At 67.7% G+C, this 111211-nt stretch carries 117 protein-coding genes, 4 tRNA genes and 2 pseudogenes (1 of these 123 cut by a window edge); 61 read left to right on the plus strand and 62 right to left on the minus strand.

Annotation, left to right across the window (positions count from 1 at the left end; all coding sequences use genetic code 11):
* Positions 1-258: helix-turn-helix transcriptional regulator (locus B1790_RS16890; protein WP_142271350.1), on the plus strand; the 258-nt coding region annotated here is incomplete at its 5' end.
* 166 nt (positions 259-424) lie between these two features.
* Positions 425-1273: a universal stress protein gene (locus B1790_RS16895; protein WP_079924440.1), complete on the plus strand. Its 849-nt coding sequence runs from the start codon at positions 425-427 to the stop codon at positions 1271-1273.
* Positions 1274-1332: 59 nt separating this feature from the next.
* Here B1790_RS16895 and B1790_RS16900 read toward each other — a convergent pair whose 3' ends face one another.
* The gene (locus B1790_RS16900) at positions 1333-2187 is read right to left on the minus strand and encodes a universal stress protein (RefSeq protein WP_079924441.1); all 855 of its coding nucleotides are present in this window, start codon (positions 2185-2187) and stop codon (positions 1333-1335) included.
* Between the two features lie 141 nt (positions 2188-2328).
* On the minus strand, positions 2329-2541 hold the full coding sequence (locus B1790_RS35025) for a hypothetical protein (RefSeq protein ID WP_198952029.1): 213 nt from the start codon (positions 2539-2541) through the stop codon (positions 2329-2331).
* A 204-nt stretch (positions 2542-2745) separates the two neighbouring features.
* On the opposite strand from B1790_RS35025, the gene B1790_RS35030 reads away from it, so the two are divergent.
* The 3 genes from B1790_RS35030 (at position 2746) to B1790_RS16910 (ending at position 4567) form a co-directional block, all read left to right on the plus strand.
* Complete coding sequence (locus B1790_RS35030) at positions 2746-3198, plus strand: hypothetical protein (protein ID WP_198952030.1); 453 nt, start codon at positions 2746-2748, stop codon at positions 3196-3198.
* Positions 3195-3341, plus strand: a complete 147-nt coding sequence (locus tag B1790_RS34705; protein WP_158083829.1) for a hypothetical protein — start codon at positions 3195-3197, stop codon at positions 3339-3341. Before B1790_RS35030 ends, B1790_RS34705 begins: the two co-directional genes overlap by 4 nt.
* 284 nt (positions 3342-3625) lie before the next feature.
* Positions 3626-4567, plus strand: coding sequence for a sterol desaturase family protein (locus B1790_RS16910; protein ID WP_079924442.1), 942 nt, complete (start codon positions 3626-3628; stop codon positions 4565-4567).
* Between the two features lie 90 nt (positions 4568-4657).
* Here B1790_RS16910 and B1790_RS16915 read toward each other — a convergent pair.
* A tRNA-Val gene (locus tag B1790_RS16915) sits at positions 4658-4732 on the minus strand.
* Between the two features lie 488 nt (positions 4733-5220).
* Between B1790_RS16915 and B1790_RS16920 the strand changes: the two genes are divergently transcribed.
* The 11 genes and pseudogenes from B1790_RS16920 to B1790_RS16970 form a co-directional block, all read left to right on the plus strand.
* Positions 5221-5293, plus strand: a tRNA-Gly gene (locus tag B1790_RS16920).
* A 27-nt stretch (positions 5294-5320) separates the two neighbouring features.
* A tRNA-Cys gene (locus tag B1790_RS16925) sits at positions 5321-5394 on the plus strand.
* An 11-nt stretch (positions 5395-5405) separates the two neighbouring features.
* Positions 5406-5480: transfer RNA gene (locus B1790_RS16930), tRNA-Val, on the plus strand.
* Positions 5481-6269: 789 nt separating this feature from the next.
* Positions 6270-6440 (plus strand): CsbD family protein, encoded by a 171-nt coding sequence (locus tag B1790_RS16935; RefSeq protein ID WP_079924541.1) that lies wholly within the window; start codon positions 6270-6272, stop codon positions 6438-6440.
* 142 nt (positions 6441-6582) lie between these two features.
* Entirely contained in the window at positions 6583-6846 is a 264-nt protein-coding gene (locus B1790_RS16940) for a hypothetical protein (protein ID WP_079924443.1), read from the plus strand.
* 10 nt (positions 6847-6856) lie between these two features.
* A complete protein-coding gene (locus B1790_RS16945; protein WP_079924444.1) occupies positions 6857-7345 on the plus strand; it encodes a hypothetical protein in 489 nt (162 codons plus the stop codon).
* A gap of 30 nt (positions 7346-7375) precedes the next feature.
* Positions 7376-7852, plus strand: a complete 477-nt coding sequence (locus B1790_RS16950; RefSeq protein ID WP_079924445.1) for an SRPBCC family protein — start codon at positions 7376-7378, stop codon at positions 7850-7852.
* Positions 7853-7907: 55 nt separating this feature from the next.
* Positions 7908-8633, plus strand: a complete 726-nt coding sequence (locus tag B1790_RS16955) for a Clp protease N-terminal domain-containing protein (RefSeq protein WP_079924446.1) — start codon at positions 7908-7910, stop codon at positions 8631-8633.
* A 28-nt stretch (positions 8634-8661) separates the two neighbouring features.
* Positions 8662-9084 carry a PPOX class F420-dependent oxidoreductase gene (locus B1790_RS16960; protein ID WP_079924447.1) on the plus strand — a complete coding sequence of 141 codons (423 nt, stop codon included), beginning with the start codon at positions 8662-8664 and terminating at the stop codon, positions 9082-9084.
* A 48-nt stretch (positions 9085-9132) separates the two neighbouring features.
* The gene (locus B1790_RS16965; protein WP_079924448.1) at positions 9133-9633 is read left to right on the plus strand and encodes a hypothetical protein; all 501 of its coding nucleotides are present in this window, start codon (positions 9133-9135) and stop codon (positions 9631-9633) included.
* 7 nt (positions 9634-9640) lie between these two features.
* Positions 9641-10159 (plus strand): annotated as a pseudogene (locus B1790_RS16970) (N-acetyltransferase family protein); the annotation flags it as partial.
* Between the two features lie 7 nt (positions 10160-10166).
* Here the strand turns inward: B1790_RS16970 and zapE are convergent.
* Positions 10167-11201 (minus strand): cell division protein ZapE, encoded by a 1035-nt coding sequence (gene zapE, locus B1790_RS16975; RefSeq protein WP_079924450.1) that lies wholly within the window; start codon positions 11199-11201, stop codon positions 10167-10169.
* 25 nt (positions 11202-11226) lie between these two features.
* Here zapE and B1790_RS16980 point away from each other — a divergent pair, with 25 nt between their 5' ends.
* From B1790_RS16980 to msrB, 4 genes are read left to right on the plus strand one after another with little or no spacing between them, the layout of a single operon-like run.
* Positions 11227-12030 carry a pyrimidine reductase family protein gene (locus B1790_RS16980; protein WP_079924542.1) on the plus strand — a complete coding sequence of 268 codons (804 nt, stop codon included), beginning with the start codon at positions 11227-11229 and terminating at the stop codon, positions 12028-12030.
* Between the two features lie 25 nt (positions 12031-12055).
* Complete coding sequence (locus B1790_RS16985; RefSeq protein ID WP_079924543.1) at positions 12056-13624, plus strand: alpha/beta hydrolase; 1569 nt, start codon at positions 12056-12058, stop codon at positions 13622-13624.
* Between the two features lie 20 nt (positions 13625-13644).
* Entirely contained in the window at positions 13645-14931 is a 1287-nt protein-coding gene (gene aftC / locus B1790_RS16990) for an arabinofuranan 3-O-arabinosyltransferase (protein WP_079924451.1), read from the plus strand.
* On the plus strand, positions 14931-15338 hold the full coding sequence (gene msrB / locus B1790_RS16995; RefSeq protein ID WP_079924452.1) for a peptide-methionine (R)-S-oxide reductase MsrB: 408 nt from the start codon (positions 14931-14933) through the stop codon (positions 15336-15338). Before aftC ends, msrB begins: the two co-directional genes overlap by 1 nt.
* Here msrB and B1790_RS17000 read toward each other — a convergent pair.
* From B1790_RS17000 to hemE, 4 genes are all read right to left on the minus strand, one after another.
* Complete coding sequence (locus B1790_RS17000) at positions 15301-17619, minus strand: bifunctional diguanylate cyclase/phosphodiesterase (protein ID WP_079924453.1); 2319 nt, start codon at positions 17617-17619, stop codon at positions 15301-15303. The genes msrB and B1790_RS17000 overlap by 38 nt on opposite strands.
* A gap of 106 nt (positions 17620-17725) precedes the next feature.
* A complete protein-coding gene (gene hemQ, locus B1790_RS17005) occupies positions 17726-18418 on the minus strand; it encodes a hydrogen peroxide-dependent heme synthase (RefSeq protein ID WP_079924454.1) in 693 nt (230 codons plus the stop codon).
* A 5-nt stretch (positions 18419-18423) separates the two neighbouring features.
* Entirely contained in the window at positions 18424-19779 is a 1356-nt protein-coding gene (locus tag B1790_RS17010) for a protoporphyrinogen oxidase (RefSeq protein ID WP_079924455.1), read from the minus strand.
* On the minus strand, positions 19776-20837 hold the full coding sequence (gene hemE / locus B1790_RS17015) for a uroporphyrinogen decarboxylase (protein ID WP_079924544.1): 1062 nt from the start codon (positions 20835-20837) through the stop codon (positions 19776-19778). Before hemE ends, B1790_RS17010 begins: the two co-directional genes overlap by 4 nt.
* A gap of 78 nt (positions 20838-20915) precedes the next feature.
* On the opposite strand from hemE, the gene B1790_RS17020 reads away from it, so the two are divergent.
* Positions 20916-21497, plus strand: a complete 582-nt coding sequence (locus tag B1790_RS17020; RefSeq protein WP_079924456.1) for a DUF3000 domain-containing protein — start codon at positions 20916-20918, stop codon at positions 21495-21497.
* Between the two features lies 1 nt (position 21498).
* Positions 21499-22815 (plus strand): ribonuclease D, encoded by a 1317-nt coding sequence (locus tag B1790_RS17025; RefSeq protein ID WP_079924457.1) that lies wholly within the window; start codon positions 21499-21501, stop codon positions 22813-22815.
* Here the strand turns inward: B1790_RS17025 and B1790_RS17030 are convergent.
* From B1790_RS17030 to B1790_RS17055, 6 genes are all read right to left on the minus strand, one after another.
* Entirely contained in the window at positions 22812-23714 is a 903-nt protein-coding gene (locus tag B1790_RS17030; RefSeq protein WP_079924458.1) for an alpha/beta fold hydrolase, read from the minus strand. The two genes, B1790_RS17025 and B1790_RS17030, sit on opposite strands and share 4 nt — an antisense overlap.
* 117 nt (positions 23715-23831) lie before the next feature.
* Entirely contained in the window at positions 23832-25745 is a 1914-nt protein-coding gene (dxs, locus tag B1790_RS17035) for a 1-deoxy-D-xylulose-5-phosphate synthase (protein WP_079924459.1), read from the minus strand.
* 36 nt (positions 25746-25781) lie between these two features.
* Positions 25782-27053, minus strand: coding sequence for a Na+/H+ antiporter NhaA (nhaA, locus tag B1790_RS17040; protein ID WP_079924460.1), 1272 nt, complete (start codon positions 27051-27053; stop codon positions 25782-25784).
* Between the two features lie 95 nt (positions 27054-27148).
* Entirely contained in the window at positions 27149-27607 is a 459-nt protein-coding gene (locus B1790_RS17045) for an AAA family ATPase (RefSeq protein ID WP_079924545.1), read from the minus strand.
* A complete protein-coding gene (locus tag B1790_RS17050) occupies positions 27604-28797 on the minus strand; it encodes a class I SAM-dependent RNA methyltransferase (RefSeq protein ID WP_079924546.1) in 1194 nt (397 codons plus the stop codon). Before B1790_RS17050 ends, B1790_RS17045 begins: the two co-directional genes overlap by 4 nt.
* Before the next feature lie 8 nt (positions 28798-28805).
* Complete coding sequence (locus B1790_RS17055; protein ID WP_079924461.1) at positions 28806-30797, minus strand: APC family permease; 1992 nt, start codon at positions 30795-30797, stop codon at positions 28806-28808.
* A gap of 98 nt (positions 30798-30895) precedes the next feature.
* Here B1790_RS17055 and B1790_RS17060 point away from each other — a divergent pair, with 98 nt between their 5' ends.
* Both B1790_RS17060 and B1790_RS17065 read left to right on the plus strand, forming a co-directional pair.
* Positions 30896-31570 carry a TrkA family potassium uptake protein gene (locus tag B1790_RS17060; RefSeq protein ID WP_079924462.1) on the plus strand — a complete coding sequence of 225 codons (675 nt, stop codon included), beginning with the start codon at positions 30896-30898 and terminating at the stop codon, positions 31568-31570.
* A gap of 18 nt (positions 31571-31588) precedes the next feature.
* Positions 31589-32248 (plus strand): TrkA family potassium uptake protein, encoded by a 660-nt coding sequence (locus tag B1790_RS17065; RefSeq protein ID WP_079924463.1) that lies wholly within the window; start codon positions 31589-31591, stop codon positions 32246-32248.
* Positions 32249-32252: 4 nt separating this feature from the next.
* Here B1790_RS17065 and B1790_RS17070 read toward each other — a convergent pair whose 3' ends face one another.
* The 3 genes from B1790_RS17070 to B1790_RS17080 all read right to left on the minus strand — a co-directional run bounded on the left by B1790_RS17070 (position 32253) and on the right by B1790_RS17080 (position 34791).
* On the minus strand, positions 32253-33719 hold the full coding sequence (locus B1790_RS17070) for an MFS transporter (RefSeq protein ID WP_255407281.1): 1467 nt from the start codon (positions 33717-33719) through the stop codon (positions 32253-32255).
* Positions 33716-34327, minus strand: a complete 612-nt coding sequence (locus B1790_RS17075) for a DUF3159 domain-containing protein (RefSeq protein ID WP_079924547.1) — start codon at positions 34325-34327, stop codon at positions 33716-33718. Before B1790_RS17075 ends, B1790_RS17070 begins: the two co-directional genes overlap by 4 nt.
* 92 nt (positions 34328-34419) lie before the next feature.
* On the minus strand, positions 34420-34791 hold the full coding sequence (locus tag B1790_RS17080) for an OB-fold nucleic acid binding domain-containing protein (protein ID WP_056548580.1): 372 nt from the start codon (positions 34789-34791) through the stop codon (positions 34420-34422).
* A 174-nt stretch (positions 34792-34965) separates the two neighbouring features.
* Between B1790_RS17080 and B1790_RS17085 the strand changes: the two genes are divergently transcribed.
* The gene (locus tag B1790_RS17085) at positions 34966-35664 is read left to right on the plus strand and encodes a hypothetical protein (RefSeq protein ID WP_079924464.1); all 699 of its coding nucleotides are present in this window, start codon (positions 34966-34968) and stop codon (positions 35662-35664) included.
* 7 nt (positions 35665-35671) lie between these two features.
* Here B1790_RS17085 and B1790_RS17090 read toward each other — a convergent pair whose 3' ends face one another.
* Complete coding sequence (locus tag B1790_RS17090) at positions 35672-36448, minus strand: DUF3710 domain-containing protein (protein WP_079924465.1); 777 nt, start codon at positions 36446-36448, stop codon at positions 35672-35674.
* A complete protein-coding gene (dut, locus tag B1790_RS17095; protein ID WP_079924549.1) occupies positions 36448-36912 on the minus strand; it encodes a dUTP diphosphatase in 465 nt (154 codons plus the stop codon). Before dut ends, B1790_RS17090 begins: the two co-directional genes overlap by 1 nt.
* Before the next feature lie 25 nt (positions 36913-36937).
* Here dut and B1790_RS17100 point away from each other — a divergent pair, with 25 nt between their 5' ends.
* Entirely contained in the window at positions 36938-37423 is a 486-nt protein-coding gene (locus B1790_RS17100; protein WP_079924466.1) for a DUF3093 domain-containing protein, read from the plus strand.
* A 4-nt stretch (positions 37424-37427) separates the two neighbouring features.
* Here the strand turns inward: B1790_RS17100 and B1790_RS17105 are convergent, their stop codons facing one another.
* Positions 37428-37730, minus strand: a complete 303-nt coding sequence (locus B1790_RS17105) for a DUF4193 domain-containing protein (protein ID WP_079924467.1) — start codon at positions 37728-37730, stop codon at positions 37428-37430.
* Positions 37731-37901: 171 nt separating this feature from the next.
* Here B1790_RS17105 and cei point away from each other — a divergent pair, with 171 nt between their 5' ends.
* On the plus strand, positions 37902-38552 hold the full coding sequence (gene cei, locus B1790_RS17110; RefSeq protein ID WP_079924550.1) for an envelope integrity protein Cei: 651 nt from the start codon (positions 37902-37904) through the stop codon (positions 38550-38552).
* A gap of 5 nt (positions 38553-38557) precedes the next feature.
* Here cei and B1790_RS17115 read toward each other — a convergent pair whose 3' ends face one another.
* Positions 38558-39424: an inositol monophosphatase family protein gene (locus tag B1790_RS17115; RefSeq protein ID WP_079924468.1), complete on the minus strand. Its 867-nt coding sequence runs from the start codon at positions 39422-39424 to the stop codon at positions 38558-38560.
* Positions 39425-39491: 67 nt separating this feature from the next.
* On the opposite strand from B1790_RS17115, the gene ppgK reads away from it, so the two are divergent.
* On the plus strand, positions 39492-40280 hold the full coding sequence (ppgK, locus tag B1790_RS17120; protein WP_079924469.1) for a polyphosphate--glucose phosphotransferase: 789 nt from the start codon (positions 39492-39494) through the stop codon (positions 40278-40280).
* A gap of 9 nt (positions 40281-40289) precedes the next feature.
* Here ppgK and B1790_RS17125 read toward each other — a convergent pair whose 3' ends face one another.
* Entirely contained in the window at positions 40290-43046 is a 2757-nt protein-coding gene (locus tag B1790_RS17125) for a LuxR family transcriptional regulator (RefSeq protein WP_233165161.1), read from the minus strand.
* A gap of 349 nt (positions 43047-43395) precedes the next feature.
* On the opposite strand from B1790_RS17125, the gene B1790_RS17130 reads away from it, so the two are divergent.
* Both B1790_RS17130 and B1790_RS17135 read left to right on the plus strand, forming a co-directional pair.
* Positions 43396-44823: an RNA polymerase sigma factor gene (locus B1790_RS17130; RefSeq protein WP_079924471.1), complete on the plus strand. Its 1428-nt coding sequence runs from the start codon at positions 43396-43398 to the stop codon at positions 44821-44823.
* A gap of 16 nt (positions 44824-44839) precedes the next feature.
* Entirely contained in the window at positions 44840-45211 is a 372-nt protein-coding gene (locus B1790_RS17135; RefSeq protein ID WP_079924472.1) for a RidA family protein, read from the plus strand.
* Here the strand turns inward: B1790_RS17135 and B1790_RS17140 are convergent.
* Positions 45196-45564, minus strand: a complete 369-nt coding sequence (locus B1790_RS17140; RefSeq protein ID WP_079924473.1) for a DUF952 domain-containing protein — start codon at positions 45562-45564, stop codon at positions 45196-45198. The two genes, B1790_RS17135 and B1790_RS17140, sit on opposite strands and share 16 nt — an antisense overlap.
* A 133-nt stretch (positions 45565-45697) precedes the next feature.
* On the opposite strand from B1790_RS17140, the gene B1790_RS17145 reads away from it, so the two are divergent.
* The gene (locus tag B1790_RS17145) at positions 45698-45889 is read left to right on the plus strand and encodes a hypothetical protein (protein ID WP_056548606.1); all 192 of its coding nucleotides are present in this window, start codon (positions 45698-45700) and stop codon (positions 45887-45889) included.
* 59 nt (positions 45890-45948) lie between these two features.
* Complete coding sequence (locus tag B1790_RS17150; RefSeq protein ID WP_079924474.1) at positions 45949-46947, plus strand: YihY/virulence factor BrkB family protein; 999 nt, start codon at positions 45949-45951, stop codon at positions 46945-46947.
* Here the strand turns inward: B1790_RS17150 and B1790_RS17155 are convergent.
* Positions 46937-47173 (minus strand): DUF3039 domain-containing protein, encoded by a 237-nt coding sequence (locus B1790_RS17155; protein WP_056548608.1) that lies wholly within the window; start codon positions 47171-47173, stop codon positions 46937-46939. The genes B1790_RS17150 and B1790_RS17155 overlap by 11 nt on opposite strands.
* A 77-nt stretch (positions 47174-47250) precedes the next feature.
* Between B1790_RS17155 and B1790_RS17160 the strand changes: the two genes are divergently transcribed.
* The 3 genes from B1790_RS17160 (at position 47251) to B1790_RS17170 (ending at position 49585) form a co-directional block, all read left to right on the plus strand.
* Positions 47251-47649, plus strand: coding sequence for a DUF3099 domain-containing protein (locus tag B1790_RS17160; protein ID WP_142271351.1), 399 nt, complete (start codon positions 47251-47253; stop codon positions 47647-47649).
* Positions 47650-47769: 120 nt separating this feature from the next.
* Positions 47770-48759 carry a sigma-70 family RNA polymerase sigma factor gene (locus B1790_RS17165; protein WP_255407280.1) on the plus strand — a complete coding sequence of 330 codons (990 nt, stop codon included), beginning with the start codon at positions 47770-47772 and terminating at the stop codon, positions 48757-48759.
* Between the two features lie 136 nt (positions 48760-48895).
* Positions 48896-49585, plus strand: a complete 690-nt coding sequence (locus B1790_RS17170) for a metal-dependent transcriptional regulator (protein ID WP_079924476.1) — start codon at positions 48896-48898, stop codon at positions 49583-49585.
* Here B1790_RS17170 and B1790_RS17175 read toward each other — a convergent pair.
* Positions 49582-50628 carry a DUF4192 domain-containing protein gene (locus B1790_RS17175; RefSeq protein WP_079924552.1) on the minus strand — a complete coding sequence of 349 codons (1047 nt, stop codon included), beginning with the start codon at positions 50626-50628 and terminating at the stop codon, positions 49582-49584. The two genes, B1790_RS17170 and B1790_RS17175, sit on opposite strands and share 4 nt — an antisense overlap.
* A gap of 169 nt (positions 50629-50797) precedes the next feature.
* On the opposite strand from B1790_RS17175, the gene sthA reads away from it, so the two are divergent.
* Complete coding sequence (sthA, locus tag B1790_RS17180) at positions 50798-52204, plus strand: Si-specific NAD(P)(+) transhydrogenase (RefSeq protein WP_198952032.1); 1407 nt, start codon at positions 50798-50800, stop codon at positions 52202-52204.
* On the opposite strand, the gene B1790_RS17185 is transcribed toward sthA, so the two are convergent.
* Positions 52205-53110, minus strand: a complete 906-nt coding sequence (locus B1790_RS17185) for a serine protease (RefSeq protein ID WP_233165163.1) — start codon at positions 53108-53110, stop codon at positions 52205-52207.
* A 44-nt stretch (positions 53111-53154) separates the two neighbouring features.
* Here B1790_RS17185 and B1790_RS17190 point away from each other — a divergent pair, with 44 nt between their 5' ends.
* Genes B1790_RS17190 through B1790_RS17200 form a run of 3 tightly spaced genes read left to right on the plus strand, consistent with a single transcriptional unit; the run spans position 53155 to position 55935 of the window.
* A complete protein-coding gene (locus tag B1790_RS17190; protein WP_079924478.1) occupies positions 53155-54138 on the plus strand; it encodes a proteasome assembly chaperone family protein in 984 nt (327 codons plus the stop codon).
* A gap of 43 nt (positions 54139-54181) precedes the next feature.
* Positions 54182-55204 (plus strand): alpha/beta fold hydrolase, encoded by a 1023-nt coding sequence (locus tag B1790_RS17195; protein WP_079924479.1) that lies wholly within the window; start codon positions 54182-54184, stop codon positions 55202-55204.
* A gap of 32 nt (positions 55205-55236) precedes the next feature.
* Positions 55237-55935: a PhzF family phenazine biosynthesis protein gene (locus B1790_RS17200; RefSeq protein ID WP_079924480.1), complete on the plus strand. Its 699-nt coding sequence runs from the start codon at positions 55237-55239 to the stop codon at positions 55933-55935.
* A gap of 4 nt (positions 55936-55939) precedes the next feature.
* Here the strand turns inward: B1790_RS17200 and nrdR are convergent, their stop codons facing one another.
* Entirely contained in the window at positions 55940-56401 is a 462-nt protein-coding gene (gene nrdR, locus B1790_RS17205) for a transcriptional regulator NrdR (protein WP_079924481.1), read from the minus strand.
* 86 nt (positions 56402-56487) lie between these two features.
* The gene (locus B1790_RS17210; protein WP_079924482.1) at positions 56488-56943 is read right to left on the minus strand and encodes a LysM peptidoglycan-binding domain-containing protein; all 456 of its coding nucleotides are present in this window, start codon (positions 56941-56943) and stop codon (positions 56488-56490) included.
* A 189-nt stretch (positions 56944-57132) separates the two neighbouring features.
* Here B1790_RS17210 and lexA point away from each other — a divergent pair, with 189 nt between their 5' ends.
* Entirely contained in the window at positions 57133-57801 is a 669-nt protein-coding gene (gene lexA / locus B1790_RS17215; protein ID WP_079924483.1) for a transcriptional repressor LexA, read from the plus strand.
* Between the two features lie 10 nt (positions 57802-57811).
* Here lexA and B1790_RS17220 read toward each other — a convergent pair whose 3' ends face one another.
* On the minus strand, positions 57812-59815 hold the full coding sequence (locus tag B1790_RS17220) for an LGFP repeat-containing protein (protein WP_079924484.1): 2004 nt from the start codon (positions 59813-59815) through the stop codon (positions 57812-57814).
* 149 nt (positions 59816-59964) lie between these two features.
* Entirely contained in the window at positions 59965-61125 is a 1161-nt protein-coding gene (locus tag B1790_RS17225; RefSeq protein WP_079924485.1) for an acyl-CoA dehydrogenase family protein, read from the minus strand.
* A 132-nt stretch (positions 61126-61257) separates the two neighbouring features.
* Here B1790_RS17225 and B1790_RS17230 point away from each other — a divergent pair, with 132 nt between their 5' ends.
* Positions 61258-63573: a molybdopterin guanine dinucleotide-containing S/N-oxide reductase gene (locus B1790_RS17230; protein ID WP_079924486.1), complete on the plus strand. Its 2316-nt coding sequence runs from the start codon at positions 61258-61260 to the stop codon at positions 63571-63573.
* 3 nt (positions 63574-63576) lie between these two features.
* Here the strand turns inward: B1790_RS17230 and B1790_RS17235 are convergent, their stop codons facing one another.
* The 5 genes from B1790_RS17235 to B1790_RS17255 form a co-directional block, all read right to left on the minus strand.
* The gene (locus tag B1790_RS17235; RefSeq protein ID WP_079924487.1) at positions 63577-64971 is read right to left on the minus strand and encodes a DEAD/DEAH box helicase; all 1395 of its coding nucleotides are present in this window, start codon (positions 64969-64971) and stop codon (positions 63577-63579) included.
* A gap of 279 nt (positions 64972-65250) precedes the next feature.
* Positions 65251-66648 carry a GTPase HflX gene (gene hflX / locus B1790_RS17240; protein ID WP_079924488.1) on the minus strand — a complete coding sequence of 466 codons (1398 nt, stop codon included), beginning with the start codon at positions 66646-66648 and terminating at the stop codon, positions 65251-65253.
* Positions 66649-66670: 22 nt separating this feature from the next.
* Complete coding sequence (gene dapF, locus B1790_RS17245) at positions 66671-67576, minus strand: diaminopimelate epimerase (protein ID WP_079924489.1); 906 nt, start codon at positions 67574-67576, stop codon at positions 66671-66673.
* A 4-nt stretch (positions 67577-67580) separates the two neighbouring features.
* On the minus strand, positions 67581-68495 hold the full coding sequence (gene miaA, locus B1790_RS17250; RefSeq protein ID WP_079924554.1) for a tRNA (adenosine(37)-N6)-dimethylallyltransferase MiaA: 915 nt from the start codon (positions 68493-68495) through the stop codon (positions 67581-67583).
* A gap of 2 nt (positions 68496-68497) precedes the next feature.
* Entirely contained in the window at positions 68498-69202 is a 705-nt protein-coding gene (locus B1790_RS17255; protein ID WP_079924490.1) for a hypothetical protein, read from the minus strand.
* A gap of 191 nt (positions 69203-69393) precedes the next feature.
* Here B1790_RS17255 and B1790_RS17260 point away from each other — a divergent pair, with 191 nt between their 5' ends.
* Positions 69394-70728: a DUF349 domain-containing protein gene (locus tag B1790_RS17260; RefSeq protein ID WP_079924491.1), complete on the plus strand. Its 1335-nt coding sequence runs from the start codon at positions 69394-69396 to the stop codon at positions 70726-70728.
* On the opposite strand, the gene B1790_RS17265 is transcribed toward B1790_RS17260, so the two are convergent.
* Entirely contained in the window at positions 70725-71345 is a 621-nt protein-coding gene (locus B1790_RS17265) for a hypothetical protein (protein ID WP_079924555.1), read from the minus strand. The genes B1790_RS17260 and B1790_RS17265 overlap by 4 nt on opposite strands.
* Positions 71342-72859 (minus strand): tRNA (N6-isopentenyl adenosine(37)-C2)-methylthiotransferase MiaB, encoded by a 1518-nt coding sequence (gene miaB, locus B1790_RS17270; protein WP_079924492.1) that lies wholly within the window; start codon positions 72857-72859, stop codon positions 71342-71344. The genes B1790_RS17265 and miaB overlap by 4 nt, the downstream gene beginning before the upstream one ends.
* A 150-nt stretch (positions 72860-73009) precedes the next feature.
* Here miaB and B1790_RS17275 point away from each other — a divergent pair, with 150 nt between their 5' ends.
* The 4 genes from B1790_RS17275 to B1790_RS17290 are packed head-to-tail and all read left to right on the plus strand — an operon-like array spanning position 73010 to position 76222.
* The gene (locus B1790_RS17275; RefSeq protein WP_185934816.1) at positions 73010-73738 is read left to right on the plus strand and encodes an amino acid ABC transporter ATP-binding protein; all 729 of its coding nucleotides are present in this window, start codon (positions 73010-73012) and stop codon (positions 73736-73738) included.
* A gap of 28 nt (positions 73739-73766) precedes the next feature.
* The gene (locus tag B1790_RS17280; protein ID WP_079924494.1) at positions 73767-74594 is read left to right on the plus strand and encodes a glutamate ABC transporter substrate-binding protein; all 828 of its coding nucleotides are present in this window, start codon (positions 73767-73769) and stop codon (positions 74592-74594) included.
* 28 nt (positions 74595-74622) lie between these two features.
* Positions 74623-75303 carry an amino acid ABC transporter permease gene (locus B1790_RS17285; protein WP_056548648.1) on the plus strand — a complete coding sequence of 227 codons (681 nt, stop codon included), beginning with the start codon at positions 74623-74625 and terminating at the stop codon, positions 75301-75303.
* Positions 75304-75334: 31 nt separating this feature from the next.
* Positions 75335-76222 (plus strand): amino acid ABC transporter permease, encoded by an 888-nt coding sequence (locus B1790_RS17290; protein WP_079924495.1) that lies wholly within the window; start codon positions 75335-75337, stop codon positions 76220-76222.
* A gap of 13 nt (positions 76223-76235) precedes the next feature.
* Here the strand turns inward: B1790_RS17290 and B1790_RS17295 are convergent, their stop codons facing one another.
* On the minus strand, positions 76236-77057 hold the full coding sequence (locus B1790_RS17295; protein ID WP_079924496.1) for a helix-turn-helix domain-containing protein: 822 nt from the start codon (positions 77055-77057) through the stop codon (positions 76236-76238).
* 142 nt (positions 77058-77199) lie between these two features.
* Between B1790_RS17295 and B1790_RS17300 the strand changes: the two genes are divergently transcribed.
* Positions 77200-78033: an oxidoreductase gene (locus tag B1790_RS17300; RefSeq protein WP_079924497.1), complete on the plus strand. Its 834-nt coding sequence runs from the start codon at positions 77200-77202 to the stop codon at positions 78031-78033.
* Here B1790_RS17300 and recX read toward each other — a convergent pair.
* The 4 genes from recX to B1790_RS17320 form a co-directional block, all read right to left on the minus strand.
* Positions 78030-78584, minus strand: a complete 555-nt coding sequence (recX, locus tag B1790_RS17305) for a recombination regulator RecX (RefSeq protein ID WP_079924498.1) — start codon at positions 78582-78584, stop codon at positions 78030-78032. The two genes, B1790_RS17300 and recX, sit on opposite strands and share 4 nt — an antisense overlap.
* Complete coding sequence (gene recA, locus B1790_RS17310) at positions 78550-79602, minus strand: recombinase RecA (protein WP_079924499.1); 1053 nt, start codon at positions 79600-79602, stop codon at positions 78550-78552. Before recA ends, recX begins: the two co-directional genes overlap by 35 nt.
* A 157-nt stretch (positions 79603-79759) precedes the next feature.
* The gene (locus B1790_RS17315; RefSeq protein WP_056549867.1) at positions 79760-79954 is read right to left on the minus strand and encodes a DUF3046 domain-containing protein; all 195 of its coding nucleotides are present in this window, start codon (positions 79952-79954) and stop codon (positions 79760-79762) included.
* 10 nt (positions 79955-79964) lie between these two features.
* Positions 79965-81140, minus strand: a complete 1176-nt coding sequence (locus B1790_RS17320) for a glycosyltransferase (RefSeq protein ID WP_079924500.1) — start codon at positions 81138-81140, stop codon at positions 79965-79967.
* Positions 81141-81217: 77 nt separating this feature from the next.
* Between B1790_RS17320 and B1790_RS17325 the strand changes: the two genes are divergently transcribed.
* Positions 81218-81655 carry a limonene-1,2-epoxide hydrolase family protein gene (locus B1790_RS17325; protein ID WP_079924501.1) on the plus strand — a complete coding sequence of 146 codons (438 nt, stop codon included), beginning with the start codon at positions 81218-81220 and terminating at the stop codon, positions 81653-81655.
* A 20-nt stretch (positions 81656-81675) separates the two neighbouring features.
* Positions 81676-82092 carry a DUF5313 domain-containing protein gene (locus B1790_RS17330; protein WP_079924556.1) on the plus strand — a complete coding sequence of 139 codons (417 nt, stop codon included), beginning with the start codon at positions 81676-81678 and terminating at the stop codon, positions 82090-82092.
* Positions 82093-82096: 4 nt separating this feature from the next.
* Here B1790_RS17330 and B1790_RS17335 read toward each other — a convergent pair whose 3' ends face one another.
* The 4 genes from B1790_RS17335 to pgsA form a co-directional block, all read right to left on the minus strand.
* Positions 82097-82918, minus strand: a complete 822-nt coding sequence (locus B1790_RS17335) for a hypothetical protein (protein ID WP_079924502.1) — start codon at positions 82916-82918, stop codon at positions 82097-82099.
* A 20-nt stretch (positions 82919-82938) separates the two neighbouring features.
* Positions 82939-83751 (minus strand): phage shock protein PspA, encoded by an 813-nt coding sequence (pspA, locus tag B1790_RS17340; RefSeq protein ID WP_079924503.1) that lies wholly within the window; start codon positions 83749-83751, stop codon positions 82939-82941.
* A 151-nt stretch (positions 83752-83902) separates the two neighbouring features.
* A complete protein-coding gene (gene clgR / locus B1790_RS17345; protein ID WP_079924504.1) occupies positions 83903-84238 on the minus strand; it encodes a transcriptional regulator ClgR in 336 nt (111 codons plus the stop codon).
* A gap of 113 nt (positions 84239-84351) precedes the next feature.
* Entirely contained in the window at positions 84352-84933 is a 582-nt protein-coding gene (gene pgsA, locus B1790_RS17350) for a CDP-diacylglycerol--glycerol-3-phosphate 3-phosphatidyltransferase (protein ID WP_079924505.1), read from the minus strand.
* A 43-nt stretch (positions 84934-84976) separates the two neighbouring features.
* Here pgsA and B1790_RS17355 point away from each other — a divergent pair, with 43 nt between their 5' ends.
* Positions 84977-85492, plus strand: coding sequence for an amino-acid N-acetyltransferase (locus tag B1790_RS17355; protein ID WP_079924506.1), 516 nt, complete (start codon positions 84977-84979; stop codon positions 85490-85492).
* 70 nt (positions 85493-85562) lie between these two features.
* On the opposite strand, the pseudogene B1790_RS17360 reads toward B1790_RS17355, so the two are convergent.
* Positions 85563-88174: pseudogene (locus B1790_RS17360) on the minus strand (DNA translocase FtsK).
* Positions 88175-88314: 140 nt separating this feature from the next.
* Between B1790_RS17360 and B1790_RS17365 the strand changes: the two are divergent.
* The 3 genes from B1790_RS17365 to B1790_RS17375 all read left to right on the plus strand — a co-directional run bounded on the left by B1790_RS17365 (position 88315) and on the right by B1790_RS17375 (position 91727).
* Positions 88315-90516, plus strand: coding sequence for a bifunctional SulP family inorganic anion transporter/carbonic anhydrase (locus tag B1790_RS17365; protein ID WP_079924508.1), 2202 nt, complete (start codon positions 88315-88317; stop codon positions 90514-90516).
* Positions 90517-90591: 75 nt separating this feature from the next.
* The gene (locus B1790_RS17370; RefSeq protein ID WP_079924509.1) at positions 90592-90906 is read left to right on the plus strand and encodes a putative quinol monooxygenase; all 315 of its coding nucleotides are present in this window, start codon (positions 90592-90594) and stop codon (positions 90904-90906) included.
* Between the two features lie 2 nt (positions 90907-90908).
* Positions 90909-91727 carry a mycofactocin-coupled SDR family oxidoreductase gene (locus B1790_RS17375; RefSeq protein WP_079924510.1) on the plus strand — a complete coding sequence of 273 codons (819 nt, stop codon included), beginning with the start codon at positions 90909-90911 and terminating at the stop codon, positions 91725-91727.
* Positions 91728-91732: 5 nt separating this feature from the next.
* Here B1790_RS17375 and B1790_RS17380 read toward each other — a convergent pair whose 3' ends face one another.
* From B1790_RS17380 to B1790_RS17390, 3 genes are read right to left on the minus strand one after another with little or no spacing between them, the layout of a single operon-like run.
* On the minus strand, positions 91733-93409 hold the full coding sequence (locus B1790_RS17380) for a ribonuclease J (RefSeq protein ID WP_079924511.1): 1677 nt from the start codon (positions 93407-93409) through the stop codon (positions 91733-91735).
* Entirely contained in the window at positions 93406-94308 is a 903-nt protein-coding gene (gene dapA / locus B1790_RS17385) for a 4-hydroxy-tetrahydrodipicolinate synthase (protein WP_079924512.1), read from the minus strand. The genes B1790_RS17380 and dapA overlap by 4 nt, the downstream gene beginning before the upstream one ends.
* 46 nt (positions 94309-94354) lie before the next feature.
* Positions 94355-95122, minus strand: a complete 768-nt coding sequence (locus tag B1790_RS17390; RefSeq protein WP_079924513.1) for a FadR/GntR family transcriptional regulator — start codon at positions 95120-95122, stop codon at positions 94355-94357.
* 90 nt (positions 95123-95212) lie between these two features.
* Here B1790_RS17390 and B1790_RS17395 point away from each other — a divergent pair, with 90 nt between their 5' ends.
* From B1790_RS17395 to B1790_RS17405, 3 genes are read left to right on the plus strand one after another with little or no spacing between them, the layout of a single operon-like run.
* Entirely contained in the window at positions 95213-96112 is a 900-nt protein-coding gene (locus B1790_RS17395) for a proline iminopeptidase-family hydrolase (protein WP_233165164.1), read from the plus strand.
* A gap of 8 nt (positions 96113-96120) precedes the next feature.
* Entirely contained in the window at positions 96121-97518 is a 1398-nt protein-coding gene (locus B1790_RS17400) for an APC family permease (protein ID WP_079924515.1), read from the plus strand.
* 20 nt (positions 97519-97538) lie between these two features.
* Positions 97539-98126 carry a deaminase gene (locus B1790_RS17405; RefSeq protein ID WP_079924516.1) on the plus strand — a complete coding sequence of 196 codons (588 nt, stop codon included), beginning with the start codon at positions 97539-97541 and terminating at the stop codon, positions 98124-98126.
* A gap of 21 nt (positions 98127-98147) precedes the next feature.
* On the opposite strand, the gene B1790_RS17410 is transcribed toward B1790_RS17405, so the two are convergent.
* Genes B1790_RS17410 through B1790_RS17420 form a run of 3 tightly spaced genes read right to left on the minus strand, consistent with a single transcriptional unit; the run spans position 98148 to position 100629 of the window.
* The gene (locus B1790_RS17410) at positions 98148-99353 is read right to left on the minus strand and encodes a winged helix-turn-helix domain-containing protein (protein WP_079924517.1); all 1206 of its coding nucleotides are present in this window, start codon (positions 99351-99353) and stop codon (positions 98148-98150) included.
* Positions 99350-99832: a dihydrofolate reductase gene (locus B1790_RS17415; protein ID WP_079924518.1), complete on the minus strand. Its 483-nt coding sequence runs from the start codon at positions 99830-99832 to the stop codon at positions 99350-99352. Before B1790_RS17415 ends, B1790_RS17410 begins: the two co-directional genes overlap by 4 nt.
* Positions 99829-100629: a thymidylate synthase gene (locus tag B1790_RS17420; RefSeq protein WP_079924519.1), complete on the minus strand. Its 801-nt coding sequence runs from the start codon at positions 100627-100629 to the stop codon at positions 99829-99831. The genes B1790_RS17415 and B1790_RS17420 overlap by 4 nt, the downstream gene beginning before the upstream one ends.
* A gap of 143 nt (positions 100630-100772) precedes the next feature.
* Here B1790_RS17420 and B1790_RS17425 point away from each other — a divergent pair, with 143 nt between their 5' ends.
* The 3 genes from B1790_RS17425 to B1790_RS17435 all read left to right on the plus strand — a co-directional run bounded on the left by B1790_RS17425 (position 100773) and on the right by B1790_RS17435 (position 103404).
* Entirely contained in the window at positions 100773-101612 is an 840-nt protein-coding gene (locus tag B1790_RS17425) for an endonuclease domain-containing protein (protein ID WP_079924520.1), read from the plus strand.
* An 81-nt stretch (positions 101613-101693) separates the two neighbouring features.
* Positions 101694-102434, plus strand: coding sequence for a dienelactone hydrolase family protein (locus B1790_RS17430; protein WP_079924521.1), 741 nt, complete (start codon positions 101694-101696; stop codon positions 102432-102434).
* A 55-nt stretch (positions 102435-102489) separates the two neighbouring features.
* Positions 102490-103404 carry a CoA ester lyase gene (locus B1790_RS17435; RefSeq protein ID WP_079924522.1) on the plus strand — a complete coding sequence of 305 codons (915 nt, stop codon included), beginning with the start codon at positions 102490-102492 and terminating at the stop codon, positions 103402-103404.
* On the opposite strand, the gene B1790_RS17440 is transcribed toward B1790_RS17435, so the two are convergent.
* From B1790_RS17440 to B1790_RS17465, 6 genes are read right to left on the minus strand one after another with little or no spacing between them, the layout of a single operon-like run.
* Complete coding sequence (locus B1790_RS17440) at positions 103398-103850, minus strand: hypothetical protein (protein ID WP_079924523.1); 453 nt, start codon at positions 103848-103850, stop codon at positions 103398-103400. The genes B1790_RS17435 and B1790_RS17440 overlap by 7 nt on opposite strands.
* Before the next feature lie 58 nt (positions 103851-103908).
* On the minus strand, positions 103909-104310 hold the full coding sequence (locus tag B1790_RS17445; RefSeq protein WP_142271356.1) for a flavodoxin family protein: 402 nt from the start codon (positions 104308-104310) through the stop codon (positions 103909-103911).
* Positions 104311-104360: 50 nt separating this feature from the next.
* The gene (locus B1790_RS17450) at positions 104361-104780 is read right to left on the minus strand and encodes a hypothetical protein (RefSeq protein WP_079924557.1); all 420 of its coding nucleotides are present in this window, start codon (positions 104778-104780) and stop codon (positions 104361-104363) included.
* A 53-nt stretch (positions 104781-104833) separates the two neighbouring features.
* Positions 104834-105568: a 4-hydroxy-tetrahydrodipicolinate reductase gene (dapB, locus tag B1790_RS17455; RefSeq protein ID WP_079924525.1), complete on the minus strand. Its 735-nt coding sequence runs from the start codon at positions 105566-105568 to the stop codon at positions 104834-104836.
* Positions 105569-105598: 30 nt separating this feature from the next.
* The gene (locus B1790_RS17460) at positions 105599-106474 is read right to left on the minus strand and encodes a hypothetical protein (RefSeq protein ID WP_079924526.1); all 876 of its coding nucleotides are present in this window, start codon (positions 106472-106474) and stop codon (positions 105599-105601) included.
* Positions 106471-106986 (minus strand): Lrp/AsnC family transcriptional regulator, encoded by a 516-nt coding sequence (locus tag B1790_RS17465; RefSeq protein WP_079924527.1) that lies wholly within the window; start codon positions 106984-106986, stop codon positions 106471-106473. The genes B1790_RS17460 and B1790_RS17465 overlap by 4 nt, the downstream gene beginning before the upstream one ends.
* A 93-nt stretch (positions 106987-107079) precedes the next feature.
* Between B1790_RS17465 and ald the strand changes: the two genes are divergently transcribed.
* Positions 107080-108195, plus strand: coding sequence for an alanine dehydrogenase (ald, locus tag B1790_RS17470; protein WP_079924528.1), 1116 nt, complete (start codon positions 107080-107082; stop codon positions 108193-108195).
* An 84-nt stretch (positions 108196-108279) separates the two neighbouring features.
* Positions 108280-108846 (plus strand): DUF4334 domain-containing protein, encoded by a 567-nt coding sequence (locus B1790_RS17475; RefSeq protein WP_079924558.1) that lies wholly within the window; start codon positions 108280-108282, stop codon positions 108844-108846.
* On the opposite strand, the gene bla is transcribed toward B1790_RS17475, so the two are convergent.
* The 3 genes in view from bla to B1790_RS17490 are tightly spaced (each overlapping or abutting the next) and all read right to left on the minus strand, a layout consistent with a single transcriptional unit that may run on beyond the window.
* Complete coding sequence (gene bla / locus B1790_RS17480; RefSeq protein ID WP_079924529.1) at positions 108843-109757, minus strand: class A beta-lactamase; 915 nt, start codon at positions 109755-109757, stop codon at positions 108843-108845. The genes B1790_RS17475 and bla overlap by 4 nt on opposite strands.
* Positions 109757-111085: a pitrilysin family protein gene (locus tag B1790_RS17485; RefSeq protein ID WP_079924559.1), complete on the minus strand. Its 1329-nt coding sequence runs from the start codon at positions 111083-111085 to the stop codon at positions 109757-109759. Before B1790_RS17485 ends, bla begins: the two co-directional genes overlap by 1 nt.
* A protein-coding gene (locus B1790_RS17490) for a polyribonucleotide nucleotidyltransferase (RefSeq protein ID WP_079924530.1) crosses the window boundary here: on the minus strand, positions 111069-111211 show its final stretch. Its footprint extends 2137 nt past the window's final position; only the last 143 of its 2280 coding nucleotides appear in the window; the start codon falls outside the window, past its right edge; its stop codon occupies positions 111069-111071. The genes B1790_RS17485 and B1790_RS17490 overlap by 17 nt, the downstream gene beginning before the upstream one ends.

The raw sequence follows: 111211 nt of genomic DNA on the forward strand, positions 1-111211 counted from the left end.
GCCGCCCTGATGGCCAAATTACGCGGCGCCACCGAACACGCCGACCCCCTCGAAGCGCTCACCGCCCAGGAGCGCATCCTGCTCGACCTACTCGGCGAGGGCCTGACCAACAGACAGATCGCCGCCCGAATGTTCCTCGCCGAGAAGACGGTCAAGAACTACGTCTCACGCCTGCTGGCCAAGCTCGGCATGGAACGACGCACCCAGGCCGCGGTCTTCGTCTCGAAGCTCGACCGTCCCACCCGCGTCGAGGAATGAACCGCGCCAACGCATTCCGTCTAGAGCGAAGGTCTCCATGGGGGATGCCGTCCCGGTGAGGCCCGATGGCATGCCACAGAGGACCAACGGCCCCTGTCAGATCCGCCGGGCAGAGCTAGCGTAGGCGCGTCACCGGACCCTCCCCCCGTTCCGAAGGGACCCGACCATGCCCATGCCGCAGTCGTCCGCACCCGTTGTCGTCGGAATCGACGGTTCGGCAGCGGCACTCGAAGCGGCCCGATGGGGAGCCGCGGAGGCCATCAGTCGCACCGTGCCATTGCGCTTGATCCACGTCGTCGACGTCGAGGCCGATCTCGATCCTGACTTGGACGAAGATCCGGCCGCCGTCGCCAGCGACTGGCCCGAGACGACTCATGGATTGCAGGCTCTGGCCGCGGCCTCAACTGCCGTGCACGACCTTGGCGGGCCCATCAGCGTCGAGAGCCAAATCGTCTACGGTGAGGTCGATTCGACGCTCGTCGACGAATCCGGCCACGCGTCGCTGCTGTGCCTTGGCTCCACCGGAATCACCCCCATCTGCCGACGTCTGTTGGGATCGACGGCTGCGACCCTCGCCGAAAGTGGCCGCTGCCCAGTCGCGGTCATCCGAACGCCATCCGACACCGGCACCTCGACACCCGATCCGCACTGGATCGTCATGGCCGTCCACGGCGGGCCCGACGACGACCGAATCGTGGATTACGCCCTCAACGAAGCACGCCTTCGGCGAGCACCCGTTCTCGCCGTGGACGTCTCACACAACGGTGACTACGCCAGCGATGCTGCAGACCTCCGCCACCGGGTGTCCCGTTGGCAAGAACACCATCCCTCCGTGCACGTCTACCCCGTACATGCGCCGGCCACCATCGCAGGCTTCCTCAGTCAACAGGACGATCTTCGCGTTCAGCTGGCCGTGCTCGGCTCTGCCGACGTCCGCCACGTCGTCACCATCCTGGGGTCGGACCGCGAGACGGGGCGGCCAACCAGTGGGTGCTCCGTTCTCGTCGTCCGCTGACGTTGACCAGACCGGTGCAGCGTGGGCACCTACGGCGTGGACCTCGACGACGTCGACGACTATTCAGGTGCCGGCACCACGTCCCGAGCGACCAGCACGGGAGCGTCCACCCACGCCACGACAGCCGAACTGACTGAACCAAGCATCGTGCGAGCCAGGCCGCCCCGTCCGCGGTTCCCGATCACGACGAGCTGAGCTGACCCGGCCCTGTTGATCAGTTCGGTGGACGGGTCGCCGCTGACAAGTGACGAGTGCGCTTCCACACCGGGGTTGTCCCGCAAGCACGGTTCGAGCGCAGCCTGCAACATGTTCGTCGACCTGGCGGGTCCGAGGGCACCGTCGTCGACCACGTGTATTGCGACGAGCGACGTGGCGCGCAGTCGGGCCTCCTCGAACGCCAGCGCCAGCGCGACCGCGGAACTCGCCGAGCCGTCCACTCCCACCAGGACAGGCAGTCGGTTCACGTTTGGGTCGTCGCGGGGACCGGCATGTACGACGGCAACCGGACAGCGCGCATGGTGGAGGACACCTTCGGTCACGGGTCCGAGCAGACCGGGACCCAGCACGCCGGTGCCGCGAAAGCCGATCACGAGGCGGTCAGCCTCAAGGGTCAGCTTCGTCAGAGCCGCGACGGGACGTCCTCGGAGACGGCGTGTTTCAACACTGACCTCGTCACCGACTGCAGTACGCACCACGGCCTCGGCGTCAGAGAGGATCGTCTGCGCCTCGCGCCCACCTCCCCGCCACCGTGGTGCCACATACGCGAGCGTGACCGGCAGATGGCGTAGTGCGGCGTCGACGGCTGCCCATGCCGCCGCAGCGGTGGACGCCGCGGAGCCGTCGACCGCAACGACAACGGGTCGCGGCGTCTTCTCCAGTTTCACGTTGCCTCGCTTCTGGGCCGCCGTAGTCATCGCGGGGAGAATTCCGCGCACGAAACTCACGATGCCGCTTGGCCGGCACGGAAGCGAGGGTAGGAAGACCCCTTCTCGCCCGATGCGTCCCAGATCGACTGCTTGCCTGCCGAACGCTCTCTCGGGAAGTAACTTTCGACCCTAGAGCGTCTCGACGAAAGCCGGTCGACTGGAGCCATGGATCTCGAAGTCGACCGTGCGGCCCGCCACGACGGGATCGGTGATGGCGATGACGCCTCCCCCATCGTCGTGGGGGTCAACCGGTCCGTGGCCGCGCGCGCCGCGGCGTCTTGGGCTGCAATCGAAGCCCGAGACCGCGGCGTTGCGGTGCGGCTCGTTGCCGTCGTCGCCCACGCCTACGAGAGGACTCAGGCAGAGGACTCGATGCGCCGGGCCCGGGCAGCGGTCGAGCGGGTAGCACCGACGGTACGCATCGACGAGGCCATCCGGTTCGGCGATCCAAGTGACGTGCTCGTGGATGAATCTGCCTGTGCAGCAATGGTATGCGTGGGCACTCGGCACCGAATCGGTACGCCCTTGGAATCCACGGTCACCACGGTGGTTGAACGGGCACTATCCGCTGTGGCCGTCATCCGGCCCGAGGATTTCACCGGCCCCGCGGGCAGCGGAATCGTATCCGTGGTTCTCGACGACACGCCCGACAACGACACCGTGGTGGCCACGGCAATGAGAGAGGGCAGGCTACGAAACGCCGTCGTGCGTCAGATCGATCATCGGGTCGACAGCTGGGTGCGGCGGTTTCCCGACGTTGCCGTCGAAATCGTCGCCGACGGATCTGGGCAGGTGCCTTACGCATGTGATGGTGTCAGGCCACGACTGGCGGTCATGCCCCAGACCGACGCGGCGCGACTCGTCGGCGCGGCAAGCCCCTGCTATCACCCGATTGCCGGATATCCCGACTTCTCGATGCTCTTCGTTCCAACGGATCGGCCGCGTCATCACCCGGACGACGCAGCCCCGCCGAATCTCGATTCCAAGGAGCCCACATGAGTGAAATGAGAGCGCAAGCACGCGGTCGCGAGTACCCCGTCACCGTCGACGACGGGGTAGCCCTTGGGGACCAACGTGGTCAGGACCACGCCCAGCAGCGCGAGCCAGGGCGCGAAATCGCACGACCGGCAGTACACCGGTAGAGTCCACCGCCGCGGTCTTCACCGAAAGATTCTTCGATCAGCATTGCGACGTGTCTCGCGATCAGTTGCGATGGCTACCCAGGCAGGTGCGACGAATGTCAGCGCGTTCGTCAACCCGGTGTCGCGACGAGACATGTGCTGGTGTGTGACATCGGACGAAAGAATGACGTCATTGTGGTGCCGCCGCAACCCGATTGAGTATCGGTTACCGTCGGCTCACCAATACGTGGTCTAGATCCCGCCATGCGTGAACTACGAACATGATGGGTCGTGAACGCCAAGCCATGGAACAGGTAGCAACGGAATTCTGGGATCAGATTCAGAACCCCGTGGTGTACGCGCTCCCCGTGTTCGTCATCAGCATGGCCATCGAGGCGGCCGCCCTGCGCAGCGAGGCCCGGCCAACAGCCGGATACGTTCGGCCCGAGGCTCGATCGAGCATCATGATGGGCTTGGGATCTTTGGCGTTCATGTTCGTCTTCAAACTCGCGACATTGGTTGCCTTTTCAGTGCTGTACGTACAGCTAGCACCCTGGCAGCTGCCCACCACGTCGTGGTGGACATGGCTCGTGTTGATCATCGCAGTCGACTTGACCTGGTATTGCAATCATCGCTTTTCCCACCGAGTGCGCATCGGATGGGCCGGGCACCGCGCGCACCATTCGAGTGAATCCTTCAACTTCAGTAGTGCCGTGCGACTCAAATGGAATCCGTGGTCAGAGGCGATATTCTGGATGCCGTTGCCGCTGTTGGGATTTGCACCCTGGACCATCTACGTCGCCTACGGATTCAACATGATCTATCAGTTCTTCCTGCACACGGAACTGGTGGGAAAGCTGCCGCGTCCCTTCGAGTTCCTGTTCAACACCCCGGCCCATCACCGCATTCACCACAGTCGTCGCCCGGAGCACCTCGACAAGAACTACGGCGGCATCCTCATCATCTGGGACCGGACTTTCGGCACCATCGTCGACGGCGACTGCCATCCCGAATACGGGCTCTTCGAAGCAAAGCCCTTCGGCGAAGGGATCATGCAGATTCAATACGGCGAGTACGCGCGCATCGTCGCCGACGTACGACGCACCAAGTCGTGGCGAGAGCGACTCGCCTACGTCTTCGCTCCCCCGGGCTGGCGTCCCCGCGGCGCGGTGATGACGCCGCGAAAGCCGTTAGCATCGACCAGAGATTTCGCTAGCGGGGCGATGAGGAGGGATGACGGCGACTAAAGCACCTACCTCGAACCGGCAGAGGTGCGCAGAAAGAACTCGCACGACTTGCACGGACCGCTGCAGAATCGCTTCTGCTCTGGGTTTGGCTGGTGGTCCCGGCTGGTATCGAACCAGCGACCTTCCGCGTGTGAGGCGGACGCTCTCCCACTGAGCTACGAGACCGTGGGTGCACCGGCCTATCACCGGTGAACGACGACGAACATTATCACGCACGGGGGCCAGGCCCGGAATCGGCGAGCACCTTTCGCCGCCGCCGGGCTGCCACCCGACCATGCCCCAGGACCGCCCGGCTACCCGTCGCCCAGAAGCTCACCCGCATGGCCGGACGGGCGCCAGGGCGCCGGCCGGAGCCGCTGGCTGCTGCTCGACCGCAACCGGAGTACCGCGTGCGCTCCTGGTGGCGCACGGGTTGACGATCCACTCGCACCTGCCGATTCTTTTGATCCGCAACACATTTCCGTCGGGCCGCCGAGGACTGAGTCGCATCGAGCGGATCACGGCCGCGAACGGCGAAATCAATGCAGCCAAGACGCGGCCAAATCGAGTGCCCGAAACAACCAAGATCAGGCCGTGGCGTCGGGATTTGTGGTGCCGAGCTTCGATGCACTATCGTCGTGCTTCGCATAGAGCGACGAACTCGCTCGAAGCACGCGGACGTGGCGCAGTTGGTAGCGCACAACCTTGCCAAGGTTGGGGTCGCGGGTTCGAATCCCGTCGTCCGCTCGATGGTGCAGACGCATCAACCCCAGCGGTGGAGTGGCCGAGTGGTGAGGCAACGGCCTGCAAAGCCGTGCACACGGGTTCGATTCCCGTCTCCACCTCCAAGATGGGTCCCGCGCGATTAGCTCAGCGGGAGAGCGCTTCCCTGACACGGAAGAGGTCACTGGTTCAATCCCAGTATCGCGCACCAGCTTTACGTACGTTGGCAATGGCCACCAGCCACCTCAACGCATATCTGGGCTTCGCCCGCAAATCCTCGACTACGCAGGCAACGTGTCGCACGGCCACGGCACGTCGTTGGGACCCCGTCCTGCTCGAGTCCAGATGCACGGGCACCGACCGTTGCAGCGATTACCCGGTCCCCGTTCGTTTCCTTGGCGCATCCCGCCCGTCGATGCGCACGTCAGACTTTGATCGTGTTCCCCGAAACGCCGCGTGACTGCGCTGCATCGTGTTTGCTATCACTAGCCGCCGCGGTCGGGGTTCGACTACCAAGTCCGCTACTCCGGAGTGGCGTCGTCGCAGGCAACGTCGTGCCAATTGGTATGGCACGTGGTCCAACCGTGTCGCGGCGATACCTCGGCCGCGCCGGTCTGCCCCTTTGCCGCGACCCCAGGCACACCACGGCACTCCGACTGAGCGCGCAGGCACACAAAGCGAACCGTACGTACCTTTTGAATCATTTCACGAGAATTCGCGTACGGTGGAGCGCGGGACATCCGCAGTCCCCCCATTGCGGATTTCCAAGCCTTTGGCGGTTCACCTCCCCCCCGAATCGCCAAAGGCGCCCCCTCTAACCCTTGCCCGGATGGCCTCGTCGCGGACCGGAGCCCAGCCAATTCGTCGGCGCCCGGTTGGCAGCAGTTCAAATCTGTGAATCAAGCCTCGTGATGTTTCGGAGTTGACCATCGGTGGCATTCCAGAGCCAGGTTCGGACAGTGAACCGGACGTGATTCACACCGATGAGGAGTTGATTTTCATGAGCGCTTTGGACAAGGCAAAGAACAAGGTCGAGGACTTGGGCGGCCAGGCCAAGGAAGCAGGCGGCAAGGCGACCGGCGACAAGAGCACGGAGAACGAAGGCAAGGTCGACCAGGTCAAGGCGAATCTCAAGGATGCTGGCGAAAAGGTCAAGGACGCCTTCAAGTAGTCCCCGAGAACACCCTCGACTCGGCCCGTTGCCCCTGCGGCAGCGGGCCGATTCGCGTCTGCCTCCGATACTTGACGGCGCCGCCTCCGCGGTCTAACTTACTCGAGAGTAAATTCGCTGTGGGCTGACGTTCAGGGGACAAGTGACCGGTGTACTGCTGTACGGCTACCTCGGTGGCTGGATGCTGACGTCGTCGATCGCGGTATTCAACGCCACCAAGGCCCGGCTCTCACTAGGGCTGAGCATCGTGGCCGGCGCCCTGTGGCCGGTGTTCGCCTTGGCCGTCGCCCAGTTCGCGGCCATCGAACTGATAGCTGCCCTGTCGCGAGCCACGACCGGCTCGAAGACACCGCGGACGTCGAACGCTTTGACCCGCGACAGTCATCCATTTGCAAAGACGGTCTAAGCTGTTGGGCATGTGGGTGAAGAAGGCAACGACCGCAGCAGCGCTCGCGGTGGCGGTCATGGGCGCCCTTCCCGGCGTCGCCGCCGCCGACCCGACGACACCTGCCCCCACACCTGCCCCCACGCCTGCCAACGGACCCGCACCAGCGCCCAAGACCTCCGTCGATGCCGACGGCACCTACGCCGTGGGCACCGACATCGTTCCCGGCGTCTACACCTCCGCGGGCCCCGTCGGCGACGGCACGTGCTTCTGGAAGCGCCTCGGCGCCGACGGCGCCACCCTCGACAACGCCTTGACCAAGAAACCGCAGACCGTCGCGATCGACCCCACCGATCAATCGTTCAAGACCAACGGCTGCCAGCCGTGGCAGCTCACGGACGCACCTCCGCCGCCCCAGGCTTCCGGACTGGCGCCGGCACTTGCGGGGCTGCAGCTGCAGGCCTACATGGCACAACTCAACGCCAGGGCCGCGGCATCGGGACAAGCTCCGCCGCCGTAGCCAACGCCGGCGTCTGACACGATCGACGTCATGGCCGACCGCATCGAAGTTCAACGCTCCATCGCAGCACCCCCGGCGGACGTGTTCGCCGTCCTCTGCGACCCACAGGGGCACATCGCCATCGACGCCACCGGAATGCTCCAGGATGCGGACGGCGACGTCGTCACCGCCAGTGGCGACAGCTTCGTCGTCCACATGGATCGCGAAGCGCTGAACGACTTTCCGATGGGCAAGTACGACGTCACCGTGTCGATTACCGACTACGAGAAGGATCGGCTGATCGCCTGGACGATCCTCGGCAAGATCGAGCCACCGATCGGGCACGTGTACGGCTACCGACTCGAATCCGACGGCGACGCAACACTCGTCACGTCGTTCTACGACTGGTCCGACATCCATCAGAAGTGGCGCGACGCGGGCATCTTCCCCGTCATCTCCGAAGCGGCGCTCCGCGGCACGCTCGGCATCCTGGACCGGACGGTGCGCCGGGGCTACCCCCGCGGCTAGCTCCCATCGTCAACTCGGGGTTGACGAGTCCATTTCGTCAACCTACGGTTGACGCATGAGTGAACCCGTCAAGATCAGCCACCCCGTCCGCCTCGACGACCTCATCACCGCGATCAGGACCGTGCACGACGAGCCCCTCGAACAACTCCAGGGCGCCGTCCTCACCGCCGAAGCCCTCGGCGACATCGCCGACCACCTCATCGGCCACTTCGTCGACCAGGCCCGACGCTCGGGCGCCTCCTGGACCGAGATCGGCAAGTGCATGGGCGTCACCAAACAAGCCGCCCAGAAGCGCTTCGTACCGCGGGCCGAGACCAGTCCACTGAACCCGAACGACGGCTTCAGTAGGTTCACCCCGCGGGCGCGCAACGTCGTCGTCGAGTCGCAGAACAAGGCACACGCCGCCGGCAACGACGAGATCACCCCGGCGCACCTCCTGCTCGGACTGTTCAGCGACCCGGCGGCATTGGCCGCGCACCTCCTTTCGGCGCACGGCGTCGACGCCGGCGCCGCAGCCAAGGCCGCACCACTGCCCCCGAGGGCGGCCGAGGTTCCCTCATTGGTGCCGTTCAACGGACCCGCCAAGAAAGTTCTCGAACTCACCTTCCGCGAAGCACTTCGCCTGGGGCACAACTACATCGGCACCGAACACATCCTGCTCGCCCTGCTCGAAGACGAAGCCGACGACGGTCCACTGCACACCCTCGGCCTCGACAAGCAGGGTGTCGAATCCGAGATCGTCGCGGCGCTGAACTCCCTGACGACCACCGAACGGGAATGAAACGCGCGGCAATGCGGTACAAGAAGTCATGAACCTCGACGAATCCGCCCGTGCACTGATCGGTTCCGGCGCCGACGCCACGCTCGTCACCCTCAACCCCGACGGCAGCCCGCAAGTGTCGGTGGTCTGGGTCGCGTTGCAGTCCACCCCCGACGGTGACGAACTGGTCAGCGCACACCTCAGCGAGTACAAGAAGACCCGCAACATCCGACGCGACGGACGCGTCGCCGTCACCATCATCGGTCCGACGCCCCCCGGCCAGCAGGCCCCGTACCTGTCGATCACCGGAACGGCCCGCATCGTCGACGGCGGCGCCCCCGAACTTCTCACCGAACTGGCCGAGGCCATGCTCGGTTCCAGCGAGCACTTCCCACCGCCCAACTCCCCCGCCGGTCTGCTGACGCGGATCCGCGTCGAGAAGGTCGGCGGCATCGGCCCCTGGGCGTCCTGAGGACCGATCGCCTCCTCGGCAAGCGACCGGTGTGCGATCATGCGAGGCATGCGTCGCTGGTTCACGATGATGGTTGCCGGAGTGGCGGTCACGGCTGGAGTTCTCGCCTCACCCGCGCCAGAGGCCGCGGCGGTCGCCCCCATCGGCAGGCTAGGTGACGTCCTGCACGTGGACTACATGAACGTCGTCGCCGACGTCGCCGTCACCAGCGTGGATCTGGTCGACGTGCCGCCGGGCTTCGGCTATCCCCCACGCGGACCGCGCTACCAGGTGTACCGCGCCAACGTCACCGTCCACGTCGTCAAGGCACCCAATCCGTACATCACCTCGCTCTTCTTCGACTTCGAAGGCGTCACGCCGATCGCCGACGCCTACAAGCCGCGCAACACCGACGTCCCCGACGACCTTCGCGCCATGCTGCAGAACGCACCCCCGGGCTCCACCGTCAGTGGCGGCGTCTACTGGGACGTCTACCGCGACCTCGTCACCAACGTCGTGCTCCTCGACAAGGCCACCGGAACGCATCTCGCCCAGTGGAATCTCTACTGACCCTCGGATGACCGTCGAGGTGACACCGGCCGCCGAGGCCGACCTGACCGAACTCGCCGACGTCGCAGCCCGCACCTTCCCGCTGGCGTGCCCGCCGTCGACCAGTGCCGACGACGTCGCCGCCTTCATCGCCGAAAACCTCTCCGCCGAACGCTTCGGCGAGTACCTCGCCGACCCGGAACGGGTGATCCTCACCGCACGCGACGACCACCGAATATCGGGGTACGCCATGCTGATTCGCGGGGTGATCCCCGACCCCGACGTCCAACGGGCGGTGCCCCTTCGGCCCGCCGTCGAACTCTCGAAGATGTACGTGCTGCCCGACGCCCACGGCGCGGGCGTCTCGGCGGCACTGATGACCACTGCGCTCGACACGTCCCGTGCTCTCGGCGCGGCCTGTGTCTGGCTAGGCGTCAACCAGGAAAACCAACGCGCCCAACGCTTCTACGCCAAGCACGGCTTCACGGTCAGCGGCACCAAGACGTTCCGACTGGGCGGCCGCGTCGAAGACGACTACGTGATGGTGCACGCGCTCATCGCTCACCCGCGGCCGTCAGCGCCAACAGACGCGACGTCGCGCGCAGGTACTTCTTGCGGAACCCACCCGCCAACATCTCCTCGCTGAAGACGGTGTCGAGCTTGGTCCCCGACGCGACGACCGGAATGCCCGCGTCGTAGAGCCGGTCGGTCAGCGAGACCAGCCGCAGCGCGACGCTCTGGTCGTCGAGCGGATGCACACCGGTGATGAACACTTGCGCGACGCCCTCGATCAACGCCTGGTACCTCGACGGGTGCATCGTCGCCAGGTGAGCGCACAACGCGTCGAAGTCGTCGAGCGTCGCGCCCGCCACGCCGGCGGCCTCGTCACGCACCTCGTCGTCGGACGGCGGCACGGGCGCCGGCGGCAGGTCGCGGTGCCGGTAGTCCGGACCTTCGATCCGCACCGTGGTGAAAATGGCTGCCAGCGTGTTGATTTCACGCAGGAAGTCCTGCGCGGCGAACCTGCCCTCGCCCAGTTGTTCGGGCAACGTGTTGGACGTCGCCGCGACCGACACCCCTCGTTCCACCAGAGCCGAGAGCAGTCGCGAGATCAGCGTCGTGTTCCCCGGATCGTCGAGCTCGAATTCGTCGATGCACACCACCACGTACTCCGAGAGCAACTCGATGCACTCGAGGAATCCGAAGACACCCGCCAACTGCGTCAGTTCACCGAACGTCGCGAACGCCGCGGGACCGGCGTCGTCGGCGCTGAGCGCGTAGTACGTCGACGCCAACAAGTGCGTCTTGCCGACGCCGAAACCACCGTCGAGGTACACCCCGACCCCCGGCAACACCTCTCGCTTGCCGAACAACTTCTTCTTGCCGGCACGGCGCTGCACGGCCTGCTCACAGAACGCGCGGCACTTCTGCACGGCCGCGGTCTGCGACGGCTCGCCCGGATCGGGCCGATAGGTGTCAAAGGAGACATCGGCGAACGTGGGCGGCGGCACCAACCCCGCGACCAGTCGTTCAGGTGTCACCTTCGGATGCCGATCGGTGAGATGGTCGACGACGCTGGCCCCAGACATGAAGGAACTGTATCGACGTGCTGCAATGGTCAACGTGTCCGATCCCGATGCTGCGACTCAGCTCACAGAGCTAGGCCCCCTGGGCAGCACGTTCGACACCGACGACGGACGGCTCGCGGCGTTCTACTCCTACCCGCAGAACCTCGAGCGCTGCTGGGTGCGGGCCAACATGATCTCCAGCCTCGACGGCGGCGCCACCGACGACGGCAAGGCCGGCGGCCTGGCCGGCCCCGGTGACCGCGCCCTGTTCGCCCGCATGAGGCAGGAAGCCGACGTCATCCTGGTCGGCGCCTCCACCGTGCGCATCGAGAACTACTCCGGTGCCCAGATGTCGCTGGCCGAGCGCCGCGAACGGCAAGGCCGAGGCCAGACCGAGGTGCCCCCGATCGCCATCGTCACCCACGCCGCGGACTTCGAGCACGACGCCAGGATCTTCACCCGCACCGAGATACCACCCATGATCATGACCTGCCGCGAAACCGTGCCGGAGGCCAACGCCCGCTTCGGCTCGACCGCCGAGGTCGTCGACGCGTCCGGATCCCACACCGACCGCGTCGACCCCGCGGTGGTACTCGCGATCTTCGCTGAGCGGGGCCTGCGACGGGTGCTGTCCGAAGGCGGGCCGTCGCTGATCAGCCTGCTCACCGAACACGACTTGATCGACGAGCTGTGCGTCACGATTGCACCGATCCTGGTCGGCGGCACGGCCCGCCGCATCGCCTCGGGGTCGGGGGAAGCCCACACCCGGATGCGTCGATGCCACCTGCTGACCGACGACGAGGGCTATCTCTACACGCGGTACGTCAGGGACGGGCTGGGCGGGGAGTAGCTCGTCGATCGCTAATGTGGTCATCATGCGTCGGCATCCTCAGCTGCTCAGGGCCCTCTGTCTGCCCGTCGTCGCGGCTGTCGTCCTGGCCGGCTGCTCGCCGGGACTCGCCGCCAACCCCCGCTTCGCCACCGATGCGGGCGCCGGACCCCAAGGCGCCCCCGAGACGACACCGGTCGCCGCGGGGCCTCCCCCGGTCGAGGCCCCCAAGAACGATCTGACGTGGCGCGACTGCACGTCGCGGACGTTCGCTGCGGCCTCCGTCCCCGCCGTGCCCGGCGTGACTCTGGACTGCGCCACCTACGACGCCGACGTCGACTCGATCAACGGCGCCACGGGGACGCTCACCATCGGTGTCGTCCGCGCCAAGTCGACGGCCACCCCGGCAGACGCCGGGCCACTGGTCATGACCACCGGCAGCGACCTCCCGTCCTCGACGCAGCTGCCGGTGTGGCTGTCCCGCGGCGGCGCCGACGTGCTGAAGACCAACCCGATCGTCGCCGTCGACCGCCGCGGCATCGGCCTGTCGGGCGCCCTGGATTGCCGCGACCTGTTCAGCCGGCAGGAAATGCTCGACCAGGCGCAGTTCGAGTCCGGCAACGATCCCGTCGCCAACCTCAGCGCCGTCGTCCAGACCGCCACCCAGAGCTGTACCGACACCATCGCCCCCGGCGACTCCTCCTACGACAACGCGCACGCCGCCGAGGATCTCGAACGCCTCCGCAGCACCTGGGACGTTCCGACGCTCGCCCTGCTCGGCGTCGGCAACGGCGCGCAGGTCGCCCTCGCCTACGCGGGCTCACATCCCAACAAGGTGTCGCGGCTGGTGCTCGACTCCCCGCTGCCCCTCGGGATCGCCGCCGAGGCGAGAGCCGAACAGAAGGTCAAGGGTCAGCAGGCCGCGCTGACGGCGTTCGCCTCGCAGTGCGTCGCCTCGGGCTGCGCGCTCGGCCCCGATCCAAAGGGCGCCATCGACGCCATGCTCGCCGGCGCGCGCCAAGGCACCGGTCCGGCCGGCGCCTCGGTGGCCGCCCTCACCGACGCCATCGCCACCGCCCTGGCGTTCCCCCGCGGCGACTTCGTGTCGTCGACCGCGGCGCTGGCCACTACCCTCGCCGCGGCCCGCAGCGGTGACGTCGCCGGGCTCAACACGCTGATCAACCAGGCCGAGACGCAACGCGAGACCGACGGTCAGTTCGTCAACGGGTGCAGCGACGCGCTCAACCGCCCCACCCCGGACCGAGTGCGCGAGCTCGTCGTCGAATGGGGGAAGCTCTACCCCGAATTCGGCACCGTCGGCGCCCTCGACATGGTCAATTGCCTTGCCTGGCCCAGCGGTTCGACGCCACCCGATCCGCAGAACCTCAAGATTCCCGTGCTGCTTCTCGGCGTGCAGAACGACCCGATCGTCGGCAACGAAGGAGTGGCCGCAGTCGCGGCGACCATCATCAACTCCGGTGCGGCGAACCGGCGCGTGATGTGGCAGGGCGTCGGACACGGAGCCAGCATCTACTCCGCGTGCGCCGTCCCGCCGGTGCTGGCCTACCTCGGCACCGGCAAGGTTCCCGAGACCGACACGTACTGCCCCGCCTAGCTCGACGCCCCCGGCCACCGGTGTACGGTGCGCTGGTGGCGGCACCTGACACGTTGTTGACGAACGCATTCCGACCCCGCACCTCTCCGCCGAATGTCGCGCACGTGCTGCGCTCGGTGCTGTGGCCCGTGGCGATCCTGTCGATCGTCCATCGCAGCTACGTGCTGGCCACCAACGGCTACATCACCGACGACTTTGGTCCCGTCTACCGCGCGGTCGTCAACTTCAAGCTCGGGCTCGACATCTACAACGAGCACTTCGACCAGGTGGACCCCCACTACCTGTACCCACCGGGTGGGACGCTGCTGCTGGCTCCATTCGGCTACCTGCCGGTCGACGCCTCGCGGTACTGGTTCATCACGTTCAACACCATCGCCATCCTGCTGGCCGCGTACTTCCTGCTGCGGCTGTTCAAGTTCACCCTGGCGTCGGTGGCAGCGCCCGCCCTGCTGTTGGCGATGTTCTGCACCGAGAGCGTCACCAGCACGCTGGTGTTCACCAACGTCAACGGTTGCGTCCTCCTCGGCGAGGTCCTGTTCCTGCGGTGGCTGCTGAGCGGCAAGGTCAACCACGAGTGGCTCGCCGGCCTCGCCATCGGGCTGACGCTCGTCGTCAAACCCTCACTGGCGCCGCTGCTGCTGCTTCCCGTACTCAACCGACAGTGGCGCCCACTCTTGCCTGCCTTCGGGGTGCCGATCGTGTTCAACGTCGCCGCCTGGCCCTTGGTCAGCGACCCGATGGGCTTCGTGCGCAACACCGTGCCCTACATCTTCTCGGTGCGCGACTACTTCAACAGCTCCATTCAGGGCAACGGCATCTACTACGGCCTGCCGACATGGCTGATTCTGCTGCTGCGAGTGGGCTTTCTGGCACTGGCAGTCGCCAGCCTCTGGCTGCTGTACCGCTACTACCGGGAACGCGATCAGCTGTTCTGGATGGTGACCTCGTCCGGCGTGCTGTTGATCACGACGTTCCTGGTGACCTCGCTCGGCCAGGGCTACTACTCGATGATGCTGTTCCCGTTCCTGATGTCGGTGGTGCTCCCCAACTCCGTGATCCGCAACTGGCCGGCCTGGCTGGCGATCTACGGCTTCATGACGATGGACCGTTGGCTGCTGGGGCACTGGCCGACCACCGGACGCTTTCTGGAGTACATGAAGATCACCTACGGGTGGTCGCTGATGCTGATCGTCGTGTTCTGCGTGCTGTACTTCCGCTACCTCGAGGCCAAGGCCGACGGCAGACTCGACGACGGCATCGACCCGCCGTGGATGACGACCGATCGGGACCGCGCTAGCGTGGAGTGATGACCGTCCCGAAAGTCCAACTGACCGACGACGAATGGCGTAAGAAGCTCTCGCCCCAGGAGTTCGCCGTGCTGCGTCAGGCCGGCACCGAGCGCCCGTTCGTCGGCGAGTACACCGACACCAACACCGAGGGCGTCTACCAGTGTCGGGCGTGCGGTGCGGAGATCTTCCGCAGCACCGAGAAGTTCGAATCGCATTGCGGCTGGCCATCCTTCTTCGACCCCGCCGACTCGGACGCCGTCATCTTGAAGACCGACGACTCGGGTGGCATGCATCGGGTCGAAGTCCTGTGCGCCAGCTGCCACAGCCACCTCGGTCACGTATTCGAAGGCGAGGGGTACCCCACCCCGACCGATCAGCGGTACTGCATCAACTCGATCTCGATGAAGCTGGTTCCGGCGACGTAAGCCTGCGGAGCAGGTCACACAGTTCGGCGCCGGCGAGCGGCGGACTGAAGTGAAACCCCTGCGCCACGTCGCACCCGTAGTCACGGAGCATCGTCCTGGTGTCGTCGTTCTCCACGCCCTCGGCTACGACCGTCACACCGAGCTCGTGCGCCAGGTCGACCACGGCGCGGACCACGGCCGCCGCACGCGCGTCGTCCACGATGGGGGCGATGAACTGCCGGTCGAGTTTGACCTCGTCGATCGGCAACTCGCACAGGTAACCGAGCGCCGAGTAGCCGCTGCCGAAATCGTCGATGGCGACCCGCGTTCCGCGTCCCCGTAGCGAATCGAGCACCTGACGGGTCCGGTCGACGTCGTCCAGCAACAGGTCTTCGGTGATCTCGATGGTCAACAGGTCCGGGCTGAGGTCACGCGCGTCGAGCGAGCGCAGAATGCGCTTCGGCAACTCCAGATCGCACAGCGACGGTGCGAACATGTTGACGGCCACTGGCACCCGGACACCGTTGGCCTTCCAGTGGGCCACGTCCTCGAGCGCCCGCTCGACCACCAAATCGGTCAGCGACCTCATCAACCCGTACTCACGGACCAAGGGAAGGAACTTGTCGGGACCGAGCAATCCGCGTTCGGGATGGGGCCAACGGACCAACGCCTCGACGCCGACGAATTCTCCGTCGAGGAGCCCGAACTTGGGTTGATAGACCAGGCTGAGACCGGCGTGGTCGATCGTGTTGCGCAGTTGGCCCAGCAGTCTGACCGTGCTCGTTCCGGCATTGCCCACCCTTCCCGTCCCCTTGGGCCGGGTCCGCGTCATCTCCGGATCGAAGGTGTGCACCCCGCCCGTGCGCGAACGCTTGGCGGAATACATCGCCAGGTCGGCGCGCTTCAACAGCGCCTCGGCCGAGACGGCCGCGTCGTCGCCGGTCGCCACGGCCAGTCCAATGCTGGGTCGCAGCAACAGATCATGGCCGTCGATGACGAACTGGTCGTCGAACGACGCCATGAGCCTCCGTGCCACCTGTCGGGAGTGTTCGGTCTTGCCCTCCAGCAGCACCGCGAACTCGTCACCGCCCACCCGGGCCACCGTGTCACCGGCGCGGACACAGCCAAGGATTCGTTGCGCCGCGAGCACCAGCAATTGGTCTCCGGCCGGGTGGCCGAGGTTGTCGTTGACGAGCTTGAAGTCGTCGAGATCCAACGACAACACCGCCACCGGTTGTCGATCGCGGACGTGCAACTGCATGGCGTGCGACAGGCGGTCGTTGAACAGCGCGCGATTCGCCAACCCCGTCAACGGGTCCCGCAACGCCTGCTCCGCGACCAGGTCCAGGAGGCGGCGGTTCTCCCTGACCACGAAGAACTGCCGCAACAGCACCGCGACGACCAAGACCACCGTCGGAAAGAACAGCGCGGCCATCCCCGGCTGCTGCAGATTCGTCGGTGCGCACACCGCGGCGGCTATCGCGATCGGGACGTAGGGCAGACACAACACCCATCGCGACGGCACCCGCAAGGTCGACGATTCCGTCGCGGGCTCGTCCACCCCGAGCAGCGCCGCCGCCCCGATGATCAGCATGCCCACGAAGTAGCCGACGTCGGTCACGCGCCCGATCTGGTAGTCGTACTGGCCGGCCGCGCTGAGGTAGACGAACGCACTGTCGGCCAGCGCCATCACGATGACACCGGCGGTCAGGAACGACGTCGTCCGCCGCTGCCCCGCGCGCGCCCGGGTCTGGACGAGCACCGCCACCGTGATGACGACGAAGTCGCTGACCGGGTAGGCCAACGACAACCAGAATGCGACAGGGTCGCCGCTGTCAGCCTCGTACGCGTCGCGCAGCACCAGCACCCACGAGATCTGGAACAGTGCCGCGGCCGCGATCAACCCGTCGAGAACCAATCGGGTGCGTGAATGACCCACGTGCCCGACGGGATAGGCGGCCAGCCCGACGCAGGCTCCGACCGGAAACATCAGATAGCCGGCGTCGGCCAGCGACGGGAACGGCGGAACGTCGGTGGCCATCTCGAGGTAGCTCCACAGGAGGGAACCGGCGACCCATCCGCCGACGCCGACTGCGATGCTCGACCAGGCGAGCCGCTTGCGACCGGTGGCGTGCACTGCGGCGCGGATCGTGCACACCGTGGCGAACACAGCGAACAACACACTGGAGACGTTGGACACGATGGTGACGGTCGGTTCCACGTCCCAGTCGACGATCGTCCACGCCGAGAGCAGGGCTGCGACCACGGCGGCCGTCGCCACTACTACTGCGGTCTTCCCCATCGGGCGATGCTAGCAAACAGGGAAAGGGTATGAAACCTAAACTGCCCGAAAATTGACCGGGCAGTTACTTCGATCTGGCCGCAACGCGAGCAAACCGACGCAGTGCTTACGGGAACCGGGCGACGAGCTCCTCGACACCGACGCGCGGCCCGGTGAAGAACGGGGTCTCCTCGCGCACGTGCCTGCGGGCGTCGGTGTAGCGCAGCTTCCACATCAGCTCCACGATGCGGCCCAGGTCCGGCCCCTCGAAGGCCAGGATCCACTCGTAGTCACCGAGCGCGAAGGCGGGCACCGTGTTGGCGCGCACGTCGGGATACTCGCGGCCCGCCATCCCATGCTCGACGAGCATCTTGCGGCGCTCGTCGTCGGGCAACAGATACCACTCCAGCGACCGGACGAACGGATAGACGCACACGTAGTCGCCGGGGTCCTCACCAGCGATGAACGCCGGAACGTGACTCTTGTTGAACTCCGCGGGCCGGTGCAACGCCACAACGCTCCACACCGGCTCGCTGACCCGGCCGAGGGACGTCCGCCGGAACGACGAGTAGGTCTTCTGCAGGTCTTCCACGCGCTCGGCGTGCGTCCAGATCATGTAGTCGGCGTCGGCCCGGAAGCCGGCCACGTCGTACATCCCGCGGACGACCACGCCGTTCTCCTCCTGCTGCTTGAGGAACGTGATCGTCTCGTCGACGACGGCCGCGCGATCATCGCCCAGCTCCTCCGGCTGCACCGCGAACACCGAGATCATCATGTATCTCGTCATGGAATTGAGGGTGTCGTAGTCCAGCTTCGCCATACGAGCTATCGTGCCACGCCCGACGTCGTCAACGCCGCCACCGCCTTGGTGGCGGATCCCACACAGGCGGGTACGCCGATGCCGTCGAGGTACGCCCCCGCGACCACCAGCGTCGAGGGCAAGCCCGAGCGCAGCTCGGCGACCAGCCCGGCGTGCCCCGGCCCGTACTGCGGCATCGCGTCCATCCAGCGCTGGACATGGCAGTCCACCGGGTCCGACGTCACCCCGAACACCGTCGACAGGTCCTCGGCAGCCCACCGGAGCAGATCCTCGTCACCCACGTCTCGGGCAAGGGAGTCGCCGAACCGGCCGAACGACAACCGCACCAGCTCCACGTTGCCCCGGCGTCCCCACTTGCGGGACGTCAGCGTCATCGCCTTCGAGTTGAGCCGTTCACCGCTGGCGACCAGCACGCCCGACTGCTCGGGCATCGGAGTCCCACCCGGCAGCGCGAGCACGACCAGCGCCGACGACGCCGTCTGAATGCGACGCGCCGCCGCGGCCGATCTCGGTGCCACGCCGTCGATCAACGTCGGCAGCCGAGGCGCCGGCACCGCGAGCACCACGCCGTCGGCATGCCAGTGCCCGCCCTCGTCGTCGACCAGCGACCACCCCCGGCCGTCCCGACTGACCTGCTTCACCCCGACGCGCACCCAGTCGACCCGTGCCTGCCGCACCAACGCGTCGAGCAGCACCGCATAACCGCCGTCGACCGCCCCGAACACCGATCCGGGCATCGGCGGAGGCAGCGCCTCGCGAACCGCGTCGGTCAGACTGCGGGCCCCACGATCCAGGGCAGCCGCCAGCGTCGGAGCGGCAGCCCTGAGGCCGATGGTCGCCGACGAACCGGCGTAGACACCCGCCAACAACGGATCCACCGACCGCATCACCACCTGCGGACCGAAACGGTCGCCGATCAGCTCCGCGACGGTCGGGTCCGCGCCGGGGCGCCACGAGAACGGTCGCGATGGTTCGTCGGCGATCCGCGCCACCGTCGCGTCGTCGACGAGCCCGGCCATCGACGACGCCTGAGCCGGGATGCCCTGCAGCGTGCCCTGCGGCATCGGATGCAGGCGCCCCTCGCTGAAGATGAGCGGCCGAACCCCCGTGGTGCCGATCTTCCTGTCGGCCAACCCCAACTCGGCCAGCAGCGCCGACACCTCCGGACGCCGTGCCACGAACGCCTCGGCCCCGACGTCCACCAACTGACCGCCGATACGCTCGGTGCGCAACACCCCACCGAGGCGATCAGCGGGGTCGAAGAGCGTGATCGACGCCTCCGAGCCTGCCGCGACGCGCAACCGGTAGGCGGCTACCAATCCCGAAATGCCGCCTCCGACAACACAATAGGCGGCTCTCACAACGCGTGCACCAACGCCACCGCCTCGGTGATGACGCCAGGGTCGGTCGGCGGAAGCACACCGTGACCCAGGTTGAAGACATGGCCGGTGGCCCCTGCGTCGACGGCCCGTCGACCGTCTTCGACCACGTTGCGGACCGCACGCTCGACCACCGGCCAGCCCGCCAGCAGAACCACCGGATCGAGATTGCCCTGCAGCGCACAGCCCGGACGCACCCGGCCGGCCGCGTCGGTCAGCGACGTCCGCCAGTCGACGCCGACCACGGGCTTGTCCCCCACCGACACCGCCTCCGACATGGCGCCAAGCAACTCGGCCGTGCCGACCCCGAAGTGCGTCATCGGCACGCCTTCCGCGGCGAGGGTCTCGAACACCCGCGAGCTGTGCGGCAGCACATAGGTCCGATAGTCGGCCAACGACAACGTGCCCGCCCAGGAGTCGAACAGCTGGATCGCGTCGACGCCGGCGTCCAACTGCGTCTTGAGGAACCCGATGGTCACGTCGGTGAGAGCCGTCATCAGGGCGTGCCAGGTGTCGGATTCACCGAGCATCATCGCCTTGGTGCGCTCGTGGTTGCGGCTGGGTCCGCCCTCGACCAGGTAGGACGCCAGGGTGAAGGGAGCACCGGCGAAGCCGATCAGCGGCACGTCACCCAGCGCCGCGGTCAGCAGCGCGATCGCATCCGCGACGGGCGCCACCGCGTCACGATCCAGCGGCGTCAGCGACGTCACGTCGGCGGCAGTCCGGATGGGCTCGGCGATCACCGGCCCGACGTCGGGGACGATGTCGACGTCGACGCCCGCCGCGCGCAGCGGCACGACGATGTCGGAGAACAGGATGGCCGCGTCGACGCCGTGGCGACGCACCGGCTGCAGCGTGATCTCGGTGATCAGCTCGGCGTCGAAGCACGCCTGCATCATCGTGTTCTTTGCCCGCAACGCCCGGTACTCGGGGAGGGATCGACCGGCCTGCCGCATGAACCACACGGGCACACGGCTGGGCTTACGGCCTGCGGCCGCGGTCAGATAGGGCGACTCTGGCAGGTCACGACGGGTACTCATCGCCACCCATGCTGCCATGCAGTAACGCTTCGGCGCGCCTTCGCTGCCCCATCCCCGAATCAGCTAGCGTCAAACCCCATGACCACCGTCGAGCCGGCTCAGTTCCGGGCAGCGGTGGAGGCAATGAATGCCACCACCGTCCGGCCCGAGATCGAGCTCGGCCCGATCCGGCCGCCTCAGCGACTGGCGCCGTACAGCTATGCGCTCGGCGCCGAGGTTCGCCACCCCGAAACCACCGTCGTCCCCGAGCGGTCCGACGGCGACGCATTCGGCCGCCTGATCCTCCTGCACGACCCCGAAGGCGCCGAGGCGTGGGACGGCACGATGCGCCTGGTGGCTTACATCCAGGCCGACCTGGACTCCACCGAAGCCGTCGACCCGCTGCTTCCCGAAGTGGCCTGGAGCTGGCTCGTCGACGCGCTCGCCGAACACGACGACCACGTCACCGCCCTCGGCGGCACCGTGACGGCGACGACGTCGGTGCGGTACGGCGACATCTCGGGCCCGCCACGGGCCCACCAATTGGAGCTGCGCGCATCGTGGACCGCGACCAACCTCGAACTGGGACCGCACGTGCAGGCCTTCTGCGAAGTGCTGGAGCACGCCGCGGGCCTTCCACCGGCCGGGGTCACCGACCTCGGCGCTCGCACGCGCGCCTGACATGACTGAGGGTTTCACTGCCGGGGACGCCGGCCCCGACGAGACGACGGGCGAGCAAGACGCCGTCGAGCCCGAGGCAGAGGCGACCCCACTACTGGCACCCGCGGACGGCGTACCCGAGCTGGCCGTCACGTCCGACCAGATCCTGGCTGCGGCCGAACTATTGGTGTCGGGGCACGGCCCGTTCGCGATCGACGCCGAACGAGCCTCGGGCTTCCGCTACTCAAACCGCGCCTATCTGATCCAGATTCGGCGGGCAGGCGCGGGCTCCGTGCTGATCGACCCCGTCAACCATGGCGAAGACCCGCTGATGGTGATGGCGCCACTGGCCGACGTGCTGGACACCGACGAGTGGATCCTGCATGCGGCCGATCAGGACCTGCCATGCCTGGCCGAGCTGGGAATGGTGCCGCCCCAGCTGTACGACACCGAGTTGGCGGGCCGGCTGGCCGGATTCGACAGGGTGAACCTGGCAGCGATGGTGCAACGACTGCTCGGACTGCACCTGGTCAAGGGGCACGGTGCTGCGGACTGGTCCCAGCGTCCCCTTCCGTCGGAGTGGCTCAACTACGCGGCGCTGGATGTCGAGGTATTGCTCGAGCTCCGCGCGGCGGTCGCCGCCGAACTGGAAGCGCAGGGCAAGACCCGTTGGGCGGCAGAGGAATTCGAGCACCTGCGCACCTTCGTCGCATCGCCGACGCGGCGCGATCGCTGGCGCAAGACCTCAGGGATCCACAAGGTCAAGAGCCCGCGGACGCTGGCCGCCGTTCGGGAACTCTGGACGACGCGCGACCACATCGCCCAGCGCCGCGACATCGCGCCCGGACGCATCCTGCCCGACGCAGCCATCATCAACGCTGCCACGGTCAATCCCGACACCGTCGAGAAGTTGGTGGCACTGCCGGTGTTCGGCGGCTCCCGCCAGCGCCGCAGTGCGGGCGTCTGGCTGGACGCGCTGTCGCGGGCCCGCACCACCGACGACCTTCCGACCGCGTCCGAGCCGGTCACCGGACCACCCCCCGCGGTGCGGTGGAGCCGGCGCAAGCCCGAGGCCGCCGAACGGCTCGACCGCGTCCGCGCAGGACTCGCCGAACTGTCGCAACGGGTTTCGGTGCCGGCCGAGAATCTGCTGACCCCCGACCTGGTGCGCCGGTTGGTGTGGGATTGGCAGCCAATCACCGACGCCGCGACGGTGATCGACGCCTTCCTGGCCGAGGCGGGTGCGCGACCGTGGCAGCGGGAGTTGACGGTGCCGGTGCTGACCGAGGCGTTGACGGCCGCCCCGACACCGCCGACCGAGGACGCTCCGACTTCCTAGGTCGCGACGACCCGGTCCACGTGGGCGAAGAAGTGCCGAAGGACGTCCTCGGGAGCCTCGATCTGCGGCCAGTGCGCGATGTCGTCGGCGAGCATCACGACGTCGGGACTCGGAATCACCTCGAGATAGCGCTGCGCCATGTGTCGACCCGAATTGGGATCGCTCGGACCGTCGATCAGTCGCATCGGCACGGCAGTCTCCCGCATTGCCCGGATCCAACGGTTGCGATACAGGTAGCGGTCGGTGACGAACCTGCCCACCTTGTGGCTCACCCGCGTGCCGTCGTTGTAGGCCATGATCTGGTGGAACTGTTCGAGCTGCCGGGGCGTCGGCTTGGTGTTCTGCCCGAAGAGCTCGTCGAGCGTCCGGTCGACGACGCGCCGGGCGACCGCGCTGCCCTGGAACCGACTCATCATGTCGCCCAACGGTGTTCGCGACATCAGCTTTTGCACCAGCCGGGGCGTGTACGACTCGTTGAACAGACCGCCGTTGAGCCAGGTGATCGACTCGATCACCGGCACTCCGTAGGCGTTGTCGCCTGCCTCGTAGCGGGCGAGCAGTTCCTGGCCGACGGAGTCACCCAGGTCGTGAGCCAACACGTGGAAGGAGTCGATCCCCAGATGATGCAGTAGTGCCTCGTGCATGTCGGCGTGGTCGGGCACGGAGTACTCGTACGCCACGGGTTTGTCCGAGAAACCCATGCCAAGCATGTCCGGCGCGATGACGGTGAACCGCTCTGTCAGCGTCGGCCAGATCAGCGACCAGTCCCACGAGCTGAACGGATACCCGTGGATGAGGAGCAGGGCCGGGCCGGTGCCCTCGACGCGATAGAACGCGTCGAAGCCCAGGTAGTCGAAGTACTGACCGGTGGTCTTCCAGCGCTCCAGTTCGGCATCCATGGGCGAAGCCTATGCAGTGGCTAGGGTCCGGCGATCACCGGCTTCGACGCCGAACGTGACGTCACTGCGAGAATCGGTCCAACTCTCCGCAGTGGTGTCACGTTGGACGCCCGGGACCTAGTCGACCCGGCCGCTGACTTCGGACTCCCCGATCGAGCTGCCGAGCGCTGCCACCCACCCGGTGACCTGACGGGCGATGTTCTGATCGGTCAGGCCCAACTCGGCGAGCACCTCGTTTCGCGAGGCATGGTCCTGAAACTGCTGAGGGACGCCGAGGTCGCGGCAAGGAACGTCGATTTCGTTGCGCCGCAACGCAGCCGAGACCGCCGAACCGATGCCGCCGTTCAGGCCGTGGTCCTCCAACGTGACGACCAACTTGTGCGACGTCGCCAGCGGACCAAGCATCTCGGGGACCGGAAGCACCCAGCGAGGGTCGACGACCGTCACGCCGATGCCCTGGTTGCGGAGCCGCTCGGCGACCGACAACGCCATCGAGGCGAAGGATCCGACCGCCACCAGCAGGACGTCCTGGGACAGTCCATCTGCGGGCACTGCCAGCACGTCGACCCCGTCGCGGCGTTCGACGGCGGGAATGTCCTCGCCGACGTCCCCCTTCGGGAACCGGATCGCGGTGGGCCCGTCCTTTGTGTCCAGGGCTTCGCCGAGCTCCTCGCGCAGGCGAGCGGCGTCACGGGGAGCCGCGACCCGCATCCCCGGCACGACGCCGAGGATCGACATGTCCCAGACACCGTTGTGGCTGGCGCCGTCGGGTCCCGTCACGCCGGCACGATCGAGCACGATCGTCACCGGAAGACGGTGCAGCGCAACGTCCATCATCATCTGGTCGAACGCCCGGTTGAGGAACGTCGAGTAGATCGCCACCACCGGGTGCATGCCGCCCATGGCGAGCCCGGCGGCCGACGTCATGGCGTGCTGTTCGGCGATGCCGACGTCGAAGAAACGGTCCGGGAACCGCTTGCGGAACGCGCTGAGCCCGGTGGGACCCGGCATCGCGGCCGTGATCGCGACGACGTCGCGACGCTTGGCGGCCCGCTTGATCAGTTCGTCGGAGAACACCGACGTCCACCCTGGCGCGGCGACCGACGTCGCAAGCCCGGTCTGCGGGTCGATGATCCCCGTCGAGTGCATCTGTTCGGCCTCGTCGGACTCGGCAGGTCCGTACCCCATGCCCTTGCGGGTGGCGACGTGGACGATCACCGGGGCGTTGAAGCCGCGAGCATGGCGCAGCGCCGCCTCGACGGCGTGCTCGTCGTGGCCGTCGATCGGACCGACGTACTTGAGGCCGAGGTCGGTGAACATCACCTGCGGCGACAGGGCGTCCTTGATGCCGGCCTTGACGCTGTGCATGCACTGATAGCAAACCTCGCCGATGAGCGGCAGCCCGCGAACGGCCTTGCGGCCCTCTTCGAGCAGTCGTTCATAACCGGGTTGCAGTCGAAGGCCGGCGAGGTGGTCGGCGAACCCGCCGATGGTGGGCGCGTAGCTGCGGCCGTTGTCGTTGACGACGATGATGACCGGCCGTCGCGAGGTCGCGATGTTGTTGAGCGCCTCCCAGCACATGCCCCCCGTCAACGCGCCGTCACCGACGACGGCGACCACGTGACGGTTGCGATGGCCGCTGAGCTCGAAGGCCTTGGCCAACCCGTCGGCGTAGGACAGCGCCGTGCTGGCGTGGCTGGACTCGACCCAGTCGTGTTCGCTCTCGCTGCGCGACGGATACCCCGACAGCCCGTCCTTCTTGCGGAGGTTGTCGAAGTCGGCGCAGCGTCCCGTCAACATCTTGTGGACGTAGGCCTGATGACCGGTGTCGAAGATGATCGGATCGTGCGGTGAGTCGAACACCCGGTGCAGGGCGAGCGTCAGTTCGACGACGCCCAGGTTGGGGCCGAGATGTCCGCCGGTGGCAGCAACCTTGTGAATCAGGAATTCACGAATCTCGAGTGCGAGATCCTTCATCTGTGACTGCGACAGGTGCTGCAGATCAGCGGGACCGCGGATCTCAGAAAGCATCAGCTCAGTTTACGCACGGCGAGGTGATCGGGCCCGTCAAGGCTCGTACACGTCGGGCACGCCGTCACCGTCCGCGTCGGCCGTTTCCCGCTCGCGAATGCGGCGGTGTGCCGCGTTGCGGCTGACCAGGACGACGGCCGCCAACGCTCCCGCCACCAGCGACCCCACCAGCACGCCGATCTTGGCGTCGGCACCCGTCACGGTGCCGTAACCAAAGGCCAGCTCGCCGATGAGCAACGACACGGTGAATCCGATTCCGGCCAGCAGCGCGACACCGAGCACGTCGCGCCAGGCCAGGTCGTCGTCGAGCGTGGCCTTGGTGAACTTCGCGAGCAGAAATGTGGTGATGAACACACCAAGCGGTTTGCCGAGTACCAAGCCGGCCATGACGCCGACCGTGACGGGATGGCGCAGCCCGTCGGCCAGGCCCGCCAGACCCCCGACCGTCACCCCTGCGGCGAAGAAGGCGAACACCGGCACGGCCACGCCCGCCGAGACGGGGCGCAGTCGGTGCTCGAAGTGTTCGGCACACGCATGACGACCGAGAACCGGCACCGTGAACCCGAGCACGACGCCGGCCACCGTGGCGTGAATGCCGCTGGCGTGAACCAGCGCCCACGTCGCCGCGGCGAGCGGGAGCAGGACCCACCAGCGGGTCAGCCCGCGCTGGACGGCAACGGCGAAGAGTCCCCCCGGCACCAGCGCCAACGCCAACGGACCGAGAGCGAGGTGGTCGGTGTAGAACGCGGCGATGACGATGATCGCCAGCAGGTCGTCCATCACCGCGAGGGTCAGCAGGAACGTGCGAAGGGCCGTCGGAAGGTGCGTCGACACCACGGCCAGGACGGCAAGGGCAAAGGCGATGTCGGTGGCGATCGGCACCGCCCACCCACCGAGGTTCTCCCGTTCGCCGGCGGCGAGGTTGACCCCGATGAAGATCGCGGCGGGCACGATCATCCCTCCGATCGCGGCCGCGATCGGAAGGGCGGCGCGCGCCGGGTCGCGCAGATCCCCCGCGACGAACTCCCTCTTGAGTTCGAGGCCGACGACGAAGAAGAAGATCGCCAGCAAACCGTCCGCCGCCCACGATGCGGCGCTCAGCCGCAGGTGCAGGCTTTCCGGTCCGACGGTGAATTCGGAGATCGCGCGGTACGCGGACGCCCACGGCGAATTCGCCCACACCAGCGCAGCGCCCGCAGCGAACAGCAGCAACATGCCGCCGACCGTCTCGCGGCGCAAGACTTCGGAGACGCGACTGGCCTCCGGCCACGAGCCGCGGCTGAAGAGTCGGGTGGTGGAGTTGGACACGTTTTCCCCCGGGGGTTTAGGCAGCGTAGGACGACCGCCGACCAGACTTCCCGGCACACCGTTGTCCACCTTAGACCGCGACCGCGCCCCGTCGCCTACGAGACGTGCGCCAGCACCGCGTCGGCCACGTCGGCGACCGGCTTGGTCGTCACGACTTCGAGAGTCGCCGAGGCGCGAAGCAACGGCTCGACCTCGGCGAGGTCGGCCAAGACCGCGGCCATCTCGTCCGGCGACCGGCCGAAGGTGTTGTCGGTCCGAGCGCGCAGCCTCTCGACGATCAATTCCTCAGGGGCACTGAGGAGTACGACGTGGTCGAACCTCGGGTAGAACGTCACCTGGTTGCGCGTGGTGCCCGCGACGATCAAGAGTCCGCGCGGGTCGTCGACCGACAGCAGGTCCTCGATCCGGGACTCGATCCACAGCGACTCGCCGTCGACGGTTTCGAAGTAGTCACCGTAGTCGGTGTCGACCGTCCAATACCCTCTGCGGGCCAATTCGGCAAGCAGCGTGGACTTTCCCGTGCCGGACATGCCGGTAACCAGAACGCGCTTCACGCGCGGGACAGCACCGCAACGCACTCCACGTGGTGCGTCAGCGGGAAGGAGTCGAACACCCGGATTTGTTCCACCGCGTACCCGTGGCCTCGGTAGATGCCGACGTCGCGAGCGAATGACGCTGCCTCACAACCGATGTGCACGATCCGAGGCACGTCGGCCGCGGCCAGCAGGTCGATCACCTCGCGTCCGGCACCGGTGCGTGGCGGGTCAAGCACGGCGACGTCGGCGCGGCGACGCTGCGTGGTGAGCGCACGGCGCACCGACTCGGTGAGCACCTCCACCCAGCCGAGGTCGGCGAGCGCGGTCCGCGCCGCCTTCGCCGAACCACGCGAGGTGTCCACGCTCAGCACGTGCCCCGTCGGCCCCACCGCCTCTGCCAGCGTCGCGGCGAAAACGCCCGCGCCGCCGTACAAGTCCCATGCCGTCATGCCCGCGTCGAGCCGGGCCCAGTCCTCGACCAGTGCACTATAGGTCGGCGCTGCGTCGCGGTGCGCCTGCCAGAACGCGGTGACCGGTACGTTCCAGGTCCGGTCCCCGACCCGCTGGGTCGCCTCATAGGACCCCTCGACCACCTGTGTGGAGGCCTTGCGGTTGGAACGCGGACCCGTCTGCACCACGTGCCGGGCACCCTGATCGTCGAGCACCACGTGCAATTGCGCGCCGGGCGGCCACTTCGCGCCGTCCAGGCCCGCCAACATGCCGTCGGGCACCTGCGCGCACGACAGGTCGGTCACCAATTCGGTGCTGTGGTAACGGTGGAAGCCCGCTTGTCCCGCTTGCGGGCCACCGGCGGCGACGTCCAGCCGCACGCGCGTGCGCCACCCCGTCGCACCCGTCGACCCGACCTCTTCGGCCGCACCCTCCCAGGTGTGGCCGCCGAGCCGCTGCAGCTGGTTGGCCACCACGTCACCCTTGAGCCGGCGGGCGGCCCCGGGTGCCGCGAAGGCCAGGTCGCAGCAGCCGGACCCGTCGACGCCCGCGATGCGGCAGGCCGAGTCGACGCGGTCGGGTGACGCTTCCAGAATCTCGACTGCCTCTGCGTGCCAATGACTTCCGCGTTCTGAGGTGACGCGAGCCACGACCACCTCGCCGGGCAGCGCGTACCGCACGAACACGACGCGACCGTCGTCGTGACGGGCCACGCAGCTGCCGCCGTTCGCGGGCGGCCCCACCGTCAGGGTCAGCATCTGGGCGCTCACTTGAGGAACCCGCGGCGCGCGTCGCCGGGTGCCGGCTGCTCGTCGATGACCTTGAGCCGCTCCGAGGAACTCAGCTGCCACGGCACGGAAGTCACCATGACGTTGGGCTCGAAGAGCAGTCGCCCCTTGAGCCGCAACGCACTCTGGTTGTGCAACACCTGCTCCCACCAGTGCCCGACCACGTACTCGGGGATGAACACGGTGACGACGGTGCGTGGCGAGTCCTTGATGATCCGCTGGACGTAACTCAGGATGGGCCTGGTGATTTCGCGGTACGGCGACGCGATCACCTTGAGCGGCACGGTCACGTCGCTGTCCTCCCACTTGTGCACCAGCGCGTGTGCCTCTTCGTCGTCGACGTTCACCGTGATGGCCTCGAGGACGTCGGGTCGAGTGGCCCTGGCGTAGGCCAACGCCCGTTTGGTCGGCAGGTGCAGGTTGGACACCAACACGATGGCGTGATTGCGGCTGGGCAACACCACGTCGCCCTCCTCGGCAGCGCGGGCCTCCAGCTCCGTCGTGACGGTGGCGTAGTGCTTGTGGATCAGCTTCATGAGCCCGAACAGCGCGCCCATGGCCAGGATTGCGATCCACGCGCCGGCCCGGAACTTGGTGACCACGACCACCACCAGCACGGCGCCGGTGCACAACAGTCCGATCGCGTTGATGATGCGGGACCGGTACATCCTGCGCCGCTGGATGGCGTCGGTCTCGACGCGCAGCAGCCGGGTCCAGTGCCGCACCATGCCGATCTGGCTCAGCGTGAAGCTGACGAACACGCCGACGATGTAGAGCTGGATCAGCGCGGTCACCTCGGCGCGGAAGGCCACCACGAAGGCGATCGCCGCGAAGGCGAGGAAGAGGATGCCGTTGGAGAACGCCAACCGGTCACCGCGAGTGTGCAACTGGCGGGGCAGGTAGCGGTCCTGGGCCAGAATCGATCCCAGGACGGGGAACCCGTTGAAGGCGGTGTTGGCGGCCAGCACCAGGATCAGTGCCGTCACCCCCGCGATCAGGTACAGGCCCACCGGAAAGTCGTGGAAGACCGCGTCGGCCAACTGCGCGATCAACGTCTTCGGGTGGTATCCGGCAGGAGCGCCACCCAACTGGTCGACGCTGTCGACCACCTTGGCTCCGGTTTCCTTGGCCAACACGATGATTCCCATGAACAGCGACACGGCGATACCGCCGAGCAGCAGCAGGGTCGACGCCGCGTTGCGCGACTTCGGCTTCTTGAAGGCGGGCACCCCGTTGCTGATGGCCTCGACTCCCGTGAGCGCGGCACAGCCCGACGAGAACGCCCGCGCCACCAGAAACACCATCGCAAAGCCAAGGACGTCACCGTGTTCGGACTTCACGGTGAAATTCGCCGTCTCGGCCCGAAGGTTGTCGTTCAGGACGAAGATCTGGAACAGCCCCCAGCCGACCATGACGTACATGCCGATCATGAAGGCGTAGGTCGGGATCGCGAACGCCGTGCCGGACTCCCGGATGCCGCGCAGATTCAGCGACGCCAGAAGCAGAATGGCGGCGACGGCGAACAGCACCTTGTGCTGCGCGATGAACGGCACCGCGGAGCCGATGTTGGACATCGCCGACGCCATCGACACCGCCACCGTCAGCACGTAGTCGACGAGAAGCGCGCTGGCCACCGTCAACCCCGCGGTGGGCCCCAGGTTGGTGGTCACCACCTCGTAGTCGCCGCCACCGGACGGATATGCATGCACGTTCTGGCGGTAGCTCGCGATGACGACGAGCATCACCGCCGCGACGGCAAGGCCTATCCACGGCGCCATCGTGTAGGCGCTGAGGCCGGCGACCGACAGCACCAAGAAGATTTCCTCCGGTGCGTAGGCCACGGACGACAGGGCGTCCGAGGCGAACACGGGCAGCGCGATTCGCTTGGGCAGCAACGTGTGCCCCATGGCGTCGCTGCGGAAGGGTCTACCCAGTAGCAACCGGCGAGTAGCGGTCGAAAGCTTGGACACGAGAGCCAAGAGTAAGCGTACGGGTGAATGGCTGTAGCGTTCCGAGTGCGCAGGTTCGCCACAATCCGTTTCTGCCGAACCACTGGGAGGATCGACGCGTGCGTGTAGTCGTAATGGGATGCGGCCGAGTAGGCGCGTCGCTGGCCGATGGCTTGGCCCGGATTGGGCACGAAGTCGCGGTTATCGACCGCGATGGCACCGCCTTTCACCGCTTGTCCCCCGAGTTCCCAGGTGAGCGTGTCCTTGGGATGGGATTCGACCGGGAAGTGCTGCTGCGGTCCGGCATCGAGGGCGCGGGTGCGTTCGCCGCTGTCTCGTCGGGTGACAATTCCAACATCATCTCCGCGCGAGTCGCGCGCGAAACGTTCGGTGTGGAACGCGTCGTCGCCCGCATCTACGACGCGAAGCGTGCCGCCGTCTACGAGCGGCTGGGCATCCCGACGGTGGCGACGGTGCCGTGGACGACGGACCGACTGCTCAACGTCCTGACCCGCGAGAGCGAGACCACCAAGTGGCGAGACCCGTCGGGCAACGTCGCCGTTGCCGAACTCCCGTTGCACGAGGGCTGGGTGGGCCGGCGGGTGACGGCGTTGGAGTCGGTGACCGGTGGGCGCGTGGCGTTCATGATTCGCTTCGGCACTGGGTTGCTCCCCGACAAGAAGACCGTCATCCAGGCCAGCGATCAGGTCTACATGGCGGCCATCTCCGGTCACGTCGCCGAAGCCATGGCCATCGCCGCACTCCCGCCAGGTGAGGACGCCGATGACAAGTGACGGACCAGGAGAGGCACAGTGAAGGTCGCCATCGCAGGGGCCGGCGCCGTCGGCCGGTCCATCGCCAGGGAACTCGTCGAGGCCCACGACGTCACGCTGTTGGAGCGCAACCCCGATCACATCGACGCCGAGGCCATCCCGTCCGCGCACTGGCGGCTCGGTGACGCCTGCGAGCTGACCCTGCTCGAAGCCGTCGGCCTCGAAGAATTCGACGTCGTCATCGCCGCAACCGGTGACGACAAGGCCAACGTGGTGCTGAGCCTGCTGGCCAAGACCGAGTTCGCGGTGGCGCGGGTGGTGGCGCGCGTCAACGACCCCCGCAACGAGTGGCTGTTCGACGAGGCATGGGGAGTCGACGTCGCGGTGTCGACCCCGAGGATGCTGGCCTCCCTGGTCGAGGAAGCGGTGTCGGTCGGCGACCTGGTCCGCCTGATGAGCTTCCGCAAGGGGCAGGCCAACCTCGTCGAGATCACCCTGCCCGACGACACGCCATGGGGCGGCAAGGCCGTCAAGCGGCTGGAACTACCCCGCGACGCGGCCCTGGTGACGATTCTGCGGGGTGCCCGCGTGATCGTCCCCGAGAACGACGAGCCGCTCGAAGGCGGCGACGAACTGTTGTTCGTCACCACCGACGAGGTCGAGGATCAGTTGCGCGAGCTGCTGCTCCGCCCGCGCTGACCCGTCAATCGGAGGCAGCGAGGGCGGGCGGCGGCGTCACGCGGTCGTGACAGCGAGCCGACGCCTCCGGTGACACCAAACCCATGTCGCACTGCCGGTTGCTGATGCCGACCCCGGAGACGACCCCGGCGACGGCGAACAGCACCGCAACCACGATCGCGCCCGACCGGAAGCCGGCGAAGTCCATTGCCGTCGACGCCGTCGCGCCGGCCCCGACGATCACGCCGGTGAACGCCACCGCGATCAGCCCGGCCACCCGCGACACCGCGTTGTTCACTGCGGAGCCGATGCCGCTCTGCGCCGGGTCGACCGCCGCAAGGACAGCCGCCGTCAACGGTGACACCGTGACCGACAGGCCCACCCCGAAGACGATCAGACCCGGCAACATCTGAGTCCAGAAGTCGAACGGCGCGCGCGCCGTCGTCATCAGCAGGAAGCCGCCCGCGGCGATCAGCGGGCCCACGGCCATGAAGACCCGTGGCCCATGCGTTCCCGCCAAGGATCCGAACCGGCGGGCGAGGAAGAACGACAACACCGGAAGCGGCAGCGTCGCAAGCCCTGCGAGCGCCGCCGACATGCCGACCGTCTCCTGAAGGAACAGCGCGACGATCAACGTGCCGAGGGACACCGCGGCGTAGAGGAACACCGTCGCCAAATTCCCGACGGCGAAATTGCGAGAGGCGAACAGTCCCAGCGGCATGATCGGGTTCGGCACGCGCCGCTCCCAGAACGGGAAGGCGACCAGACACGTCACGCCGAGCACGAACCCGGAAATCACCGCGGGATGGGTGGGACCGAGTCGTTGCTGCTCGATGAGGGCGTACACCGCCCCGGTCAGCCCGGTGGCGCACAGCGCGGCTCCCCCGACGTCGACGCGTCCCGACCGTCCCGTGCTGGCCTTCTCCCGACCAAGCCGCGTCGTCAGGTACAGGGTGACGGCCAGCGGCAGCACGTTGATCCCGAAGACCCACCGCCAGTTCAACGCGTCCACCAGCAGCCCGCCCAGCGGCGGTCCCACCACGAACGCCGTGCCCGTCCACGCCGTCCAGGTGCCGATCGCGGCGGCTTGGCGTGCCCCGGTGAACCGGGAGTTGATCATCGCCAGCGAGCTCGGCACCAGGAAGGCCGCACCGACGCCCTGCAGGCAGCGCGCCGCGACGAGGATCCAGCCCGTCGGGGCAAGCGCACACAGCAGGGATGCGACGGCGAACACGGCCAACCCGGTCCGCAGCACCGCCAGCCTGCCGAACTGGTCGGACACGGCGCCGGCGACCAGGATGAGCGCACCGAGAGCCAGCAGGTAGCCGTCGACGACCCATTGTTGGAGGGCGAGCCCGCCCCCGAAGTCCGTTGCGATCGCCGGCAGCGCCAGGTTCACCACCGACCCGTCGAGGAAGGCCACGAACGACGCCAGTACCGCAACCGCGATCAGCGTTCGATCGGGCGCGTCGTAGCGCGGTGCGGTGGTCAGTCGGCCCGTGCCTCTTCGGCATGCGGTTCCGCGTTCTCCGCGGCGTGAAGGGCTCGCTGAGCGGCCCGGATCGCGAGGTAGGTGACCAGCGCGGCGACGGCCGTCAACGGCCAGCCCATGGCAATGCGCGCGACCCCGAGCAACCCGGTCTGGTCCTCGTCGTAGAGGCGGTTCTGCACCAGGAACCGGGCGCCGAACACCAAGGCCCAGACACACGTCGCGATGTCGAACGCCGTCAACGCGCGCCGGACGCCCCGCCAGTCACGATCACGCCCGTTGACCCAACCCCAGGCGTAGCCGACGATCGGCCGTCGGATGACGACCGAGAGCGCGAAGACGCCCGCGTAGACCAGCGACGACCAGATGCCCAACAGGAAGTACCCCTTGGACTCGCCGACCAGGTAGGCGATGCCGGCGCTGACCCCGACGGCGAAGAAGCCGGATATCGCCGGTTGCAACGTCTCCCGGCGCGCCAGCCGCCACACCAGGATGAGCGTCGCCACGCCGAGCGCCGCAGCGATGGCCCACTTCAAGCCGAACAGCGACGACACCGGCACGAACACCAGAACGGGCAGCGACGAGTAGATCAGGCCGCTGACACCGCCCATCTGCGCCAGGATGGCTTGGGCATTCAGCTTGTTCTCGGGTTCATCGGGCGCTACGGCCTCGATCTCCTCCGCCGTCCCCTTGTCGGGGTGGGTCACTTCTGAATCTCGTAGTGCGGGTTGTAGATCGCCTTCGTGCCGTTCTCGAGCTTGCCGAGGCGGCCGTGCACCCGCAACGTGCGACCTGACTCGATGCCAGCGATGCGCCGCTGGCCGAGCCAGACCAGCATCACCGCATCGGTGCCGTCGAACAGTTCGGCGCGTACACCGCCCGCGCAGCCCTTGGCGTTGGTCTCGACACACCGCAGCGTGCCGACCATCGTCACTTCTTGGCCGCGCCGACAGTCGATGGCCTTTTGCGCGCCGGTGTTCGCGGCTTCGTCACTGAGTTCCTCGACGTCCTGCTGTTCGGGGTCCTCCGTGAGCCGACGCGTCAGCCGACGTAGATAACCTTCGGCCGTAGCCATGGTCTCTCCTACCCAAGTGGTGGATCACCCGTTGACCCACCTCTTAACCAACGCCACGGTAGACCTCTTGGTTCCGATTTGCCACGTGGCGCACAGGTTGGACGGTTACCCTTCCGCGGAGCGTTTCAGTCCCACCGCGTGGACGTGATTTGACGCACACGGCACGATCGAACGATGGCCGTCACCCTTCGCGGCGTCTCGGTGGTGTTGTTGCCAGGCACCGGATCCGACGACGACTACGTCTACCGCGCATTCTGCGGGGCCCTGCACGACGTCGGCGCCGTGGTGGTGACTGCGGTTCCCCAGCCGTCCCGGCTCGTCGAGGGCTACGTGAAGGCCATGGACGACGCTGCACGGCAGGGCCGGATCGCCGTCGGCGGAATTTCGATCGGCGCCGCCGTCGCCGCGTCCTGGGCGTTGGCGAACCCCACCGCCGCGGTCGCCGTTCTGGCCGGCCTGCCCGCGTGGACGGGCTCACCGGAGAACGCGACGGCCGCGCTGGCCGCGCATTACTCGGCGAGCGTGCTGCGGCGCGACGGGCTGGCGTCGGCGATCAGCCAGATGCGGGACTCCAGCCCAGCGTGGTTGAGCGCCGAACTCACGCGGTCGTGGGTCGGTCAGTGGCCCGACCTTCCCGACGCCATGGACGCCGCCGCCCGGTACGTCGCTCCGACGGGCGCGGAGTTGGAGAGGCTCGCGGTCCCGATGGGCATCGCGGCCGCCACCGACGATCCGATCCACCCGCTGGAGGTGGCGGTCGAATGGGCGGCCGCGGCTCCCGCGGCCGCGCTACGCACCTTCACCCTCGACGAACTCGGTGCCGATCCCGGCATTCTCGGGACGGCGTGCGTCAGCGCGCTGATGGAGCTGTGAGCCGGCGCTAGCCGCCGGTGATCGTGCGGAGCTGCTGCATCGCCGAACCCTGCTCGCTGCGCCGCGCCGCCGGCTCGGGCGGTGGCGGCTGCGGCACGTACTCCTGCCCGGCTTGGCGTGCCTGCTCGGCCATCATCTGTTCGGCCCTGGCCCGCAGCCGAGCGACGAGGGACTCCGACAGCTGCAGGGGAAGCATGTTGCGCACCGGCTGCGGCGTGTCACCTCGCTTGACAACGGTGTCGGACAGCGCATTTCGTAGATCGCGGGCGATGGCCTCGGCGTTCTCCGGCGATCCGACCGCGGCGCCGCGCACCATCCAGCGGTACCCGTCGACTCCGATGAACCGCATCACCACGGGCTCGGGACCGTTCGTCATGTGCCCGACGACCTCACGTCCCCACGGCCCGTCCTGGATGCTGACCTCGGCCGATTCGTTGCGCAGCGAATCGGCCACCTCGGTGACCACCTCGCGCCACAGGCCCCCCGCCTTGGGCGCCGCGTAGGCCGTCACGTTGTAGCGGCCGTGCGACGTCACCATCCACGCCATCGTCGGCACACCCTGCTGGTTGACCTCGACGGCGAGCTCGGCGGCTTCGTTCTCGGGGATGAGCACGGCACCGAGGTCGTGTCGACCCACCAGCGCCGTCTCCGCGTCGTCGAAGTCCTCGATGTCGAACGGACCGTCGAGGTCGTCGTCGGCGACGGGAGCCTTGACTTCTGCGGACTCCGTGCCCGGGGTGTTCTCGTCGCCCTTGTCGCCGCTCTTGCGCTTACCGAATGCCATCACAAACTCTCGTGTCCGCCGGAGGAACCGTGGCCGCCTGCGCCACGGGTGGTGTCAGCCAGGCCGGCCTCGTCGAACGACGTGACCTCGACCAACTCGGGTAGTTCGACCCGCTGAACGAGGAGCTGCGCGATGCGGTCGCCGCGTCGGACGATGATCGGCTCCTCGGGGTCGAGATTGATGAGTGTCACCTTGATTTCGCCTCGGTAACCCGCGTCGACCGTACCGGGGGTGTTGACGATCGAAAGCCCAACGCGCGTGGCGAGTCCCGATCGCGGATGGATCAGACCCACCATCCCGTAGGGGATGGCGACGGCGATCCCGGTGGGAACCAAGGCACGCCGGCCAGGGGTGAGCACGATGTCGACTGCGCTGTAGAGGTCGACGCCGGCGTCGCCGGCGTGCGCCCGGGTGGGCATGGGCAGGTCGCGGTCCAGCCGCACGACCGCCAAAGAGGTGGACACGACCACGGAGATTACTCTTGGCCGGGTGTCCGATACGCGCGCAGCCACCGAAACGGTGCGTTACCAAGAGCGACTGAGAGTTCCGCTGTGGTGGTGCCTGCCCGCATTCCTGCTGGCCGTCATCATCGCCTACGAGGTGAACCTGGGCGTGCGATCGCTCCCCGACTGGGTGCCGTATGCGCTGCTGCTCCCGGTCGCGGTGGCGGTCCTGGTGTGGCTGGGACGGGTCGACGTCCGTGTGGTCAGCACCTCGGACGACGGGACCGGGACCGAGCTGTGGGTCGGTTCGGCGCATCTGCCCGTCGGCGTGATCTCCCGGTCGGCGGAAGTGCCAAAGTCGGCGAAGTCGGCGGCCCTTGGCCGTCAGCTCGATCCGGCGGCGTACGTGGTACACCGCGCCTGGATCAAACCGATGATCCTCGTCGTGCTCGACGATCCAGACGACCCGACGCCGTACTGGTTGGTGAGTTGCCGTCGACCCGAGCGGGTGTTGGCGGCGTTGCGCAGCTGACCGGTCAGGCCGCGCAGTCGGTGCAGACCATCATGCCGCCCTTTTCGCTGGCCAGCCGGCTGCGGTGATGCACGAGGAAGCAGCTGGAGCAGGTGAACTCGTCGGCCTGCTTGGGGACCACCCGAACCGACAGTTCCTCGCCGGACAGATCAGCCCCCGGCAACTCGAAGGACTCGGCTGACTCGGACTCGTCTACGTCGACGACCGCCGATTGAGCCTCGTTGCGCCGGGCCTTCAGTTCCTCGAGCGAATCTTCGGAAACTTCGTCGGTCTCGGTGCGCCGTGGTGCGTCGTAGTCGGTAGCCATCCTCATCCCCTCCTTGTCGATCCGTCGTGGAGCGACAGAGCTTTCTACCAGCGCAGAACGCATCCACCAAACGATTCGTGCCCGTCGGGGCGCCGGATTGAATGTGAGTTATATCACATCGTAAAAGACCTGGTGGCGACCGGTGACGGGCGCTGGCCTTACAGTGCAGGGGTGGTAGCGCAGATCACCTCGGGTACGGCATTCGACAAGCACGGCCGCCCGTTCCGCCGAAGGAACTTCATTCCCGGCATCGTCCTCATGGTGGCGCTTGCCGTCGTGACGCTGACCGTCTGGGTCATCGCGTTCAACCAAACCCCCGACGTGCGGCAACAGGCTGCCTGCAACCCGCCGCCCCCGATGGCCGACGCCACCCAGACCGCCCTCGGTGAACCGGTGAACCCGGCGACGATGATGGACGTCACCCCGGCGAAGCTCGCCGACACGAAGATTCGGGTGCTCAACGCCAGCGGCCAAGGCGGACAAGCCGGCGAGGTGGCCGGTGCACTGCGCGATCTGGGCTACGCCCCACCCACCGCAGGCAACGACACCGTCTACGAGAACACCCGGTTGGCGTGCCAGGGCCAGATCCGGTTCGGCCCGTCAGGGCGTGCGGCCGCCGCCGCGCTGTGGCTCGTCACGCCCTGCACCGAACTCTTCCAGGATCAGCGGCCCGACGACACCGTCGACCTGGCGATCGGCACCGAGTTCTCCGACGTCAGCCACAACGACGACATCGACGCGGTCCTTGCGAGCCTGCGCCCCGACGCCACCCAGCCCGCCGACTCGGCGCTACTGAAGAAGATCCACACCGCCGCCTGCTGAGCCGGTCAGAACGCGCCGGCACGGCGCAGTGCCTCGTCGAACTCTGCGGCGATCCCCGGTGCGGCGGCGACGATCAAGCTGGCTTCCCCGGCGGCTTCCTCGATCGGCGGCAGGTGCAACCGCGCACCGGCCTCCTCGGCGATGAGCGCGCCCGCGGCCCAGTCCCACACGTTGACGCCCAGCTCGTAGTACGCGTCCAGGCGACCGGCCGCCACCATGCACAGATCCAACGCGCACGAGCCGATCCGCCGCACGTCGCGGACGTCGGGTATCAACCGGGCCAGCACCTCGGCCTGCACCAGACGCCGCTCCGGGGAGTATCCGAAGCCGGTGCCCACCAACGCCATCGACAGGTCGGCGACCGGGTTGCAGCGCAACTGCGTCGACGCACCGTCGCGCCGCACGAAGGAGCCGGCACCCCTGGCCGCGGAGAAGATCTCACCCGTCGGGACGTTCGCGACGGCACCCGCCACCGACCGCCCGTCGACCTGAACGCCGATCGACACCGCGTACGCCTCGATGCCATAGACGAAGTTGACCGTCCCGTCGATCGGGTCGAGAACCCACGTCGGCCTGCCAGGAAGGCCGATCGCCGAGCCGCCCTCCTCCTCCCCGACGATCGGATCACCGGGTCGCAGCTCGGCAAGTCGGTCGCGCAGCAGCCGTTCGGTCTCGGTGTCGACGATCGTGACGGGGTCGGTCGGGGTGCTCTTGGTGCGCGTCGCTGCGGCCGCGTCAACGGACGACCCGTCGCCGAAAACCTCGGCGCGGCGATGTCGGACGAAGTCGGCGGCCTCCTCCGCGAGCAGTTCGGCGACGGCCCGAAGGCGGCCCGGATCATGGTCGTCGGTCACCCTCCCATCGCAACACATCGCCTGTGGCGAGGCACTAGTGTGTGGTTGGCGTCGCACCTGTCGGCCTCTCCCAGAGGAGCGCTCAATGACCGAGACTTCCCCCTCCAGCTCGAACGACGAGGGTTCCCCACGCCGCGGTTTCGGCGTCGACGTCGGCGGAAGTGGGGTGAAGGGCGGCATCGTCGACCTCGACACCGGCCAGCTGATCGGTGAACGCTTCAAGCTCCCGACGCCCCAACCGTCGACGCCCGACTCCGTGGCCAAGACCATCGCCGAGGTCGTCGAGAAGTTCGGCTGGGAGGGAGGGCTCGGTGTCACCTACCCGGGCGTCGTCACCGACGGAATCGTGCGGACGGCAGCCAACGTCGACAAGGGCTGGATCGGCACCAACGCCCAAGAGGTGATCGGCGCCGCCCTCGGTGGCAGGAAGATCACCGTTCTCAACGACGCCGACGCGGCAGGGCTCGCCGAGGAGAAGTTCGGTGCAGGCAAGGACAACACCGGGGTGATCGTGCTGCTGACCTTCGGCACCGGCATCGGGTCGGCGGTGATCCACAACGGAGTGCTGCTACCCAACACCGAGTTCGGGCATCTGGAAGTCGGCGGCAAGGAAGCCGAGCACCGTGCCGCGTCGTCGATCAAGGAAGCCAAGGACTGGAGCTACGAGCGCTGGACCAAGGAAGTCACCAAGGTGCTCATCGCCGTCGAGAACGCCATCTGGCCGGACCTGTTCATCGCGGGCGGCGGCATCAGCCGCAAGGCCGACAAGTGGATTCCGTTGCTGGAGAACAGAACCCCCGTGGTGGCGGCTGCGCTGCAGAACGAGGCTGGCATCGTCGGCGCCGCCATGGCCGCCGAGGTGGCTCAGCGCTGAGGCGCGCCCCTACTCGTCGCCGAGCACGCCGGCCCGACTGGCCAGTTCCGAACGGGTGCGGACGGCGAGTTTCCGGTAGACGCTGCTGAGGTTGTGCTCGACGGTCTTCGGACTGATGAACAGGGCCGTCGCAATGTCCTTGTTCGTCTTGCCCGCCGCCGCCAACCTCGCCACCCGCAGTTCCGACGCGGTCAGCTCGGAGTGATTCGTCCGCGGAGCGTCCGTTCGCTTGAGCTCGGCGCCAACTCTGTTGGCCCACAACGGCATGCCCAATTCACCGAACGTCTCGAACGATTCGCGGAGGGTGGCGGCCGCCAGGTTCTTCTTGCGCTGGCGGCGCAGCACCTGGCCGAGGAACAACTGGGTGCGCGCCCGCTCGAACGGCATCGGCAGCCTGTCGTGCTGCACCAGCGCCCACCGAAGGGTGTCCTCGGCGTCGGCGAGATCACCGGCGGCCGCCTGCAGCATGCTTCGCCCACGGGCACCGGCCGCCAACATCCACGGCCGGTCCAGCTCGGCGCCGTGCAATTCCATCGCCTTCACCAACGGCGCCGCCTCGTCCAGTCGACCGAGCGCGACCATGGCCTCGACGGCGTCCGGCACGTACGACACCGGGAAGGCGCCTCGCGCGTCGCCGTCCTCGCGCTCGGCAAGCAAGGGCTGCAACACGTTTAGGGCCTTCTCGTAGTTGCCGAGCGACACCTCGAGGAAGCCGAGTGCGATCAGCGGCCGGATGGTCAGGAACGGCGCCCCGCACTGATGCGCTCCGGCGATCGCCGCCAGGACGTCGTCACGCACGGTGCGCTCACGACCCAGATATGCCAACGCCAGGGCGCGTTGGGTGCGACCGACGACCACCGGGTAGCCGCCGCCGAGGTTCTCCCCCCGTCGCACCATGTCCTGGGCCACGTCCGCGGCCACCGAGAAGCGCCCCAGCCAGGTGTAGACCATTGCCAGGTGACCCGACACGAACACCAGGTCCGCGTCGGAGCCCATCTCGACGCAGCGTCTGCGCGCGGCGATCAGGCCGGCGAGTGCCTCCTCGAGGCCACCGGTCCACGACAACGTCACGGCGTCGACCACACTGGCCCGGCAGTGCGCCGCGACGTCGGGATCGGGCACCTCGAGTTCCAGCGCGCGGGCCAGGGCGGTCCCGTCTCGCCTGAGACCGTGCGCGCAGTCGAGCATCACGGTCAGCGACAGCGCCTGGCTGACGAGCTTGGCGTCGCCGAGCCGTTCGGCGTGGACGACGGCGGACTTCGCCTCGGTCCGTGCCTCTTCCTGATGACCGGTCATCGAACGTGCCCGGGAGAGCAGCAATTTTGCCTTGACCAACAACGCCGGATCGTCGAATGCTTGGTTGACGGCCTCGACGAGCAACGGAAGCGCGCCCGCGTAGTCGTGCTCGGACATTCGAGCCGCACCAAGCAGGTTCAGCGCGGCGGCACGGACCCCTCCGACGGGGAATCCGTCGACCACCGGCTCGATCATCCTCCGGGCCCGACGCGTCTCGCCTGCCCGTAGGTGTTGTTCGGCCGCGCTGAGCCGACGAGTGGGCGTGTCACCGCCGAGACCGATCGCCAGTTCGTAGAGATCCGCCGCCGCGGCGGCGGCTCCCCGACCCACGGCGGCCGCGGCGGCGTCGTCGAGGGCGTGCAGGGTGGCCGGCTCGGCGCTCGCGGCGCCCAACGCCATGTGGCGGGCCTTGAGTTCGGGCCGCGACTCGACGGCAGCAAGGGCCCGATGCATCCGACGACGGCGGGCAGGACCAGCGTGGGTGTAGATGCCGCGGGCCAGCAGGGGGTGGGCGAACACCACGCTGTTGCCGTCGATCCGGACGATGCCCTCGCGTTCGGGCCCTTCCAGCAGTTCGACGACGCGCTCTACGGACAACGCGGTGGCTGCGGCGACCACGTCGACCGTGGCGTCGCCGACCGAGCAGGCGGCGAGCAACATGTCGCCGACCTGGCCGTCGAAGTGTTCGGTGCGCAGCCGCACCAGTTCGGTCAGGGTGCTCGGCAGTACCGCGTCACCGACCGACGATCGCCCGTCGACGCCCCGGGCCAATTCCAACGCGTAGAAGGGATTACCGCCGGACACCTCGGCGATGCGCACCATCGTCGGCCGGGGAAACGCCTTGCCGAAGCGCTCCAAGATCATGGTGTGCAACGCCCGCAGGCTCAGCGGGCCGACCCGAACCCGCGTGACGGCGTCCGGGATCTGCAGATGCAACCAGTCGGCCGGGTCGGGCTCGGTGGCGTGCGCGCGGGCGGTCAGAAGCAGGCCCACGCGGCCGGTCAGCCGGCGCGCGGCGAATGCCAACGCTGCCCGGCTCGACACGTCCAACCATTGGACGTCGTCGACGGCCACCAGGATCGGCTGCCGGGCCGCCATCGCCGTGAGGACCGCCGCCACTGCCGACCCCGTCACCCGCTGATCGGTGGGCGGCCCCTCGCTGCCCGTCCGAAGGAGGACCCGGTCCAGCGCAACGCGTTGAAGTTCGGGCAGACCCGCCAGCACCTCCGGCTCGACGTCCTGCAGCAGATCCGCGACCGCGGCGTAGGCCAGGACGGACTCCGCCTCGTCGGCCCGCGTGGACAACACCCGGAAGCCGTGCTCACCGGCCTGCTCGACGCCGTAGAGCCACAGGGTGGTCTTGCCGATGCCCGGCTCCCCCGCGATCACCAGGGCGGACGGCGCCATGCCGGCGGCGCCGAGCAGGTCGTCGACCGCTTGGCGCTCCTCCGAGCGAGTTACCGTTGCCACAGGCACGTCCCCATCATTGCAGCTAGCAAATGCAATTGCGCGGACTAGGGAGAATCAGTTTCCGGTAATGCGCCCGACTTCAGTGTCGTCACGGCGCCGTTCATCGGGACGAATCAGCGCGGGCGGGTCCAATCGTGGCAATCGAGTGGCTGCCGGAGCCAGTTGCCCGTCCCACGACGAACATGCGTGTCGGCCCGCACCGAAAGCGGCTCGCCAGACGGTCAATTTACCGCTCGTAGCGGCAGTTGCCCACTCTGTCGTTACAATGGTTGACGGCGGCCTCATCACGGATGGCGGCAGGTATCCACGCAGATAACAAACGCCATCAACAGACAGTCGACGTTTTACGGTGGCGCACGCCCACGCTACCGAGTCTCGCAAGACCGAAGGGGTGCACGTGGCAGCGACGAAGGTAAGCCCGGCGATAGAGGAGCCGGTGAAGCGCACCGTCACCAAGGCTCCCGCCAAGAAGGCGGCGGCGAAGGCAGCCAGCGGTACCGCGCCCGCCAAGAGGGCCGCGAAGGCTCCCGCCAAGAAGGCGGCCGGCTCGCGGGCCAAGAAGACCGACGGCGACGAGGTCGCCTCGGGCGACGTCCTGGACGCCGGTGACGATCTCGAAGCCGAACCCGACGAGGAGCTCGAAGCCGACGTCGAACTCGAAGACCTGGAGGTCGTAGAGGTCGACGACGTCGCCGTCGAGGGCGCGGCAGTCGTCGACCCGAAGGCCGCCAAGGACGGCGCGGACGACGAGGACATCTCCGAGCCGTCCGAAAAGGACAAGGCCTCCGGCGATTTCGTCTGGGACGAAGAAGAGTCCGAGGCGCTGCGGCAGGCCCGCAAGGATGCCGAGCTCACCGCCTCCGCGGACTCGGTGCGGGCGTACCTGAAGCAGATCGGCAAGGTCGCGCTGCTCAACGCCGAGGAAGAAGTCGAGCTCGCCAAGCGCATCGAAGCCGGCCTCTACTGCACGCAGAAGATGACCGAGTTCGCCGAGGCGGGCGAGAAGCTCACCACCGCGCAGCGGCGTGACTACCTTTGGATCTGCCGCGACGGCGACAAGGCCAAGAACCACCTTCTCGAGGCCAACCTGCGCCTCGTCGTGTCGCTGGCCAAGCGCTACACCGGCCGTGGCATGGCGTTCCTGGACCTCATCCAGGAGGGCAACCTCGGCTTGATCCGCGCGGTCGAGAAGTTCGACTACACCAAGGGCTACAAGTTCTCCACGTACGCGACCTGGTGGATCCGCCAGGCCATCACCCGCGCCATGGCCGACCAGGCCCGCACCATCCGCATCCCGGTGCACATGGTCGAGGTCATCAACAAGCTTGGCCGCATCCAGCGTGAGCTGCTTCAGGACCTGGGTCGCGAGCCCACGCCAGAAGAGCTCGCCAAGGAAATGGACATCACGCCCGAGAAGGTGCTGGAGATCCAGCAGTACGCACGTGAGCCGATCTCCCTCGACCAGACCATCGGCGACGAGGGCGACAGCCAGCTCGGCGACTTCATCGAGGACTCCGAGGCCGTCGTGGCCGTGGACGCCGTGTCCTTCACCCTGCTGCAGGATCAGCTGCAGTCGGTGCTGGAGACGCTCTCCGAGCGCGAGGCAGGCGTCGTCCGGCTGCGGTTTGGCCTGACCGACGGTCAGCCCCGCACCCTCGACGAGATCGGCCAGGTCTACGGCGTGACGCGCGAGCGGATCCGTCAGATCGAGAGCAAGACGATGTCGAAGTTGCGTCACCCGAGCCGCTCTCAGGTGCTGCGCGACTACCTCGACTAGCCGTGGTGGTGGCCCCGTGACGCCACAGCGCGTCAACGTGTCGTCGGGTTCGGCCTTCGAGGCCGAAGTGGGGTACTCCCGCGCCGTCAGGACGGGGCCGCTCGTCGTCGTTGCGGGGACCACCGCGCCGGGGCCTGACGTCGCCGCTCAGGCGCGAGAGGCCTTTCGGCGCATCGAGATTGCGCTCGGGGAAGTCGGCGCGTCCCTGGGCGACGTGGTCCGCACGCGGATGTTCGTCACCGACATCACGTCCTGGCGCGAGGTCGGCGCGGTGCACGCGGAGGTGTTCGGCACCGTGCGACCCGTGGCGACCATGGTCGAGGTCTCGGCGTTGATCGCCGCCGACCTGTACGTCGAAATCGAGGTCGACGCCTACCTGTCGGACTGAGCCCACGGCGCGAAGCGACCGTCGGGCCCGGGCACATACGGCGTGACACTGGTCACAGCTGCGACGGGAAGTGGCCCGTACAAATGCGGGAAGGTCATCGACTCCGGATCGGTCGGCACGCCGGGTTCCCACCGCACCGGGTCGCTCAAGAGTCCCGGATCCACTCGCAACACGACCATGTCGAGCTGGCCCGCGTACAACCGGTTCGCAGGAAGATGCACCTGCTCGGGCGCCGAAAGGTGCACGAAGCCTTGGACATCCAGCGACGGAGGCCGCCTCTCGCCGACTGCCGTCGCGGCATTCCACTCGTCGGACGTACAGAGATGGAGCAGCTCTCGCGGCGTCGGACCCATGCCGTCAGTGTGCCCGGCCGAAACGTTCGGCGCGTGAGACACGACACACCGGTTAACGACCGGGGAACAAGGCCGGAAGTGAAAACGTCTGACAGAGTGGAAGAAAGCACGTAGCAGATATGGAGGAGGCGCCATGAACGCAACTCTGACCAGCCCAGAGCTGACCCGGGCTGATCGCTGCGACCGATGCGGCGCCGCCGCCCGAGTCGTCGCGAAACTGCCGTCGGGTGCTGTCCTGTTGTTCTGCCAGCATCACGCAAACGAGCACGAGGCCAAGTTGGTCGAGCTCGCCGCCGTGCTGGAGACCAGCAAGGTCGATTCGTAACTTTCACTGAGCCACCACTCCGCGCACGAGATTGCGCGGTCGTGAATGCTGGTGTGGTCATGAACGACGAGCACACGCCGGCCAAGCCGTCCCGACGCCATGCCTGGCCCGTATTGAAGCGCACCCTTGGCAAGAGTTGGGACGACTCGATCTTCTCGGAGTCGGCGGCGGCGGCATTCTGGAGCGCACTGTCGCTGCCGCCGCTGCTCCTCGGAATGCTGGGCAGCTTGGCCTACATCGCGCCACTGTTCGGTCCGAACACGTTGCAGACCATCGAAGACCGACTCGTGAGCACCGCGGGAAACCTGTTCTCCAGCAACGTGGTCAACGAGATCATCGCGCCGACGGTGTCCGACATCGTGGCGGGGGCGCGCGGCGAGGTGGTGTCGCTGGGCTTCGTGATCTCGTTGTGGGCCGGGTCCTCGGCGGTGTCGGCATTCGTCGACGCGGTCGTGGAGGCGCACGATCAGACCGAACTGCGCCACCCGGTGCGCCAACGCTTCTACGCCCTCGGCCTGTACGTCATCGGGTTGGTGTTCATCATCGCCACGGCGCCGCTGCTGGCGATCGGGCCCATGAAGATCGCCGAGCACATTCCGGAGAACTGGCAGTACTTCCTGAGCTACGGCTACTACCCCGTGCTCTTCACCGCCCTGGTGATCGCGATCACCATCCTCTACCGGGTGGCGCTGCCCCGGCCGTTGCCCTCACACCGACTGGTCTACGGCGCGATGCTGGCGGCGATCGTGTTTCTGGTGGCCACGCTGGGCTTGCGGATCTATCTGACCTGGATCACGGCGACGGGCTACACCTACGGCGCCCTGGCGACACCGATCGCCTTCCTGCTGTTCGCGTTCTTCCTCGGCTTCGCCATCATGATGGGAGCCGAGCTCAACGCCGCGATTCAGGAGGAGTGGCCCGCTCCCGACACCCACGCCAAGCGACTGAAGGGCTGGCTGGAGGACAAGGCGGACGAGCGCAACGGCGACACGAAGGAGCGACGCTCGGCGGCGAGCGCAGACGCCCCGTCCGCCGACCGCTCGGGAACTATTTCTTGAGCTGCTCGTAGATGCGCTTGCAATCCGCGCACACCGGCGACCCCGGCTTCGCCGACTTGGTCACGGGAAACACCTCGCCGCACAGGGCGACGACGTGGGTGCCTTCGACGGCGCTCTGGACGATCTTGTCCTTCTTGACGTAGTGGAAGACCTTGGGAGTGTCGTCATCCGTTCCGTCGTCGACGCGTTCGTCGGTGTCGGGGCGCTCGATGGTCTGGGTGTCCATGCAGCCATTGTGCCCGGGAAGCGATCTGTAAGAAACCGGACCGATTGATGACGCCCGATCTGTGGAACAGTGGAGTCATGAAACACGGCCCAGAGCTGAGTTTCGACGACGATGGTCGACCGGTTCTCATCACGCGCGCGGCGCAGCCCTACGAAGAGCAGCATCGCGAGAGGGTACGCAAATACCTCAAGATCATGTCGTGGCGAGTTCCCGCACTCCTTGGCGCCGCGCTCGCGTATGGAATTTGGCACAACGGACTGATTTCGCTCGCGATTCTGGTGGCGTCCATCCCGCTGCCGTGGATCGCCGTGCTGATCGCCAACGACCGACCTCCGCGCAAAGCCGAGGAACCGCGGCGATACCAGGACAAGGGACGCATTCCCCTTTTCCCCACCGCCGAGCGCCCGGCACTGCAGGCGCGCGTCCGCCCCGCGCCGCAACCCGAGTCGGCGGAATGGCAGCGCGACGTTCCCTGATCTGAGCCTTCTTCCCGCATTCTCAGGAGAATCTCAGGTCGACGGCCGATAACTGCAGGTCAGAAGGTGTGAAACCGTCGGCCCGCGGGAACTCTTGGAACCAGACGAGCGTTGTAGCTCATGACAGTTCCAGCAGAGCAGGAGGCCGTAATGGCAAACGCCACCGCAAGCCGCATCGATTCCGATCTGGACTCCCAGAGCCCAGCCGCAGACTTGGTGCGCGTGTATCTGAACGGCATCGGCAAAACTGCCTTGCTGAACGCGGCAGACGAGGTTGAACTCGCCAAACGCATCGAAGCTGGGCTTTATGCGCGACACATTCTCGACACCAAGAAGCGTCTCGGCGAGAACCGCAAACGAGAGCTGGCAGCGGTGGTCCGCGACGGCGAGGCGGCTCGACGCCACCTGCTCGAGGCCAACCTGCGACTGGTGGTGTCGCTCGCGAAGCGCTACACCGGGCGTGGCATGCCGCTGCTCGACCTCATCCAAGAGGGCAACCTCGGACTCATCCGCGCGATGGAGAAGTTCGACTACGCCAAGGGCTTCAAGTTCTCCACCTATGCCACGTGGTGGATCCGTCAGGCGATCACGCGCGGCATGGCTGATCAGAGCCGCACCATCCGCCTGCCCGTGCACCTCGTCGAGCAGGTCAACAAGCTCGCCAGGATCAAGCGCGAAATGCACCAGAACCTCGGGCGGGACGCCAGCGACGAGGAGCTCGCGGAGGAATCCGGCATTCCGGCCGAGAAGATCGCCGACCTGCTGTCGCACAGCCGGGACCCGGTGAGCCTCGACATGCCCGTCGGCAGTGACGAGGAGGCACCGCTGGGTGACTTCATCGAGGACGCGGAGGCGATGTCGGCCGAGAACGCGGTCATCTCCGAGCTCCTGCACACCGACATCCGGCACGTGCTGGCCACGCTCGACGAGCGCGAGCAGCAGGTGATCAGGCTGCGCTTCGGCCTGGACGACGGCCAGCCGCGGACCCTCGACCAGATCGGCAAGCTGTTCGGACTCTCGCGTGAGCGAGTGCGCCAGATCGAACGCGAGGTCATGGCCAAGTTGCGCCACGGTGACCGCGCCGAGCGGCTGCGGTCCTACGCCAGCTAGCCCCAACTGCTGCGACGACGAAGCGATGCCCGCCGCGCCTGCGGCGGGCATCGCGCCGTGCATCTGGTCCCGGCCATGCTGCATCCCAGTTCAGGCGCCGTCACCGGTAGACTCGCAATGCAACGGAGGGCTGCGAATGAACGATTTGATCGATACCACCGAGATGTACCTGCGGACCATCTACGACCTCGAAGAAGAGGGCGTGGTGCCGCTGCGTGCCCGAATCGCGGAACGGCTTGAGCAGAGCGGTCCGACCGTAAGTCAGACCGTCTCCCGCATGGAGCGCGACGGGCTGCTGCACGTGGCCGGCGACCGGCACCTCGAACTGACCGACAAGGGCCGCGCCTTGGCCGTGTCGGTGATGCGCAAGCACCGGTTGGCGGAGCGACTGCTGGTCGACGTCATCGGGCTGCCGTGGGAAGAAGTGCACGCCGAGGCGTGCCGTTGGGAACACGTCATGAGCGAGGACGTCGAGCGGCGCCTGGTCCAGGTCTTGGACAACCCGACCACCTCGCCATTCGGCAACCCGATTCCGGGGCTCTCCGAGCTCGGCGTCCCGACGTCGGACGTCGACGACGTCAGCCTGGTGCGACTCACCGAACTGCCGACGGGCTTCCCCGTCGCCGTCCGGGTCCGCCAGCTCACCGAACACGTCCAGGGCGACGTCGAGTTGATCGCCCGGCTCAAGGACGCCGGCGTGGTGCCCGACGCCAGGGTGACCGTGCAGGTGAGCGACCACGGCAGCGTGTTGATCGTGATCCCCGGCCACGAACAGGTCGAACTCCCCCACCACATGGCACACGCGGTCAGGGTGGAGAAGGTCTAACCGGCCCGCTTGCCGACGCCTTGGCGCGGTGGCAGGCGTACCCCCAGTCGTTTGGCCAACCGGTAGCCGGTCTGCGCCAGTTCGCGGATCTGATCGGGTCGCATGCCGGATTGCAACGCCTGATCCAGCATGACCGCCATGCGGTGACCACCGTCGCTGCGCAGGGCCGCTTCCAGCGACACCCCTGCGAGGGGGCCGTCACCGCGCGCATAGGCCGAAAACGCAAGGAGCACCAGAGCTTCCACCCGCCACGGGTCGGGTAGCGTCCGCGCCAACAACGCCCACAGCGTTTCGGCTCGGTCGGCCTCCCGCCCGACGGCGAGCGCATACAGGGTGTCCCGCACGCGAGTGTCGGCGATCGCGCACCCCACCGCGGCGAGGTCGTCGTCTTCGGGGACCATTCCCTCGGAGAGCCCGCGCGCCACGGCGAGCGCATGTTCGACGTCGCGGCGCGCGTCGACGTCGGGCCGAAGCTCACCGTCGTGCTCGGCGAGCAGCATCGCCGTACGCAGCCCCTCGGCGCGCACCGGGTCGACTGCGACGACCGCCTGCAACTCCGCTCGCCGCGCATAGAGGCGACGCCCCTCGAGCACGGCGGCCGCGGCCATGGGCGACGACATGGGATCCTCGACCGCCCCCGCACCCGGTTCGCCGTCGACCCGATGCCACTGGCCACCCTCCTCCAATCGGTCGACGACGTAGGCGGCGAGCAGTTCGACGCACCGGCCCTCCAGGTGTTCGGCCAGCACGTCGGCCAACACCCGGTGCTCGTCGAGACACATGCGGCACGCGGCGCCGTCTTCGTCGACGATCACGGCCACCACGGCGTCGGGTCCGTTGGTGGCGGCGACGTCGACCAGATGGGCGAGGGACTCGTCGAGCTCGCCCGTCAGGTCGACGCGCATCACGCAGCCCAACTCGTCGTCCTCGAAGGTCACCAGAACCAGGGAGTGCTCGGGCACGAAGCCGAGGACGGCCGGTAGGGCGGCGATCAACGCCGCTGGGCTGGTCGGGTGGAAGTCGGAGGCTTTGAAAGTCGTCATGGGCAGAACTTCGCAGCACCCACCCACGGTTTTCGCCGCCGCGGACCGATGGCGCGGGCCGCTGTGGATGAAGTGACGTCTGGGGATGACCGGCGTTGTTCACCCGCTGTTGACGTACTCGCCATGCAAGATGACGCCGGGCGGCGTACACCTGTTGCCCATGGGTTCCATGCAGGAATACGACCTCGTCGTCATCGGCTCCGGCCCCGGCGGGCAGAAGGCGGCCATCGCGGCGGCCAAGCTGGGCAAGAGCGTCGCCGTCATCGAACGCGGTCTCATGCTCGGCGGCGTGTGCGTCAACACCGGCACCATTCCGTCCAAGACGCTCCGCGAGGCCGTGGTCTACCTCACCGGGATGAGCCAACGCGAGTTGTACGGCGCCAGCTACCGCGTCAAGGAGAAGATCACGCCCGCCGACCTGCTGGCGCGGACCCAGCACGTCATCGGTCGCGAGATCGACGTCGTCCGCTCACAGTTGATGCGCAACCGGGTCGAGCTGTACGTCGGACACGCCCGCTTCGTCGACGCCCACACCGTGCAGGTCGAGGATCCCAGCCGGGCCGAGAGCGTCTCCGTGTCCGGCCGCAACATCGTCATCGCCACCGGCACCAAACCGCTACGGCCCTCAGGTGTCGAATTCGACGACTCCCGGGTGCTGGACTCAGACGGGATCCTCGATCTCAAGACCATTCCGACGTCGATGGTGGTCGTCGGCGCCGGCGTGATCGGCATCGAGTACGCGTCGATGTTCGCCGCCCTCGGCACCAAGGTCACCGTCGTCGAGAAGCGACCAACGATGCTGGACTTCTGCGACCCCGAAATCGTCGAAGCCCTGCGCTTCCACCTGCGCGACCTCGCCGTCACCTTCCGCTTCGGCGAGCAGGTCACCGGCGTGGACGTCGGCTCGACGGGCACCCTCACCACCCTGGCCAGCGGCAAGCAGATTCCTGCGGAGACCGTGATGTACTCCGCAGGCAGGCAGGGCCAGACCGAGCACCTCGATCTGGAGGCCGCCGGACTGGAGGCCGACGCCCGCGGCCGGATCTTCGTCGACGACGACTACCAGACCAAGGTCGACCACATCTACGCCGTCGGTGACGTCATCGGGTTCCCCGCGCTGGCGGCGACGTCGATGGACCAGGGCCGTTTGGCGGCCTACCACGCGTTCGGCGAGCCCTGTAAGGCCATGACGGAGCTACAGCCGATCGGCATCTACTCGATCCCCGAGGTGTCGTACGTGGGCGCCAGCGAGGTCGACCTGACCAAGGATTCGATCCCGTATGAGGTCGGGGTGTCACGCTACCGCGAGCTGGCCCGCGGCCAAATTGCCGGCGACTCCTACGGCATGCTCAAACTCCTGGTGTCCACCGAGGACTTGAAGCTCCTCGGCGTCCACATTTTTGGCACCAACGCCACCGAGATGGTGCACATCGGGCAGGCGGTGATGGGCTGCGGCGGGACGGTCGAGTATCTGGTCGACGCGGTGTTCAACTACCCGACGTTCTCGGAGGCCTACAAGGTCGCCGCACTCGACGTGATGAACAAGCTGCGCGCGTTGAGCCAGTTCAAGGCCTGATCAGCAGTCGTCTTCGAAGGCCGACGGCGCGTCGTCGGCCGGACCGCCGGCTTCGGCCCGCGCGAGCAACCGCACGATCGCGTCGCCGAAGGGGGGCGTGTAGGACACGGTCTCGTCGCAACCACCGCCGTCGAGGCCCCCGGTGATGCCGACCACCGTGGTGCCTGCCAGCCACGGCGACCCGCTGGTGCCGTCGACGAGACCGGCACACCGGATCTCCGGATACCCGCGGTCGAGACTGACACGTGCGGTGCATCCCACCGGAGGTCCCCCGACGCCCAGCCCGTAGCCCGTCACCGCGACGTCGGTTCCCGGCTGCGGCGACGACCCCACCGTCAGTCCCCCACCGACGGTGCTCTCGACCGACCCGTCGTCCTGACGACTCACCCTGGCGACGGCGAAATCCGCGAGCGGGTCCTGGTCCGCCATCCACCGAGGATCCAGGTACACCTCGTCGACGTGCCAAAACTCTTGCGGTGCAGCACTGTCGTCAAAGCCAGGCACGAACCACGCGTCGACGCCGGCGGCCAGACAGTGCGCCGCGGTCAGAATCAGGTCGGCCGTGGTCGAATGCACCACCGACGCCGAGCACGTGTGCAACGCCTGGCCGTCCAGGAAGATCGCACCGACGCGTTGGTTCGGCGCCGTGGGCTGTGCCGTGACGGTCGCCGTGACGGCGGGCGTACGCGGCGTCGCGGCCGCCGAGGAGGTCGAGGCCGTCCGTTGCGGGGCGCCGGGCTCGCCACATGCCGCCGCCAGGACCGCCACGGCGGCGAGCAGAACGAACCTGGCGTGGCGCATGATCATCCGATCTTGCCCGATGAATCCGTCGGCGGCAGTGGCTCCTGGAATGCGTTCATCGCCGGTGGGTGTTCCACGGTAAGCGTGGGGTCCCGGTCGCGGCATCCGCGAAGTGCGGGACACTAGAGGTCACTAGGAGGCGAGGCCGCATGGCTGATCACCCAGAAAACCCAGGGCAGCACTACCAACCGGAGCACACCGGGATCTACGAGCTGGAGTTCCCCGCTCCCCAGTTGTCGTCGGAGGACGGCCGCGGGCCGGTGATGATCCATGCGCTGGAGGGGTTCTCCGACGCCGGGCACGTGATCAAGATTGCGGCCGCGCATCTGAAGGACTCGCTGGACACCGAGCTGGTGGCCTCGTTCGCGATCGACGAGCTGCTGGACTACCGCTCCCGTCGACCGCTGATGACGTTCAAGACCGACCACTTCACCCACTACGACAATCCCGAGCTCAACCTCTACGCGCTGCACGACAGCGTCGGCACGCCGTTCTTGCTGCTCGCGGGTCTCGAGCCCGACCTTCGGTGGGAGCGGTTCATCACCGCGGTGCGGCTGCTGGCCGAACGGCTCGACGTGCGTCAGGTCATCGGTCTCGGCACCATTCCGATGGCGGTGCCCCACACGCGTCCGATCACGATGACCGCACACGCAGGCGACAAGGAGCTGATCGCCGAGCACCAGCCGTGGGTCGGCGAGGTCCAGGTGCCGGCCAGCGTGTCAAATCTTCTCGAGTACCGGATGACGCAACACGGTCACGATGCCGTCGGCTATACGGTGCACGTGCCCCATTACCTCGCCCAGACCGACTACCCGCCGGCGGCCGAGGCGCTGCTGGAACAGGTTGCCAAGACTGCGTCCCTGCGTCTGCCCCTCGGCCAACTCGCCGAGGCGGGCATGGAGGTCCACGCCAAGATCAACGAACAGGTCTCCTCCAGCGACGAGGTCGCTCAAGTGGTGACGGCGCTGGAGCACCAGTACGATGCTTTCGTTGCTGCCCAGGAGAACCGGTCGTTGCTGGCGCGTGACGAGGATTTGCCAAGTGGTGATGAACTCGGCGCCGAATTCGAGCGGTTCCTCGCCGAGCAGGCCGGAGACGACTCCACGGGCGGGGACGGCGACACCCGGTCTTGACAGGGCCGCCTGACCAGGGCCCCCGACGACGAAGTTGGTAATCGTGACCGAGCGAAAGCCCAACCTGCGACCCGTACGCGAGCTCACCCCGACGCTGCACTACAAGACCATCCACGGGTATCGGCGCGCGTACCGCATCGCCGGATCCGGTCCCGTGATCCTGTTGATTCACGGCATCGGCGACAACTCCACCACGTGGAGCACCGTGCAGTCGAAGCTCGCCCAGAGGTTCACCGTGATTGCACCGGACCTGTTGGGTCACGGCAAGTCCGACAAGCCGCGCGCCGACTACTCGGTCGCCGCGTATGCCAACGGCATGCGCGACCTTCTCAGCGTGCTCGACGTCGAGCGGGTCACCGTCGTGGGCCACTCGCTCGGCGGCGGCGTCGCCATGCAGTTCGCCTACCAGTTTCCGCAGTTGGTGGATCGGCTGATCCTCGTCGGCTCCGGCGGGGTCACGAAGGACGTCAACGTCGCACTCCGCATCGCGTCAATGCCGCTGGGCACCGAGGCACTGGCGCTGCTGCGGCTTCCGCTCGTCCTGCCGGCTCTGCAGGTGGTCGGGCGTCTCGGCGGTTCGCTGCTCGGTTCGACCGGCGTCGGCCGCGACATCCCGGACATGTTGCGGATTCTCGCCGACCTGCCGGAACCGACGGCATCCTCCGCATTTGCCAGAACGCTGCGCGCGGTGGTGGACTGGCGCGGGCAGGTCGTCACCATGCTCGACCGATGTTATTTGACCGAATCGGTTCCCGTGCAATTGATTTGGGGCTCACAAGATTCGGTGATCCCGGTCAGCCATGCGCACATGGCCCACACCGCCATGCCGGGTGCCCAACTCGAGATCTTCGAAGGCTCCGGACACTTCCCCTTCCACGACGATCCCGATCGCTTCGTCGAAATCGTCGAAAAGTTCATCGGCGCTACCGATCCCGCCGTTTACGACCAGGACGCGCTGCGCAACCTGTTGCGCTCCGGTGTCAGCGAAGACGGTCTCACGGGCTCCATCGACTCCCGCGTCGCGGTACTCGACGCCCTGGGGGCCGACGAACGCAGCGCCACCTGACTCACGCCACCTTCGCCGCGTAGCATCGACGGATGGCATTGGACGTTAGCGTGCTGCGGGTCTTCACCAACGCGGACGGCGAGCATGGCAATCCCCTTGGTGTCGTCGACGCCAGCCTGGTGGCACCCGCCGACCGGCAGCGGGTCGCCGCCGAATTGGGTTACAGCGAAACGATATTCGTCGCCCTTCCAGCCGCGGGCACGCAGACCACGACGGCGCACATCTTCACCCCGACGCTGGAATTGCCATTCGCCGGGCACCCGACGGTCGGCGCGTCGTGGTGGTTGAAGGATCGCGGCACTCCCGTCAACACGTTGCAGGTGCCCGCCGGCGTGGTGCGCGTCGCCTATGACCAACTGGCGGACGGGGAATTCACGGTGATCACCGCGCGCGCCGAATGGGCACCTGATTTCTCGGTCTACGACATGGACTCGGTCGACGACGTCCTGAACGCCGATCCCGACGACTATCGGGATGCGGCCGAGCACTACGTCTGGGCCTGGATCGACGAGCGAGAGGGAACGATTCGGTCGCGCATGTTCGCCAGCGACCTGGGAATTCCCGAGGACGAGGCGACCGGTGCTGGCGCCGTTCGCATCACCGACCACCTCAGCCGCGATCTCGTCATCACGCAGGGAAAGGGCTCGGAGTTGCGCACCGGGTGGAGCGCGGACGGTTGGGTGACGGTTGCGGGCCGTGTCGTCGACGACGGCGTCCGGCGGCTCGACTAACGCGTCAGGTCGACGGCACGCCGCGATGTGCGCGAAGCGCCTCGATCTCGCGTTCGAAGTCGGCTGCGGACGAGAAGGACCGGTACACCGAGGCGAAGCGCAGGTACGCGACTTCGTCGAGATCGCGTAGGGGGCCCAGGATCGCCAGGCCAACCTCGTTGCTGGGAATCTCCGGCGAGCCTGCGGCCCGCACGGCATCCTCTACTTGTTGCGCCAGCAGGTTGAGGGCGTCGTCGTCGACGTCGCGGCCCTGGCAGGCACGCCGCACGCCCTTGATGACCTTCTCGCGGCTGAACGGTTCGGTGACACCGCTGCGCTTGACGACGGCGAGCACGGCGGTCTCGACGGTGGTGAAGCGACGGCCACACTCCGGGCACGACCGGCGACGCCGAATCGCTTGGCCTTCATCGGCTTCGCGGGAGTCCACGACGCGTGAATCTGGGTTTCGACAGAACGGACAGTGCATCTCCGCTCCTTCGCCGCGCGCACCTACTAAGGACGCATACGAGCGTACCGTCGCACGGCAGCCAGTTTGACGGCGCATGCCGCGGATCACCCAACCGGCGCTATGAGCGTCTGCCCGGCGTCGACCGCGGCCGTCTTCAACTCGTTCAGGTCGCGGATCTCGTCGACGACCGATCCCACCGACGCGTCGGGTGCGATCCGCTGCGCCAACTGCTCCAGCGACTCGCCGGCCTGAACCTGCACCACGGCAAGCCGCGGCGGAACGGTCGCGGGCGACTCCGGAGCCGCCATTTCGGCGACCAACCCGAGCCACACCGTGATGCCTGCGGCGACGAGCGCAAGGACGACGGTCGTGAGCGGAGTGACCTTCTTGCGACGGTTGGAGGCCCGCGACATCAGCACCCCGGTGCCCCGATAGTTGAGTGGGGCGCCCGACGGCCGATGGGGCTGCGGGCCGCGCCGCGCCGCGGCCGCCGTTCGCCGCACCGGCCGCATGGGGCGCACGACGAGGTCGGTGGGGTCTTCTCGGGTGATGATCGTCATCTCGCGGGCCTTTCCAGTGGTGATGAATCGCTCTTGTGTTCGAATGATAATCGCTCAAGTGTTCGATGACTAGAACACGTGATCGAACTGTTGCAAACGCTAGCGGCACCCACCGACAAGTCGCCCCGGCCGCGACACGCCTCGAACACATGTTTGATTCTTCCGCGAGGGAGGACTAGATTCGGCGCCATGAGTGACAGCAACGAGACGGTTCTGACCGAACGTCAGCGCACCATCCTCGAGGTCATCCGGAGCTCGGTCATGACCCGCGGATATCCACCGAGCATCCGCGAGATCGGTGATGCCGTCGGTCTCACCTCGACGTCGTCGGTCGCCCACCAGCTCCGCACCCTCGAGCGCAAGGGCTACCTGCGTCGCGACGCCAACCGCCCGCGCGCCGTCGACGTCCGGGCGGTCGACGATCCGTCCCGGCTGCCGGCACCCGCCGTCACCACCGACGTCGCCGGGTCCGACGCACTACCCGTGCCCACCTTCGTCCCCGTGCTGGGCCGTATCGCCGCCGGCGGACCGATCCTGGCCGAGGAGGCCGTCGAAGACGTCTTCCCCCTGCCGAAGGAACTGGTCGGCGAGGGTTCCCTGTTCCTGCTCAAGGTGGTCGGCGAGTCGATGGTGGACGCGGCGATCTGCGACGGTGACTGGGTCGTCATCCGGCAGCAGAACGTCGCCGACAACGGCGACATCGTCGCCGCGATGATCGACGGTGAAGCCACGGTGAAGACCTTCAAGCGCACCGGCGGTCAGGTGTGGCTGATGCCCCACAACCCGGCATTCGACCCGATTCCCGGCAACGACGCGGCCATTCTCGGCAAGGTCGTCACCGTGATCCGCAAGATCTAGGCTCGACCGCCTAGCCCTTCGCGAAGCCGTTCGTCAACGCGAATTCCTCACTGGCGAACCAGATTTCGGGCTGGACGTCGTCATAGCCACCGCTGTCGGGTGTCCAATACAGCCCGGTCTTGGTGTCGGCCTTGATCGGATATCCGCGAGGCGCGTCCCGACCCTCACCGCTGGCAAGTCGCAGAGACGGCTCGGCCACGACCGGCTCGTCGAGGTGGATGGCCGCGTGCCGACCGCTGGGCGGTCCGCTGTCGGGTTCCGGCTCCGGTTCCGGCTCGTACAGCGCCGCGATCGCCGCCGTCTCGTCGACGACGGGCTCGGCGGTGGTGACGGGCTCAGCCGTGACGGCGGGATCCGGCTCGTCGAGGTCGGAGAACCACGGCGCGTCCGGTTCCTCGTCGGTGATGCTGACGACGGGCGTCGGCGCCGTGTCGATGGCGTCCTGATCGGCCGAGAGATCGGCTACGAAACCGTCGGACGCGTCGTCGTGGTGCGGCGCGGCGAGGTCACCATGCTCGTCGGCCGGCATCGCCCACCCGCGTTGCGGTTCGTCCGACTGGTGGTCGCGCTCGCCGAGCGCGACGGGCCCGGACTCGTCGTCGCGATAGTCGTCGTCCTCGTAGTCGTCGTCGAACTCGTCCAGCGGCGCGCGGTCGTCACGTCGGCGCCGATTCAGCAGAACCGCGGCCGTCACGACCCCGATCAGCACGAGGACGGGCACGATGCCGAGCAGCCACCACCAGCTGGGGCGGAACCACTGCGATCCCTCGTCGGAGCCCGCGGCCGTGGCGGCTGGCGCCTCCGGCGACGTGGCGCCCGGCACCTCCAGCCCCGTCAGCTGGGACTGCAGACCGGCCGGCTCGGTGGTGAACTCGTTGGTCGTCTTGTTCCACGAGATCGCACCGCCGTTGAACTTCTGGCTGACGACGTCGCCGTTCTCCGCCTGGTCGGCGGTGGGTGCACCGAGCTCGCCGGTCGCACCGCCGAGCTTCGTCCAGGCTGCGTTCATCGCCCCGCGGACGATCACGGCGCCGAAGTCTGGTGTCCAGAAGATCACCGGCTTGTCGTCGGCGGCGAAGCTGGCGATCTTGCTCATCGGCGCCAGGCCACCGTCGGTCTCGTTGCCGGTGGGGAATCCGAGATCGCCCTCGGGTCCGCCGACGCTGTCGTACTTGGCCAGCACCTGGCCGGTCAGGACGTTGGCGCCCGTCGCCGGGCTGTAGAAGATCTTGCCGCCTGCGTAGTTCTGTCCGGCGCCGTCGGATCCGATTGCGTACTGCTCCCCGTCGGGAGCACCCAACGGCCCGAGTGGACCGCCCGCGGCACGGCGTGCCCCGGCAATGGCGGTCGTCACGTCGCCGGGGATGTCGAGTCCGGCGAGCTGCTCGGCCAGCTCGGGTGGGGCGGTGGTGAAGGCGTTCGTCTTCCGGTTCCACGTCACCTGGCCGCCGGAGAACGTCTGGCTGACCTCGTCACCGCTGTACGTCTCGTCGTCGGTCGGGACGCTGAGCACGCCAGCCGAACCGCCCAGCTTGTCCCACGCGGCGTTGACGGCTCCCCGAACCACCCGGGCACCCGCGTCGGGCGTCCAGAAGATGACCGGCCGATCGGCCGCACTGAAGGTCGTGTTTCGGCTGCCGGGCGCCTTGCCGTCGCCCTCGTCGATCGTCGGAAAGCCGAGGTCGCCGTCGGCGGGACCACCCAACGCCTGATACTCGTCGAGGATTGCCCCGCTCATGGCGTGCGCACCGGTCTCTGGGGTGAAGAAGATCTTCCCGCCGGCGAAGTTCTGACCGAAGCCGGCTCCGATCGGGTAGACGCCGCCGTCCTTGATGCCAAGTGGTCCGGTGGGTCCCCCGCCCACGTCCCAGGCCTGTGTGATGGCGGCGTCGGCGTCGCCCTCCGGCGTCGCCGCCGCGAGGGGTGCGACGAGCAGGACGGCAGCGATCGCCGCGACGAAGGCGATGCCTGCGCGCCCGATCGTCTTGCCCAGCCGGGTTCCAAGCCCCGTCATTGCGTGTCCTCCCAAGCAGCTGCGCCGAACTCCCGTGAGTTCCGCGTGCGTCAACTCTGCGTCAGTTGACGTCCATCTTGAGGGATATCCAACCCGTCGGGCACTGTGTCGCGCCAACGGGCCGGTCGAAGGTGGGGTGGTGGAGCCGGCTAGACGCCCAGGCTCCTGCCGATGATTTCCTTCATGATCTCCGTCGTTCCGCCGTAGATCGTCTGGATGCGGGCGTCGAGGAAGGCCCGAGCCACGGGGTATTCGCGCATGTAGCCGTAGCCGCCGTGCAGCTGCAGACAACGGTCGTTGAGCTTCACCTGGGCCTCGGTGGCGTACCACTTCGCCATGGCGGCCTGCTCGACGGTCAGCTTCTCCTCGAGGTGCAGCTTGACGAAGTCGTCGACCATGATGCGCACCACCGTGGCCTCGGTCGCCAACTCGGCGAGCAGGAATCTGCTGTTCTGGAAGCTGCCGATGGGCTTGCCGAACGCCTTGCGGTCCTTGGTGTACTGCAGCGTCTGGTCGAGCACGGCTTCCATGCCTGCGGCGGCCATGACCGCGATGCTGATGCGCTCCTGGGGAAGGTTCTGCATCAGGTAGACGAAGCCGGACCCCTCCTCGCCGAGCAGATTCTCGGCGGGCACGTGCACGTCGGTGAAGGACAACTCCGCGGTGTCCTGCGCCTCCAGGCCGATCTTGTCGAGGTGGCGGCCGCGTTCGAATCCGGCCATGCCGCGCTCGACGACCAGCAGCGAGAAGCCGAGGGCGCCCTTCTCGGGATCGGTGCACGCGACGACGATGACGAGGTCGGCGTGAATGCCGTTGGTGATGAACGTCTTCGAGCCGTTGAGCACCCAGCTGCCGTCCTCCTGCTTGACGGCGCGGGTCTTGATGCCCTGCAGGTCGCTGCCGGTGCCGGGCTCGGTCATGGCGATGGCCGTGATGTATTCACCGGAACAGAACCCGGGCAGCCAGCGCTGCTTCTGCTCGTCGGTCGTCAGGCGTAGGAAGTAGGGCGCCATGACGTCGTTCTGGAGCGAGAATCCGAGTCCGCTGTAGCGACCCGCGGACGTTTCCTCGGTGATGACGACGTTGTAGCGGAAGTCGTCGTTGCCGCCGCCGCCGTACTCCTCGGGGACCGCCATGCCAAGGAAGCCCTGCTTGCCGGCCTCCAGCCACACCTGCCGGTCGACGATCTTGTTCTTCTCCCAGTCGTCGTGGAACGGCGCGACGTGGCGCTCCAGAAACGCGCGATAGGACTCGCGGAACAGGTCGTGCTCCGGCTCGAACAGCGTGCGGTCGTACTTGACGGCGCCCATGGATGACCTCCGGATCGGCGAAGCGGGATGTGCCTTCGACGATATACCACCCAACCGGATGGTTGACGGCCGTCGGGAGCGTGGCGCACGGTGGACCCTCGCGCGACGGCGCCGCACCTTAAGATCGGCGCAATGGCGAAGCCTTCGACGTCACTCACCCACTGGGGTGCGTTCACCGCCGACGTCCGCGACGGCGACATCGCGTCGGTTCAGCCGTTCGCCGCCGACGCGGACCCGTCACCTCTGCTCGGCAATCTCGCCGGCTCCATTCGACACCGGTCGCGGATCGAGACGCCCGCCATCCGCCGCGGTTGGCTCGAGGACGGTCCCGGCCCCACCTCCCGGCGCGGGTCCGACGAGTTCGTCGCGGTGTCCTGGGACGAACTCACCGAACGTCTCGCCGACGAACTGCGCCGCATCGTCGACGCCCACGGCAACGAGGCGATCTACGGCGGATCCTACGGATGGGCCAGCGCCGGCCGCTTCCACCATGCCCAGAGCCAGGTGCACAGATTCCTGAAACTGCTTGGCGGATACACCTTCTCGCGCCACTCCTACAGCCTGGGCGCGACGGGTGTCATCATGCCGCGCGTCGTCGGCACCCACGACGACCTCTTTCAGCGCTCCACCGCGTGGGACGTCGTCGCCGAGAACACCGAACTGATCGTGAGCTTCGGCGGCGTCGGGGTGAAGAACTCCGCCGTCAACGCCGGCGGCACCACCGAACACCCGACCCGGGCCGCATTGCAACGGCTGCGCGACCGAGGCGGACGGATCGTGTCGATCAGCCCGTTGCGCGACGACACCACCGGCGACTGCGAGTGGTTGGCACCGGTGCCGGGGACCGACGTCGCCGTCATGCTTGGCCTGGCGCACGTCCTGGCCACCACGGGGCTCGCCGACCGCGACTTCCTCGCCACCCACTGCACGGGGTACCCACGGTTCGAGCGGTACCTGCTCGGCCTGGTCGACGGCGTCGCCAAGTCACCGGAGTGGGCGGCCGAGATCAGCGGGCTTCCCGCCGAGAGCCTGGTCGCGCTGGCCCGCCGGATGGCCGACGCACGCACGATGGTGATGGTGAGCTGGTCGCTGCAGCGGGTCCGCTACGGCGAACAAGCCCCCTGGATGGGGCTGACGCTCGCGGCGATGCTTGGCCAAATCGGGATTCCGGGAGGCGGTTTCGGCCACGGCTACGGCTCGCAGAACGAAGTCGGCATGGCACCGATCCGGTGCCGATTGCCGACGTTCCCGCAGGGGCACAATCCCGTTACGACCTTCATTCCGGTGGCCGCCGTCAGCGACATGTTGCTTCACCCCGGCGAGCAGTTCGACTACAACGGCCGCACGCTCACCTACCCGGACGTCAAGTGCGTGTACTGGGCAGGCGGCAACCCGTTCCACCATCACCAGAACCTCCCCCGGCTGCGGCGGGCGCTCGGGCGCGTCGACACCGTGGTCGTGCACGACCCGTACTGGACGGCCATGGCCAAGCATGCCGACGTCGTCGTACCGTCCACCACACCCTTCGAACGCGACGACTACTCGGGTTCGCGCAACGATCCGCGGTTGGTGGCGATGCCCGCCCTTGCCGAGCCGTACGCGCAGTCACGCGACGACTACGAGACGTTCGCGGCGATGGCCCGGCGACTCGGCTTCGGCGACCAGTTCACCGAGGGCCGCACCGCCGGCGAGTGGCTGGTGCACTTGTACGAAAAGTGGTCGGCCGAGGTCGATTTCGAGGTGCCGACCTTCGACGAGTTCTGGGCTGCGGGGCACCTCGTGCTGCCCACCGACGCCGGAATCTCGCTGCTCGCCGACTTCCGGGCCGATCCGGTCGCCCACCGCCTCGCAACCCCCAGTGGGCGCATCGAGATCTTCTCCGACGACATCGACGGGTTCGGCTACGACGACTGCGCGGGCCATCCCACGTGGTACGAGCCGCAGGAGTGGTTGAGCGGTCCCCGCGCGGCGGCGTATCCGCTGCATCTGCTGGCCAATCAACCTGCGACGCGGTTGCACGGGCAACTCGACGGCGGCAAGACCAGCCTGGACTCGAAGATTCAGGGGCGCGAACCGATTCGCATGCATCCCGACGACGCCAGGAGTCGCGGCGTGGCCGCCGGCGAGGTGGTGCGGGTGTTCAACGACCGCGGATCGTGCCTGGCCGGCGTCGTCGTCGACGACGGGCTGCGGCACGGAGTCGTCCAGTTGTCGACCGGGGCCTGGTATGACCCAGAGGATCCGGCGGACCCGGACGCGATGTGCGTGCACGGCAATCCGAACGTCCTCACCGCGGACGTCGGAACGTCGTCGTTGGCCAAGGGCTGCACCGGCGCTCACGTGCTGGTGGAGGTCGAGAAGTTCGACCGGCCGTTGCCGCCGGTGCGGGCACACGAGCCGCCGACGATCGTCGGGCGACCGAATGGCCGCCCGACGGTCGAAAGCTAAGCGCTAGGAGCTGGTCTGGGCCCGACCCGAGCCGGCGGAGCGGGGGCGACGGGGTCCACCGCCGCGACGGGCGCCGCCACCGGAGGCACCCGGTCGACCACCGGCGGCGTTGCCGCGGAACGGGGAGCCGTTGCCTCGGCCGGAGCCACCGGTGCCGCGGCCTCCGCCGCCACCACCACGCGACGGCGGCGTGGCCGGACGCACGGGGGGCTCGCGATGCGGTGCGATTTCGCCGACGAGCTCGATGACGCTCGCCGAATCGGCGCGCACCTGCTGCGGCGCAGCCGTGATGCCGGCCTTGCGCAGCAATTGCTGGGTGTCCCTGCGCTGCTCGGGCAGGACCACGGTCACGACGTCGCCTGCGCTGCCGGCACGCGCGGTACGACCGGAGCGGTGCAGGTACGCCTTGTGCTCGACGGGCGGGTCGACGTGCACGACCAGCTGGACGTCGTCGACGTGGACGCCGCGCGCGGCGATGTCGGTCGCGACGAGAACGCGTGCGTCACCGGAACTGAAGGCCGCGAGGTTGCGGTCGCGGGCCGGCTGCGACAGGTTGCCGTGCAAGTCGACTGACGGAACTCCCGCGTCGGTGAGCTGCTTGGCGAGCTTGCGCGCCTGATGCTTGGTGCGCATGAACAGGATTCGACGACCGGTACCCGAGGCGAGCAAGTGCACCAGCTGCGACTTCTCGGCTGCGCCGGAGACGTGAAAGACGTGGTGCGTCATGGCAACTGGCGGGGCGTCGACCTCGTCGACCGAGTGGGTGACGGGGTTGTGCAGAAAGCGGTTGACGAGCTTGTCGACGCCGTTGTCCAGTGTCGCCGAGAAGAGCAGCCGCTGTCCGCTGGGCGGGGTGGCGGCCAGGATGCGCGTCACGCCGGGCAGGAAGCCAAGGTCGGCCATGTGGTCGGCCTCGTCGAGAACCGTGATTTGCACGGCGTCCAGCGCGATGTGGCGCTGCTTCATCAGGTCTTCGAGGCGGCCGGGGCAGGCGACGACGATGTCGACCCCTGCGCGCAGCGCGGACACCTGACGACTCTGCGACACGCCACCGAAGATGGTGGTGACGTTCATGCCGAGCGCGGCGGCCAGGGGCTCGATGACGGCCGTGATCTGGGTGGCGAGCTCACGGGTCGGCGCCAGGACCAGACCGGTCGGCTTGGACGGGCGCCGTTGTCCGCCGGCGAGCCGCGCGACCAGCGGGATGGAGAAGGCGAGCGTCTTTCCGCTGCCGGTCTTTCCGCGACCGAGCACGTCGCGTCCGGCGAGCGTGTCCGGCAGGGTGCCAGTCTGGATCGGGAACGGGCTGGCGATGCCCTGGTCGGCGAGGACGCGACTGACGCGTTCCGGCACACCAAGGGATTCGAAGGTGGGTTCTCCGGGCAGTACTGAAGTCATGTGTGAAAGTGCCTTTCCGGCATGGGTGCGGCCGCGTCTGCGCTAGACGAAAGGGGTCAGGCGAATACGTGGCTCGATGGGCGAGATTGCCGGTGGGCAATATCGATCGCCGCGAGAAGAGCTAGTGCAATGCACTGATCGCCGGAATGCAGTGAGCCACGTCACTGTGACTGAAAGCACCGGGAAGATCGAGCGTTCCACGACGTGTCGACGGCGCGAGGCGACGCCAACATTGACCCGAACTCTACCGCACTCCCGGGCCGTTACCGCCGTGGCGGCCTACAACGTGACGAAGTCGGCAAGCGCGGCCGCGAGTGCCGCCGGTACTCGCGCCTTTATCCGCGTACCGGTTTCGGTGTGCTCGGTCGCGTCGACCCGTCCCTCGGCGTGCATCCGTGCGATGAGTTCGCCACGGTCGTACGGGATCGTGACGTCGACGGTGACGTCGGTGGGCTCCACCATCTCGCTCATCCGGCTACGCAACTGGTCGAGTCCGTCACCGGTGTGGGCCGAGACGAATACGGCGTCGGGCAGCGCGCGGCGCAACTGCGCAAGGCCGAGGCCCGTTGCGGCGTCAGTCTTGTTGACCACCAACAACTCTGGCGGAGGCGCGATGTCGTACTCGCGTATCACCTCGTTGACGACCTGACGGACCGCGTTGACCTGAGCCAGCGGGTTCACGTCAGAGCCGTCGATTACGTGGATCAACAGTTCGGCGTCGACGACTTCTTCGAGGGTGGACCGGAACGCCTCGACCAACTGGGTCGGCAGGTGCCGGACGAATCCGACGGTGTCGGTCAGGACGAAGGGCCTGCCGTCTTCGAGATGTCCACGGCGCGTGGTGGGTTCGAGGGTGGCGAACAGTGCGTTCTCGACGAGTACCCCGGCGCCGGTAAGTGCGTTGAGCAGGCTGGACTTGCCTGCGTTGGTGTAGCCGACGATGGCTATCGACGCCGCGTCGCTGCGCAGCCGGCGCCCGCGCTGCGTGTCGCGGATCTTCTTCATGTCCTTGATTTCGCGCCGCAGCTTGGACATTCGTTCGCGGATCCGTCGACGATCGGTCTCGATCTTGGTCTCGCCGGGTCCGCGGGTGCCCACGCCGCCTCCGCTGCCGCCTGCGCCACCGCCCTGCCGTGACATCGACTCGCCCCAGCCGCGCAGCCTCGGGAGCATGTACTCCATTTGCGCAAAGGCGACCTGCGCCTTGCCCTCCGCGGAGGTGGCGTGCTGGGCGAAGATGTCGAGGATCAGCGCGGTGCGGTCGACGACCTTGACCTTGACGGCCTTCTCGAGCGCGTTGAGCTGTCCGGGGGTCAGCTCGCCGTCGCAGATGACGGTGTCGGCGCCGGTGGCCACGACGACGTCGCGCAACTCCTTCGCCTTGCCGGAGCCGATGTAGGTTCCCGCGTCGGGTTTGTCGCGGCGCTGCACCATGCCTTCGAGCACCTCGGACCCCGCCGTCTCGGCGAGCGCGGCCAATTCGGCCATGCTGGCGTCGGCGTCGGCAGCGGTGCCGTCGGTCCATACGCCGACGAGGACCACTCGTTCGAGCCGGAGTTGGCGGTACTCGACTTCGGTGACGTCGGTCAGCTCGGTCGAGAGACCGGCGACCCGGCGAAGGGCCGAACGGTCGTCCAGGTCGAGTTCGCCCGTGCTGGGCAGTCTGGGAGTTGTCATGTAGTTGGAGATATTGCCCCTTTTAGGTGGTGTCACGCATTCGAATATTTGAAAGCTGGGTTCGCCACCAGTCGTCGGACAGCTCGCCTTGGGCCACCAGCACCGATGGTCCGCGCAGATAGCTGGTGGTGTCGGTGATCGTCACGGTGACCTGACCACCGGGTATCCGCACGGCGAGGGTGCCCGTCTCAGCGCCCTGATGGCGCAGCGCGGCGACCGCGGCCGCGACGGTTCCCGTTCCGCAGGAACGGGTTTCGCCAACTCCGCGCTCGTGCACCCGCATCGTCACGCCGCCGTCGACCGGGGCGGTCAGCACTTCGACGTTCACGCCGTCGGGGAATTGCGCGGTGTCGAACGACACCGGTGCGGCGACGTCGAGGGCGGCGAGTTCCGCGTCGGTGAGGGTCCCGTCGACGCAGGCGAGGTGGGGATTTCCGACGTCGACGGCCAGCCCGTGGAATTCGCGGCCACCCGCTCCCCCGACGACGGCCGATCCGGTGCCGAACTGGTTGGCCTTGCCCATGTCCACCGTGACGTCGGCGGACAGATCCGTGACGTCGCGCAGGACGACCTGGCGCGGGCCGGCCAACGAGCCGACGACGAACTCGTCGCGCTGCTCGAGTCCGCTGACCCGCAGGTAGTGGGCGAACACGCGGACGCCGTTGCCGCACATCTGGGCGACGGAGCCGTCGGCGTTGCGGTAGTCCATGTACCAGTCGCCAGCGCCGAGGCCCTCGGGCATCCGGTCGAACACGCCCGCGGCCAGGGCGGCGTCGGCCGTGGTCACCCGCAGGACGCCGTCGGCACCGAGACCGCGGCGGCGGTCGCACAGCGCCGACACGGCGGCCGGCGTGAGCGTCAGGCGGGCACCGACGTCGGGCAGCACGACGAAGTCGTTCTCCGTACCGTGCCCCTTGGCGAACATCACCTGTTCAGGATACGTGTTGGCGTATTCGGAGCACGGCGTCGACGTTGCCGGGGTCGGACCCGTCGAGCCAATGGGTGCGGTGGTCGCGTCGGAACCACGAGCGCTGCCTTCGCACGTAGCGTCTGGTCCCGACGAAGGTGCGCTCCCTGGCCTCGGCGATTGCGGCGTCCCCTCCCCCGTCGGCGAGTGCCTCGAGCACCTGCGCATAACCAAGGGCACGCGAGGCGGTCACCCCCTCGCGGAGGCCGTGCTCCCGCAGGGCGGTCACCTCGTCGACCAGCCCGTCGTCGAACATTGCGTCGGTTCTGCGCTGTAACCGTTCGTCGAGACGTTCGGTGTCCCAATCCAATCCGACGATCACGGTGTCCCAGCGGGGTTCGCCTATCGTGGGTGCGCTCGCGGCGAACGGCCGGCCGGTCAGCTCCACCACCTCGAGTGCGCGTACGACGCGACGACCGTCGGTCGGCAGGATCGACGCGGCCGCATCGGCGTCGACGACGGCCAGCTCCCGGTGCAGGGCGGCGACGCCGACGTCGGCGAGCCTGGCCTCCCAGCGTGCCCGCACGTCGGGGTCGGTCGCCGGGAACGCCCACTCGTCGAGCAGGGATTGGACGTACAGCATCGAGCCGCCGACGATCAGCGGCACCGCCCCACGGCCGAGGATGGCCTCGACGTCGTCGGTGGCGGCACCCTGATATCGGCCGACCGTCGCGGTCTCGGTGACGTCGAGCACGTCGAGCTGGTGATGCGGGATCCCGCGCCGCTCGGCGACCGGCAGCTTCGCGGTGCCCACGTCCATCCCGCGGTAGAGCTGCATGGCGTCGGCGTTGACGATCTCACCGCCGAGCCGTTCGGCCAGGTCCAGCGCCAGGGCGCTCTTGCCCGTCCCGGTCGGCCCGATGACGGCGATGGGGCGAATCGTCACTGTTCCGCTGCCCCGGGACGCCACGTCTCGACGGTGTATCCCACGCCGTAGGGGGCACCGCGGTAGAACTCGCGCGCCTGCCACGGCGACGTCCCCAGCAGGCCGGCCAGCACCTGGAAGGCCACCCGGCCCACGATCCCGTCGGGCAGCCGGGTCAACGCGTCGACGTCGCCGGCTGCCAGCGCGTCGTCCAGCGCCGCCTGGACCGGGACGGACTCGGGGTCGTGGCCGCCGGGTGCCGACGGCGTGAGCGTGTTCGCCCCGTCCGCGACCACGAGGACGCCGACGGGCTCGGGGGCCGCGTCGGCCTCGGCGCGCAGGGCCCGGCCCCTGGCGAGCGCGGCGTCGAGGGTGTGGTCGGCGGCGTAGACCCACACCTCGGCGCTGGCCGACGGGGCGTACGTCGTGCGCACCCAGCCTGCGACGAGGGCGCACAGCGGCAGGGGCTTCGGTGCGGCGGCGCCGGCCCCCGCGGACAGGGACACGCGCACGTCGGCGCCGTAGCCACCGAAGGTTCCGGCCGTCCCCGGTCCGATCACGTTGTCGGCGGCGCCGACGCCGACGACCAACCAGCGGCCGGGCAGCTCGGCGGCCGCCTGCGCCACCGCCGTCGACAGATCCTGCAGCTCAGCGGCCGCGCCGGTGGCCAATTCGGGTACCAGGACGGGCGCCGACGGTACGAGGGTGATGGCGGTGAGCACGCCATCACGCTAGCCAGTCCGGTGCCCGAGGAACCCGCCGAGGGCAACTGCTAGTGCAAAGCCGTGGGCATGCTCGGGCCCGACCTGTTTCAATGTCGGGTGGAGCAAGCCATCAGGAGCACCGCTAACAGGCGCCGCGTTGCGCGGCAGGAGCGTGGGTCACCCACGCGGAGGGCACGAGGTTCGAGAACATGACCACAAGCGAATCAAGCGAAGCACCCAAGCCCGCACCCAAGCCCGTGCCCAGGCCAGGACCTCCGCGCCCCGCTCCACGGCCCGGCGCCGCACCAGCCGCCGTGGTGGTGCCGCCGACTGGCGACCCGCACCGGTTCGGCCGCGTCGACGACGACGGCACGGTGTGGCTGACCACCGCCGACGGCGAGCGCGTCGTCGGCTCGTGGCAGGCCGGTGAGCACGAGGCCGCCTACGCACACTTCGGGCGGCGCTACGACGACCTGGCCACCGAGGTGGCGCTGATGGAGCGCCGGCTCGCCTCCGGCACCGGGGACGCCCGCAAGATCAAGTCCGCTGCCGCGGCGTTGGCCGAGACCTTGCCGACGGCGTCGGTCCTCGGCGACGTCGACGCGTTGGCGGCCCGCCTCGCCGCCATCGTCGAGCAGGCCGACTCCCATGCCGCCGAAGAGCGGCAGAAGCGCGACGAGCACCGCGCCGCGCAGACTGCGCGCAAGGAGGCCCTGGCCGCGGAGGCCGAGGACATCGCCGCCAACGCGACGCAGTGGAAGTCCGCTGGCGACCGGCTGCGCGAGATCCTCGACGAGTGGCGCACCGTCACGGGCCTGGACCGCAAGACCGACGACGCGCTGTGGAAGCGCTATTCGGCGGCCCGCGAGACGTTCAACCGGCGCCGTGGCTCGCACTTCGCCGAGCTGGATCGCGAGCGCGTTGGCACCCGTCAGGCCAAGGAGGCGCTGTGCGAACGCGCCGAGCAGCTGGCCGACTCAACCGACTGGGGCGCCACCGCGTCCACGTTCCGCGACATGCTGACCGAATGGAAGGCGGCGGGCCGGGCCGCCAAGGACGTCGACGACGCCCTCTGGAAGCGGTTCAAGGCCGCCCAGGACAAGTTCTTCAAGGCGCGCAACGCCGTCAACGCCGAACGGGATGCGGAGTTCGAGGCGAACGCCGCGACCAAGGAGGCGCTGCTCGCCGAGGCCGAGGCCATCGACCTGTCCAACGCCGACGCCGCCAGGGCCGCGCTGCGCAGCATCGGCACCAAGTGGGACGACGTCGGCAAGGTTCCGCGCGAGCGGGCCCCCGAGTTCGAACGTCGCATGAAGGCCGTCGAGAAGAAGGTCCGCGACACCGCGTCAACCGGTGGTGGCACCGACCCGGAGGCTCAAGCCAGGGCCGACCAGTTCCGGCTGCGCGCCGAGCAGTACGAGCAGCAGGCCGTCAAGGCCGAGGCTGCCGGTCGCACCAAGGACGCCGAGCAGGCCAGGGCCAGTGCCACGCAGTGGCGCGAGTGGGCCGAGGCCGCCGTCGCGGCACTCGGCAAGAAGCGCTAGAGACCCGGCTCGGGCGTCGGCCTCGCGGGACCGATTCCCTGGTCGGGGCGGTCGTCGAGGTCCAGCAGAGTCTTGCTCTGCCGTTCGGTGGCCAGCCTGCGTCGGTCCGCTTCGGCGGCCAACTGGACCGCCGTGCGCGACCACACCACCCTGGCCCAGTGGAATGACAGCAGGATCACCGCAATCCACGCGATGATCAGGCCGAAGCCGGGCCCCGGATGTGGCTCGGCAACCGTTTGGCGCGACCACACCGCCAGCATTCCGATCGGGCACGCGACGGCCGACCCGGCCAGCGCGATCCACGCCAGGCCCCAGCGGCGGGTGAGCAGCGCGAGAATCGAGAACCCGACGCTGAACACCAATATCAGCCAGGTGAACACACGTGAGGGCAGCGCGATCGCTTCCCGGACCGCGGCGTCGGAGCCGACCAGGACGTCCAGACCGCGGGCACCGCCGGTGTGGGGCAGCACGAACGACAGCAAGATGACGAACACCAGGATGGCGACGACCAAAGCCCTTGCGCCCGGATCGATCTCGCGGGCCACCCGGCGTTCGGCGTCTTCGAGGTCGCCCTTGAAGTCGTCGAAGCCCGGCTCGTTGCGCTTCTCGCGACTCATCGGCTGCACCCCACCGTCACGGGCTGTGCGGGCGGCATGCCGATGCCTGGCAAGCCGAGACCGACGGTCGTCACCGCACCCGTCGTGACCTTGCGGCCTGCCTCGTGGGTGTCACCGGCCCTGGTGCGACGGTGGTCGAGGAGGACGGCGTCGGCGATGAGGTGATGCGGCGCGGCGCCGGTCACGGTCGTGGTGACGACGTCGCCGGGCCGGATGTCCCGCTCGCCGGGCGCGAAGTGGACCAGTCGTCCGTCGCGGGCCCGCCCGGACATCCTCGCCGTGGCGACGTCCTTGCGGCCCTCACCGGTGGCGACCAGGAGTTCGACGTTGGTCCCGATCTGGGCGACGTTCTCCTCGAGCGAGATTCGCTCCTGAAGTTCCACCAGACGCATGTATCTCTCTTGCACGACGGCCTTCGGTAGCTGATCGGGAAGCTCGGCGGCGGGAGTGCCTGGCCGCTTGGAGTATTGGAACGTGAAAGCGCTGGCGAAGCGCGACCTTTCCACCACCTCGAGGGTGGCGGCGAAGTCCTCTTCGGTCTCGCCGGGGAACCCGACGATGACGTCGGTGGTGATGGCGGCGTGCGGGATGGCGGCCCGCACCCGGTCGATGATGCCGAGGTACCGCTCGGCCCGGTAGGACCGGCGCATGGCCTTGAGGATGCGGTCCGAGCCGGATTGCAGCGGCATGTGCAGTGTGGGGCAGACGTTCGAAGTGGTCGCCATCGCCTCGATGACGTCGTCGGTGAACTCGGCCGGGTGCGGAGAGGTGAACCGCACGCGCTCCAGGCCCTCGACGCGTCCGCAGGCGCGCAACAGTTTCGCGAAGGCACCGCGGTCGGTGGGGAGGTCCTGGTCGGCGAACGACACGCCGTACGCGTTGACGTTCTGCCCGAGCAGCGTGACCTCGAGCACGCCCTGGTCGACGAGGGACTGCACCTCGGCCAGCACGTCACCGGGCCGACGGTCGGTCTCCTTGCCCCGCAGCGACGGCACGATGCAGAACGTGCAGGTGTTGTTGCAGCCGACGGAGATGGAAACCCATGCGGCATAAGCGGATTCGCGTGACGCCGGCAGCGTGGATGGAAACTCCTTCAACGATTCGACGATCTCGACCTGAGCCACCCTGTTGTGCCTCGCCCGGTCCAACAACGCCGGCAGCGAGCCGATGTTGTGGGTGCCGAAGACCACGTCGACCCACGGTGCCCGCGTCAGCACGGCGTCGCGGTCCTTCTGCGCCAGGCAGCCCCCGACGGCGATCTGCATGTCCGGGTTGGCTTCCTTGCGGGGCACCAGGTGGCTGATGTTGCCGTACAGCTTGTTGTCGGCGTTCTCGCGCACCGCGCAGGTGTTGAACACGACGACGTCGGCCTCGACGCCGTCGTCCGCGCGCTGGTAGCCCGCCTGTTCGAGCAGCCCGACGAGGCGCTCGGAATCGTGCACGTTCATCTGGCAGCCGTAGGTGCGGACCTGGAAGGTACGCACCGGCGCACCACTGGCCACCGTCGAAGTCACCCTCCAATGGTACGGCGGGCCCAGCGGCAGCCAAACTCCCCGGATTGCGCAGAGCCCTGCCGGCTGGTCATTCCCTGGGTAAGGTCTGTGCGCATGCAGACCGACCAGTCGGAGGCGGACGCTCTTCCGCCGACTCCGACGTCCGTGCCGATGATCTCAATCCAAGGCGTCAACAAGCATTTCGGAAGCCTTCACGTCCTCAAGGACATCAACCTCGAGGTGGACCGCGGTCAGGTCGTGGTGGTGCTGGGCCCGTCGGGTTCTGGCAAGTCGACGTTGTGCCGCACCATCAATCGACTCGAGCCGATCGATTCGGGCACCATCGCGATCGACGGCGAGAAGCTACCCGAGGAGGGCCGCAAACTCGCACAGCTCCGGTCGGACGTCGGCATGGTCTTCCAGTCGTTCAACCTGTTCGCGCACAAGACGATTCTGCAGAACGTGACCCTGGCCCCGATGAAGGTGCGCAAGTCGTCCAAGGACGAGGCACACGCGGCGGCGATGTCGCTGTTGGAACGCGTCGGGATCGCCAACCAGGCCGACAAGTACCCCGCCCAATTGTCCGGCGGCCAGCAGCAGCGGGTGGCGATCGCGCGGTCCTTGGCGATGAACCCCAAGGTGATGCTCTTCGACGAGCCCACCAGCGCGCTCGACCCCGAGATGATCAACGAAGTGCTGGCCGTGATGTCGTCCCTCGCCGAAGAGGGCATGACGATGGTGGTGGTGACCCACGAGATGGGCTTCGCCCGGCGGGCGTCGAACCGCATCATCTTCATGGCCGACGGCGCGATCGTCGAAGACGCCGAACCTCAGGAGTTCTTCTCCAACCCCAAATCCGAGCGCGCCAAGGACTTCCTCGGCAAGATCCTCAACCACTAACCAACGCTCCGGCGAAAGGAATACAGCTGTGCCCTCTAGCAAGCCGTCTCTTCGATTCAGGGTGGCCGCCGCCCTGGCGCTCGCGGTCGTCCTCCCGCTCTCCGTCACCGCATGCGGCGGCAGTTCCGGCGGTGACGACGGCAAGATCGTCATCGGCACCAAGTTCGACCAGCCCGGTTTGGGGTTGAAGAACCCCGACGGAACGATGAGCGGTTTCGACGTGGACGTCGCCACCTACGTCGCCGGCCAGCTCGGCTTCACCCCCGACAAGATCGAGTGGAAGGAATCACCGTCCGCCCAGCGCGAGACGTTGATCCAGAACGATCAGGTCAAGTTCATCGCCGCGACGTACTCGATCACCGATGCCCGCAAGGAGAAGGTCGCGTTCGTCGGTCCCTACCTGGTGACCGGTCAGAGCCTGCTGGTCAAGGCGGACAACACCGACATCACCGGCCCGGACTCGCTGCAGAACAACAAGAAGCTGTGTTCGGTGTCGGGTTCGACGCCCGCCCAGCGCATCAAGGACAAGTACCCCGGCGTGCAGCTGCAGCAGTACGACACCTACTCGGCGTGCATCGAGGCGCTGAAGAACGGCGCGATCGACGCGGTCACGACCGACGAGGTCATCCTCGCCGGTTACGCGGCGCAGAGCCCCGGCACGTTCAAGATCGTCGGCCAGCCGTTCTCCGAGGAGAACTACGGCATCGGACTGAAGAAGGACGACGCTGACCTGCAGAAGAAGATCAGCGACGCCGTCACGAAGATGGAGGCCGACGGAGACTGGGCCAAGGCGTTCGAGAAGAACCTCGGACCCGCGGGTATCGCGACGCCGACGCCGCCGGCACTCGCCAAGTGACCTGAAGCCCTAGCGCAGCGGAGACCACGTGGAGATCTTCTCCGAATATCAGGACCAGATCTTCGAGGCGTTCTGGACCACCATCCAGTTGACGGTGTTCTCAGCCGTCGGAGCGTTGATCCTCGGCACGGTGCTGGCCGCGATGCGGCTGGCACCGGTGCCGATGCTCAACTGGGTGGGCACCACGTATGTGAACGTGGTGCGCAACACGCCGTTGACCCTGATCATCTTGTTCTGCTCGTTTGGTCTGGCCCAGACGCTGGGAGTGACCCTGGTCGACTCCCAGTCGAGGACCTCGATCGAGGACAGCAACTTCCGGTTGGCGGTCCTCGGCCTCACCGTCTACACCGCGGCGTTCGTGTGTGAGACGGTGCGCGCCGGGGTGAACACCGTGCCGCTCGGTCAGGCCGAGGCCGCCAGGTCGTTGGGATTCACCTTCGGTCAGAACCTGCGAATGGTGATGCTGCCGCAGGCATTTCGCGCGGTGGTCATCCCGCTGGGTTCGGTGCTCATCGCGTTGACGAAGAACACCACGATCGCCTCGGCCATCGGTGTCGCCGAGGCGGCGTTGTTGATGAAGGAAATGATCGAGAACACCGCGGCGCTGGCCACCATCGGGGCGATCTTCGCGTTGGGCTTCGTGATCTTGACGTTGCCGCTGGGTCTGTTGTTCGGCTGGCTGGGTAGACGATTGGCGGTTGCCAGGTGATGAGCGCTCGCGCGAAGAACAGAGGTAACAGGTGAGCGGCGCATCAGTGCTGTTCGACGCTCCGGGCCCACGCGCCCGGATTCGCAACCGCTTCATCAGCGCCGTCACGGTGGTGCTGGTGCTGGCCGTGGCGTGGGTGGTCTACACGCAACTGGAGGCCAAGGGCCAGCTGACGGCCGCCAAGTGGGAACCGTTCCTGACGGGAAACCTCTGGAAGACCTACGTGTTGCCGGGCGTGCAGGGCACGTTGACCGCGGCGGCCGTGTCGATCGTGTTGGCACTGCTGCTGGGTTTCCTGCTCGGCATCGGCCGGCTGTCCCAGCACAACGGAATCCGGCGGGTCTGCGCGGTGATCGTGGAGTTCTTCCGCGCGGTCCCGGTGCTGATCATGATGATCTTCGCGTACTTCCTGTATGCGACCTACGACGTGTTCCCGTCGAAGTACCTGGCGCTGGCCGGCGTCATCACGGGTTTGACGCTGTACAACGGCGCGGTGATCGCAGAGATCGTCCGTGCGGGCGTCAACGCCCTACCCCGCGGGCAGTCCGAGGCCGCCGAGGCGCTGGGGCTGCGGTGGGGACAGATCATGCGGTCCATCCTGCTTCCGCAGGCGGTCACCTCGATGCTGCCGGTGTTGGTGTCGCAGATGGTCGTCGTGCTCAAGGACACCGCGATCGGCTACCAGATCACGTTCCTGGAGATGGTGCGGCAGGGCACACAGGTCGGATCTGCCTACGGCAACTACGTTCCCGCCCTGATCGTCATCGCTCTGCTGATGATCTGCGTCAACTTCTCCCTCGGTGCGTTCGCGACGTGGCTCGAGGGCCGGCTGCGCCGCTCCAAGCGCGGCCCGGAACCGTTGCACGTCGCACCCGTCACCCAGGGCACGTTCGGCGCGGGCGCCGGCGGGACGATCTAGGGCTGCTCGACGATCACCGTTTGGCGAGCAGCTCCTGCAACTTCGCCTCCGACGGCGACCCCGCCGCGGCGGTGTACAGAATCAGGGACAGCCCCGGGTCTGCTGGCAGGTGCAGCGTTTCGTAGTTGAGGGTCATCGTGCCGACGGCCTCGTGATGGAAGCGCTTGGGACCGTAGGTGTGCTCGAACAGTTCCCGGGTCGCCCAGCACTTCCTGAATTCCCTTGACAGCGATGACAACTCGTCGACCAGTTGGCTTAGGTGCGGATCGGCCGCGCCACGTCCACCCGCCACCCGCAAGATCGCGACCATCTGAGCGGCAACGTCTGCCCAGTCGGGGTAACGCGTGCGCGCCGCGGGGTTGAGAAACATCCACCGAACCATGTTGCGCTGCGGTAGGGGCATCGCTGCGAAGTCGTCGATGAGCGTCGCGGCGGCATCGTTCATGGCCACGACTTCCAGTCGCGGACCATGGAGGACCGCGGGAATCGGATCGAGGGCGGCGACCATGGCACGGAGCGCGGGCCGGATCCGCGGTACCTCCGGCGTCGCCTCGGTCGGCCTGATCAAGGCCTCCAGATGGCTGCGTTCCAACGCGTCGAGCCGCAGCGCCGCCGAGACCGCGTCGAGCACTTGTGCGGAGACGTTCGTGGCCCGTCCTTGTTCGAGACGGGCGTAGTAGTCGGGACTGACGCCGGCGAGCAATGCCAGTTCCTCGCGACGCAGGCCCGCCACTCGTCGACCGTTGCGCGACGCAGTGAGCCCGACCTCGGCGGGCGTCAGCCGAGCCCGGCGGGACCGCAGGAATTCTCCGAGTTCCTCCTCGCGGGTGGTCATGTCGCCATTATCACCGAGTCGGTGGCCCGTTGACCCGAACCTGGTTCTGCCAGACCTAGGTTCAGCGAGGCTCACCAGGCGGCGTCGACCGTCGCTGCCCACACGTTGTGCTGGACGACTCACCGCAACGAAGGGATTTGACATGACTGTGTGGTTCATCACCGGTGCATCGCGTGGCTTTGGACTGGAGATCACTCGTGAAGCACTCAGCCGGGGCGACAGCGTCGTCGCCTCGGCCCGCAATCCGCAGGCCGTCCTGGACGCCATTCCGGATGCCGCGGACCGGCTGCTCGCCGTCGCCGTGGACGTCGGCGACCCGGCCCAGATCACCGCCGCGGTCGGGGCGGCCATCGCGCGCTTCGGCCGCGTCGACGTCCTGGTCAACAATGCCGGTCGCGGACTGGTGGGGAGCGTCGAGGAGACCTCCGACGAGGAGATCCGCGCGATCTTCGACGTCAACGTGTTCGGCCTGTTGGCCATCACCAGGGCGGTGCTCCCCCACATGCGGGCCCACGGAACGGGTTTGGTCGTGAACCTCTCGTCGGTCGGGGGATTCGTGGCCTGGCCGGGATGGGGCGCGTACGCGGCGACGAAGTTCGCCGTCGAAGCGTTGTCCGAGGCGATGACGCACGAGTTGGCACCATTGGGCATCCGATCGGTGGCGATCGAGCCTGGGCCGTTCCGAACCAACTTCCTGGACGGCAGCAGCCTGGGGTTCACCCGCCACGTCATCGAGGACTACGCCTCGACCGCCGGCGCGGCGCGCACCTGGGCGACTGACTCCAGTTACGGCCAGCAGGGCGACCCGGTCAAGGCCGCGAAGATCATCGTCGACCTGGCTGACCGTCAGGATCTGCCTGAGCGGATTCAGTTGGGTGCCAATGCCTTCGAGGACGTGGCCGCAAAACTGGCACGGACCGCACGCGACCAGGAAGCCTGGCGGACCGTCAGCCTGTCGGCTGACTTCGACGGCTAGACCCGGCGACGCTCCCGCTCGCCGGCCAACGCCACCTTCACGACGTCGAAGGCCATCGACTGCGAGTAGCCCCGGCGGGCCAGCATGCTGACCAGCCGGCGCGTCACCCGCGTGTCGTCGGTGTCGTCGTCGAGCCGCTCGCGCCGCAGTTTGTCTGCGACGAGTTGTTCGGCGCGGACCCTTTCGGCATCGGCGTCTACGTCGGCCAGCGCTTCGGCGATTAGGTCGTCGTCCACGCCCTTGGTGCGCAATTCGGCAGCCAAGGCGCGCTTGCCCTTTCCGGCGTTGACGTGACGCGACCGCACCCACTGCTGGGCGAAGTCCTGATCGTCGACCAGCCCGACCGTCGTGAGCCGATCCAGCACTCGCTCACTGACGTCGTCGGGAAAACCGCGCTTGGTCAGCCGCTCGGCCAGCTCGGCCCGGGTTCGAGCCCGCACGGTGAGCAGACGCAGGCACACGTTGCGTGCCTGCTCCTCGCGTTCGCGAGGATCCTGCGTCTGCTCGTCGCCCGACTCAGAAGTCGACTGGGGCGGGCAGGGCTTTGTCATTGCTGGCGTCGTCGGTCAGCACGGCACCGATGCCGAGCTTCTCCTTGATCTTCTTTTCGATCTCGTTGGCCACTTCGGGGTTCTGGAGCAGGAAGTTGCGAGCGTTCTCCTTGCCCTGACCCAACTGCTCACCCTCGTAGGTGAACCAGGAGCCGGACTTGCGCACGAAGCCGTGCTCGACACCCATGTCGATGAGCGAGCCCTCCTTGGAGATGCCCTTGCCGTAGAGGATGTCGAACTCGGCCTGCTTGAAGGGCGGCGCCATCTTGTTCTTGACGACCTTGCAGCGGGTGCGGTTGCCGACCGCGTCGGTGCCGTCCTTGAGCGTCTCGATGCGGCGGACGTCCAACCGGATGGAGGCGTAGAACTTCAGCGCCTTTCCGCCGGTGGTGGTTTCGGGCGAACCGAACATCACACCGATCTTCTCGCGCAGCTGGTTGATGAAGATCGCCGTGGTGTTCGAGTTGCTCAGGGCGCCGGTGATCTTGCGCAGGGCCTGGCTCATCAGGCGGGCCTGCAGACCGACGTGGCTGTCGCCCATCTCGCCCTCGATCTCAGCGCGGGGAACGAGAGCGGCCACCGAGTCGATGACCAGGATGTCGAGCGCGCCGGACCTGATCAGCATGTCGGCGATCTCGAGAGCCTGCTCACCGGTGTCCGGCTGCGACACCAGCAGCGAATCGGTGTCCACGCCCAGCTTCTTGGCGTAGTCCGGATCCAGCGCGTGCTCGGCGTCGATGAACGCCGCGATGCCGCCTGCGGCCTGCGCGTTGGCGACCGCGTGCAGCGCGACGGTGGTCTTACCCGAAGACTCCGGTCCGTAGATCTCGACGACGCGGCCGCGGGGCAGCCCGCCGATGCCGAGCGCCACGTCCAGGGCGATCGATCCCGTCGGGATGACCGAGATCGGTTGGCGCACCTCTTCGCCGAGTCGCATCACCGACCCCTTGCCGTGACTCTTCTCGATCTGGGCGAGCGCTAGCTCGAGAGCCTTCTCGCGATCTGGGGCTTGTGCCATGGTGGTCGTCTCCGTCCTGGTGAGTTCTCGATCGGTTCCGATCGGTTGGCCGTGACGCTAGAACAGACCACCGACAGATCCCGTCGAACACAGCCCACAGTAGACGAACACCTGTTCGATTCAAGCGGACACGCCGGTGCGTGGTTCGGCTAGTGAGTCACCACTGGTCGCGGGGCACGTCGAAGTCGGCACACAGGGCCCGCCACACCTCGCGCGGATCGATCCCCGCCTCGATCGCCTGGACGGCGGTCCGACCACCGACACCGCTGAGCACGTGGTCGACGAGCAGCGAGGCGCCTCGCACCCGGCCGAACTGGCCGTGGACGAGCTCGTGGAATTCCGTCAGCCGCACGCCCACCAACTTACCGAGACCGCGCGAGCGCGTCGTGGCACACCCGTACCGGATCGGCGACGTCGGCGATGCCTTCGCCCGCCTGGCCGGCCCGCTCCCGGTAGCTCGGCGAAGACAGGACGTCGTCGACTGCCGCGGTCAGCGCCCCGCCCGTCAGGGGCCGAACCAGGCGGCCACTACCTTGGCGCGCAACGCGATTGGAGATTTCCCACTGATCTCCCCCGCCCGGCACCACGACCATCGGCACCCCCGCGAGGAGCGCCTTGGCCACCAATCCGTGTCCACCCCCGCAGACCACCACGTCGGCGTGGGACAGCAATTCGTCCTGACGACCGAGTCCGACGACGGCCCAGGGCGGCACGGCGGCGCCGTCTCGACCGGCCAGCCGGGACACCACCACCCGCGCGCCGGTCGGCACCGTGCGGCCGGGCACCAGCGACTCGAGTGCCAACTCGGTGAGGCCCTGTGTGCCCGTCACCGCGGTCGACGGGGCGACGACGATCACCGGGCCGGTGCCGTCCGGAACGTCGAGCACCGCCGACGTCGGCTCGAAGTGCAGGGGTCCGACGACGACGGCCTCCGTGGGCCAGTCCGGTCGCGGCACCTCCAGCGCGGGCAGGGTGGCGATCAGTCGCCGCACCGGTCCGGGATCCGACGGCGGCAGACCGATCTCGACGCGCGCCGCCGAGCGTTGCCGCTGTCCCACCCGCCACGACCGCGCGGTCAGCGCTCTCATTGCGGTGTCGCGCAGCCAACCGCGCACACCCACGCCGGGTGCCAGCCCACTTCCCAGCGGCGGCAGCCCCCTCGACGGCAAGTACAGCGGATGCGGATTCAACTCCACCCACGGCACGCCGAGCATCTCCGCGGCCATCCCCCCGCAGGAGGTGATGACGTCCGAGACCACCAGGTCGAGTTTCAGGGCTTCGAGGCCGGGCCGGTTCAGGACGGCCATGCGGGCCGCCCGCCGGTGCAGCTTGGCGCCCGAGTCGGCGTCGTCGTCGCCGTCGACGGGGTCCAGACCGACCAGCAACGCGGAGTCGACACCCTGATCCCTGGCCACGTCCAACCATTGAGCGCCGGTCAGCAGCGTCGGCTCGTCACCGGCGGCGAGGAACTTCAGGCACATGGCAATCGCGGGAAAGGCGTGGCCGGGATCGGGTCCCGCCACCACAGCCACGCGCATCGCACTACCCTGTCACAGCCGCCAGGTGACCAGCGCTCACGAGGTGATCGACGAGTCTCGAGGACTATTGTGAGGCCATGACAGACCAGACATCGACCGTGCCCGCGGTCGACACCAAGGCACTCGTCGAGCGGTTCCTGTTCGCTGTGCAGAACGAGGACTTCGACACGGCGGACTCGTTGCTCGCCGACGACGTCAAGTGGCAGAACGTCGGCCTGCCGACCATCACCGGCCGACAGCGCATCGTCAAAATGCTTCGTAGCGGTCAGGGCCGCGTCGGCTTCGAGGTGAAGTTCCATCGCATCGCCGCCGAGGGCACCTCGGTGCTCACCGAGCGCACCGACGTTCTGGTGTTTGGGCCACTGCGGCTGCAGTTCTGGGTGTGCGGCGCCTTCGAGGTGCACGACGGCCGAATCACATTGTGGCGGGACTACTTCGACTTCTTCGACATGTTCAAGGCCACGGCGCGAGGCGTCGTCGGGCTCGCGGTTCCGGCGCTGCGGCCGACGCTGTGACCGACGCAGTGACGAACCCCGTGACGAACGACGTCGGGCCCGCCAAGCCCAACGTCCTGCAGTACATCGGCTATTGCTACGGCAAGCGACTGCCCAACTCGATGCGTCAGTGGGTCGCCGACGACCTCGCCGGACCGGGTGCGACGCGACGCATGATGTTGCGGATGGTCGTGCCGGCGGTGCTGATCCTGACGCCGTTCTGGATCGTGCCGATGTCGTTGTATCTGCACTTGTCCACGACGGTGCCCATCCTGATCCCGTTCATCTTCTTCTCGCATGCGCTGAACAAGGTGTGGCGCCGCCACATGCTGCGAAAGCACGGGTTGGACACCAGCCTCGTCGACTACCGCAACCGTCAGCGCGACGCCCACATCCACGACGCGTACGCCGAGAAGTACGGACCCCGGTCGGGTCCGCCGAGCAGCAGCGCCGTCTGAGACGTCAGGCGCCGCGCAGGTGTCCGAGCTCGTCGAAGGCCTGCGCCCAGCCGGCCAGTCGATCCGTCGCGTTGCCCAACTCGTGGCGTTGACGCTGGGCCGACATCGGGGAGCTCGACATCGACCCGGAGTTGGCCGCCGACACCAATCGTGCTGCGGCCTCGACCATTTCGTTGTACTGCCGGACGCCGCTGTCGAGCTGGGCGGTGAAGGCCCGGATCGTCGGGGTCAGATGCACGAGCGACTGGGGAGCCGAGGTGGCGGCCTTCTCCATCGACACGACCTCGTTGGCCGTCGCCGTCATGGTCGCCGAGGTCTGATTGGCGGCGTCGACGACGTCGCGCAGTTCGTCGGCGGGCAGCATGTTGCCCCGCTCCATCACGCCCAGTAGGGAGAACAGGCCCCGCTCAGCCGAATTCAGGGCGGCGATCGGCTGCCGGGCCGCCGAACCCCACGGCGGTAGCCGCCGCACCCGGCGCTCCGGTGGGAGCGGCGAACGCTTGAGCCACCGCCATCGAAGGAACGTCAGGGTGGCCAGAAACGCCGCGCCGACGGCGATGCTGGCGGGGATGGGCAACACCCAGGCGGGGATGACCTCCCAGGAGGCGAGCACCCCGGTGACCGCGATCCACAGACCCGTGGAGAACGTGAAGAACACCGTGCCTCGGAGCGCCCACCGTCGCTTGCGCAGCAGCTTGGCGCGCGGGTCGGCGGCGGCTCCGAGTCGCTGGGCCACCACGTCGGAGAAATCGGCCGCGGTGTCGACGCCACGCTGCACCAGCGTGCGCCATCCCTCGACTCGTCCGGTCGGAGGTTCCGCTGCCATGGGCTACCTACCTTCGAGAACTATTGCGAGAGCGGGTTTTCCGGCGTCGCCGCCGGCGGGTTGGCCGCGGGCGCGGCCGGTGTCGCGGTGGCGTCACCCGACGGCAGCGCGTCCCCACGCATGGAGGCGCGGATCTGCTCGAGTCGGGAATGCCCGGCCATCTGGACGCTGGCCTGCTGGATCTCCATCATGCGGCCCTGAACCGAGTTCTGGGCGAGCTCGGCGGAGCCCATGGCGTTCGCGTAGCGGCGTTCGATCTTGTCCCTGACCTCGTCGAGGCTGGGCGTGCTTCCTGGAGCGGCAATCTCACTCATCGACTGCAACGAGGCGCTGACCTGTTCCTGCATCTTCGCCTGCTCCAGCTGGCTCAGCAGCTTGCTGCGCTCGGCAATCTTCTGCTGCAACACCATGGCGTTCTGCTCGACGGCCTTCTTGGCCTGACCGGCCGCCTGCAGCGCCTGGTCGTGCAGCGTCTTGAGATCTTCGACACTCTGCTCGGCGGTGACGAGCTGCGCGGCGAACGCCTCGGCGGCGTTCGTGTACTCGGTTGCCTTCGCGGCGTCACCCGACGTCGCGGCCTGATCGGCCAGCGTCAGCGCCTGACGCACGTTGACCTGAAGCTTCTCGATGTCGGCCAGCTGGCGGTTGAGCCGCATCTCCAGCTGACGCTGGTTGCCGATCACCGAGGCCGCCTGCTGGGTCAGCCCCTGGTGCTGCCGCTGCGCTTCCTCGATGGCCTGCTGAATCTGCACCTTCGGGTCGGCGTACTCGTCGACCTTGGAGCTGAACAGGGCCATGAGGTACTTCCACGCCTTGGTGAACGGGTTGGCCATCAGTACGTTCCGCCTTCGTGTTGGAGTAAGTCCAGTGTGCCCGTCCCTTACGGGGGGCTCAGCGACATGCGTAAGTATTCGCTACCTGCCAACTTATCGGTTGCACGCAGATCGCCACACCCCCGCTCGCGTTTCCGCCGATCGGACGCGCTCAGGCCACCGCCATCGACACGGCCTGCGGAATTACGACGCGCGTCGAGTAGTCGATGGTGGCACCGCTGGCCGTGGCGGCCGGTCGCGCGGCGACCCGTTCGCGGCGTTCCATGGTCTCGCCCGCGTCGGTCAGCACGCGCGACAGCGGGACCTCGAGGGCACCGCAGATGGCGCTGAGCAGCTCACTGGAGGCTTCCTTGCGGCCGCGCTCCACCTCGGATAGGTAGCCAAGGCTGACGCGGGCGTCGTCGGACACTTCTCGCAGCGTCCGCCCTTGCGAGAGCCGGGCCTGACGCAGCACGTCGCCGATCACCTCGCGAAGCAATGTCGTCATCGCGGTCTCCTCACAACGAAGGACGTGGTAGCAGATCTATTCGGTATCACTATCAACCAGAACGCCCACGGCTGCCGGATTGGTTCCCGAAAGCCTCCGGAAAGCTCCGTACGTCACGTGCGGACGCCGCGCACCGCCGAGAGCAGGTAATCCGCGCCGGTGAGAACGGTCAGCACGATCGCGGCCCACATGAACACCCAGGCCCCCGTCAGCCACGCCCCGTCCAGCGGGAGGACGAACAGGCCGATCGCCACGGACTGGACGAGCGTCTTGAGCTTGCCGCCCCGGCTGGCGGGGATCACGCCGCTGCGGATGACGACGAGCCTCAGAATCGTCACGCCGACTTCGCGGACCAAGATCAAAATGGTGACCCACCAAGGCAGGTCGCCCAGAATGCTGAGGCCGACGAGTGCGGCCCCGATGAGTGCCTTGTCGGCGATCGGGTCGGCGAGCTTGCCGAACTCCGTGATCATGCCGTAGCTGCGCGCGATGGCGCCGTCGAATCGGTCGGTGATCACCGCCACCGTGAAGATGATGAAAGCGACCACTCGCCAATATGATTCGTGGCCGTCACCGACGAACAACGCCACGAGGAAGACCGGAACGAGCACGATGCGCAGACCAGTGAGCGCGTTGGCGACGTTGACCACACTCACGCGCGGGGTCAACGGATCGACGTCTGACTGACCCGGCACGTGGACCAGAATATCGGTAGACCAAACCGATACCCTCACTGCTGTGACTGGAGCGCCTCTCAACGACGATCTCGTGGTTCGTCGGGCCCGCACGTCGGACGTCCCAGCGATCAAGTCGTTGGTCGACGTCTACGCGGGAAAGATCCTGTTGGAGAAGAACCTCGTCACCCTGTACGAGGCGGTCCAGGAGTTCTGGGTCGCCGAATTGGACGGCGAGTTGGTGGGCTGCGGGGCCCTGCACGTGCTGTGGGCCGATCTCGGTGAGGTACGCACCGTGGCAGCGCACCCCCGGATGCAGGGGCGCGGCGTCGGGCACGCCGTGGTGGCGCGGCTTCTCGACGTGGCCAGGGAGTTGCGGCTGCAGAGGATCTTCGTGCTCACCTTCGAGACGGAGTTCTTCGGCAGCCACGGCTTCCAGGAGATCGAAGGCACCCCGGTGACGGCGGAGGTCTACGACGAGATGCGCCGCTCGTATGACATCGGCGTCGCCGAATTCCTCGACCTGTCCTACGTCAAGCCCAACATCCTCGGCAACACCAGGATGCTGCTGACGCTGTAAGCGCCGAACGTGACGCCACTGCGAGAATTCGGCCCGAAAGTCGCAGTGGGCTCACGTTCGGCGTTGCAGCTCAGTCCTCGTCGTCGTCAGCGTCGGCTCCGTTGGCGTCCGCGCCGCCGCGGATCAGCATCAGCGTGCCGGCCAGTTCGTCGGGCTTGACCAAGACCTCGCGCGCCTTGGATCCCTCGCTGGGGCCGACGATGCTGCGCGTCTCCATCAGATCCATCAGGCGACCGGCCTTGGCGAAGCCCACCCGAAGCTTGCGCTGCAGCATCGACGTCGAGCCGAACTGCGAGGAGACGACCAACTCGACGGCCTGGAGGAAGACGTCCATGTCGTCGCCGATGTCGGGGTCGACGTCGGTGCGCTCGCCGCCCGGCTTGGCGGCGGTGACGCCCTCGGTGTAGTCGGGCTCGGCCTGGTCCTTGCATGCGGCGACGACGGCGTAGATCTCCTCGTCGCTGATGTAGGCACCCTGGAAGCGGACGGGCTTGTTGGCGCCCATCGGCAGGAACAGCCCGTCGCCCATGCCGATGAGCTTCTCGGCGCCCGGCTGGTCCAGGATGACCCGGCTGTCGGTCAGCGACGACGTCGCGAACGCCAGGCGGGACGGCACGTTGGTCTTGATCAAGCCGGTGACGACGTCGACCGAGGGCCGCTGCGTGGCCAGGATCAGGTGGATGCCTGCGGCGCGCGCCTTCTGGGTGATGCGCACGATGGCGTCTTCGACGTCGCGGGGCGCGGTCATCATCAGGTCGGCGAGCTCGTCGACGATGGCGATGATGTACGGGTAGGTCTTGTAGACCCGTTCGCTGCCCAGCGGAGCGGTGATCACCCCGGACTTCACGTTCTTGTTGAAGTCGTCGATGTGGCGGACCTTGTTGGCCTGCATGTCCTGGTACCGCTGCTCCATCTCCTCGACGAGCCAGGCCAGCGCGGCGGCGGCCTTCTTGGGCTGCGTGACGATGGGCGTGATGAGGTGCGGAATGCCCTCGTACGGCGTGAGTTCCACCATCTTCGGGTCGATCAGGATCATCCTGACCTCCTCCGGCGTGGCCCGCGACAACAGGGACACCAGCATGGAGTTGACGAAGCTGGACTTGCCGGAGCCCGTCGAACCGGCCACCAGCAGGTGCGGCATCTTGGCCAGGTTCGCCGAGATGAAGTTGCCCTCGATGTCCTTGCCGAGGCCGATCACCAGCGGGTGGTGGTCGCGTCGGGTGGTCGGTGCGGTCAGGACGTCCGACAGCCGGACCATCTCGCGGTCGGTGTTGGGCACCTCGATGCCGACGGCGGACTTGCCGGGAATCGGGGCGAGCATGCGGACGCTCTCGGTGGCCACCGCGTAGGCGATGTTCTTCTGCAGCGCGGTGATCTTCTCGACCTTGACGCCGGGCCCGAGCTCCACCTCGTAGCGCGTGACGGTCGGGCCGCGGGTCAGCCCCGTGACCGCGGCGTCGACCTTGAACTGGTCGAGCACCGACTGGATGACCTCCATCATCTTGTCGTTGGCCGCGCTGCGCAGCTTCGGCGGATCCCCCGCGACCAGCAGTTCCAGGGACGGCAGCGTGTACGGCCCCTCGACGACGCGGTCGAGCGTGATGGCGTCCTCGGCGACGGGCGCGGGTACCGGTGCCGGCGCCTCCGGCTTCTTGCGCTTCGGCCGGACCTTGGGCTCGGGTGCGGTGGGGGTCTCGTCGGCGAGAGGCTCGTCCAACGGGTAGTTGTCCATCGGCGTGCCGAGTCGACTCACCGGGACCGTCGCCGATCCCGATCGTGGCGCGCCCGGCCACTGCGCCTCGTCGGCGCGGGTCGACGCCGGGTCGTCGTAGTAGCCGTCGGACAGGTCGTCGGCGCGCGCGGCGGGATAGTCGTCGTCGTAGTCGGCGTCGTCGTACTCGTCGTCGGCGTAGGTGTCGCCGCGGTAGGCGCCCATGAACACGTCCTGGATGACGCCGGGCACTTCACGAATCGTCGTGCCGGTCACCAGCAGCAGGCCGAACAGGATGCCGATGATCAACAGCGGCGTGGCGATCCATGGCGTCAGACCGTCGGACAGCGGTCCGCCGATCGCGAATCCGACGAAGCCCGCGACGCGCTGCCGGTCGGCGGAGTCCATGGGCGCGCCCGACCACAGATGCCACAGTCCGAGCACGGGCAGCGTGATCATGGCGGTGCCGAGGACGAGCCGGGGCCGCGCCTCCGGGTGAGGTTCGGTGCGCATCAGCAGTATCGCGATCGCTATCAGAGCGATGGGAAGCAGCACCACCGCGGAGCCGATGACGGTGCGGACGACCGAGTCGATCCACCCGCCGACCGGTCGGGCCGCGTCGAACCAGGAGCTGGCGGCGAGCACGACGGACAGCGCGAGCAAGGCGAGCGCGATGCCGTCACGGCGATGCCCCGGCTCGAGTTCACGGGCTCGTCCCACCGACCGCGCCGTGGATCCCGCGCCCTTGGCCAACATCAGCCAACTGGCGCGGGCCCCCTTGCCAATCGCGGAGCCCGCAGCGGCTACCGGAGAGGGATTGCGTCGTGGCGCGGGCTTACGCCGCGGGGCGGCGGGGCGCGTGGTGCGCGCTCGGGGCTTTGAGCTGCTAGAACGGGCTCCCGAGCGGGCGGCGGTCTTACTAGCCATGGGGAAAGACTAGTCGCACCAACCCCAGTTTCACCATTAGCCACACAGGTAACAAATAGCTAACTATGACACGACTAATACCGTAGGTGCCCGACGGAGCCCCCGCCTGCGGCGATGTTAAACGTGGCCAGCGTCACCCGACGTCACCACGACGGAATCCGTTGTCGTCGGTACTCTCGACACGGTGATCCCACCGGCCAAGATCCAAGATGTTAAGCCTTTGTTACACAACGTCTTTCGCTACGACGTTCCAGCGTCACTGGTGGTGTTCCTGGTGGCGCTTCCGCTGTCGATCGGCATTGCCGTCGCGTCCGGCGCCCCGGTCGTCGCCGGGCTGATCGCGGCCATCGTCGGCGGAATCGTCTGCGCGGCCCTCGGCGGGTCACCACTACAGGTCAGCGGGCCGGCCGCCGGACTCACGGTCGTGGTCGCCGAGCTGGTCGCGCAGTTCGGCTGGAAGGCGACCTGCGCCATCACCGCGGCCGCAGGCGTGTTGCAAATCCTTCTGGGCCTCAGCCGAATCGCCCGCGCGGCGCTGGCCATCGCCCCCATCGTCGTCCACGCCATGCTTGCAGGCATCGGCATCACCATTGCCCTGCAGCAGATCCACGTCCTGCTCGGAGGCGGACCGCGGAGCAACGCGTGGGGCAACCTGACCGCGCTGCCCGCGCAGCTGCTCGCGCCGCAATGGTCCGAGGTGCTCGTCGGCGGATTGGTGATCGCCATCATGCTGACCTGGCGCTTCGCTCCCCGCGCGCTGCGCGTCGTTCCCGGCGCCCTCGTCGCCGTGGTGATCGCGACGGCGGTCAGCTACCTGCCGGGCCTTCGCACCGACCGCATCAGCCTCGACGAATCGGTGGTCGACGCCATCGGCCTGCCCACGATGCCCGAGGGCAGCTGGTCGGCCATCGCGGTCGCCGTCCTGACCGTCGCCCTGATCGCCAGCGTGGAGAGCCTGCTGTCGGCGAGCGCGGTCGACAAGATGCACGACGGGGCGCGGACCGACTTCAACCGCGAACTGGTTGGCCAGGGCACGGCCAACGTGTCCTCGGGGCTGCTGGGTGGTCTGCCCATCACCGGCGTCATCGTCCGTAGCTCCACCAACGTCTCGGCAGGCGCCAAGACACGCGCATCGGCCGCGCTGCACGGCGTCTGGCTCCTGCTCTTCTCGGTCTTCCTGGTCGGCGTCGTCGAGATGATCCCGAACGCCGCGTTGGCCGGTCTGCTCATCGTCATCGGCGTCCAGCTGGTCAAACTGGCGCACATCGACCTGGCCCGCCGCACCGGCGAACTGTTGATCTACGGCGTCACGCTGACGGCGGTGGTCTTCCTCAACCTGCTCGAAGGGGTGCTGATCGGGCTGGTGCTGGCCGTCGGCATCGCGGCGTGGCGGATCGTCCGGGTCAGCATCGTCGTCGAGGACCTCACCGAGCGGTCGGCTGACGGAGCACCCGATCGATGGCACGTCGCGATCACGGGCTCGTGCACGTTCCTCGCGCTGCCCAGGCTCACGGCGGCGTTCGACTCGATTCCCAGCGGCGCCGACACGTTCGTCGACCTGAACGTCGACTACCTCGACCATGCGGCGATGGACACCATCCAGGAATGGATTCGCCAGCGCCGCGCCTCGGGCGACGAGGTGACGGTCACCGAAACCGGCACGGCGCGAATGGAATTCGCCCACGACCGGCCGCCGAAACGCAACACCGAGGGCAGGCGCGTCATCTCGGCACTCCGACTGATCTGGCCCCCGCACCTCGCCGGCGGCGTCGACAGGTACAGCAACGGGGTGGCCCCGCTCCTGCGCGAACGGTTCGGCTCTGACGACGAACACAGCCCCCACACGATGCTGCTGACCTGTTCCGACGCCAGGATCCTGCCGAACCTTCTCACCGACAGCGGCCCCGGCGAATTGCTCAACGTCCGCAACGTGGGCAACCTCGTCCCCGGCGGATCGGCCGACGCGTCGGTCGAGTCGGCGCTCAGCTACGCCCTCGAGCGCCTGTCGGTGCACACGATCGCGGTCTGCGGACACTCCGGATGCGAGGCGATGCACGACCTCCTCGACGGCAGCGCCGACGGGGCGATCGGCCGCTGGCTCGACCACGGCCACGCCAGCCTGACGGCCCTGAGGGACGGTCACCCGGTGGCCAGGGCGGCCGCGGAGGCTGGCTTCGACGCCGCCGACCAACTCAGCGTCGTCAACGTGGCGATCCAGATGCAGACGCTGCAGGAACACCCGCTCGTCGCACCGCGGCTCGCGGATGGGTCGGTCACCGTGGCCGGGCTGTTCCTCGAATTGGCTTCCGCAAAGCTGTATCTGGTCGGTGCGGCCGACATCGTGGAGGTCAACCAGGGCACCGGGCTTCGGGAGGTAGTCCGTTGACGCCCACCTCAGCTGGGTAGTGTGAATCGGGCCGAGTCCACTCGGTGCCGAATCCACTCGATGAGGAGTACCCGAATGCCCGTCGTCGTCGTCGCCACCATGACCGCCAAGCCCGAGTCCGTCGACGCGGTGCGCGATGCCTGCACCACGGCGATCGAAGCGGTCCATTCCGAGCCGGGGTGCGAGCTGTACTCCCTGCACGAGGCCAACGGCACGTTCGTCTTCGTCGAGCAATGGGCCGACGAGGAAGCGCTCAAGACGCACGGCACCGCCCCCGCGATCGGCGCGCTCTTCGGCGCCATCGGCGAGCACCTCGCGGGCGCCCCTGACATCAAGATGCTGCAACCGGTCGTCGCGGGCGATCCCGCCAAGGGTCAGCTGCGTCCCTAGCCATGGGATCCCTCACAGGCAAGGTCGCATTCATCACGGGTGCGGCCCGCGGCCAAGGTCGCGCCCATGCGGTGAAGCTGGCGTCGGAGGGCGCCGACGTCATCGCCGTGGACCTGTGCGACCAAATCGCGTCGGTCCCCTACCCGATGGCCACTCCCGACGATCTCGCGGCCACCGTGAAACTGGTGGAGGACACGGGATCCCGCATCGTGGCGCTTCAGGCCGACGTGCGTGACCGCGCGGCGCTCAAGACCGCATTGCGGTCGGGGGTCGACCAACTCGGTGGCCGTCTCGACATCGTCGTCGCCAACGCGGGCATCGCACCCATGGCGGACGAAAACGCCTGGCACGACGTGATCGACGTCAACCTCACCGGCGTTCACCACACGGTGGACGTCGCGATGCGGCCCATGATCAAGGCGGGCAACGGCGGTGCCATCGTGCTCATCAGCTCGGTGATGGGGTTGGTGGGCCTCGGCTCCCCGTTCGCCGGCTCCATCGGGTACGCGGCGGCCAAGCACGGGGTGGTCGGACTGATGCGGTCGTATGCGAACTTGTTGTCGCCGCAAAACATTCGGGTGAATTCGATCCACCCGGCCGGTGTCCGGACGCCGATGATCGACAACGAGTTCACCCGAAAGTGGCTCGCCGACATGACCGGTGGCAACGAGGGCGACCTGACCATGGCCAGCGTCGCCAACATGGAGACCGTCGAGCCGGAGGTCATCGCCGACACCGTGGCATGGCTGGTCGCCGATTCCGGCAAGCACATCACCGGGGTGGCTCTGCCAGTCGACGACGGTTACGTCAACAAGCGCTGACGGCCCTAGATCTCCAGGACCGTCGGCACGATCATCGGCTGGCGGCGGTACTTCTCGGCCACCCACTTGCCGACGGAACGCCTGGCGGCCTGGGCGAACCGGGTCGGGTCGGTGACCTTCTCCTTGACGAGCACCTGGAGCGCTTCTTCGACGAGGCGGGTGACCGGCTCCAGGGCCTTCGGGTCTTCGGAGAAGCCCCTGGACTGCAGGTGCACCGGCCCGGCGATCTTGCCGGTGGCCCGGTTGAGCACGATGGTGACGGCGATGAAACCGGACGACAGCACCAGCCGCTCGCCGAGGGTGGCGTCGCCGACGTCGCCGGTGACCAGACCGTCGACGAACATCTTGCCGACGGGCACCGCACCCGAGATCGTCGCACGACCCTTGACGAGGTCGACGCTGACGCCGTTCTCGGCCAGCACGATGTTCTCCTCGGGCACACCGGAACTCGCGGCCAGCGCGGCGTTGGCGCGCATGTGGCGCCAGGTGCCGTGCACCGGCATGACGTTGCGCGGCCGAACCCCGTTGTAGAGGAACAGCAGCTCCCCCGCGTAGGCGTGGCCCGAAACGTGAATGCGCACTTGTCCGTTGGTGACGACGCGGACACCGATCTTGGCCAACGAGTCCAGCACGTCGAAGATCGCTTCCTCGTTGCCGGGGATCTGCGACGAGGACATGATGATGAGGTCGCCTCGGGTCAGCGTGATGCTGCGGTGCTCACCGCGCGACATCCGCGACAACGCGGCCATCGTCTCACCCTGGGTTCCGGTGGTGACGAGCGTGACCCGGTCGGCTGGCAGCATTTCCGCGGCGGCGATCTCGACCACGTCGTCGTCGTCGACGGTGAGGAAGCCGAGGTCCCTGGCGATGCCCATGTTGCGGACCATCGACCGGCCGACGAACGACACCTTGCGGCCCAACGCGACCGACGCGTCGATGATCTGCTGCACGCGAGCCACGTTGGAGGCGAAGCACGCGACGATGACGCGACCCTCGGCCCCGCGGATCAGCCGGTGCATGTTGGGTCCGATTTCGCTTTCCGACGGTCCGACGCCGGGAATTTCGGCGTTCGTCGAATCGCACAGGAACAGGTCGACTCCGGCGTCGCCGAGCCGCGACATGCCGGGCAGATCGGTGGGCCGGCCGTCGAGTGGCAATTGGTCGAGCTTGATGTCGCCGGTGTGCAACAGCGTGCCTGCACCGGTGTAGACGGCGATGGCGAGCGCGTCGGGAATCGAGTGGTTGACCGCGAAGTACTCGCATTCGAACACACCGTGGTTGCTGCTCTGCTTCTCCGCGACCTCGACGAAGACCGGTTTGATGCGGTGTTCGCGGCACTTCGCGGCGATCAGGGCCAGGGTGAACTTCGATCCGACGACGGGGATGTCGGGCCGCAGCTTGAGCAGGTGCGGGATGGCTCCGATGTGGTCCTCGTGGGCGTGCGTGACGACCAGCGCCTCGATGTCGTCGAGGCGACCTTCGATGTGCCGCAGGTCGGGCAGGATCAGGTCGACGCCGGGCTCGTCGTGACCGGGGAAGAGCACCCCGCAGTCGATGACGAGTAGGCGTCCGAGGTGCTCGAGAACGGTCATGTTGCGGCCGATTTCGCTGATGCCACCGAGCGCGGTGACCCTCAGCCCGCCGGGCGCCAGTGGGCCGGGAGGGGCTAGTTCGGTGGTCATCGGAGCACGCCGGCTGTCCGCATGTCTGCCTCCAGCGCGTCGATCTGCGCGCTCGTTGCGGGAATCTGCGGAAGTCGCGGATCCCCAGTGGTGAAGCCCAACAACTCGAGTCCTGTCTTTGCCATGGTGACGCCGCCGAGACGGTTCTGGGCGTCGTTGAGTGTTCCGAGACTGACGTGAATCTTGCGTGCCGTCGCCAGATCCCCGGAGGTGAAGGCGGACAACATGTCTCGCAGCTGACTCGCTGCTAGGTGGCCCCACACGCTGATGAATCCGGTCGCGCCCATGGCCAGCCACGGCAGGTTCAGCGCGTCGTCGCCGGAGTAGTAGGCCAACCCGGTCTCGGCCATGATCATCGCGCCACCGTGGAGGTCGCCCTTGGCGTCCTTGATCGCGACGATGTTCGGATGGGGTGCGATCGCCCGCACGGTCTCCCATTCGATCGGGACCACTGAGCGGGGTGGGATGTCGTAGAGCACGTTCGGCAGCGCGGTGGCGTCGGCGACGGCGGTGAAGTGGGCGACCAGTCCAGCTTGCGGTGGCCGTGAGTAATAGGGCGTGACGACGAGAAGGCCATGGGCGCCCTCGGCTTCGCAGGCCTTGGCGAGGTGCACGCTGTGCGCGGTGTCGTAGGAACCCGCCCCGGCGATCACCCTGGCGCGATCCCCCACCGCCTCTAGCACGGCGCCGAGCAACGCGAGCTTCTCCGAATCGCTCGTCGTGGGCGATTCGCCGGTGGTCCCGGAGACCACCAGACCGTCGCAGCCCGCGTCGACGAGGTGCTTGGCGAGCTTCTTTGCGACGGCCAGGTCTATCGTGCCGTCCGGGCCGAACGGCGTCACCATGGCCGTCAGCACGGTGCCCAGACGGGCGCTGACATCGAATCCGCTGGTGGTCACGCGGTTGAGATTACCCGCTCGACCCCGGCGATCACGAGCAGCGGTGCTACTCGTCGAGCACGCCCGCGCGCCGCATCGCGGTGGAGATGAGCTCGAAGTCGATGCCGACGTGGGCTCGGGCGACCGCGTCGGCGTCGTCGGAGCGGCCGTCGGCGATCGCGTCGACCAACTCCTCGTGCTCGTGCAGCGACCGCAATTCCATCTCGCGCATGGTGCTCGGCTCACCCCACAGGTGTGCCGGGGCGCCGATGCTGACCGAGGATTCGAGGTCGACGAGCACCTGTTTGAGCACCGCGTTGTGCGCCGAGTCCATGATCGCCAGGTGCAGTCGGCTGTCGGCTTGCTGGGCGGCGAAGCCGCTGTCCGCGGTCCGGTAGGCCTCCAACGCAGCTCGAAGTTGCTCGACGTCAGCGGCCGTCCTGGCGTCGGCCGCGGCACGGCACACCGCGCCGTGGAGTCGGGCAATGGCGTCGCATCGGTCCCGCAGCTCGCCCAGCCGCATCGCGAGCGTGCGACGCACCGCGTCGGTGGACGACTCGGGCCACTGGTCGACGACGTAGGATCCGCCGCCGCGGCCGCGGCGCGTCTCGAGCAAACCGCGGTCCACCAACCGCGCCAGTGCGGCGCGCACCGTCATGCGTCCGACGCCCAGCGCGGCCGCGAGGTCCCGTTCGACCGGTAGCCGCGCGCCGGGCAGGTACTCCCCGATCGCGATGGCGGTGACGAGCCGGTCGGTGATCTCGTCGACCCGCGTCGGCATCTCCAGTTGTTGGGCGAGCAGCCCCGAGGGCGGCACGGCGGCATGTTCGGCCATCGGTGCGCTCCCCCCGTCGTCGAATACCGGAATGTTAATTCCCCTTGATTGGTCTTGCAGCGAGACCATTGTGGGTACATGCTGAGCGCCATGCTCGTCCAGACACAGATGGTGCCCTTCCTCGACGGTGAGACGTGGGTACGGATCACCCGCCCCGACAGCCCTCGGCCCGACGCCCTCCCGTTGTTCGTCCTGCACGGCGGCCCGGGGATGGCGCACGACTACGTGCGCAACATCGCCGAACTCGCCGACGAGACCGGCCGCGACGTCATCCACTACGACCAGATCGGCTGCGGCCGGAGTACACATCTGCCCGATGCGCCGCGCGACTTCTGGACCCCCGCGTTGTTCGTCGACGAATTCCACGCCGTCCGTTCGGCGTTGGGCGTCGAGCGGTACCACGTCCTCGGCCAGTCGTGGGGCGGCATGCTCGGCGCCGAGATCGCCGTGCGCCAGCCCGACGGCCTGGTGTCGCTGTCGATCTGCAATTCGCCGGCGTCGATGGAGTTGTGGATGGCCGCCGCCGCCCTGCTGCGTTCCGAGCTGCCAGAGGACACCCAGCGAGCACTCGACCGCCACGAGGCGGCGGGCACCGTCACCGACCCGGAATACCTCGCCGCGACGCAGGAGTTCTACCGACGCCACGTCTGCCGTCTGACGCCAACACCCCAGGACTTCCTCGACAGCGAAGCCCAGATGGAAGCGGAGCCCACGGTGTACCACACCATGAACGGCCCCAACGAGTTTCACGTTCTCGGCACGCTGAAGTCGTGGACCGTCGAAGACCGACTCGACCAAATCACGGCCCCGACGCTGGTGGTCGCAGGCGAATTCGACGAGGCCACCCCCGCCACGTGGAAACCCTTCGTCGAGCGGATACCCAACGCGCGCGAACACGTCTTCGCCGGCGCCAGCCACTGCACCCACCTGGAACAGCCCGCCGAGTTCCGGGCCGTCATCGCCTCATTCCTCACCGAACACGACCGATAGGAACCCGCATGGTCAACTCCGACACGCAACCCGAGCACGGGCAGCGCAGCCTCGAATCATTCGGTTACACGCAGGAACTCAACCGCTCGGTCTCCACGGTCGACCTGCTGGTCTACGGGTTGGTCTTCATGGTGCCGATCGCGCCGTGGGCCATCTTCGGCACGGTGTACAACAGCGCGTCCGGAATGGTGCCGCTGGTCTACCTCATCGGCCTGATCGCCATGATCTTCACCGCGCTGGCCTACTCACAGATGGCGAAGTCATTCCCGCTGGCCGGTTCGGTGTTCTCCTACGTCGGTCGCGGCATCCATCCCAGCGTCGGATTCTTCGCAGGCTGGGCGATCCTGCTGGACTACCTGCTGGTGCCGACGCTGCTGTACGTCTTCGCCGCCGAGTCGATGGTCGGGCTGTTTCCCGGCAGTCCGCGGTGGGTGTGGGCGATCGTGTTCGTCATCGTCAACACGATCATCAACCTCGCCGGGATCAGCCTGCTGAAGATCGCCAACCGAATCTTCCTCGCGATCGAACTGGTCTTCGTGGTGGTCTTCGTCGTCATCGCGGTGCGCGCCATCAACGGACAGTCCTTGCCCAACGTCGGCTGGAGCACCCTGCCGATCTGGGATTCGAGCACGGTCACCGCACCCCTGATCGCGACCGCGCTCTCGATCGCGGTGCTGAGCTTCCTTGGCTTCGACGGCATTTCGACGCTGGCCGAGGAGTCGACCGGGCGCAAGAACCCCGCCGGCCGGGCGATGATCATCGCGCTGTTCGTGGTCGCGTTCCTGTTCATCACCCAGACGTGGCTGGCCAGCCTGCTCGCCGGCGGCCGCGAATCCTTCAGCGACGACGAGGCGGGCAACGCGTTCTTCACCCTCGTCCAGGCGGCGTCCAACACGGGCTGGATGAACGCGTTCTTCGCCGTCAACGTGATGGCGGTGGGTTTCGCGAACGCGATGGCCGCCCAAGCGGCGACGAGCCGCCTGCTCTACTCGATGAGCCGCGACGGCCAGCTGCCCAGCTTCCTGTCGAAGATCAGCAGCCGCAAGGTCCCCATCGCGGCCATCCTCGTGGTCAGCGCGCTCAGCCTGGTGCTGGTGCTGTTCTTCGTCGGTCAGATCGGCTTGATCTCGTCGCTGGTCAACTTCGGCGCGCTGTTCGGCTTCTGCCTGCTGCACGTCTCGGTGGTCTGGTACTACCTGGGGCGCCAGAAGTCGAAGAACTACCTGCTGCACCTGGTGGTGCCGACGCTGGGCTTCCTGATCATCGGCTACGTGTTGATCAACGCCGATTCATTGGCAAAGATCGGCGGCCTGGTGTGGCTGGGCGTCGGCGCGATCGTCTTCGGAGTCAACGTCTTCCGAGGCAAGGGCGTACCGGAACTGCCCGAGGAGAAGGCGACACACTGACATCTGGCTTAGGGTGAACCATGCCAGCCAAGACGATCGCCCCTCGCCTGCTCGCCGTCATCGACGACGACGTCCTGCCATTGACCGAGCGGGGCGTCGACGCGGGCAACAAGGTGTTCGGTGCGGCAATCCTGCGCAAGTCGGACCTGTCCCTCGTCGTGGCGGGGACCAACGACGAGACCGACAATCCGCTGCTGCACGGTGAGATCAACACCCTCAACCAGTTCTACGAGCTCACCGACCGGCCACCCACCTCCGAGCTGGTGTTCCTCACCACCCACGAGCCGTGCACGCTGTGCATGTCGGCGATCACCTGGGCGGGGTTCGACAACTACTACTACTTCTACAGTCACGAGGATTCGCGCGACAGCTTCGCCATCCCCCACGACCTGGTGATCCTCAAGGAGCTCTTCGGCCTGGAGCCGGGCGGTTACCGGCGCTCCAACGCGTTCTGGACGGCGTATGCACTGGCCGACCTCGTCGAGTCCGAGGACGAGCCGTTGCGGTCGGAGTTGCGGGCGCAGACCTCTCGGATCAAGGAGCGCTATGCCGCGCTGTCGGATCGGTATCAGGAGTCGAAGGGCGACAACGACATTCCGCTGAGCTGACTGACGGCGCGCGGTGCCGACCTAGAGCCGGCGCCGCAGCGCCTCGGCCAGGTCGCCACGCTCCCCCACCACGACGTCCTCGAGCCCCAGCCACGTCGCCATCGTCCGCAACTCGCCGGCGAGCGCCTCGGCCACCCGGTCGGCGTCCCGTCCCGGCTCGACGAACGCCCCTGGCACCAGCAGCGCCCCGCGGATCCGGTCGGCCTTCAGGTCGACGCGACCGACGAGCTCCCCGTCGAGAAGGAACGGCCAGACGTAGTAGCCGAACTGACGCTTGGGTTCAGGCACGTAAATCTCGATGCGGTAATGGAATCCGAACAGTCGCTCGACCCGCGGCCGGAAGAAGATCAGCGGGTCGAAGGGGCACAGCAGCGCCGTCCCACGGTTCACCCTGGGCACCACTTGGCCGGCTCTGAGATATCCGGGCGCCGTCCACCCGTCGACCTCGACGGCTTCGAGCTCGCCCTCGGCGACCAGGTCGGCGATCACGGGTTTGGCCTGCCCCGCGCCAAGCCGGAAGTAGTCCCGGATGTCCGTCTCGGTGGCCACCCCCAAGGCGGTTGCCGAGCGCAGCACCAACTCCCGGACCGCGTCGGCGTCGGGCACGTCGCGGGCGAACACGTCCGGCGGCAACACCCGTTCACTGAGGTCGTAATGCCTTGCGAACCCGACCCGCGTGCCCGTCGTCAACGTGCCGGACGCGAACAGCGCCTCGGCCACCCACTTGGTGTCGCTGCGGTCCCACCACGGACCCTTGCGCCCACGCGGTTCGGCGGCCAGATGCGCCTCGATCTGCCCGGCAGTCGACGGGCCGAGCTCGGCGACGGCGGCCACTACGTCGGCGGCCAACTGCCGGTTCTTGCGAACGATCTCCTTGCCCCACCTGCCGTCGGCGTACTCGCGCATGCGCCAGCGCAGAAGCGGCCAGTCGTCGACCGCCATCAGCGCGGCCTCGTGCGCCCAGTACTCGACCAACAGCCTGGGTGACCGCGCCGAGTGGCTCCACGCCGCTCGCTCCAGCACGCCGCGGTCATACGGCCCGAGCCGGCTGAAGATGGGGGCGTAGTGGGCCCGGACGGCCACCGACACCGAGTCCAGTTGCAGCACCTGAATCCGGGAGACCAACCGGCGCAGGTGCGATCGCGTGACGGAGCCGACGGGCTTGGGCTCCGCGAACCCCTGGGCGGCGACGGCGACCCGGCGCGCCTGACCGCTGGTGAGCTTCACGCCCGGACGTAGCTCGAGAAGCGGTACCGCAGACCCGAGGCGCTGGTCATCCAGTCTCCCGCAGTGCCGACCCAGGCCTCGTCGAGCAGGGGCGCCACGGCGTCGTCATCTTCGCGGGTCAGCGCCACGTCGACCTCGGTGACCTCACAGCGCGTCGCCAACGGCAGCGCCAGCGCGTAGATCTGCGCCCCGCCGATCACCCAGGAATCACCGTCGTTCACCCCGTCCTCCAGGCTGCCCACCACCGTCGCTCCCTCGGCCACGAAGTCAGCTTGCCTGGTGACGACGACATTTCTGCGTCTCGGCAGCGGTCGCACCTTCGCGGGCAGCGACTCCCACGTCAGCCGACCCATGACGACGGCATGGCCGAGGGTGAGCTCCTTGAAGCGCGCTTGGTCCTCGGGCAGCCGCCACGGGATGCCGTTGCCGCGCCCGATGACTCCACTCGTTGATTGAGCCCAGATCAAACCAACCCTCATACCGCGACGGGGGCCTTGATCCCCGGATGCGGGTCGTAGTTGACGATCGCGATGTCGTCGTAGGTGTAGTCGAAGATCGAATCACGGGGCGCCAGAACGAGTTCCGGATACGGGCGCGGGTCACGGCTCAGCTGCAGCCGGACCTGGTCGACGTGGTTGTCGTAGACGTGGCAATCCCCACCCGTCCAGACGAACTCCCCCACCCCGAGGCCGGCCTGAGCGGCCATCATGTGGGTCAGCAGCGCGTAGCTGGCGATGTTGAACGGCACACCGAGGAAGAGGTCGGCACTGCGCTGGTACAGCTGGCAGGAGAGTTTTCCGTCGGCGACGTAGAACTGGAAGAACGCATGGCACGGCGGCAACGCCATCTGCGGGATTTCGCCAACGTTCCACGCCGAGACGATGTTGCGCCGCGAATCGGGGTCGCGCTTGAGCAGCTCGAGGGCATTGCTGATCTGGTCGACGTGCTTACCGGACGGCGTCGGCCACGAGCGCCATTGCACGCCGTAGACAGGACCGAGTTCGCCTGTCGGACTTGCCCATTCGTCCCAGATGGTCACGCCGTGCTCCTGCAGCCAGCGGACGTTGGAATCACCGCGCAGGAACCACAGCAGCTCGTAGACGACCGACTTGAGATGCACCTTCTTGGTGGTGATCAGCGGGAACCCGTCGGCCAGGTCGTAACGGAGCTGGTGTCCGAACAGACTGCGGGTGCCGGTACCGGTGCGGTCGGCCTTGGGCGTTCCCGTCTCGAGCACCACGCGCAGCAGGTCCTCGTACGGCGTGGGAATCGGCACGGAGCTCAGTTTAGGGGCAGGGGCCGACAATTGAGACGGCACTCCGGGCGCGAGTCACTCGCACTTCCTCGCCGCCAACGCCGCCTCAACGTGCCTGTGGATCAATCAAGCAATGACCTCCTCGAACATGCCACTCTGCGCGCGTGGAGCGAGTCTTCGTCGGGAGCGAGGCCCTGGCGCGCGGGGTGCTCACCCGCCACGAACTCCGGACGTTCTACCACCGGGTGCTGCCCGACGTGTACACAGCCAAACGGACGGCCCTCACGCTCGAGGACAGAACCGTCGCGGCCTGGCTGTGGTCCAAGCGCGAGGGCGTCGTCAAGGGCCTGGCGGCGTCGGCGATGCTTGGCGCGAAGTGGGTCGACGGCGACATTCCGATCGAGCTGAACTGGGTGAACCATCGGCCGCCGACGGGTGTCGTGACCCGCAACGACACCCTCTTAGAGTCAGAAGTCGTACGGCGCGGAGCCATGGCGGTCACGACCCCCGACCGCACGGCATTCGACCTGGGGTGTCGGGGGCCGGTGGGGCAGGCGGTGGCCAGGCTCGACTCTTTGGCCAGGGCGACCCACTTCAAGGTCGGCGACGTGCAGGAGTTGGCGCTGCGCCATCCACACGTCAAGGGTCTTCGCCAGTTGGATCGGGTGCTCGACCTGGTCGACGCCGGCGCCGAGTCTCCACAGGAGACGCGGATACGGCTGATGCTCGTCGACGCAGGCTTTCCCCGACCGCAGACTCAGATACCGGTTCGCGCGCCTGACGGACTGCCGCGCTACTACCTCGACATGGGGTGGGAAGACGTCATGGTCGCCGTCGAATATGACGGCAGGCACCACACCGACCGGCCCGTCTACTCCAGGGACATCATCCGGCTGGAGTACGTCAACACGAAAGGATGGATCGTCGTACGCGTGGTCGCCGAGCATCGCCGGGCCGAGATCGTGCACCGCGTGCGCCAGGCCTGGGAGTTGAGACGGCGCTGACGGCGGTGGTCACTCGCACTTCCCCGCCACCACCGCAGTCTCAACGCACGACCGTCAGGAGCGCGGAGTAGAACGGAAGCCATGCCGACGATCACAGACACCATCACCACGTCCGACGGAACGTGTCGGGTCACGCTCGCGACGCCCGACGGCGACGGACCATGGCCAGGGATCGTCATGTATCCCGACGCGGGGAGCCGTCGCCCGGTGTTCGACGAGATGGCCCAGAAGCTGGCCGACTACGGCTACGCGGTACTGGTGCCCGACGTCTACTACCGCCACGGCGAGTACGCACCGTTCGACTTGAACACCGCGTTCAGCGACCCCGACGAGCGCAACCGGGTGATGTCGATGATGGGCAGTGTCACCCCCGACAAGATGGCCGACGACGCCGCGGCGTTCTTCGACTACCTCGAGTCGCGGCCCGAGGTCACCGGGACGACCTTCGGCACCACCGGCTACTGCATGGGCGGCCGCACCTCACTGATCGTCGCCGGGCGGGTCCCCAATCGGGTGGCGGCGGCGATGTCGTTCCACGGTGGCGGTCTGGCCGCCGACGATCCCGGCAGCCCGCACCTGCTGGCCGACCAGATCAGCGCCGCGGTGTACGTGGCGGGCGCCGAGAACGACGGCTCGTTCACCGTCGAGCAGGCCGAGACCCTCGAGAAGGCGCTGACGGCGGCGAACGTCGAGCACACCATCGAGACCTACCCGGCCGCACACGGGTTCGCGGTGTCCGACCACGCCGCGGTCTACGACGCCGACGCCGCCCAACGGCACTGGGACGCGATGGAGCGCTTCTTCGGTGCCAAGCTCGGATGACCCCCGCGGCGGGGCCGTTTTGCCTAGTCGTGGCGCCGTAGGCGACCATTGACCCGTGTACGACCAAGCCTCCGCCGAATCCGATCCGTCCGACCCTGGGTTTCGCATCGACCCGGTCCTTGCCAGGAGCTGGTTGCTGGTCAACGGCGCACAGCCGGAGCGCTTCGCGCCTGCCGCGCACTCGCGCGCCGACATCGTCGTCCTCGACATCGAGGACGCCGTGGCGCCCAAGGACAAGGACGCCGCCCGCGAGAACGTGCGTGCGTGGCTTACCTCGGGCAACGACGACTGGGTGCGCGTCAACGGATTCGGCACCCGGTGGTGGGCCGACGACCTCGACATGCTGGCCACGACGTCGGTGGGCGGGGTGATGTTGGCGATGGTCGAATCCGTCGACCACGTCATCGAGACCGCGAAGCGGTTGCCGGACGTGCCGATCGTCGCCCTCGTCGAGACTGCCCGCGGCTTGGAGCGGATCACCGAGATCGCCGCGACGAAGGGAACGTTCCGGCTCGCGTTCGGCATCGGCGACTTCCGCCGCGACACCGGATTCGGTGACAACCCGGCCACCCTGGCGTACGCGCGGTCGCGCTTCACCATCGCCGCGAAGGCTGCGCATCTGCCCAGCGCCATCGACGGCCCGACGATCGGGTCGAGCGCGTTGAAGCTCATCGAGGCCAGCGCCGTCTCCGTCGAGTTCGGCATGACCGGCAAGATCTGCCTGACTCCGGATCAGTGCCCTGCGGTGAACGAGGGTCTGTCTCCGTCTCCCGACGAAATCAGTTGGGCGAACGAGTTCTTCGAAGAATTCCAGCGCGACGGCGGCGAGATTCGCAACGGCTCGGACCTGCCGCGCATCGCGAGGGCCACCAAGATTCTCGACCTGGCGAAGGCCTACGGCATCCATTCATCGGAGTACGGCGACGACCCCGATCACGTGCCGGCGCCGTCGGACACGTACCACTACTGATCTCGGTGGCGCGTGAATGACGTGATGGCGCGGACGATTCCGCGTCCGGCGTACACCGCGGCGGCGACCGACACCACGATCATCACGACGAACATGACCAGCCAGTTGCTGCGGCTGTGGCTGACGTTCCACCACACGATGGTGAACAGCACCGCGCAGATGAACACCACGATGTCGCGCCAGTTCCCGCGGTAGGACTGCGCGATTTCCAGCAGCGACCGGTTCTTGTCGACGGCGGCGATCAGGTCGTCCACGCGGATGTCGATCACGCGTTGCAGTTCGGCGCGACGCTCGCTCTGCTCCGGCGGGAGCCGTTCCAGGAGGTCCATGTCCTGGTTGATGAGGGCCCTGACGTCTGGTCCGCGGAAGTTGCCCGCGACGACGCCGAGAAGTGCGCCACCGGCGATCGGTGCGCCCGCGAGGGCAAGTTCGGCGAAACCAGGCATGATCGTCTCCTCCGTCAGGCCATGAGCGTAACGGTCGACATGGCTCGATCGTGTGACGTCACTGCGTCAACTGGGCGGCCACCGTCGCGCCGAGCTCCCAACACGCCTCGAGGTCGACCTTCGTCGGACGGCCCGAAACCAGCACGTACTCAGCGGCTTTCACCCATCCGAGCCCGGTCGCGATGGCGGTGACGCCTCGTTCGGCGCCCTCGGTGCCCTCGTTACCGTGCAGGTACAGGCCGAACGGCCGCCCGCGCGTCGTGTCGAGGCAGGGGTAGTAGCAGACGTCGAACGCGTGCTTGAGCGCGCCGCTCATGTAGCCGAGGTTGGCGGGCGTGCCGAGCAGATACCCGTCCGCCTCCAGCACGTCGGTCGGCGACACCGTCAACGCCGCTCGGCGGACGACGTCCACGCCCTCGATCTCGGGTGTGGTGGCGCCGGAGAGCACTGCCTCGAACATCTCGTGGGTGTGCGGTGACGGGGTGTGGTGCAGGATCAGCAGCGTCTTGCTCACGACCGCTGCTCCTGCATTGCGACGGCCTTCTTCATCGTCTCCCTGGCACGACCCCGGTCACCGGCGTAGTCGTAGGCGCGCGCCAGCCGATACCACCGCACCCAGTCGTCGGGATGCTCCTCCACCTCGGCGCGCACGGTGTCGAAGAGTTCGTCGGCCGCCTCTCGTTCGATCCGTCCCGACGGCCTGCGCGGAAGCGCGTCGACGTCGAGCTCCATGTCCTGCTCGCGCGCCAGCCGGGCCAGCCGTTGGTGGGCGAAACCCGCACGCAGCGTCGCGATCAGCGCCCACAGCCCGATCACCGGAAGCAGGAAGATCGCGATGCCGAGCCCGATCGCGGCGGGCCGACCCGAGGCGACGAGGAGCACACCGGCCCGGCCGAGCAGCACGAAGTACACCAGCATCGCCACGCACATGAAGCCAATCAGGACCTGAATGCGCAGGGCCCGTGAGCCGTCGCTCTTGCTCGTCACAATCCCATGAGGGGTTCGATGCCAATCGTCAGCCCAGGATGGTCGGCGACGTTGCGCACGCCAAGCAGCACCCCCGGGACGAAGGACGTCCTGTCCAGGCTGTCGTGGCGGATGGTCAGCGTCTCCCCCATGGTCCCGAACAGCACCTCCTGATGGGCGACGAGGCCAGCCAGTCGCACGGAGTGCACCCGGACGCCGTCGACGTCGGCGCCGCGAGCCCCGTCGATGCCGGTGCTGGTGGCATCGGGGCTGGGCGGCAACCCCTTTCGCGCCTCGGCGATCATCTTGGCGGTGCGGGTCGCCGTGCCCGACGGTGCGTCGGCCTTGAACGGGTGGTGCAGTTCGATGACTTCGGCGGACTCGAAGAAGCGCGCCGCCTGCCGGGCGAACTCCATCGACAGGACGGCGCCGATCGCGAAGTTGGGTGCGATGAGCACCGAGACGTCGGGCTTGTCGGCGAGCCAGGACCTGACCTGGGCGATGCGTTCGTCGGTGAACCCGGTGGTTCCGACCACGGCGTGGATGCCGGCGCCGATGAGGAATTCGAGGTTGCCCATCACCACGTCTGGATGGGTGAAGTCGACGACGACCTCGGTCTGGCTGTCGGTGAAGAGGGTCAACGGGTCACCGGCGTCGACCCCCACCGAGAAGGTCAAGTCGTCGGCGGCCTCGACGGCGCCGACGATCGTCGCACCGACCTTGCCCTTGGCACCCAGCACTCCCACTCGCATGGGGGCAGCCTACTTCGCCGCGCTCGTCGGCTACGAGCCGTCGTCGTCGTTGACGGCCAGTCGCCGGAGGTCCTCCTCGGCGTTGGTGAGGGTCGACGAGGCGGCCTCCAATGCCTTCGAAGCGGCCTGCGACGCGTGCTCCGCCTCGGCGTGGTCGGCATCCGCGAGGCTCAGTGCGCGTTCGGCGGCGCTCAGCGTCTCGAGGACCTTCTCGTACCGTCGGCGCGCGGTGGCCAGCGCGGCAGCGCGATCGGCGAGTGTCTCGCCCGCCGTGGCCGTAGCCTGCTCGGCGGTCCGTACGTCGCGACGCGCCGTTTCGACGCGGTCGCGGGCCGCGTCCACCAGCCGCTCGTCGGGTGCGGGCGGTGGCGCCGGGGGTGAACTGACCTTGACCTTGGCCGTGGCCTTCGGAGCGGGGCCGACCGCGGTGACGGCGCCGAATTCGCCGAAACCCGACCACCTTTCGGCCTTCTGCAACCGTCCCATCCGGGCCGCGACTTCGGGATCGGCGACGGCGGCCTGCAGCGTGCCGACGACGTCGTCGCGCAGAGCGGCCGACGGGCGCGAGACGTCGGCGGCGGCGAATCCGGTTCGCACCAGCTCGTCGACCAGTTTGCGTTGCGCCGCAGACAATTCGCGGATCTTCGCGCCGTCCATGGCCGCGTGCGCGGCCCGCAGGTGCTGGCCGATGTCGGCGAGCCTGCTCGTGGCGGTACCGTCGGCGCGGACGAGTGCGTTGACGACCCACGCCGCCGCCGTCGGCCGCCGCGCCGCGCCGATGGTCCGGGCCGCGTCACGGTCCCCGCGCTTCTTGGCCTCGGTCACCAGTTCCTTGCGCAGTTCGGTGAACTCGGCCGGGTCGACGCCGTAGAGCCGGTCGAGGTCCTCATCCGCGCGGGACGTCACAGCGGGGACGCCCCGCGGAGGTGCTCGAAGATCAGCGACGTCTGGGTCCCCGCCACGTCGGCGTCGGAGTTGAGGTTCTCCACGACGAAGGATCGGAGGTCGTCGGTGTCGCGCGCGGCGACGTGGAGGAGGAAGTCGTCGGCACCGGCGAGGAAGTAGACGTCCATCACCTGTGGACGCGTCCGGATGTTCTGGATGAAGCTGCCGATCTTGCCTCGCGCGTTCGCCTGGAGGCTGACCGAGATCATCGCCTGCATCGGCAGCCCGATGGCCGCCGGGTCGACGTCGGCGTGGAATCCGCGGATGACGCCGATGTCCTGGAGGCGCCGGACCCGGCCGTGACAGGTCGAGGGCGCGATCCCGACGAGGTCGGCCAACGCGGTGTTCGACAGCCGCGCGTCAGCGTGCAGCGCGGTCAGGAGACGTCGGTCGGTGGCGTCCAGATCGGCGGGTTGAACATTCTTCGACGGCTGAGGTCCTGGAGCGGTCATCTTCGAAGATCGTTCTGACATGGAGCGACTTTATCGAATCTCTGACGAACTTGTTGCCATGCATTCGTACGTTCTTCACAATTCAACCAACAGACAACGACCTGAGGAGCTGTCATGCGCGTCGGAATCCCGACCGAGATCAAGAACAACGAGTACCGGGTGGCCATCACCCCGGCCGGGGTGGCGGAACTGACCCGCCGCGGCCACGAGGTACTCGTCCAAGCGGGCGCGGGCGAGGGCTCCGCGATCTCCGACGGCGACTTCAAGGCCGCAGGTGCACAGACCGTCGAGTCTGCGGATGCGGTCTGGGCCGACGCCGACCTGCTGCTCAAGGTCAAGGAGCCCATCGAGGCCGAATACGGCCGGATGCGCAAGGGCCAGACGCTCTTCACCTACCTCCACCTCGCGGCGTCGCGGCCGTGCACCGACGCACTGATGGCGTCGGGCACCACCTCGATCGCGTACGAGACGGTGCAGACCGCCGACAACGCGCTGCCGCTGCTCGCCCCGATGAGCGAGGTCGCCGGCCGGCTGTCCGCGCAGGTCGGCGCCTACCACCTGATGCGCACCCAGGGCGGCCGCGGCGTGCTCATGGGCGGCGTCCCCGGCGTCGCCCCGGCCAAGGTCGTCGTGATCGGTGGCGGCATGGCGGGCGACAACGCCGCCGCCGTGGCGTGGGGCATGGGCGCACACGTCACCGTGTTCGACCTGAACGTCAACACGCTGCGCAAGATCGACGCCGAGTACGGCGGTGCCATCGAGACCCGGTACTCGTCCGCGCTGGAGCTCGAAGAGGCGGTCAAGCAAGCCGACCTGGTCATCGGCGCGGTGCTGGTGCCCGGCGCCAAGGCCCCCAAGCTGGTCACCAACTCGACCGTCGCAGGCATGAAGGCCGGTGCCGTCCTGGTGGACATCGCGATCGACCAGGGTGGTTGCTTCGAGGACTCGCGTCCGACCACGCACGACGACCCGACGTTCGCCGTGCACGACACGGTCTTCTACTGCGTGGCAAACATGCCGGGCGCCGTCCCCCGCACGTCGACCTTCGCCCTGACCAACGCGACGATGCCGTACGTGGTCAAGCTCGCCGACAAGGGCTGGAAGGCCGCCTGCGCCGCGGATTCTGCTCTGGCCAAGGGTCTTTCAACCCACGAGGGCGCACTCGTCTCCGAGCAGGTCGCCGCCGACCTCGGGCTGCCCTTCACCGATCCGGCCGGCCTGCTGATCTAAGTCACATCCACCCCACCCCGGCCGGCGCCGTCACGGTGCCGGCCGGGAGGGTTGAACTTGACACCTGTCAAGTAAGCTGTGGGCATGCTGCTCACCGACGTTCTGCTCGATGCACCCACCACGACGACCGAGGCGTTGGCGATCTACGACGCCGCACCCGCCGTCGAGCCGGACTTCATGATCGGGACGTGGCACGGCGCCGAGTTGCCGACGGACCACCCGTTGGACGGCATGCTGGCCGCCAGCGGATGGTGGGGCAAGCAGTTCGTCGACGCCGAGACCGTGCATCCCCTGCTGTTTCCGACCGCCGACGGTTCGGCCCTGTGGGCGCTCAACCCGGCGCTCGCCTTCGGTGGACTCGGCGTGGCCACCCGCGTCCCCGGGCTCAAGAACCGCGACTTCTCCGGCGCGATCGCGAAGCTCAAGCCGGTGCTCGGCACCACCGCATCCAAGGCGCGGCTGCGCACGACGCGCTACCGCGGCGTCGACACCGCCACCATGGTCTACGACCAACTGCCGATCAACGACGTGTTCCGGTTGCTCGACGATGCACCAGGCTCCGAGACCGTGATCGGCGCCATGGACCTGCGCGGATCGTCCCGACCGTACTTCTTCGTCCTCCGGCGCGACGACTCCCTGCGGGTCGACTAGCCCGCCGACAGGTACGGCAGTACCAGTGTGGTGACCTCGGCGACGAGCGACCGTAGGTCGTGGGCCTCGGGGTCGTCGGTCCGCGACCTCGTCATGATCGACAGCACGGCACGTCGACCGTCCGGGCCGTAGACGACACCGACGTCGTTGGTGCTGCCGTAGGCACCGCCGCCGGTCTTGTCCGCACTGGTCCACCCCGCCGGTAGACCGGCGCGCAGGCTCGAGGTCTGGTTGCCCCGCATCCACCGCTCGAGTTGGGCTCGGTGCGGAGCGTCCAAGACGTCGCCCGTCAGCAGGCGCTGGTATCCGCCGCCGAGCGCACGGGGCGAGCTGGTGTCACGCGGATCGCCGGGAACGGCGGAGTTCAGGTCGGTCTCCCACCGGTCCAGGCGGGTCCGGTCGTCGCCGAGCGTGCGCGCGGAGGCGGTGACCGCGGACGGACCACCGATGATGCGCAGCAGCCAGTTGCCAGCGGTGTTGTCGCTACGCTGCAGCGCCGCTTCGCACAGTTCGCCGATCGTCATGTTCTGACCGACCCGCGGCTCGGTGACCGGCGAATTCGCCACCACGTCACCCGCTTCGATCGTCACCGCATCGGTCAGCTGCAGCGCTCCGGTCTGATCCTTCTGCAGCACCCTGCCCGCCGCGTACGCCTTGAACGTCGAGCACATGGCGAACGTGTCGTCGGCGCGGTTGGCGACCGAACGGCCGCCGTCCAGAGCGGCCGCCCAGGTCCCGATGAACGCGTCGTACCGACGCTCGAGGGCAGCGAACTGGTCCCCGAGGACCGGCAGGGGTTCAGCCGGATCGGCCTTGGCTGGCAAGCTCGCACACGCCGCCAAACCCGCCACCGCTCCGACGCCGACGCCGACGCCGACGAAGAGCCCGCGCCGCGAGATGGCCGATCCCATCAGCCGGCGATCGACCGAAGTGCTTGCGGCAGTGACTTCTTCGAGCGGTGCGGTCCGAGCACGGCGGCGCCGTAGGGCCGCGCCAACAGTTGCTTGGCCACCGCGTTCACCTCTTCGAGGTTGACGGCGTCGATCAAGGCCAACGTTTCGTCGATGCTGCGGTGCGTGCCGAAGTTCAGCTCACTGCGTCCGATGCGATGCATCCGCGAGCCCGAGTCCTCCAAGCCGAGCACCAGGCCACCGCGCAACGAGCCCTTGGCAATTCGGCACTCGGCCTCGGTGATACCGTCCCTGGCCACCTCGGCCAGCACGTCCGAGGCCACCTGGGTGACCTCGTCGAACCGCTCCGGCAGGCAGGCGGCGTACACCGACAGCGCTCCCGCGTCGGAGAACGTGTCGATGCTGGAGTAGACGGAGTAGGCCAGCCCGCGCGTCTCCCGAATCTGTTGGAACAGACGCGAACTCAGCCCGCCACCCAAGGCGCTGTTGAGCACCGAGAGCGCCCACCGGTGGTTCCAGTGCCGGCCAGGGGTCCGCACGCCGAGGAACACGTGCGTCTGTTCACCGTCGCGGTTGACCAGCTGCAGGCTCGGCCGGCCCGGCACCCGACCGGTCCCCTTGCGGGGCGCAACGGGTTCGCGCTTCGTGCGCAGTCGCGGACCGAAGTGCTCCTTGACCAACGCCACCACCTGATCGTGGTCGACGTTGCCTGCCACCGCGACCACCATGCGTTCCGGTGTGTAGCGCCGCACGTGGAACGAATGCAGCTGCGTCCTGGTCATCGTCGAAATCGATTCGACACTCCCGATCACCGGACGGCCCACCGGATGGTCCCCGAACATCGCCGACAGGAAGACATCCCCGAGGGTGTCCTCGGGGTCGTCGTCGCGCATGGCGATTTCCTCGAGGACGACGTCACGTTCGACCTCGACGTCGTCGCTGGCGCATCGGCCTCGGAGCACCACGTCGGCGACCAAGTCGACGGCCAACTCGAGGTCGGTGTCGAGGACGTGCGCGTAGTAACAGGTGTGCTCGCGCGCGGTGAACGCATTCAACTCGCCGCCAACGGCGTCGACGGCCTGGGCGATCTGGACCGCCGAGCGCGTCGGCGTCGACTTGAACAGCAGATGTTCGAGGAAGTGCGCGGCGCCGGCCACGCTATGACCTTCGTCGCGTGATCCGACGCCCACCCACACACCCACGGACGCCGAGCGCACCGACGGGACGAACTCCGTGACTACCCGGAGCCCGCCCGCCAGTGTGCTGCGGCGAACGTGGTTGGTTGGCCCCGCGGACGCGAGGAGCGATGAATCAGTTGATCGCGGCATCTGCGGGTTCGGCACCCGTATCCGTCGAGACGTCGGTGTCCGAGGATGCGTCGCTCGCCCCGGCTTCGGCGTCTTCGGCAACCAGCACCAAGGAGATCTTGCCGCGGTTGTCGATGTCGGCGATCT

The organism is Mycobacterium sp. AT1, from assembly GCF_002043095.1.
GTDB lineage: Bacteria > Actinomycetota > Actinomycetes > Mycobacteriales > Mycobacteriaceae > Mycobacterium.

Bases quoted from the DNA above. Each gene is read 5' to 3' on its own strand.
- B1790_RS16895 (WP_079924440.1), top strand. From the start codon at position 425: ATGCCCATGCCGCAGTCGTCCGCACCCGTTGTCGTCGGAATCGACGGT.
- B1790_RS16900 (WP_079924441.1), bottom strand. From the start codon at position 2,187: ATGACTACGGCGGCCCAGAAGCGAGGCAACGTGAAACTGGAGAAGACG.
- B1790_RS34705 (WP_158083829.1), top strand. From the start codon at position 3,195: ATGAGTGAAATGAGAGCGCAAGCACGCGGTCGCGAGTACCCCGTCACC.
- B1790_RS16910 (WP_079924442.1), top strand. From the start codon at position 3,626: ATGGAACAGGTAGCAACGGAATTCTGGGATCAGATTCAGAACCCCGTG.
- B1790_RS16935 (WP_079924541.1), top strand. From the start codon at position 6,270: ATGAGCGCTTTGGACAAGGCAAAGAACAAGGTCGAGGACTTGGGCGGC.
- B1790_RS16945 (WP_079924444.1), top strand. From the start codon at position 6,857: ATGTGGGTGAAGAAGGCAACGACCGCAGCAGCGCTCGCGGTGGCGGTC.
- B1790_RS16950 (WP_079924445.1), top strand. From the start codon at position 7,376: ATGGCCGACCGCATCGAAGTTCAACGCTCCATCGCAGCACCCCCGGCG.
- B1790_RS16955 (WP_079924446.1), top strand. From the start codon at position 7,908: ATGAGTGAACCCGTCAAGATCAGCCACCCCGTCCGCCTCGACGACCTC.
- B1790_RS16960 (WP_079924447.1), top strand. From the start codon at position 8,662: ATGAACCTCGACGAATCCGCCCGTGCACTGATCGGTTCCGGCGCCGAC.
- B1790_RS16965 (WP_079924448.1), top strand. From the start codon at position 9,133: ATGCGTCGCTGGTTCACGATGATGGTTGCCGGAGTGGCGGTCACGGCT.
- zapE (WP_079924450.1), bottom strand. From the start codon at position 11,201: ATGTCTGGGGCCAGCGTCGTCGACCATCTCACCGATCGGCATCCGAAG.
- B1790_RS16980 (WP_079924542.1), top strand. From the start codon at position 11,227: ATGGTCAACGTGTCCGATCCCGATGCTGCGACTCAGCTCACAGAGCTA.
- B1790_RS16985 (WP_079924543.1), top strand. From the start codon at position 12,056: ATGCGTCGGCATCCTCAGCTGCTCAGGGCCCTCTGTCTGCCCGTCGTC.
- msrB (WP_079924452.1), top strand. From the start codon at position 14,931: ATGACCGTCCCGAAAGTCCAACTGACCGACGACGAATGGCGTAAGAAG.
- B1790_RS17000 (WP_079924453.1), bottom strand. From the start codon at position 17,619: ATGGGGAAGACCGCAGTAGTAGTGGCGACGGCCGCCGTGGTCGCAGCC.
- hemQ (WP_079924454.1), bottom strand. From the start codon at position 18,418: ATGGCGAAGCTGGACTACGACACCCTCAATTCCATGACGAGATACATG.
- hemE (WP_079924544.1), bottom strand. From the start codon at position 20,837: ATGAGTACCCGTCGTGACCTGCCAGAGTCGCCCTATCTGACCGCGGCC.
- B1790_RS17020 (WP_079924456.1), top strand. From the start codon at position 20,916: ATGACCACCGTCGAGCCGGCTCAGTTCCGGGCAGCGGTGGAGGCAATG.
- B1790_RS17025 (WP_079924457.1), top strand. From the start codon at position 21,499: ATGACTGAGGGTTTCACTGCCGGGGACGCCGGCCCCGACGAGACGACG.
- B1790_RS17030 (WP_079924458.1), bottom strand. From the start codon at position 23,714: ATGGATGCCGAACTGGAGCGCTGGAAGACCACCGGTCAGTACTTCGAC.
- dxs (WP_079924459.1), bottom strand. From the start codon at position 25,745: ATGCTTTCTGAGATCCGCGGTCCCGCTGATCTGCAGCACCTGTCGCAG.
- B1790_RS17050 (WP_079924546.1), bottom strand. From the start codon at position 28,797: ATGCTGACCCTGACGGTGGGGCCGCCCGCGAACGGCGGCAGCTGCGTG.
- B1790_RS17075 (WP_079924547.1), bottom strand. From the start codon at position 34,327: ATGGGCGGTGTCAGCGGCCTGATCTACTCGTCGCTGCCCGTTCTGGTG.
- B1790_RS17080 (WP_056548580.1), bottom strand. From the start codon at position 34,791: ATGGCTACGGCCGAAGGTTATCTACGTCGGCTGACGCGTCGGCTCACG.
- B1790_RS17085 (WP_079924464.1), top strand. From the start codon at position 34,966: ATGGCCGTCACCCTTCGCGGCGTCTCGGTGGTGTTGTTGCCAGGCACC.
- B1790_RS17090 (WP_079924465.1), bottom strand. From the start codon at position 36,448: ATGGCATTCGGTAAGCGCAAGAGCGGCGACAAGGGCGACGAGAACACC.
- B1790_RS17105 (WP_079924467.1), bottom strand. From the start codon at position 37,730: ATGGCTACCGACTACGACGCACCACGGCGCACCGAGACCGACGAAGTT.
- B1790_RS17115 (WP_079924468.1), bottom strand. From the start codon at position 39,424: ATGTGTTGCGATGGGAGGGTGACCGACGACCATGATCCGGGCCGCCTT.
- ppgK (WP_079924469.1), top strand. From the start codon at position 39,492: ATGACCGAGACTTCCCCCTCCAGCTCGAACGACGAGGGTTCCCCACGC.
- B1790_RS17140 (WP_079924473.1), bottom strand. From the start codon at position 45,564: ATGGGTCCGACGCCGCGAGAGCTGCTCCATCTCTGTACGTCCGACGAG.
- B1790_RS17145 (WP_056548606.1), top strand. From the start codon at position 45,698: ATGAACGCAACTCTGACCAGCCCAGAGCTGACCCGGGCTGATCGCTGC.
- B1790_RS17150 (WP_079924474.1), top strand. From the start codon at position 45,949: ATGAACGACGAGCACACGCCGGCCAAGCCGTCCCGACGCCATGCCTGG.
- B1790_RS17155 (WP_056548608.1), bottom strand. From the start codon at position 47,173: ATGGACACCCAGACCATCGAGCGCCCCGACACCGACGAACGCGTCGAC.
- B1790_RS17160 (WP_142271351.1), top strand. From the start codon at position 47,251: ATGAAACACGGCCCAGAGCTGAGTTTCGACGACGATGGTCGACCGGTT.
- B1790_RS17165 (WP_255407280.1), top strand. From the start codon at position 47,770: ATGACAGTTCCAGCAGAGCAGGAGGCCGTAATGGCAAACGCCACCGCA.
- B1790_RS17170 (WP_079924476.1), top strand. From the start codon at position 48,896: ATGAACGATTTGATCGATACCACCGAGATGTACCTGCGGACCATCTAC.
- B1790_RS17175 (WP_079924552.1), bottom strand. From the start codon at position 50,628: ATGACGACTTTCAAAGCCTCCGACTTCCACCCGACCAGCCCAGCGGCG.
- sthA (WP_198952032.1), top strand. From the start codon at position 50,798: ATGCAGGAATACGACCTCGTCGTCATCGGCTCCGGCCCCGGCGGGCAG.
- B1790_RS17185 (WP_233165163.1), bottom strand. From the start codon at position 53,110: ATGCCGCGACCGGGACCCCACGCTTACCGTGGAACACCCACCGGCGAT.
- B1790_RS17190 (WP_079924478.1), top strand. From the start codon at position 53,155: ATGGCTGATCACCCAGAAAACCCAGGGCAGCACTACCAACCGGAGCAC.
- B1790_RS17200 (WP_079924480.1), top strand. From the start codon at position 55,237: ATGGCATTGGACGTTAGCGTGCTGCGGGTCTTCACCAACGCGGACGGC.
- nrdR (WP_079924481.1), bottom strand. From the start codon at position 56,401: ATGCACTGTCCGTTCTGTCGAAACCCAGATTCACGCGTCGTGGACTCC.
- B1790_RS17210 (WP_079924482.1), bottom strand. From the start codon at position 56,943: ATGACGATCATCACCCGAGAAGACCCCACCGACCTCGTCGTGCGCCCC.
- lexA (WP_079924483.1), top strand. From the start codon at position 57,133: ATGAGTGACAGCAACGAGACGGTTCTGACCGAACGTCAGCGCACCATC.
- B1790_RS17220 (WP_079924484.1), bottom strand. From the start codon at position 59,815: ATGACGGGGCTTGGAACCCGGCTGGGCAAGACGATCGGGCGCGCAGGC.
- B1790_RS17225 (WP_079924485.1), bottom strand. From the start codon at position 61,125: ATGGGCGCCGTCAAGTACGACCGCACGCTGTTCGAGCCGGAGCACGAC.
- B1790_RS17230 (WP_079924486.1), top strand. From the start codon at position 61,258: ATGGCGAAGCCTTCGACGTCACTCACCCACTGGGGTGCGTTCACCGCC.
- B1790_RS17235 (WP_079924487.1), bottom strand. From the start codon at position 64,971: ATGACTTCAGTACTGCCCGGAGAACCCACCTTCGAATCCCTTGGTGTG.
- hflX (WP_079924488.1), bottom strand. From the start codon at position 66,648: ATGACAACTCCCAGACTGCCCAGCACGGGCGAACTCGACCTGGACGAC.
- B1790_RS17260 (WP_079924491.1), top strand. From the start codon at position 69,394: ATGACCACAAGCGAATCAAGCGAAGCACCCAAGCCCGCACCCAAGCCC.
- B1790_RS17265 (WP_079924555.1), bottom strand. From the start codon at position 71,345: ATGAGTCGCGAGAAGCGCAACGAGCCGGGCTTCGACGACTTCAAGGGC.
- B1790_RS17275 (WP_185934816.1), top strand. From the start codon at position 73,010: ATGATCTCAATCCAAGGCGTCAACAAGCATTTCGGAAGCCTTCACGTC.
- B1790_RS17295 (WP_079924496.1), bottom strand. From the start codon at position 77,057: ATGACCACCCGCGAGGAGGAACTCGGAGAATTCCTGCGGTCCCGCCGG.
- B1790_RS17300 (WP_079924497.1), top strand. From the start codon at position 77,200: ATGACTGTGTGGTTCATCACCGGTGCATCGCGTGGCTTTGGACTGGAG.
- recX (WP_079924498.1), bottom strand. From the start codon at position 78,584: ATGACAAAGCCCTGCCCGCCCCAGTCGACTTCTGAGTCGGGCGACGAG.
- recA (WP_079924499.1), bottom strand. From the start codon at position 79,602: ATGGCACAAGCCCCAGATCGCGAGAAGGCTCTCGAGCTAGCGCTCGCC.
- B1790_RS17320 (WP_079924500.1), bottom strand. From the start codon at position 81,140: ATGCGCGTGGCTGTGGTGGCGGGACCCGATCCCGGCCACGCCTTTCCC.
- B1790_RS17325 (WP_079924501.1), top strand. From the start codon at position 81,218: ATGACAGACCAGACATCGACCGTGCCCGCGGTCGACACCAAGGCACTC.
- B1790_RS17335 (WP_079924502.1), bottom strand. From the start codon at position 82,918: ATGGCAGCGGAACCTCCGACCGGACGAGTCGAGGGATGGCGCACGCTG.
- pspA (WP_079924503.1), bottom strand. From the start codon at position 83,751: ATGGCCAACCCGTTCACCAAGGCGTGGAAGTACCTCATGGCCCTGTTC.
- clgR (WP_079924504.1), bottom strand. From the start codon at position 84,238: ATGACGACATTGCTTCGCGAGGTGATCGGCGACGTGCTGCGTCAGGCC.
- B1790_RS17370 (WP_079924509.1), top strand. From the start codon at position 90,592: ATGCCCGTCGTCGTCGTCGCCACCATGACCGCCAAGCCCGAGTCCGTC.
- B1790_RS17375 (WP_079924510.1), top strand. From the start codon at position 90,909: ATGGGATCCCTCACAGGCAAGGTCGCATTCATCACGGGTGCGGCCCGC.
- B1790_RS17380 (WP_079924511.1), bottom strand. From the start codon at position 93,409: ATGACCACCGAACTAGCCCCTCCCGGCCCACTGGCGCCCGGCGGGCTG.
- B1790_RS17390 (WP_079924513.1), bottom strand. From the start codon at position 95,122: ATGGCCGAACATGCCGCCGTGCCGCCCTCGGGGCTGCTCGCCCAACAA.
- B1790_RS17395 (WP_233165164.1), top strand. From the start codon at position 95,213: ATGCTCGTCCAGACACAGATGGTGCCCTTCCTCGACGGTGAGACGTGG.
- B1790_RS17400 (WP_079924515.1), top strand. From the start codon at position 96,121: ATGGTCAACTCCGACACGCAACCCGAGCACGGGCAGCGCAGCCTCGAA.
- B1790_RS17405 (WP_079924516.1), top strand. From the start codon at position 97,539: ATGCCAGCCAAGACGATCGCCCCTCGCCTGCTCGCCGTCATCGACGAC.
- B1790_RS17415 (WP_079924518.1), bottom strand. From the start codon at position 99,832: ATGAGGGTTGGTTTGATCTGGGCTCAATCAACGAGTGGAGTCATCGGG.
- B1790_RS17430 (WP_079924521.1), top strand. From the start codon at position 101,694: ATGCCGACGATCACAGACACCATCACCACGTCCGACGGAACGTGTCGG.
- B1790_RS17440 (WP_079924523.1), bottom strand. From the start codon at position 103,850: ATGCCTGGTTTCGCCGAACTTGCCCTCGCGGGCGCACCGATCGCCGGT.
- B1790_RS17445 (WP_142271356.1), bottom strand. From the start codon at position 104,310: ATGTTCGAGGCAGTGCTCTCCGGCGCCACCACACCCGAGATCGAGGGC.
- B1790_RS17450 (WP_079924557.1), bottom strand. From the start codon at position 104,780: ATGTGCGTGGCGATGCTGGTGTACTTCGTGCTGCTCGGCCGGGCCGGT.
- dapB (WP_079924525.1), bottom strand. From the start codon at position 105,568: ATGCGAGTGGGAGTGCTGGGTGCCAAGGGCAAGGTCGGTGCGACGATC.
- B1790_RS17465 (WP_079924527.1), bottom strand. From the start codon at position 106,986: ATGTCAGAACGATCTTCGAAGATGACCGCTCCAGGACCTCAGCCGTCG.
- ald (WP_079924528.1), top strand. From the start codon at position 107,080: ATGCGCGTCGGAATCCCGACCGAGATCAAGAACAACGAGTACCGGGTG.
- B1790_RS17475 (WP_079924558.1), top strand. From the start codon at position 108,280: ATGCTGCTCACCGACGTTCTGCTCGATGCACCCACCACGACGACCGAG.
- bla (WP_079924529.1), bottom strand. From the start codon at position 109,757: ATGGGATCGGCCATCTCGCGGCGCGGGCTCTTCGTCGGCGTCGGCGTC.
- B1790_RS17485 (WP_079924559.1), bottom strand. From the start codon at position 111,085: ATGCCGCGATCAACTGATTCATCGCTCCTCGCGTCCGCGGGGCCAACC.